Below are 111,609 nucleotides of genomic sequence, written 5' to 3' on the forward strand. Positions count from 1 at the left end.
GGGAGTGTTGCCGAGATGGCTGGCGGCGTTCTGGTCAACGCGCGTGAGGAAGGTGAAGTCACCCGGTTCGCCGAAGCCTGGCGTCAGGAGTTCGGGGAGGTGGACATCGAGATACCCGGAATGTCAGACGACCGCTCCCCGGAACCGATGTGATGAAAAGCCCTTTCCCCTGAATAGCCCGCCTGCGCCAGCAGACCGATAACCAACTATGCGAGCCCCCACTCGCCATTGATAACGGACACTTCCGCCCTGGGGTACGTCTGGTATGTCGAATCCCGAACTCGACCTCTGGATTTTGATGAAACTCATATCGCGCCCACTGCCCGCCTTCCTGTCCGACCCCTTCCACAAGCACCCGCGAGCGCTGGCATTCCAGGACGACACCATTGCGGCGTCCGGCGGCGCGCATGCCAGAATCCACCTCTCGGAGATCGCGGCACGTCCCGTCCTGCAGCGTGGCCGTGTCTCCACCAGACTCACTCTGGATCTCGGAAATCAGACCTGCATTCTAATCCCCGGGGTCCAGGAGGCCGCCGCCAGAGCATTCGCTCAAACTGTCGAGACAGCCTGGTCAGGCTACAATCTTGCCCAGCTTGCCAAGGAAGGCGACGCGATTGCGGCCGTGCTGACAGCGATCGAAGGATTGAAGGCACCGGCGAAGTATCCCGCCGCCTGCCTGGTAGACGCGGCCGCAAGCCAGGCCGCGGACCTCGACGCCCGGGTCCTGAAGAAGCTCACCCCGGCAGCCCTGGGCGAAGAGACGATGGCGCGGCTAGCTCCGATCATGGAGCTCGCGCGCAATCCAGAGCGACTCCGCGATGCAGCGATCGCGGCCTTCGTCGACCAGCAGCTGACGGACTGGAAAGAGTTCTTCGATACCGTCGAGTCCATGCCGCTGACGCCGGAGCAGCGGCTGTCCGTCGTGGTCGACGAGGATGCAACGCTGGTCCTCGCCGGCGCGGGTTCGGGCAAGACCTCGGTCATCACCGCCAAGGCTGCCTATCTTGTGAAGGCGGGCATCCGGCAGCCGCATGAGCTTCTGCTCCTTGCCTTTGCCAAGGATGCCGCCACCGAGATGTCCGAGCGCATCGAGGCACGGTGCGGCGTGCCGATCATGGCGCGCACCTTCCACGCCTTGGCCTACGAGATCATCGGCACGGTCGAGGGCGAAAAGCCGCCCCTCGCACCGACGGCCACCGACGACAAGGCCTTCCTCCAATTGATCAAGGACATCCTGCGCGACATCGTGAGCCGGATGGCCGACATCGCAGGAACCGTGGTGGGCTGGTTCGCCGGCTTCTTCGACGACATTCCCAACGCATGGGACTACGACACCGCCCACAAGTGGTACTCCGAGGTTGAAAGCCGAAATCTGCGAAGCCTGAAGGGCGACACCGTCGCCAGCTTCGAGGAGCTGATGATCGCCAACTGGCTGTACCTGAACGGGATCGCCTACGAATACGAGCCGACCTACGAGCACAAGCTGACCGGGACCGGCAGGCGCGCCTACACGCCGGACTTCCGGCTCACGGAGAGCGGCGTCTATCTCGAGCATTTCGGCGTCCGCAAGACGACACGGCCGGACGGTACGGAGGAGCTGACCACCGCCCCATTCATCGATCGCGATGCCTACCTGGAAAGCATAGAGTGGAAGCGCCAGGTCCATGCGGAACACGAAACGATCCTGATAGAAACCTATAGCTGGGAGAACGCGGAAGGTCGCCTGCTCGAGGCGCTGGCAGAGAAGGTCGCTCCGCATGTCACGCTCCGCCCGCGCTCTGCCCTCGAAATCTACGACGGCGTTACGTCCCTTGGTGTCGTCGACGGCTTCACCTCACTGATCGCGACCTTCCTGCGGCACTTCAAGAACGGCGGCTATCATCTGGGTGATTGCGAAACGAAGGCCGCGACCCTGAAGATGGGCAAACGCAGCGAGGCCTTTCTCAAGATCTTCGGGGCGGTGTACCGCGAGTACCAGGACCGGCTGGGCGAACGCATCGATTTCGAGGACATGGTGAACCGCGCGACCTCGCTGGTGGAAAGCGGGCGCTACGAAAGCCCGTTCCGCCATATCCTTGTCGACGAATTCCAGGACATCTCGACCGGGCGGGCGCGGCTGATCCAGGCACTCAAGAACCAGCATGCGGAAGCGAGGATATTTGCTGTCGGTGACGACTGGCAGTCCATCTACCGGTTTGCAGGATCCGACATCCACATCATGCGCAACTTCGGTCGGGAGTTCGGCGGCGTCTTCGCCGGCCACACAGGTGTACACCGCACGGTGGACCTCGGACGGACTTTCCGGTCGGTCGACAAGATTGCCCTGGCTGCCCGGCGCTTCGTGCTTTGCAACCCGGCGCAGATCACCAAGACGGTTGTTCCTGCCGGCGAGGCAGAGCATCCCGCGATCCGGGTTGCATGGACCCGGCGCGAGACCGGCGACCAGGTGCTGGAGGGCACCCTGAGAGCTCTGGCGGCAGAGCCTGCTCCTCCCGGTCGCAAGACCACGGTTCTCCTGCTTGGCCGCTACCGCTTTATCGAGCCCGACATGCGCAGCCTCCGCCGACGGCATCCGAACCTGACGATCACCTTCAAGACCATCCACGCCTCGAAGGGCCTGGAGGCCGACCACGTTGTGCTGCTCGGCGCCGACAGCGCACGCATGGGCTTTCCATCGATGATCGTCGACGACCCGCTTCTCGGCCTTGTCTCGCCCGAAGCGGAACCCTTCGCCAACGCCGAAGAGCGCCGCGTGATGTATGTCGCCATGACCCGCGCGCGACGAACGGTCACGATCCTGTCGTCCGAGGCCCGCCCTTCAGCATTCGTAACGGAGCTGCTGAAAAATCCCGCCTATGACGTCGCCGGCCCAAGAGAGGCCCAGGAGCGCACCCACACCTGCGCGCAGTGCGAGGGGCGCCTGCTGTTCATGCCCGGCAGCGATGGCCCAGGCTGGTACCGCTGCGAGCACATCAAGCACTGCGGCAACCGCATGCCCGCCTGTCCCGCTTGCGGCACCGGGCTTCCGGTTCGCAAGGGGCTAAAAGGCGAAAAGATTTGCGGGGAGTGCGGAGCCGTCCAGGCGCCATGTCCGGAATGCACCGACGGCTGGCTCGTTGATCGCAAAGGACGATACGGGACCTTCCTGGGCTGCGTTCGCTTCCCGGATTGCACCGGAAAGTCGAAGAAGAAACGCTAAGTCGGCAAGCGAACAAGTGGCTAGCCGGGCAGCGCTTTGGCCAAGACAAGCCTGAGATGACGCTCGAACGCGGCGCAACCGTCCGGTTAGCAACGACGCGAGGGGCGGCCGCCCTTTGCTGCACGCTCAACGAACGGTCGGTTCGGTGTTCTCCCACCGTCAGCCCCAAACGCAACGCTCCACTATTTCGCGAAGATTGGTTTGTGTTCTTGCGCATAATGCTGAAGCGACTTTTCGTAGCCCTCCTTCGCAGTCACCTTTGAAAGCTCCAAGATGCCAGCCGTGTTTCGTCCAGTCCGCCAGGCGCGCCTCGTCCAGTAGGTCCCTTCTGCACGGCGATAGTCCTCGGTGACCAGTTCCAGGTCTGCGGCGCCGAGGTGCGCCTGCTCGTCGGTGATCGCGTGGTTTGGTGTCTGCTGCCGGTAAACATATGACAGATGTATCCGCCCGGTATTCTGGTTCCTCCATGGCTTCGCAGTAATCGAAAAGGACTCTCCGTTGGTGGAACTCAAGCCAGCTCGCATCTGCAATTTGAAGAGCGAGTTAGTGAACCTCACCGCCATGGCGTCCTGTTGCTCGGGCAGGTCGTGGAGCTCCTGCTCCGTCGTCCTGTCGTCGGATTGCGCTGCCTCGACTAACCTCTTGATGGTCGGCCAGTTGGAACTGGTGCTACCCACCCAGACTCCGTTCAGATCGGGGAACAAGTCGTTCAGCTTCGGAATCCAGCGCCACAGAATGCGCCAGGGCGCCCAATAGCAGGTCGGACCAAAGAAGCCGCCAAGGATGAGCAGCACCCCGAGAGGCAGGTAGCGAACGACATATCGATCCGGTATCGGCACCCCGGTCAATCGCTGCACTTCGCCGGCGTAGACGGCGACCATCGTGACCAGAGTGAGGCCGCCCCCGATCCATTTCCAAGGCAGTAGTGGATACACGATTCGTTCTCCGTTTCGAACGTCGGCTTTGGCCCTTGAACGGTTGAGCCGCACACCCCACATTTAACCCTACGGCAGAGTGAGGGCGCAAGATGTATGATTTCTCGAAGCGAATTTCCAAGTTTCATCAAGGCCACGTTAGGCTGACGAACGACCAGCGGGGCGATATGCGGCGTCGGCGCGAAACCAACCTTGAGCGGATCAAGAAGGGGCTGGAAGAGACCAACAAGCCGTCACTTGCCGAGACCATTAACCAGGGGGGCTACGCGCAGAAGACTATGACGCAGCCGCCCGAGAACGATCAGGAGAGCCGCTACGACATCGACCTTGGGGTGGTGTTCGAAGAGGGCGATGCCGGCGGGCCGAGGACGACCCGTAATTGGGTCAGGGACTCCATCGCCCGTAAGGCGACCAATCTCAAGAACGCCCCGGAAACAAAGAAAAAGTGCGTCCGCGTCGTATATGCGAACGGGTATCAGTGCGACTTCCCCGTCTTCCGCCGTAGATGGTCCGAAGTGGGTTGGAAGTACGAACTGTCGTCGGGGGACGAATGGGTTGGTTCTGATCCTGCGGCGATGAACAAGTGGATCGAGACAACGGTTTCGGCTAAGAGCCCGGAGACGTCGGGAAGCTACCAGCTCCGCCGTATCATCCGCCTTGGCAAGTTCTTCTCGAAGACCCATTCCAGCCGGCTGAACAGGAAATTTCCCGGCGGCCTTGTCGCCACTGCCCTCTTCATCGAAGCCTACAGTTCCGTGGATGGCCGCGACGACAAGGCCTTCCGGGAGACGCTCCGGGCGCTGTCAAACCGGTCCAAGTATTCGCCAGTTTACGCCAATGGCATCCAGGTCTCCGATAACAAGGACACCGACCGGATCGGACGTCTGATCGATCAGGCGAAAGGGTCGGTGAAAGAACTCGATACGCTCGACGCCGAAGACGCGACGGATACTGATGCCAACAAGGTCTGGAAGACCGTCTTCCGCCACAGATTCTTCGAAGAATCGACCCAGGACGCGGTAAACAGTGCTTCTGCATTCTTGGAGAAAAAGAGCGCGCTCGGGGCAGCGGGACTGGCCGCGCCATTTTTGGCCTCGCAGGCTGCGGCTGCCCTATCTGACAGCGAGAAGAATTCACGGATGGAGGCGGCAGTGAGTGCCCGGAAAGAAAGCGGAGGTGGCGGCAAACCTTGGTCGAAGTGACGATTACGGAGGAATTCTATTCTGAGGTCCAGCAAGCGGTAGCCGAGCATCAACCCGAGCTATCCGTTGCCAGGATAGACCGTCTCATCATTCTTGAGGGACGGTTCTTAGTCTACGGTAAAGATGGGCCGACAGATACCCCCAATGGCGTGTTTGACTCCTACCAGATCAAGGCAGGGGTTACAGCGGGCTTCCCAATCGAAGAGCCAGCGGTCTTCGAAGAAGGTGGCCGTATTCCCCGGACCGCCGACCGTCACGTTTTTCCAAAAGACGGAAATTGTTGTTTAGGTGTCTGGGAAGAGTGGCTCTTAACCGCCTCGGACCACCGGTTCGCGACCTTGCTTACTGGACCGATGCACGACTATTTCGTGAGCCAGACATATTACGAGACCCATGGTGTGTGGCCATTCGGCGAAAGGGCCCACGGAAAGCTCGGTGTCTTAGAAGCATACGGGGATCTGCTCGGAATTGCCCTAGATGAAAAGACCATCTCTGAATACCTGAAGCTACTCTCGCACCAGGCGATCAAAGGCCATGCATTATGCCCCTGCGGGAGCGGGCTACGTCTCCGCAAATGTCACGGGAAAGACCTCGATCACCTGCGTCGGAAGATACCGCCCGCCATCGCCACGAAAATGTATCGCTCGATTGCTCCCACGAAGAAATCATAACGGTCTGCTCATTTCGGGTGCCGAAGTGTAGCAGACTTTCACATTGCACCAAACCAAAGGCAGCTTCGGGCCGGGAGCGACCCTGCGCGAGGGGCGGCCGGGCACCTGGCCCTTCGGCGCAGCGAAGGTCGGCTTCGAGCCCGTTGGGGAAGTGCCAAATTCTCGCTGCGCGCGCTCGCAGCAAAAATTTCGCTGCGGCGTGGAAAATTTTGCTGCCGCGTTGCAGCTGTGGATCCGGCCGTTTGCGCGCGACTTACTGAAACCCTCTTGAACGACTGCTCTTCCCACATCGGGAGGTCGGCAGGCCGTTCTTCACATTCACTGGATATCGATAAGTTATTCTTCAGATACAGTTTAAATCAAAAAATGAAAAAAACGAAAAGCGGCGACTGAACTTTTCTCACGTCGACATCAAGTCGAATTCGTTACGTGCAGGTGCCTTGGAATTGCACGGTCCTGGCAAGCTGGAGATGATGGCGCGAGCAGCCTGCTCGTTTGCATTGCTGCTCTGACCCGCAGAGCTCAGTTTCCACTCGCCCCAAGCGCACGCGCCTCTTCGAGTTCGCCTTGGTCCCAAAACCCGATGACGTAGCCCCGCCGCAATTCGCCGTCGGCACGCTTCGCGATCGCCTCATCGCTGACTGTGACCCGGTTGTGATGCCGGCGGGCCCAGAGGTTCATGATTTCGTATAGTCTCTCGCGTTCGGACGCAAACCGGGGATCGGCGCCGAGATCGCGACATTCCTGCGGGTCGGACTCGAGATCGAACAGCATCGGGCGAAAGCCCTCGGCATGGATGAACTTCCAGCGCCCGTCGAAAATCATCACCAGCCGGCAATCGTCTATCGGTTGGTTCAGGATCCGCCTCGCACGGCGGACCGAGTAGTCGTATTCGCTGATCACGACGCCTCGCCATGAGACGTCCTCGCTACGCAGCAGCGGCAGCAGCGAGCGGCCTTCGAGGACATGCGGGCGGGGTTCGCCACCTGCCCAGTCGACGAATGTCGGGGCGAGGTCGATCGCCTCGACGAGATGGTCGAGCACCGCGCCCCGGGTGGTGTCCGCCGCGGACGACGGATCGACCACGATCAGCGGGATCCGGACGGAGCAGTCGTGGAACAGCTCTTTCTCGCCCAGCCAATGGTCGCCGAGATAATCGCCGTGGTCCGAGGTGAAGACGATCAACGTGTCATTCGCCCTGCCGGTCTCGTCGAGCCAGGCCATCAGCCGTCCGATCTGGTCGTCGATCTGGGTGATCAGGCCCATATAGGCCGGAATCACTCGCTCGCGAACCTCATCGCGCGAGAAGGCGCGGCTGAAGCGGTGCTGGAAATAGGCGTCGAGAACGGGATGCGGGTCGCTGCGCTCCGCCTCCGAGCGGTTCGGCGGCAAGACATGCTCGGGGCCGTACATTCCGTGATAGGGCTCGGGCACGATGTAGGGCCAATGCGGCTTGATGTAACTCAGATGCAGGCACCAGGGCTGGTCGCCGGCATCCTCGATGAACTCCATCGCGCGGGTGGTGGCGTAGGGCGTCTCGCTTTCGGGCTCCGCGAGGCGGGCTGGTTTGTCGGCATGCTGCATCAACCAGCCCGAAAGGATCTCGCCGTCCTCGCTCTCGGCGGAGTTTGCCCATTCCTCCCAGGGATTGGGCCCACCGAAGCCGAGACCGCGAAGGTGATCCTCGTAATGGGAGGGGCGCTTGCCACCATCGGGGTGAAGCCCTTCCAGGCGATCCCATACCTCGAAACCACATTCCGCGATCCGCGCGCCGATGCCGCTCTCGGGATCGAGGCCCAGGCGGTGCAAGCCCTCGATATCGGCCGCCATGTGGGACTTTCCGCAAAGGGCGGTGCGAACGCCCAGCGGCTCGAGGTGATCTCCCAGCGTCATCTCCCCGACCCGGAGAGGGAAATTGTTCCAGGTCGATCCGTGGGATCGGACGTAGCGACCGGTATAGAACGACATCCGCGAGGGTCCGCAGATCGGGGACTGGACGTAGGCACGGTCGAACCGGGTGCCGCGGGCGGCGAGCGCGTCGATATTGGGGGTTCGGATATGCGGGTGACCCGTGCAGCCGAGATAGTCGAACCGCAGCTGGTCGCACATGATGAAGAGGATGTTCTTTGCCATCCTCAGACCTCGCTAAACAGGATTCCGCGACCCAGCAGGCTCTCGGGATCGAGGGCGGCCTTGATCGCGCGCATCGTGGCAAGCTGCGCGGGATCCTTGCGCTTGGCAAGGGTCGCGGCCTTCGCCCGGCCGATCCCGTGCTCGGCGCTGTAGCTGCCGCCGTAGGCCGTCACGAGATCGGTCAGCCGATCGGAAAAGCTGCGCACCGTCTCCGGGTCCCATGTCTGTCCGGGGGCCGCGACGACGGCATAGTGGATGTTGCCGTCGCCCAGATGCCCGACCAGCAGCGGCTTGAGGCCGGACTCCTCCGCGAGAGGCTGCGCTTGCCGGAGCACCTCCGGAACCGCCGAGAGCGGCAGCGAGACGTCGAGCGCGACGAACGGGCCGTGTGCCACGATGGTTTCGAGCACGGCCTCGCGCAGGCGCCAGAGGTCGAGGCGCTGCTGTTCGGACGTCGCGAAGAACCCATCGACGATCAGGCCCCGTTCCATCAGCGGTTCGATCGTGGCGAGCATCAGGGACTGGAGGCGTGCCTCGCCGCTCTCGTCGGTGGCCGCATCGTCGGGACGTGTCGAAGCAAGCTCGACCAGGATACCGGTCTCGGCGGCATCCTCGAGCGGCGCGCGCAGGGCCGGGTCATGGGCGCGGATCGCCTCGACGGTCTCACGGGGCAGCCACTCGAACGCTTCGACCAGACCGCCCGTCGCGTCCTGCAGCGCGTTGAGAACGTCGAGTGCCGCGTCCATTTCCGAAAGCGCGACGAAAGCGGCGGCCCGGATCTTCGGGGTCGGCACCAGTTTCAGAACGGCGCCGGTGATGATGCCGAGCGTGCCCTCGGAGCCCATCAGGAGATGGCGCAGGTCGTAGCCAGTATTGTCCTTGCGAAGGCCCGAGAGGCCGTTCACGACCTCGCCCGAGGGCAGCACGGCCTCGATGCCGAGACAGAGGTCGCGGGCGTTTCCATGGCGCAGGACGTTCGCGCCGCCCGCATTGGTCGCGAGCGCGCCGCCGATCTGGGCGGTGCCCCGGGCGCCAAACATCAGGGGGAAGTCCAGGCCATGCTCGGCGGTCGCGGTTTGCAGCGCTTCGATCACCACGCCGGCATCGACCGTGGCCGTGCGCGCGGCCGAGTCGATCTCGCGAATACGATTGAGACGCGACATCGAAAGGACAAGGCCCGGTTTGCCGGCCCCCGGAACGCTGCCGCCGGCAACCGAGGTATTGCCCGATTGCACGGTGATCGGCAGCTCCGCCTCGCGCGCGGCGAGTACGAGCGCGGCGACCTCGTCGGTCGAGCCGGGCCGGACCACGGCCGCCGCATCGCCGGTCCACGCCCCGGTCCAGTCGGTCAGGTAAGGTGCCATGTCGGCAGCATCGGTCAGCACGTTGGCGACACCTACGATTTCAGCGAATTTCTGCATTGTCCGGACCTCACTGACTGTCGGTTTGGCCCGATTGCACGCGGGCGCCTGGGAAGATCGGCGACGGGGTGCGCGGATCGTGGGCGTATAGAAGGTTGCGCAATTCGTGCTCTCCTCAATGCGCCAAAAGGATCGGAAGCTTCGCGTTTTGCAGAACATGCCGGGTCGTCCCGCCGAGCAGTTCCTCGCGGAACACGCTGCGCTCGAAGGCCCCCATGACCAGAAGGCCCGCCGAGAGGTTCATGCATTGCTGCAGGATGACTTCGCCGACGCTCTGGCGCCCGGCATCGGCGGTCACGCTGTCGACCGGAACGCCATGACGGGCGAGGGCCATCTCGACGTCGATCCCCGGCAACGCAGGCGTAAGGTTGCGGCTCGCCACGCGAAGCACGGTGACGCGGGTCTTGGTTTCGAGAATCTGCATCGCGTCTGCCACGGCGCGGGCCGAGGCGCGGCTGCCGTCCCAGGCGACAACTGCATGCTCGTGAATGCGCTCGGGGGCCCATCCGCGCGGAACCACCAGCACCGGGCGGCCGCTGCGAAGTGCGATCCGGTCCGGGTGCAGCTCGATCTCGCGGTTCGCGAGCACGGTATCGTAGCGCCCGACGACGGTGATATCGAAGAGACGGCCGTAATCGGCCACCGTGGTGTCCGAGCGGCCTTCTTGAGAAATCCAGTGCAGCCGCTCGCCGGGCACACGAGCGCCGACCGTCTTGCGAAACGCAGCCTCGACCTGGCCCTCATCCTCCGAGGCGAGGTTCCCCAGAAGATGACGCATATTCTCCGGGACCCAGTCTTGATGACGCAATCGCTCGATCCGGCCGGTATGCGCATAGAGTCCGGTCAGATGCGCTCCGTATTTCTCCTGCATCTGCAGCGCCGCACCGAGTGCGGCGTCCGAGCTTTCGGTCGCGTTAAAGGCGACGAGAATGTTGCGGACGCTCATGTCGACCTCCGGTCCGAGCCGTTCGTAGGCTCTGATGGTTCCCTTCTGGGCCGCGAGAAGAACACCACCACAACGACCGACAGCACCAGAAAGACCACCGAGAGCGGGCTTTTGAACAGGAAGAACGGGTCGGCATTCGAGACCGCGAAGGCCTGCCGCAGCGCCTCTTCGAGATTGGCCGCAAGGATGAAGGAGATCACGAAGGGCAGGGTCGGCACCCGAAGCTTGCGCATCAGGTAGCCGAGCACGGCGAAGGCGAGCGCGAAATAGAGGACGCCGAAGTTGGTTTCCTGCACGTAGATCGCGGCCAGCGTCACCAGCAGCACCATCGGCAACAGCACCTGGCGCGGCACCCGCGACATCACTCCGCAGGCGCGCATGATATGGGCACCGGTGAACCAATTCAGGATGTTAGCGAACATCATAGCGGTGAAGAGGCCGAATGCGATCACCAGTTCGGGGTTCACCTGCTCGGTAGTAAAGCGAAACACGGAGGGGCCCGGATTGAAGCCGCCAATCGATTCCGCCGCGAGGATCAGGAAGACGGCGGCGACGTTGCCGGGAATGCCGAGCGAGAGAACCGGGATCAGGTTCGAGCCGGACACGGAACTGTTCGCCGCTTCGGTCGCGGCGATGCCTTCGGGCGTCCCCTTGCCGAAGGGGACCGGCCCTTTGTGCATCCGCTCGCCGGTGGCATAGCCGAGCGTCGCCGCGAGGGTGGAGCCGATGCCGGGCAAGGCGCCGACGATCGTGCCGATGACAGCCGAGATCGAGATGAACGGCATCAGGCGGCGTCGGTCGGCAAACGAGAGGCGTCCAGATTTGAATTGCGGTCCGTCGGACGTGGCAATCGTGGTCCGGTTGCGCGCGCGATACATTTCCTCGAACGCGACAAGCACTTCGCCCAGGATCAGGACGCCGAGCACCGCGGTGATGAGCGGCACGCCGGACTGCATTGTCTCTGTGCCCAGGGAGAGGCGCGGATAATTGTCCTGCCCCGTCGCGATCGAGGCGATGAACAGACCCAGGAAGCCCGAGATCAGCCCCTTCATCGGAGACGATCCCACCACTGCCGCGACGAAGCTGAGCGAGAGGATGATCAGCGCCGCCTTCTCATTGAAGCCGAGATAGGCCTCGACCACGATGGCGAGGAACGGGGCGCAGGTGAACAGAACCAGGTCGGAGAACGTGTCGCCCGAGACGCTGGCGAAATGCGCCGTACGCAATGCCCTGTCGGCCTCGCCCTTCTTTGCCATCGGAAAGCCGTCGAGCGTGGTCAGCATCGCGTCCGGCGTGCCGGGCGTGTTGAACAGGATCGCGGGCACCGCGCCACCGACCGTCGCGCCCTTCATCACGCCGATGAGAAAGCCCAGCACCGGCAAGAGCGCATCGGGCGTGAAGCCGAATACCGACAACAGGATCGGCAGCGCGACCGCCATGAGGAACGGTCCGGCGAGCCCCGGTGTGGCGCCGCCGACGATGCCGACGAGAAAGCCGCCGGCGACCATCAGCACCGTCATGGGGATGCCGACACCGAGGATCGAGAAGGCCTCCGGCCCCAGGAAGACGGCAAGCACGCCGGCCCAGACGTATTCGAGCGGATCCATCTCACCAATCTCCGTTCGGCGGCAGCAGGATCGAGTCGAATGGCAGATCGAAGATCGCGATCAGGGCGGTCACGAAGAGTGCGGCAGCAAGGAGCCTCTTGGCGCTGACGCGGCCCTCGATCAGGGAAATCGTGCCCCAGACGAGGGCCGTTCCGCCGAAGGCGAAACCGAGGTATTTCCAGGGCGCCGTGCCGCGCATCTCGCGGTAGGTGCGTTCGCCGTCACCCAGCACGTCCCAGACTGCAGCCCCGAGCCAGAACATCGTCGCGAGCGACACGGCGACGATGACCGCGAAGCCGACGAAGAAGGCGAGTGTCGTGCCATCGAGCACAGGGCCGGGCCGATCGCTCGCCGCGCGGCGCCAGACGGTCACGAGCTGGATCAGCGCGCAAAGCATCATCCCGGCTGCCGAAAGGGCGGGAAGGAACGCGTCGCCGATGAAGGTCTGGCGCCGGAAGGTTTCGATCATCCCGGTGTCGATGTCGGCGGGAATCCAGACGAAGAGCGTGAGGGCGGAGAGTGCTGCGATCACGGTCGCGAGCACGAGTTCGGAACGCCGATCAGACATGGGAGCCTCTCAGGCAGGGATGCGATGTAAGCTGGCCGGACCGCTGCGCGCTCCGGCCGAAGGGCACGGTTACTCGGCGGATTCGTCGAGCAGGCGACCCGCGGCGTCGTAGCTCTCCTGCATCGCCTGCGAGAGCTCCTCACCGTTGAGGATCTGCGGCCCCGAGAAGGCGCGATTGGTGAGCGCGTTGATCTGGGTCTCCTCGTCCGTGACGATGGTCTCAATCGCGGTTGCCCAGGCCGTCTTGGCGTCTTCGGGAAGACCGGCGGGGGCCATCACCAGGAACATCACGCCCATGTCGTAGTCGAAGTTGAAGTCGCCGATCATCGGCGCGTCGGGCGACACTTGCAGCGGCTCGGCTTCGGCCGAGGTCAGGTTGATGAGATCGCCTGCCTCGACGCCCTGCGCCTGGGCCCCCGCGGACCAGGCGATGTCGACATCGTCGGCGATCACGGCGTTCATCCCGCCGCGTCCGCCCGAAGTCATGACGTTCGTGAACTCGATGCCGTTGTTCTTGCCCAGCACATATGTCGCATCGGCGAGTTTCTGGGTCATCGAGCCGACCGTGATCTGCTCGCCCGACTTGGCGGCCTCGATCACGTCGCCAATGTTGTCCCAGCCGCGGTCCGCCTTGGCGATGATGCCCATCTGGGTGCCGGTGATCGTCGAGAGGTAGTCGAAGCTCGACACGTCGAAACCGGGGTCGCGGGCGGCCTGGACCGCGTAGGTCGTGGCCTCGCTCACGCTGACGCCCACCGTCATGCCGTCAGCCGGTTCGCCGGCCAGATGCTGAGCCATCACCACGCCGCCGCGACCGGTGACGTTCTGCGGGATCACCTCCCAGTCGTAGCGCGCGTTCAGCTCCTCCGCGAGGAGGCGCGCGAGCGAATCCGCGCCGCCGCCCGCCGCGAAGGCGATCAGCATGGTCACGGGGCCCTGCGGCGACCAGCCGAGATCCTGTTCCTGTGCGTGCGCGAAGGCCGGGGCCGCAGCGATGGCAGCGGCCAGGGCCAGCGGTCTGAAGTTAAGTCCAGTCATGTTTTCCTCCCATGAAATGCTGAATTATCCGAGTTCAGATGGGGACGGGTGACGCCCCCATCGGTCCCACCTTCGACGCCGCTTCCGGTCCTCCGAACCGGGCGACGAGGGCATTCTGATCCGTCTTCGCTTCGCGATCGACTTCTTCGGGATCGCAAATCGCCAGCAACTCGCGTCGCATTGCTGCGCGGGTCGCTCCGTGTGCGGGATCGTCGGCGAGGTTTCGGGTCTCGCCCGGGTCGGCCCGAAGATCGAAGAGCTCCGGCGGATAGCCGACATACTCGTGATAGGCCCAGTCCGCCGTGGCGACGCGAAACGCTCCCGAGGGCGAAGCCACGGCGTGATACTCCGAAAAGACCACGCGCGTGCGGTCTGCGGGCTCGGTGAGAATCTCGAGCAGCGAGCGGCCGACCCAATCGTCAGGTGTCGGCGCGCCAAGGGCCTGTGTCACGGTCGGTGCGATGTCGAGCAACGAAACGGGCGTCTCGCACAGCGTTCCGTGGGAAATTCCGGGTCCGGCCGCGATCAGCGGAATTCGGGTCGACTCGCCGTAGAGCAGGCTCTTGCCCCAACGGCCGCGTCGGCCCAGCATCTCGCCGTGGTCCGAGCAGAACAGGACCAAAGTGTCGTCGCTCTGGCCGCTGTCCTCCAGCGCGTCGAGGATCCTCCCGATCTGCGCATCTACAAAGGTGCAGAGCCCGAAATATGCGGAAATGCCGAGACGCCGCTCGTCATCGGTCTCGAACTCGGAATCGTTGTTCTGGAAGGCGTCCATCCGGTCGAGCCAGGGATGCCGGGCATGCCCGGCGACCGGGCGGAGATCGGGCAGCGGCATCTCCTCGGCCGGGTAGAGGTCCAGGTATTCCTTGGGAACGACCAGCGGAAAGTGTGGTGCGACGAAGCTCGAGAACAGTATCCAGGGTGCAGTTCCCGAGCGTTCCCTGACCTCGCGCGCAGTCTCGTCCGCCACGCTGATGTCGTAGCGATTGTATTTCGAGCAGCCGGCACCGACCGCCCCGATCATCCGCGCGGGGTGCGGCGTCTCGGGCAGTGGGTCGCGGACCGACCCCCAGACCTGTCCGATCCCCTCGGCAATGTGCAGCGGCAAGACCTGTTGGCTGAATCCGGTCGGGTCGGTCTCCGACCGGTAGTGGAGCTTGCCGATGCTGATCGGCTCGACACCTGCCTCCTGCAGGGCATGGGTCCAGCCGGGAACGCGCCCGTCATAAGCCGTTGCATTGTCCCAATAGCCGGTCTGGTGAACGTAGCGGCCCGTCGCGAAGGCGGCTCGGGCGGGCACGCAGATCGGGCTCGGGGTGTAGGCATTCGTGAACCGGCAGCCCCGCTCGGCGAGGCGGTCGAGGTTCGGTGTTCGGACCAGTGGGTGCCCGGCGCAGGACAATGCCGCGGCCTGCATCTCGTCGGCCATGATCAAGAGCACGTTCGGCTTTTTCATCCTTGCTCTCCTCCCCTCGACCCGGTTCCGGTCGCATAGTTCCTCGGATATAGTTTATGCTTCACTGTAGATAGTAAATCAACAATAATGTTGAGTATGCAACAAAGTGGAGGGGTGGCCATGTATCTCGACGCCGATGCGACCCGCGAAAGGCTGCGCGCTCTTTCCGAGCTCGAGACAAGGTTGTCCTTCCGGGTCTCTCGGCTCAGCAAGCTCTTGGACAATCACGCCACCAGAGAGCTTGCCGGCAAGCCGCTCAACCTAACCGGCTACCGCATCCTGATGGTGTTGAAGATCTTCCGGGAGACGAGCGCAGCCGAGCTCTCGCGGTTGATGGTGATCGACAGGGCTCAGGTGAGCCGCTCGGTCGCGGAACTGACCGGCGCCGGGTTTCTCGTCGAGCGTTCGGATCCGACCAACAAGCGGCGCAAGCTGCTCAGGCTATCGGACAAGGGCAAGCGAGAGCTGGGCAGTGTCAGGTCCAAGTTCGAGGCGCGCCAGAGCCTGTTCGAAGAACTTCTGACAGAGCGGGAAATGGAAGGCCTTTACGCTGCGATCGACAAGCTGTCGCGGCATTTGGCGCGGGAAATGGACCACCCCGAAGCGTTGCCCACCACTGGCGATGGAAAAGAGCAATAGGCCGCAACCGGCGAGATCAGATCGCGGGCTGGTGTTGATCGGGAGCGGCCTGTCCGATGGCTGCAGGGCCGCCGATAATGGCGCAAGGTGCATCTGGTCATGGACCCGGCCACATCTGACATCCGCGCCGTCGAATGCACCCCCAGCCGCGACGACGACAGCCCAGTGCTGCCCGACCTGCTCGGCCAAGTCCCCGAGGACGAGCAGATGGGCACCGTGACGGCCGATGGTGCCTATGACACGCGCCGCTGCCACAGGGCCATCATCGGGCGTGATGCTGTCCCGTTCGTCGGGCGATCCGTCCCCCGGACGGATCACCGATCCTCCTCACTCCCGATCCGCAGGAACGGCTTTCAGAACTCTTTCGCACAAGTGTCGCGCAAAATTGACCGTTTGCGCGTCGTACCGGAAGCCGCTCTTCGTCGAAGGTTGGCTTGGTCCATATCGTCGACTTTCACCAGCCGATTTCGCTTCACGCTCCCACCAATGACCGGTTCGGGGAAGCTGCGACGCGGCGATGGTCAGCCCGGCGATTATCGGGTTAGGGCCGGAAAAACGCTGCCACTGACCTGTTACGGATCAAAGATTGCCGTGTTGCTGCAAGTGCCATCGGGGTCCTTTGCGAACCCGTGACTTTTTATCAGGCCTACATACCAGGTGCGATGATTCTGCTCCTGCGCGTGCTCCCCGAAGGGATGAGGCCGCAAACAGAACGTGGCTGGTTCGGCGATTGGCGTCGGTCGTCTAGGCGAGCGGTCGCGCGAGCGCGTCGTCCAACGTCACGAGGCGGCGGCGGTCTTCATCCCAGAGCTTCAAGCGCACGCAGCGCAGGCTCTCGGCCAAGGTCAGCCGCTGTGCGCCGTCGAGGCCGGGATGGTCGCGCACGACTGCCGGGAGGCGATAGAACGGAATCCGGCTGTTGAGGTGATGCACGTGGTGCAGTCCGATATTGGCCGTCAGCCAGTGAAGCGGCGCCGGGAGGTCGTAGTGCGAGCTGCCGTGCAGCGCCACCTCGTGAAGGTCCCAGTCCCGCTCGTGTTCGTATAGCGTGTCCTCGAACTGATGCTGGACGTAAAACAGCCACACTCCCACCGTCGCGGCGAACAGGGTCGTCGGAAGAAACAGCAGGAACACGGGCTCAAGGCCGCCGAAGACGATGATGACTCCCAGGGCTACGGCCACGGCGACGTTCGTACCCATCGCGCTCACCCAGTAGCGGGCGCCGGCCCCCATCAGTCCCAGCGGCAGACGGTTCTCGAACAGGAACACCCATGCCGGTCCGAGGCCGAAAAGAACCACCGGATGCCGGTACAGTCGGTAGCGCAGCCTGCCCAGCGGGGATTGCGCGCGATACTCCGCCGCCGTCATCGTGTAGACCTCGCCCGGGCCGCGTCGATCGAGATTGCCGGCTGCCCCGTGATGGATCGCGTGGATGCGGCGCCAGACGTCGTAGGGCGTCACCGTCAGCACCCCGAGTGCGCGGCCGACCCAGTCGCCCAGAGTTTTCCTGCGAAAGAGTGAGGCATGCCCACAATCATGCTGGATCACGAAAATACGCACGAGGAAAGCGCCGTTTAGAAGCGCGATGGCCACGGCAAGCCAGCGGCTCACATCAAGGGCCCACCAGCCCAAGGCCCATAGCAGCAGGAACGGTATGAGCGTCACGGCAATCTCTGCCAGGCTGCGGCGGTCTGACGGCTCACGGTAGCGCGCGAGAATGGGAACCCAGTGCCGCGCTTGCGCGGCTGCATCGCTCGTATGTGGGGTGGTCATGGCAGGGGTCTCCGGGGGCAGGCCCAAGGCCGTGGGCCCGAAGCACAGTAAGTAAGGTACGCTGTTGAGCGCATGGACAGTCGTGCGACGTTCGAGTCTCGCCAAGCTTGATCCCGCCATCCGAAACGCGCCAATGACGTTACGCACGATCGGCACGGGCAATGTAACCTTGGTGTGGACAGGTTCGGGATGCCCGTCATTCCTAGCTAGCGCATCACTTACGGTGCCCAGTCATACAAGGGTTCGCCTGCGACGATTGCCTCAAAATATTGCGACGGCTGCAAAGGTATGGCTGAGAACGAGCTCGGCAACGGGCGCCGGCATTCCGACCATGTTCCCCCAAGGGAAGGTCTGCCCGCAAAGCGCTGGCCTCTTGTGATCTTCGTATACTACGGGTGGATATGCAGGGCCGCTTCGGTGAAGCCGCGCTGTGGCATTCGGACACGCTGCGAACGGCAGGTAAGGTTCGGAAGCGACGGCCGTTGGCTTCGGCTGATGATCCTGTCCTGCCGCACTGCCGCAGGTCCGCATCGAGCGCACACCGGTCAAATTGATGCGCCTCTACTCGTGGGCAGGAACCGCATTCGGTAGGACGAGGGAGCCAATCCGGTCCGACTGCGGAAGTGGTGGCGCAACCCGTGCGCGGAGCCAAAGCCAACGGCTTGCGAGACCCCCTCGATACTAAGGCGACCCTCGCACAAGAGCGCCTTGGCAGCCTCTACCCGCTCCGCGATCAGCCAGTCGCCCGGCGTGGTGCCGGTTGCGTCGCGGAATCGGCGCAGAAAGGTGCGCAGGCTCATGCCTCCGTCCTGAGCCATGCGTTCGACCGGCCAATCCTGATCCAAGGTCTCGCGCATCCGGTCGAGAAGCGGGGCAATTCCGCCAGTTGGGTGGATGGGCACCGGGCGCTCCAGGAATTGCGCTTGGCCACCCGTCCGGTGGGCCGGCACGACCAGGCGGCGCGCGACCGAATTGGCAGCTTCAGGGCCAAAGTCCTGTTTGACGATCTCGATCAGGAGATCGATGCCGGCGGCGCTTCCGGCCGAGGTGTAGACACGGTCATGGCCGCGATAGAGCGACGCTGCATCGACGCGGACCTCGGGGAACCGGGCCTGCAGCGCGTCGGCATAGCGCCAGTGCGTCGCGGCGGCCGCCCCGTCGAGCAGGCCGGTCGCGGCCAGCACGAATGCACCAGAGCAAATCGACACCAGTCGAGCCCCACGAGCGTGCGCCGCGCACAGCCGGTCGGCCAGAGCCTGCGGTACGACCGCGTCCGCACCTTTCCAACCCGGAACGACGACGATGTCTGCCTCGTCCAGCAAATCGGCTCCCCGGTCGGGAGTGATGCTGAAGCCGCCATGCGCCCGCAGCGGCCCCGGCTCGATTGCGCAGCTGGCAAAGCGATACCACCCCGGCCCCATCTCGGGCCGGTCCAGCCCGAACACCTCGGCGACGATACCAAATTCGAAGGTGCAGAGACCATCATAGAGGAGGGCCGTCACCACCGGACCGGTGGCGTTCGGAGGAGCGGATCGGTTTGGCAGAATATTTACGAAGGATGTCATTTCCGCCAATTGCCATGAAAGGCCGCACTTCGCCATATCCTCCTGACAACTTGAAAGGATGTTCCATGGTGTCCGCCGTAACAGAGGTCCCCGCCGCCCCCAGCGACGCCGCGCGCCAGCATTTTGCCGCTGAGTTCACGTTCGAGACCGACTGCTGGGACGTTCATGACGCTTTGACCAAGGGGGCGGATTTCGTCCTGCTGGATGTGCGTGGTCCCTCGCTCTACGCCGCCGGACATATCTCCGGCGCCGTCCTTCTGCCGCACGGCAAGATCACCCGCTCGAAAATGAGCGCGTGGCCCGAGGACACGATGTTCGTCACCTACTGCGCTGGGCCGCATTGCAACGGGGCGGCTCGAGGCGCGCTGCGCCTGGCCCAGCTCGGACGGCCGGTCAAGATCATGGCGGGAGGCATCACGGGGTGGATCGACGAAGGGCTCGAATTGGTCACGGACGCATGATCCTTCGGTGTGCTCAGCCAGACGCTGGCGGCCACCTTCTATCGCTGATCCATGACCACGCCGCTTTCGAACGCGGCGCGGCGGTACTGACGGCAGATGTTCTGGACGACGTGCTGCTGTGTCCCAATCCGCCGGTTCACCTGTTCGTGGCTTAACGGAGGGATTGGTCGGTTATGCCGCGCTGACGTTCGACTACGCACACTGACACGGTGCGCGGACTGGGCATCTGGACTGCCTGTTCGTCGCCCAGCCATGCCGTGGGCTCGGGATCCGCGGCAGGCTTCTCGCCAAGGTCGTTCAGTCGGCCCGCGACGCCGAAACCCTCTGGCTGGAATGGCAAAAACCGCAATGGAACACGGCGGCCACGAACGTCTACCTGCGAAATAGCGCGGAGATACTGGAGAAAAAGCGCTTCCGCTTATCCTTCTGAGCGTCCGCATTGTCCGCAACAGCCCTCATCCAGCCTGTAAAGAATGCTGCGCAATGCACGAACGGCCCGTTCGGTGAAGCGGCACTGCAGCGCCGACCTCGGTCTTGAGGGTCCGCTCAGGGCCGTCAAAGCGCTGAGCGCGTCGCTACGCGTGCAAATTCGGCCTGGCGCGCTCTGGTCAGTTTCCGGCTTGAAGCGGGCATGCGGCGCTCTGGCGTGCCGCGTAACCACCCTGGTGGGGCCAAGTGCCCGGCCGCCTCTCGCGCGGCGTCGCTTCCGGCCCAGACCGGACGTTCGCCGAAAGCCTCAACGCTGCAGTGCGGCTATCCTGAGGCTGCCATCGGCGCCACTTGGTCTGGTAGGGCAAGGTTCGCTGAGCGGGACGAAGCCGCCATTCATGCCAGGCGGATGAGGGCCGCGGTTGCGGGAAACCCGCCGCTGAGTTCGATGATGCCGGAGCGCCGCAAACCGGTTTCTCAGGACTGATCAAGCTCAGAGACGAGCGTGGTGAGGTTGTCCAGGGAAGCAGACCATCCGCCGCGATAGTCGTCGAACAGGTCTGTCCCGACGAGGCTCGTGATCTGTAATGTGACGCGCAGGGAGCTGCCCGTATCGCTCTTCGAAATTTCATGACTGCAAAGCGAGATCGACATCGTCTGACCGCCGACAACCAAGGTTTCCGTGAAACAAAGGAACTCGGGCGTGACGACATGAAAGAGGCCGGTGGTGTTGAACTCGGGTGCATCCTTCGGGCCACAACGGGTTTCCTCGCGTCCGCCGGGCCGACAATCATACTCGTCAATGATGACGACACGTTCGTCATCCGGCGCAGACCACTTTTGACGCAGATCACGGTCGGTGATGACATGAAAAAGCCGGTCGGGCGCGCAGGCAACTTCACGTTGCAGGATCAGGGTTTCATAGTCAGCCATTGCTGCGTTCCTTCTCAACGTGTTCGGCGAGAGCGGATAGACGGTCGAGACGCCTTTCCCAGATGCGCCGTTGCTGCTTCAGCCAGTTCTCGGCCTGCGCGATCGCGATCGCCTCGATATGAACGGTCCGAACGCGACCCGACTTCTCGGAGCGGATAATCCCTGCGGATTCGAGCTTTCCGAGATGCTTCAGAAAGGACGGAAGTGCCATGTCGTGAGGCTCATACAACTCCGATACCGGCGCGGGGCCGACCATCAATCGCTCGACCACAGCACGCCTGGTGGGATCGGCAAGGGCGGAGTAGAAGCCATCCAGATTACTAGCCATATGGCTAACTAAAATGATGCACCACTTCTGTCAAGAAAAGTTAGCCTGACAGTTAGGTTTTTTGTCTTGGTCTGCGCCTCGGACAGTGAGGAACGCCGGTCTCTGGCGCAGTATTTCAACGTCTGCCGGCAGCGCAGCAACCGTCCATCTAGGCTTGAAGCAGCCATACGGCGGCGCGGCAAGGGCAAGCCGCTGGTCCTTCCCCGCGCGACGTCGCTCCCGGCCCTGAGCCGGCATTCGCAAGGTGGTCATCGCGGCGACGCAGCCGTCCCGAACCGGCCTTACGTCGCACGCAGCATTCTTGAGTTGGCAGGGGCACCATATACTAGTCTGTCTCTCGGTTCAGAAGGTGATGCTGAAACCAAGGACGCAAATCAGCAGCGTCATGGCTGTCAAGGCGACAATGCGCGTCTTCAGGTTCGCCTCCTGTCCCGCCACGATCCGCCAGGCAATTGCGGTCAACACACCGACAGCCAATGGCGCTGCCGCAGCCCAAAGTACCAAGCCCTCGAAACCGCGCTGCATTCCGCAGCCTGCTGGGTCAGACTGGCAGCTCTGGCTTGCCCAACGCAACGACAAAGCACCGAGGCTACCCATCCCTGTCAGTGTCACAACGACGGGAACGACTGGCCGTCTGGGCAAGGCGATAAGAGAAGCAGCGACAGTTCCTAGAACAGCTGCTGCTATCAATGCTGCGATAAAGCTCATACGCCCCCCACTTCGGTCCCGGTTCAACGCTGCGGCCAGGGCAGGATTCCCGCTATGGCTCCATTGCCGCGGTCGTGACTGGCTTCGGCCTTCAGTAGAACCAGGCGTTGCCGTCACCCAGTTTGCTTAGACGGGTCGTATGGAAGCCGCAAGTTCGGCCCTTTGCGGACCTTCCACCCGATGCCCAACGCTGCGGTGCGGCTCCTCCGAAGCGGTCATCCGACGTGTTGCGCGTTGGACGCGCGCTCATCACCCACGCCATCCTCGGCGGGCGCGGCCGAACGCCTCGGGGGCCGGCATCCTCTGGTTCCCTGCTGATACGAGCTACCTGACGGCGATGTCCGATCTGCCTAACGAAAACGTCCACGACTATCCCCGTCCGCCCCGTCTTGAGGCGGTGCCGCACCGTGTGTGCATCCGCCTGGGGGACCGGACGATCGCCAACACCACCCGCGCCCTCCGGGTTCTCGAAACCCACCACGCCCCGACCTACTATCTCCCGCCCGAGGATGTCGCGGCAGACTTCGCTCCGGCCAGCGGCGGAAGTTTCTGCGAATGGAAGGGCCAGGCGCGCTATTTCGACGTGAGCGCGGGAGGGATCCTTGCCCCGCGCGCAGCCTGGAGCTACGCGGCGCCCTCCCGCGCCTTCGCCGCCCTCGCAGACCATCTCGCCTTCTACGCGGGGCTGATGACGTCCTGTTCCGTTGGCGGCGAGCCGGTGATCCCGCAACCCGGTGACTTCTACGGCGGCTGGGTGACCGCCAACCTGACGGGACGGCCCAAGGGCGCGCGCGGGACGGAGCATTGGTGAGCGGCGGAGACAAGCGCTTCGGCCGCCCCGTTCCTTCCCGGCGGCTCTCCCGACTGATGCGGATGGGGGGGCTGGCCGGCGGCCTCGCCGGCAGCGCCGTGGCGGGCGGCCTGAGGCAGGCGACACGCGGGCAGCGACCTCGCATCGGGGAGCTGCTGATGACGCCCGGCAATGCCCGCCGGATCGCGACCGAGCTGGCCAGGATGCGCGGCGCCGCGATGAAGGTCGGACAGCTCCTGTCGATGGACGCGGGCGACGTGCTGCCGCCCGAGATTGCGGCCATTCTCGACCGCCTGCGCGCCGACGCCGACCCGATGCCGCCGCGCCAGCTGCGCGACGTTCTCGATGCCGAGTGGGGCCGTGACTGGATCCGGCGCTTCGAGACCTTCGACGTCCGCCCCATCGCGGCCGCCTCCATCGGCCAGGTCCACCGCGCCCGCACGAAGGACGGGCGCGACCTCGCCCTGAAGATCCAGTATCCCGGTATCCGCACGAGCATCGACAGCGACATCGCCAACATCGCCGGCCTGATCCGATGGTCCGGCGCGGCGCCGCCGGGGCTGAATTTGCGTCCCTTGATGGAAGACGCCCGCCGGCAATTGCACGAGGAGGCCGATTACGCGCGAGAGGGCCGCAGCCTCGATCGCTTCGCCGCCCGCCTCTCCGGATCGCCAGATTTCGCGGTCCCACGCCGGCATCCTGATTTCTGCACGCCGAACGTCCTCGCCATGGATTACCTTCACGGCCAACCGATCGAGACCCTCGCCGACGCCCCGCAAGACGTTCGCGACGGGCTCGCCGCGCGCCTCGTCTCGCTGGTCCTTCGCGAGCTCTTCGAATGGGGCGAGATGCAGACCGATCCGAACTTTGCCAACTACCTCGTAGACCCCTCGACCGGGCGGATCGTCCTGCTCGATTTCGGAGCGGTCGGGACCCTGCCGCCGGACATGGTGGCGGCTTTCCGCGACCTCTTGCGTGCAGGCCTCGCCCGCGGCCGCGATGCCGCGCGCGCGGCCGCCAATGCCATGGGCCTGATCGGCGACGCCAACCCGCCCCGCCACCGGGAAACGATCCTTGATATGTTCGACACCGGCATGTCGGCGATCCGCGACGATGCGCCCTTCGACTTCGGCACCAGCGACCTCGCCCTACGCCTGCGCGACAGGGCTCTTGAGATGGGCGTCGAGCGCGACACTGCCCACATTCCTCCGTCCGACACGCTCCTTGTCCAGCGCAAGGTCGCCGGAACCTACCTTCTCGCCGCACGCCTGCGCGCCCGTGTCGATCTTGGCGAAATCGTCGCGACCTACGGCTGAAATACTCCGGGATCTGCGCCCGCTCGCTCAGCCGGCGCGGCGGCCCATACAGAACCTCGGGCGCGCTTTACCCTTGGGTCTGCGATTGGGTCAAAGTGGACCACGACGGTAGAAGAGCCACAGGCCACTCTCGGCCCAGAACGGACCTTCGCTGATCTGGCCATCGCTGCGCCGCGGCTTCGGCACTACGGCCATTCGCATGTGTTCGCAGCGTCAGAGGGCTCACGGATCTCGGCCGCGCGGGGCGTAAAGGAATCTGGTCTTGCCCCCGTTTCGCTGGACACTCAGGCAGTTGCGGTTGATCCAGTGCGAGGAGGCGGAGACGAAGGGCTTCAAGCCAGTAGATTAAATTATTGTTTTTGTGCCAACATTCCATAACGACGTTGATGTACCCCACAACACATGCTCCTGCATGTCTGCAATTGCATCGGGAAGGTTTATAGATTATTACAACGGAAACGGCTCAATAAATGAATTTCGCGGAGGACAGTTTGGTAACGATCGGAATACGAGTTACACCTAAAAATATAGTAATTGCGATATATGACACAGTGGCATCAGAAGTTTTGAATGTAGAGAATATCGTTGTTCCGATCGCATTCGACCCCCCTGACTCGTTGAAGTATATACGTAGCAACCTTCTCGACATAATGCGAGAATTCGACGTCCAGAAGGCAGGAATTCGCGCGACTGAGCCGAGCGCCCAAACCAAGAACATTGATCGAATACAAATCGAGGGGGTGATACTGGAAGCGTTCGCGAGCAGCACACTGGACGCATATTATATTGGACACATCTCGTCGATTTCGGCGAGGATCGGAATCGAAAGAGCGCGATTCAAGCCAATGGTTGAGAACCGCGAAGCGCCCGACGTAGAGAATTGGGCCGACATGACAAAAGAAGCCCGTGAGGCAATTCTGTGCGCTAAGGGGGCAGAGTATGCTTAAACCGCACAATCGCGCCGAAGTGAACTTTACTGCCATCCGAGAAATTGGGCACGAAGGCCGCAACTCCACAACGCACGTAGTTCATGATGTTCAGCTCGACGCTAACATCGTGATGAAATGCGTTCCCAAAGCGGATATTTCCGATGCAAACGAATACTTCTCGGAGTCAAGAAAGCTCTACGCCACCGCGCACCAAAATGTCGTCCCGATAATTTACGCCTGCGAAGATCCAGGCCACATATATATAGCGATGCCTTTTTTTGAAAATGGATCTCTAAAAGGTCTGATGGAAGACCGTTTTTTGACTGTCCGCGAAATCGTGAGGTTTGGATGTCAACTTTTGGCAGGTATACACAATATACATTCGAAGGGACTGATACACTTCGACATCAAGCCAGACAACGTGCTTCTTTCGAATAGAAAGGAGGCAATGCTCTCAGATTTTGGTTTAGCCAAGCAAATGTATCTTGGCGGGGCCGAGCAGAATTATTTCTATCAACCAATTATTGCCCCAGAAATTTTTGAGGGCCCGGATCGCGACATTCGCTTCGATATTTATCAATTCGGGCTACTGCTTTATCGCATGTGTAATGGCGAAGACGTGCTGCGCGAACATTTTGCACAGTTCCAATCCTCTAACGAAATTGCTTATGCTATTCGTGGTGGAACTTATCCAAATCGATCAACGTTCCATGAACACATCCCGGATAGACTTCGGAAGGTGGTCGTGCGATGCTTGGAAGTCGATCCGGACGATAGGTTTCAGTCCGCCCTGGAGGTGGCAAACGCTCTGGCTACCGTAAGCCGCTGTTTGGACTGGCGTTTTGAAAAAGGTCGAGAAGGTAAGGTATGGAAGCGCATTGACGGAGCCACAGAAAAGACATTTTCGGTGGCAACGGATGGAACTACGGAGTTTGTATCTTACAAGGGAGGCAAATCACGCCGCAATAGGGAGCATTGTTGCGACAGGATGACTGACGCACGTGTTCGGCGTGTATTGAAATCTGAGGGATGACCAAAGTAAAAAAACAGACCGGAAAGTTGATGACCAAAGTAAAAAACAGACCGGAAAGTTATCGTAAGCGTTCGATTGAAGCGCCACAAAAACGCATAACTGATGATAAAACTAAGGCCGAAGCTCTGAGGAAGTTCCTAAACGCCCCAGTTACTGAACGCTCCTACATCGATATGCGGAAAGTAGGCTCGCAGAAATAGGGGGTCGTATGCGGGTGAAATGTGGTGAAATTTAGTTGACTTTTCTTGCTGGGTTAATTGGTTTTGCCTCCATGCGCAGAGGTCAGCCGTTTGATCACTTCGGCTGATGGAGCGGCTCCACTGGAATGGTCCACATGGAAAGGACCAAATAATGGCTGTGAAGCGAAAGAAGCCGGAAGACCTCGTCCCGAGGTTGCGGCAGGTCGAGGCCCTTCAAGGCCAAGGTCTGTCTGTAACCGATGCGGTTCGTTAGGTCGGCATCACACAGCAGAGCTAATACCGGTGGCGCAGGCAGTATGGCGGCATGATCCGCTGCACAAGGTCCGCGGCCCAAAATACGCATTCTTCTGACCTCGCGGAATATGGCCCAAGCCAATAGCGTTGCCTTGTCAAAAGACTGTATCAGAATCTCCAAACTTAAAGAGAATGAGCACTCGCGTTCTCAGGATGCGCATCTAAGAACTCGCTGAGCATTCCGCTGCTCTCGTGGAGGCTGTAGGTGTTTCGCGATGGGACTCATTCACCCAACTGGCACCTCAGAGCACCGGCGTTGGTCCTGCGATGTCTTAATTTTCAATCAGCTGAATGTCTGCATCCTCAATTTCCTCGAGTGATGCGCTGCTGCGCCGCAAGTCTGCTTTCCGTGACCACGATAGATTCACTTGCTTTTGCAGCGAACGACCGCTTTCCGCCCTTACTGCCGAGCAGCTAGACTTCCGATCGTCGTCCGCCTGAAGGTCCGCTTCCGTGAGATGCTGCGCGCGCCATGCGGCAGCGCCGCAAGTCCGCTCTCGCCCTCTTTGCACCTGACTTCGCAAATGCGGCGTAAATCGTGAAAGTTGGCTAACGGCAGCCTAGATCGGCGTCTCTGAACTTGGAAGTCCCGTCTCCGCCGCGCGCCTCCGTGACCGTCCGGTTCGGGAAAGCTGCACCTTACCTTAGCGAGAGGCGAGCTCGCCAATGGCAGCTGAGCGGCCGTTCGTGTTGGGCAGATGCCCAGATCTGTTTCAGGGGCAAGGTTCGTTGCCAGCGCTCAACGGCTACTTTGAGGTTCCGGCGCGCATGGCTCCGGGGTAGGGGAGAGTTATTGCTCAAGGTGATGGTATCGCCGCCCAATACCTGCGCGGCCAAGTCATCAAGTCCGCGCGCTCCGAGCTATCAATCTGGGCGATCCCCCTCAACCTCGTCCACTGCCCGCGTGGCCAGCCACTCTGTCATAACCCTGCGCACCACTTCCGGCCGGGAAGGTAGATCTTCCTCGGCCCGCCTATAGTCGTCGATCGCCTTGAGCATCTGACGATCCATTCTGATGGTGACCGGTTCGGTATCCAGTTTCGGACGTCCCATCTTAGCCATGTCGAATCTCCTTCAAGAAACTACTTGACTAAATGACATCATATTAATAAATTGTCAAGTGCGATGGGGGCTCTGACCTCCCCATCACACTCTAACCACAACCGATCATCAGGAGATCGTTCATGGCTGACACCCGCATTACCACGCGCTTTGGCGCGGATGAACCCGAGTACTTCCGTCATTCGCCCGTTTCAGGCCACTTCTCGCACTTGCTCGCCGCCCTAGCCGCTGCGATCGAAGCTGAGCGCGATATCGAGGACGGTCTCTGGTCCGATCCCGGCTTCGATCACTGGCTGCGGCAGGCGGAACTTGGGTGGGAGCGTGCCAGCGGTCTCTGCCGCGCCATCATCGACGTGCCGGCTACTCGCTGTAGCGACGTTCCACTTCAGCGTTTTGCGCGCCACCTTCACTGGACGCTCGGCTGCGAGACCGCTGCTGAACTCCGGACAGCGCGCCAAATCGTTGCAGGTCATCCGGACCTCTTTTCCTGGAGCGGGAATGGCCCGGAGGAGCGGCGCGTCGCGCAGATGCTCGCGCGCGGTCGGCAGCAGTTCCACGAGGTCTGCATGCTCGACATGCTGAACCCGGTTGAAGCCGTGGCCTCCCCGGAGGCTTGCTCCGAATACGAGCCCTTCGCCGCCTGACCTGAACAAACATCGTCCTAGCACCATGACGCCTTGTCCCGGAACGGGACAGGGCTCGAACAACCGTGCCCGCGTTCTCAGCCGACATATTCTCGGAGGTCCAGTAATGGCTCATCCCGCACATACTTCGCTCAAACCCGCCACTGTTCACCCGCATATCTACATCGGCGCGTCCCGGAATAAGCTGTACCTGCCGCGTGGCTCCCGGAAGCTCTCCCCAGAGGGCTGGTCCCGCACCTATTCCGGACCGATCAAGACGGAATGGAACGCAATTGCCCAGTGCAAAGGCTTCGATCTGGTGCGCCGGATCAGGGACAAGTCCCACGTTGTCTTGCGATGCCGCACCTGCGGCGCCTTGACGGCGCAGAAGCTCTTCACCCTTCGCTCCTCTCAACCAGCTTGCGCGGGCTGCAGGCATCGCACCATCGTGGCGATGGCGCATAAGGCTGGCTTGGAATTCCAGAGCTATGACCCGGACTATCATAAAATCGGCATCTACCTCGCGGTGTGCGGCCACACCGTGCGCCGTCAGTTCGGACAAATCGAACGTATCGCAAACGGCCATTGCAAGCTGCGCTGTGAGACCTGTCATTCCGGAAAAGAAACCGAAGAAGCAGCTGACCGTGGGTGGCAGCTACTGGGGAGCGATCCGGCGGGCAACCCGAACTACCGGATCTATCGGCACGGCTGTGGGCACAGGCAACGAGTTGCCCGCGCGAACATGCAAAGCGGTCGCTTTCAATGCACGGCTTGCGGGGAGGGCTGGGCCACAGCGCCAAGCAACATCTATGCCATTCGTCTGGAGCTTCCGACTGGAATGAAGGTCGTGAAGCTCGGCTTCTCGCGTGACCCAAAGTCGCGGCTGCGTCACCAGCTCCTGCTTCAACCCGGAATCCAGGCAGAGCTTCTCCGGGTCGTTCCGCAGCCGACCGGCCACGCCGCACTGTGTCAGGAGAAGGCCCTCCATCGTGCGCTGAGGAAGTCTTATCCGGACGCGATCATTCCATACAGCCATTTTCGGGTCTGGTTGTCGGTCAAGATCGAGATCTACGGGATCGAGATCGAGCCGCTCATTCTGAAGCGCCTGGACGAAATCCGGAAAGTGTAGCCGCCCTGGCGCAGCCTTTTTCCGGAACAGTCCTGTCTGGGCCCGGAACCGCCACGGCGGCCCAGCCCGCTTTCCCGAAAGCGAAACCCGCACGCCACAGTGTGCGGTACGCACCGGCCCGCGCCGTGATCCCAACATCCCGGACAGCGCCAACTCTTCTCCCCTGAACCTTCCCACGCCCCATTCCGGATCACGCCCCAAAGCCGGGCGCCATGATCCGAACAGTACGGAGCTGCCAATGACCCAACCTTCTTCCCAATTTCCCCTTCCAAAGAAAAATGGCGCGAAGCGTCCTCAGTGGTGGGCCTTCGCCCAGGACTGCATCGCGCGCTTGCGCGCAACCTAAGCTGACATCGTCGATCTCGAACGGCGCGCAACGGATGGTGACGGAGCCGCTGTCGACACTCTCATGGAGTATGAAGGCGGCGACAGCCCGAAGCCGCCTTCGCGCCGCGCGGCCTCCGGAATGCAATCCGCCGCCTTGGCCTTGGGGCGCGCCACCCGTGCGCGACATCTGCCACCAGAGGAGTGGGACGCGATCGCGGCAGACGACGGCGATCCCTTTGCAACCGCTGCGGACGGCAGCACCTGTCCCGCAACCCCGCTTCACCACCGCGACGTGATCCTGCTGGCGCGCCTCGCCGCAACCTTCCGGGATCCGGAGAGCTTGAAGGCGAGCCTTCGCCCCGGAGCGATGACGGTCGTGGTCGGCCTCGAACCCACCCTCTCCCTCGGAAAGTTGCTGACTGCCGCGATGTTGCCGGAGGGCTGGTCGACCCAGAGCCGGGCGCCACGGGCCGCGCCGCACCCGGTGCTACAGCTGCCTGACCGAGCGATCATGGAAAAGGAACTGGAGCGCCTGCTTCACCATCCGGCGCCAATCCTGCTGCCGGTCGCGAAGCAGGAGCACCTGCCAGCTCTAGTAGGCTCCGGCGAGACCGGCGCCCGCGTTCTGGTTCTGGAAAACTTGAATGCCGATATCCTGCTCTTTGGCCTGAGTGTCAGCCACAGCGCGACCGGACGGATCGATGAAAAATGCGTGCGGGCGATGTTGCCCGACGACGAGAGCCTGGCCAGTTTGGACGCGGGACACCTGGCTATGGCGTGCCGCGCGTTGACAGCCCGAGAAGTGGCGGAACGGATCATCGATGATGACCAAGACGGCGCCCCCCGCCGAGGTCGCGCGCGCGCCCTCCGGCCCGGCCATCATCGACGGCACCACGCCCGCACACCAGGCTGTCCGGAACATCGTGGCGGACCTTGCGGCTTGCCAGGCTGGCGATCTGAACTGGAGCGAGATGTCACGCTCGCTCCTCGTTCATGGCGCTCCGGGGACGGGCAAGACCTACCTTGCCCGACAGCTGTCCGAGGCCGCTGGTGTCGCAGTGGTCGAGGGCAGCTTTGCCGACTGGCAAGCTGCCGGACACCTCGGTCACATGCTTGCCGCGATGATCAAGTGCTTCGACGAGGCGATCGCGAAAGTGCCCTGCGTGCTGTTTGTTGATGAAATCCACGCGGCCGGCTCGCGATTTGGCAGCGATCAGCACGGTATGAGCTACCGCACGCAAGTGGTGAACGGCTTCCTCCAGCAAATCGACCGACTGGCCCGCACCCCGGGCTTGATCCTGATCGGGGCCTGCAACCAGGTCAGCAGACTGGACCCTGCCATCACGCGACCCGGCCGTTTTGACCAGATCCTGAGGATGCCATTTCCATCGATCGCGGACATCAAGCGGATCCTGGCCAAAGGACTGGCGAATACGCTGCCCGAAAGCGAGATCGACATCCTCGCCCGCGCCGCCGTCGGCAAAACCCCCGCCGAACTCGACGCCGCATTGCGTGCCGCTGCGGCCGACGCGCGGCGGCAACGGCTGTCGATGTCATCCGACCTGCTGCGCCGGCACCTCGGGATCGATCAGCCCAATCCGGAACTGCTCCGCCGTATCGCCGTCCACGAAGCCGGCCACGCGCTTGCCGCCGAACTGCTGGTACGGGGATCAGTAGTGAAACTCAGCCTCTCTGACCGCGACGGTCGGATCGAACGCCGTTCGACCTTCGTCGAGCTGACGGTCCAGGAGATCGAAAACGAGCTGCTGATCCTGATGGCCGGTCGCGCGGCCGAGAGGCTGGTGCTTGGCACGATCTCGGGCGGCGCAGGTGGCGATGGGGATAGCGATCTTGCTCTTGCGACTGGGCTAGTCCTGCAAATGGACCGAGAACTCGGTATCGGCCGCAACGGCGACGGCTGGTTGGGCCCAGCCGACATGCACAGGCTCACCGAGGAGGAGAAGCAGAGGGTGCGGGCGAAGCTGGGACGGGCGGAACGCAAGGCATATGCGCTGCTCGGATCGAGAAAAGACACTCTTGTGAACATCTCGAACGACTTGGTGCTGCGGCGCGAAATGAATGCCTCGGCCCTGGCCCAGTGGGTTGGCGGAACGCCGTTCGAGCTCGTGTCTCCTACGCCGGAGGACACGGCATGACAGGCCGGGATGGGAGGCCCTTTATGTGCCCGTAATCCTCCGGCGCGACGAAGATCAATGTAACTCCGCAAATATCTCTTTGGGAAAAACTTTGCCAAACTCAAGCGCCTGAAGGCAGCGGGGGCAGGATTGTCATCTCGCCCCCGTGGAGAGGGAATTCCCTGCAATTTCAGGCCGTAATCCACATGTTTCCAAGCAGTTTCCAAAGATGACCTGTCCCGTCAGGCGCTGAACCTCGACTAAACTTCAAAGACGTCTTCACGCAAGACAACCGCCGGAACGGGAGCGAACACTTGTCCAAACGCACGCCCCTTCTGGCTGTCAAGGAAACCACAGCAGCACGGATGCTGGACATGCGCATGAGCGAGTTCAGGAACCTCGTCCAGATTGGCGCGCTTCCTCAGCCGATCAATCTCGCCGGGCAGGTACTGCGGTGGCGGGTCTGCGAGCTGGAAGCCATCCTGAGCGGCGCCGTTCCCGACGAAGGCTTCGAAACATGAAGAAGCTGGAACTTCCCTACCTAGACACCATCACCGTGAAGGGGCGTACCTACCACTACTTCCGGAAAGGCAAGACAAGGGTTCGACTCAAGGCGGCGCCCGGCAGCGAAGCCTTCTTTCGGGAGTACTGGCATCTCCGTCGCGGGCAACCCTCTGCCGCGTGCCGGACAAACTGGGACCGGCTAATTTCCAGCTACTACCAGAGCGCGAAGTACAGGCGCCTTAGCAAGGGTAGCGCTGCTAACTACAGAAGGCATTGCGAAGCGATTCGTGAGAAGAACGGTGCGAAAGACGTCCGCTCTTTTCGTCGGAAACATGCCATGGAGGCGCGCGATGCCCTGCAGGATACCTGGTCGAAGGCCAATGAACGCGTGGCCGTCCTCTCGATCCTCATGCGCCACGCCGTTGATCTCGAATGGATCGACCGCAATCCGGTCGTGGACGTCGAGAAACTGACGGGGGGCGAATATAAGCCATGGCCCGAGGACAGGCTGAAAGCCTTCGAGGCAGCGTGCGAGAAATCCAGCGTGGAGCGCATTGTTTATGAATTGGCGATCGGCACAGGTCAGCGGCTTGGAGACTGCATCTCGATGAAATGGGACGACTTTGATGGCGAGTTCATGCAAGTCGTTCAGGAGAAAACCTCAACCAAAATCCAAGTGTACTGTCCCACGCGCCTTCAGCGCTTCTTGGAAACCGTTCCCCGTAGCGGGGCCCACATTCTTGCGAAGAACCGCACACAGCATATGGGCAAACGTCAGGTGCAGAAAAAGGTTGAGGCTATCCGCGAAGCCATCGGCGTCCTGTCGGGGACGAGCCGTCTCGTGCCACACGGGTGGCGGTACACCGCCGCGACACAGCTGGCCGACGCGGGGGTCGACATGCGGGACATCCAGGCCGTGACCGGCCACAAGACGCTCTCGATGGTTCAGAAATATACCGCCCAGGCGAACCAGAAAGCAGCTTCCAGAAGGGCGCAGACGGCACGCGAACAGAGCAGAAACGAAACAGGAAAGTGCTAACGAAGTGCTAAACACGTCCGTCCAACCACGAGAAACCGGTGTGGATCTCAATAGTTTCTGTTGAAAATCAGTATGGTGCGGACGGGGGGACTCGAACCCCCACACCTTGCGGCGCCAGAACCTAAATCTGGTGCGTCTACCAATTCCGCCACGTCCGCCGGGCCGGGGGACGATGCGCGTCCCCGCGAAGACGCATCTCCTCTAAGCGCGGCGGCCGGTGCTGTCCAGCGCCAGGAGATGTCGATGACCTCAACCAATCCTTCAGACCTATGCTTCATTCAGACTTGAGACCCGAGCTTGTCCGAAGGAGCGTTCGCCGTGCTGATGTCCACCAGACCTGACTTCTCGCACGAACGGGCCACGCGACCCGATCAGGCGGATGCCGGCTCAGGCATCGGGATCGCTGCCGGAACGAAGCTCTTCACGCTCCAGGGGATCGTCCCGGTCGAGCGGGTCAGGGCGGGGGACCGGATCGTCAGTCGGCGGGCCGGCGCTACGCGTGTCGCGCACGTCATCGTCGAGCGCTCGCAAGGGCCGCTCCTGTGGATCGCCGCCGGCGCCCTCGGCCGCGGGAAACCGGAGGAAGAGATCCTCCTGCCGCCGTCGCAGAACGTGCTCCTGAGGGACGGCGGCGATACGAGCCTCGTTCCCGCCCATTCGCTGGTCGGACGGGAAGGGATAGGATGGCACATGCCGGAGCGGCCGATCCGCCTCGTCACGCTCGTCTTCGACGTTCCACAGGTCCTCTACGCCGGCGGTCTGGAGCTCGAAAGCGGGGTCGAGACCATGCGTGCCGCGTGAGGGTGCGACCGCTTATGCGGAGGCTTCGGCGGGTCCCGAGTTGTCGATATCGAGCGGAACACGGTTCTCGTGCCTGGGAAGGGTGGTGCTCAATGCTCGGAGTGACGCTGACCAGCGCGTCGCGGGGTTCGCGGCCGACCCAGGGTACCTCGGACGGTGCGTTCCCCGCCGTTTCCGCCGGCAGGCTTGCCGAGATGAGCGTCCTCGCCAGCGCAGAACGCGGCCTGCGTGCCCTCGGTCCACGTAGTGCGAATCGCCCTCGTCGTTTCGGTCGTGCCGATCGTCTTGGGGAGCGATCGAAATTCGGCCCTTCGGGCGGGGAAGGGCTCGGACCGACGCTCTGGCGCCGACAAACTTCGGTCATGAGCGCCCGTGCGCCGATCATCGCGAAAAATTGCGTCGAATTGTCGCAACACTGCCCGCCCCCGCCACGCGGGCCACTTGCCCAAACCATGAAGCGAGCGTCTTGATGACAGTACATCCACGTCGAACCCGGGCAACACCGGACGGCATACTTTCGAGGCAGAGCATGGCAAGCATAGATCAACAGCGGGCAAGTGAGCCCCAGTCGCATTCCGGTGCGTCCCGCAACATCCAGCAGATGCAGGGCGCCAGCGTTCAGCAGGCACCGCGCCTGACCAATCCGCCCCCGGCGGAGCAGGCCACCCTTTTCTCCGACTGGGCCAGCATCTGACGGTACTGCGCGAACGGCGCCACTGGATCGGCGCCGGAGGTTGCGGTTAGGCTCTTTGTGTCCCGTGGTGACGACAGGAGCGCCCGATGTCCGATGCCAGCGCCGATCCCGAGGCCGACGCACCGCAGCTTGGCATCGCCGATGCCGAGCGGCTCCTGGTCATGGGGCGGCGGGGCGCGGCCAATGCGGCTGCGGAACGGATCCTCAGCGAGGGGCGCGTCTCCGCGCAGGAGGCGGGGCGCCTCTACGAGTTGACCGAGCGGCTCGGCGACGCGGAGCGGGCCGAGGAGGTCCGCCGCGCGCTCGTCGCCGGGATGGACACGGCGCTCGAGGCGAATTTCGATCACCCCGTCGTCTGCCATGTCTGCGGCTATACGCTCTATCTCCTGCGCGAGAAGGAGCGCGGGATCGCCGCGCTGACGCGCTCGATGTCCCTCGCGCCGAAGAACTTCGACGCTGCCCGCACGCTTCTCGGCGCCCTCCTTCTCGACGGGCGGGATGAGGAGACGATGGCGATCTGGCTTCCGTATCTCAGCGAGCTGGGACGAGATGGCGGTGTGCCGAAGGAGGACCTGCGGGGCCTCTGGATCAACCTGATCGCCGGGCTGTGCCATTTCGGATACGAGGCGCAGGCCGCGGAGGCCGTGCGGCAGGCCGGGCGCCTGCTGCCGGAGGGGCAGGCGGACGGGCTGGAGAGTTACCTCGCCGATGCGGGCGCTGAGCCGGCGTCCCCGGACCAGATGACCGAGATGTTCGACCGGTTCGCCGAGATCTACGACCGCAATCTCGAGGAGCTTGGAAATAACGGCCCGCTTTTCGTGGCTCGTGCGCTCGAGGAGATCGGCGTGCCGCGGGACGGGGCGCTGGCGATCCTCGATGCCGGCTGCGGGACGGGGCTCTGCGCGCCCTTCCTGCGGCCGCGGGCGCGCCTTCTTCACGGCTGCGACCTGTCGCCGGGGATGCTGGCGAAGGCCGAAGCGCGGGGTGGCTTCGATGCGCTGACGCGGACCGACCTCGCGGATCCCGCGTCCTATCCCGAAGGGGCTTGGGACGTGGTCGTGGCGGCGGACGTGCTCACGTATTTCGGGGAGCTGCCGGGCGTCCTTCGCAATCTCGCGGCCGATCTCGTACCGGGCGGCTGGCTCGTCTTCACCGTCGAGGACGGTGGCGCGGAGGTCCTCGAGTGGCAGAGGTATTCCTCGGGGCGCTGCCGCCATGCGCGGGGGTATGTCGAGGCGTCCCTGTCCGAGGCCGGGTTCCGGGCGCCGGAGGTTACGTTCACCGAGATCCTGCGCCGAGAGTTCGGCGCGCCGATCCTCGGGACATGCTACGCGGCGCGCAAGCGGCATTAGCGGCGGGAGGGCGGGGCGATCAGTCGAGACGCCCGGCCACCCTTCGACACGAAAAAGGGCGGCGCCCGATAGGCACCGCCCCAAATTCAGGCCAGCGGCCGTCGCCGGTTCAGCCAACCAGCTCGAGGCCGGAGAAGTAGTAGGCGATCTCTTCGGCCGCGGTCTCCGGGGCGTCGGATCCGTGCACGGAGTTCTCGCCGACGGACTGGGCGAACTCGGCCCGGATCGTGCCTTCGGCGGCGTCGGCGGGGTTCGTCGCGCCCATGACTTCACGGTTCTTGGCGATCGCGTTCTCGCCCTCGAGGACCTGCACGACGACCGGCGCCGAGGCCATGAATTCACACAGCTCGTCGTAGAACGGACGCTCGGCATGGACCTTGTAGAACTCGCCGGCTTGCGCCTTCGTCAGCAGGATGCGCTTCTGGGCGACGATGCGGAGGCCCGCCTCTTCGAACTTGGCGTTGATCTTGCCGGTCAGGTTCCGGGAGGTGGCGTCGGGTTTGATGATCGACAGGGTGCGTTCGGTGGCCATTGGAATGCCTTTCGGTTGAGGGGCAGGGGGGCCGTCTGTCGGCTCCCGTCAGGATTTGCGCCGGCGCCGTATCATGGGGCCGGGCGAGGGGGAAGCACTCGCGCGTTCCGGCGCCCTTTACGGCGGTGGGCAATTCGGGCAACCAGCATGCCATGCTGAAACTCGTCGATCTCGCCATCTCCGTCGCCGGCCGCTCTCTTCTCGAGGACGCCAGCGTCACCATTCCATCCGGCCACAAGGTGGGCCTCGTCGGGCGCAACGGCACCGGCAAGACGACGCTGTTCCGCGCGATCCGCGGAGAGCTTCCGCTCGACGGGGGGCATGTCGAGATGCCCGAGGGCGCGAAGATCGGCGGCGTGGCGCAGGAGGTGCCGTCCTCGGAGACGACGCTGCTCGACACGGTCCTGTCCGCCGATACCGAGCGGGCCGCCCTGATGGCGGAGGCGGAAACGACGACGGACGCCGCGCGCATCGCCGAGGTCCATACGCGGCTCGCCGATATCGATGCGTGGTCCGCGGAAGGGCGGGCAAGCGCGATCCTGAAGGGTCTGGGGTTCACCGAGGCGGAGCAGCACCGGCCCTGTTCGGCCTTCTCTGGGGGCTGGCGGATGCGGGTGGCGCTGGCGGGCGTCCTCTTCGCCTCGCCGGATATCCTGCTCCTCGACGAGCCGACGAACTATCTCGACCTCGAGGGCGCCCTCTGGCTCGAGAGCTACCTCGCGAAATATCCCCATACCGTGATCGTCATCAGCCACGATCGCGGTCTTCTGAACCGGGCGGTGGGTGCGATCCTTCACCTCGAGGACCGCACGCTGACGCTCTGGCAGGGCGGCTATGACCAGTTCGCCCGGCAGCGGGCCGAGCGGCGCGCGGTGCAGGCGGCAATGGCCCGCAAGCAGGATGCGCGGCGGGCGCATCTTCAAGGCTTCGTCGACCGCTTCCGCGCGCAGGCGAGCAAGGCGCGGCAGGCGCAGAGCCGCGTCAAGATGCTGGAGAAGATGGAGCGGATCACGGCGCCCGAAGATGCCGCGCGCACCGTGTTCACCTTCCCGGCCCCGGAGGAACTGTCGCCGCCCATCGTCGCGACCGAGAGCGCGTCCGTCGGCTATGGCGATCGTGCGGTTCTCTCGAAGCTGGACCTCCGGATCGACCAGGATGACCGTATCGCGCTTCTGGGGCGAAACGGCGAGGGCAAGTCGACCCTGTCGAAGCTGCTTGCCGCGCGGCTGGACAAGATGGGCGGGCGGATCACCACTGCGTCCAAGCTTCGCGTCGGCTTCTTCGCGCAGCACCAGGTCGAGGAATTGCGGGTGGACGAGACCCCGCTCCAGCACCTTCTGCGCGAGCGGCCGGGCGAAGCGCCGCCGAAGCTCAGGGCCCGGCTCGCGGGCTTCGGGCTCGGCGCCGATCAGGCGGAGACGGAGGTGGCGCGGCTCTCTGGCGGCCAGAAGGCACGTTTGTCGCTGCTCCTGGCGACGCTCGACGCGCCGCACATGCTGATCCTCGACGAGCCGACCAACCACCTCGACATCGAGAGCCGCGAGGCGCTGGTGGAGGCGCTGACGGAATATTCGGGCGCCGTGATCCTCGTCAGCCACGACATGCACCTTCTCAGCCTCGTCGCGGACCGTCTGTGGCTCGTCGCGGACGGACGGGTGAAGCCGTATGACGGCGATCTTGAGGACTATCGCAAGATGCTGCTCGGCGAGGGGGGCAAGGCTGCCGAGGAGAAGCCCGCCAAGCCCGCCCCCGCGAAGAAGCGCGTGAGCCAGGCCGTCCTGCAGGATCTGAAGGCCGACGTGAAGAAGTCCGAGGCGAGGATGGCGAAGCTCGCCGAGATGCGGGACGAGCTCGCCCGCCGCCTCGGAAAGCCGGAGGTCTACGAGGATCACATGGCGTCGAAGCGCGAGGTCTGGCAGACGAAATACGGCGAGGTGATGGACGCGCTCGACAAGGCCGAGTCTCTCTGGCTTGCCGCCGCCGAAAAGCTGGAGCGGGCCGAGCGCGCGGCGTGAGGTGAAACAGGGACCGGGGCAGGGCGCGGCCCTGATCCGGGGATGGGCCCGAGAGGGGTCGCCGCGTCGCCTCATCGATGGTTACATCAGACATGACCGATCTGACCTTCTTCATCTCCGCCTTCGTCACGCTCTTCGTGGTCATCGATCCGATCGGCATGGCGCCGCTCTTCGTGGCGCTGACGCACGGCCAGAGCGCGGCGCGGCGGCGGGCGATAGCTGTTCGGGCCTGCGGTCTCGCCTTCCTGATCCTCGCGCTTTTCGGCGTGGCGGGGGAAGCGGTGCTGGGCTTCGTCGGCATCACCATGCCCGCCTTCCGGATCGCCGGCGGCCTGCTGCTGTTCCTGACCGCGCTCGAGATGCTGTTTGAGCGGCGCACCAAGCGCCGAGCGTCGAGCGCCGAGGAAGCGACGGAGGAGGCGTTCGACGACGCGGAGGAGCCGGACCCGTCGGTCTTCCCGCTCGCGGTGCCGCTGATCGCGGGGCCTGGAGCGATCGCCTCGATGATCCTCCTGACGGGCCGTGCGCCGGGCAGTATCGACGTGATCGGCATTCACGTCGTCATGGCGCTCGTGATCAGCCTCGTGCTCGGCATGTTCATGATTTCGGGCGCCATCGAACGGGGGCTCGGGGTGACCGGCGTATCGGTGGTCACGCGGGTCCTCGGAATGCTGCTCGCGGCGCTGTCCGTGCAGTTCGTCCTCGACGGTCTCGCAGGCGCCGGGGTCTTCGGCTGACGCGGGCGTGATCCGCCGAAAGGCGGGGACCCGCGTGAAACCGCCGCGGCCCCGCCCTATATGCGCAGGATCATCTCACGGAGCCTCGCATGAGCGGCGACCAGATCGCGTCCTTTGTCTACCTCGGCCTTCTCGGCACTGTCATCGCCGGGTATTTCTTCCTCTCCCATCGAGGACGGATGGGGCAGGGCCTCCGGCAACTGGGCCTCTGGGCGCTGATCTTCATCGGCGTGATCGCGGGGTACGGCCTCTGGGGGGACATCCAGGGCACCGTTCTGCCGCGGCAGGCGGTCATGGCCGAGGATGGCCGGATCGAGATCCCGCTCGGGCCCGACGGGCATTACCATCTGCTGGCGGAGGTGAACGGCGAGCCGATCCGCTTCGTCGTCGACACCGGCGCGTCTGACATCGTGCTCGGCGGCGAGGATGCCGCGCGCGCCGGCGTCGAGACGGACGATCTCGGCTTCTCGGGGGTGGCGCAGACCGCGAATGGCCGGGTGCGGACCGCGCGGGTATGGCTCGACAGTTTCTCCATCGGCGGGCTCGTGGACGAGGACGTGCCGGCGGTGGTCACCGATGGCGAGATGCCCGGCTCGCTCCTCGGCATGCGCTACCTCAACACCTTCGGCAGCGTCGAGTTCGGCGGCGGAGAGATGGTGCTGACCCGCTGAGGCGACGACGTGCGGCTTGCGACTTGCAGATGGCGGCGGCGGGGCTAGGGTCCCGGCACCGATCCTCCCCAGCCGCAGGTAGCGCTTGCCCATGTCCGATCCCGTTCTTCTCATCGCCGCAAAAACTGCTGCGCGGTTCCGCGATGCTCTCGGCGCGTCCCTCGATGGGTTCGACGTGCGATTGGCCGAAGACGAGGAAACCGCGATTCGGGAGGGGGCGGAGGCCGAGATCATGGTCGCACCGCCGGGCCAGGTGACGGGCAAGTTGATCGAGGCGATGCCGAAGCTGAAATGGATCCAGTCCCTGTCCGCGGGCGTGGAAGGCATCCTCGGGATCGATGCGTTGCCGGAAGACTTGCCGGTCACGACGCTCTCGGGAGCCCATGGTCCGCAGATGTCGGAACTGATCCTGTGGATGGCGATCGGCCTCTTGCGGGACATGCCGGCCTTCGCGCGCAACCAGGCCGAGGGAAAATGGGAACAGAGACCGGTGCCGCCGCTCGTCGGACGGACGATGTGCATCTACGGGCTCGGCAGCATCGCGGAGGCGCTCATCGCGCGCGCCGCTCCTTTCGGATTGCGCATCACCGGGATTTCCGACGGACGGACCGAGATGGAGGGCGTGGACCGGATCTGGACGCGGGACGGCTTGTCCGAGGCCGCGGCGGATGCGGATTTCCTCGTCGTGCTGTCGCCGCTCACGGAGGCGACGAAGGCAAGCGTGAATGCCGAGGTGCTGACCGCGCTGGGTTCGGAGGGCTATCTCATCAACCTTGGTCGAGGGCCGGTGGTCGACGAGACCGCCCTGATCGAGGCCCTGAAGGACGGGACGATCGCCGGGGCGGGGCTCGACGTGTTCGAGACGGAGCCGCTGCCCGAGGAGTCGCCACTCTGGGCGATGAAGAACGTGATCCTGACGCCGCATGTCGGCGGCATGTCCGACATCTACGCCGAGCAGGCGGCCGGCATCGTCGGGCCGAACCTCGAGGCCTGGGTCCGGGGCGGGGCGGAGGCGCTGAGGAACCGCGCGCGGTAAGGCGCGAGGCTCCCCGGATCACATCATGCGGTGGCCGAGGTCGAACATGATCCAGAGGCTGCCGCCCACCATGATCGCGATCAGGACCGCCGCGAAGAGCAGGAGCTGCAGATCCTCCCGCTGGGAGCCCTTGAAGTCGAGGTGGAGGAAGGCGCGCAGGTGGATCGCCGCCTGCACGAGCCCGGCGAGGCCGATGGCGACGAGGGCGAGCGCTCCGTCCAGCCAGCCGAACTTCGCGATGCCGAAGGCCGCCAGCGTGAGCGCGAGGGAAGCAGCGTAGCCCGCCAGATGGATGGCGTGGATGCGCTTCATGAGACGAGCGACCCGGGCAGGTAGATCACGGTGAAGATCGCGATCCAGACCACGTCCAGCATGTGCCAGTAGAGCGAGAAGCGAACGAGGCGCGAGCGGATCGCGGGGCAGAATCCGTAGATCCAGAACTGCGCGATCAGGATCAGGCCCCAGACCACGCCGATCGCGACATGGAGCCCGTGCGTGCCGATGGCGAGCCAGTAGCCCGAGAGGAAACCGTTCACCTGCGGGATGTGCCCCTTGCCGATCAGTCCCGCGATCTCGGCGCCCTCGAGCGCAAGGAATCCCGCGCCGAGGGCGAGGGAGAGGAATGTCCAGCCATAGACGCCGCGCGCCCGGTCCTCGCGAAGGGCGACGCTCGCGAATGTCAGCGTCAGGGTCGATGTCAGAAGGAGCAGGGTTTCCGGAAAGGCGTAGGCCAGCTCGATGACCTCGGCAGGGCCGGGGGCGCCCGTGTTGCCCCTCAGAAGGACGGCATAGGTCGCGAGGAGAAGCGCGAACACGACGAGGTCGCTCATCAGGAAGATCCAGAAGCCGAAGACCGCCCGCTCGGTGGCATGGGCGGTTTCGGCGTCCGGATGCTCGAGCGGAATGCCGGCATGGGGGCGGACGCCCTGAGCGTCCGTCGTGGTGTCCGTCATGCCCGGTCCTCCCTCTCGCGACGTTCCCTGGCGAGATAGCCCTCGGTTCCGCGGGCATGACGCATGGGTGCGCCGCTGCCGATATCGCCATCCGCATGGGCCAGGATCGTGCGGCGGTGCGCCATGTCGGCCTGGTAGAGGGTCTCGGCAGGGATCTGGCGGTGCAGGCTGAACCGCATGGACCGCCAGAGGACCAGAAGGACGATCGCGCCGGCCGAGATCCAGACCAGCCACCACATCCACCAGATTGCCGCGAAGGCGAAAAGGAAGGCGAAGATGCCGATGAGGGGCGCGGTCGCGGCATTGGCCGGTATCTCGATGTCGCGGTAGGCGGTGCGGTCTGGAACGGGGTAGGCCTCGTCGTTCAGCTTGCGCTCCCCGAACTCGTCCCGGCCGGTGACGACCGGTCGGACGCCGAAGTTCCATTCAGGGGGCGGGGACGGGGCGAGCCATTCCAGCGTCCGCCCGTCCCACGCATCGCCGGTGATGTCCCTCAGGCGCTCGCGGTCCCGGATAGAGACGTAGAGCATGATCGCCTGGCAGATCAGCCCGCAGCCGACGAGGCCCGCTCCGGCCCAGGCCGCGATGAGCCAGGGCTGCCATTCGGGATGCAGGTACGTCGCCATCCGGCGGGACATGCCGAAGAGGCCGAGAACGTAGAGCGGCATGAAGGCGAGGTAGAAGCCGCTGATCCAGAACCAGAACCCGCGGCGGCCCCATGTCTCGTCCAGCCGGAAGCCGAAGGCCTTGGGAAACCAGAAGGTCGCGCCCGCCATCATCCCGAACAGGGAGCCGGGGATGACCATGTTGTGGAAATGGGCGACGAGGAAGGTCGAGTTGTGGACGACGTAGTCAAAGGGCGGGATCGCCATCAGAACGCCGGTGACGCCTCCGACCACGAAGGTGACGATGAAGCCGACCGCGTAGAGCATCGGCACGTCGAAGCGCAGCCGCCCGTGGCGCATGGTCAGAAGCCAGTCATAGACCTTCACCCCGGTCGGCACGGCGATGACCATCGTGGCGATGCCGAAGACGGCGTTGACATTGGCCGATGCGCCCATGGTGAAGAAGTGGTGCAGCCAGACGGTGAAGGAGAGCACCGCGATCGCCATCGTCGCCCAGACGAGCGAGGTGTAGCCGAACAGCTTCTTGGAGCTGAACGTGCCGATGACCTCGGAATAGACGCCGAAGGCCGGCAGGATGAGGATGTAGACCTCGGGATGCCCCCACATCCAGAAGAGGTTCACGTACTGCATCATGTTGCCGCCATCGGCTTGCGTGAAGAAATGGAAGCCGAAGGTCCGGTCGAGCCAGAGCATCACCGTGGCGACGGTCAGGGCGGGGAAGGCGAAGATCATCAGAAGCGCGGTGCAGAGCGACGTCCAGCAGAACAGCGGCATCCACATCAGGTGATCGAGGCCGGTGGTACGCTCCTTCCATATGGTGGCGACGATATTGATGCCGGAGAGGGTCGACCCCGCGCCGCCGAGGGTCAGCGCCCAGATCCAGTAATCGGGCCCGACGCCCGGATTGACGGCGGCGCCGGTGAAATTGGGATAGCCGGTCCAACCACCGGTCGAGAACTTGCCGATGACGAGGCTCGCCATAACGAGACCGGCGCCGCCGATCGTCAGCATGAGGGCGATGGAGTTCATCCATGGGAACGTCATGTCCCGCGCGCCGATCTGCAGCGGCATGGCGAAGTTGATGAGCCCGGTCATGAAGGGCATCAGCACGAAGAAGATCATGATCGTCCCGTGCGTGGAGAAGAGCTGCGCGAAATGCTCGGCGCCGACCGGCCCGACATCGCCGGCGCCAGCGCCCAGGGCCTGCTGCGTGCGCATGAGAGCCGCCTCGATGAAGGCGCGCGCAAGCATGATCTCCGCAAGGACGACGTACATGATCCCGATCTTCTTGTGATCGAGGCTCGTCAGCCACTCAGACCAGAGCCAGCGCCAGCGGCGCGTGACGGTCAGAAGGACGATGGTGGCGATCGCGGCGAGAATGACCACCGACGCGGCGATGGCCGGGATCACCCCGTAGAAGGGGGACGCGTCCCAGCTCAATCGTCCGAGCACAACCGGCCTCGATCCTGGTCCATATACTGCATCATGATCGCCTTGAAGAGGCCGTCCTCGGGAGCGGAGTAGCGGCGGGGCTCGCTTGTCGCCTCTTCGGTCGCAAGAAGGCAATAGGCGGCACGGTCCAGGGGCCGGGCGCGGCGCGCGGTCTCGGCCCAGGCGGCAAAGTCCTCGAGGGAGGTGACGGGCACGCGGAACTCCTGATCCGCAAAGCCCTCTCCGCTGTACTGGGTGTTTCGCCCCCACATCAGGGCAGGGGCCTCCGCGACCACGTTGAGCTCGGTCCGCATTCCCGCCATCGCCATGATCTGGCCGGCGAGGCCGGGGACGATGAGGGAATTGATGACGGTGTCGGAGGTCAGGGCGATCTCCGCGTTGGTGCCGGCCGGCAGGGCGAGCTCGTTGACGGTGGCGATGCCGAGATCGGGATAGATGAAGAGCCATTTCCAGTCGAGCGCGACGGCTTGGATGCGCAGGCTGTCACCGGGGGCGACCTGCGCATACGGGTCCAGCTGGTGGGTCCGTGTCCAGACGATGGTGCCGATGGCGATGACGATCAGGGCGGGCACTGCCCAGATGACGAGATCCGTCTTGAGATCGAAATCCTCCTCGGGACGATAGGTCTGACCCGCCGTGCTGCGGTAGCGCAGGACGACGAATGCCGCGAGGAGCCAGACCGGCAGGACGACGATTGCCATGAGCCCGAGCGCCGTCAGAAGGATGCCCAGCTGAGCCTCCGCGACGGGCCCGTTCGGGCTGAGGGCACCCGCCGCTTCGGCCAGGCCGGGAAGCCAGATGGCGGCAAGCGCGGCAACGGTACATCTTGGCGGCATTGCGGGAAATTCGCGTCTGGAGCTCGGGTCAGGCCTCGATACGGACGGCGACCCCCTTGTACGCTGGAGTTTTCGACAATTCGTCATGATAGTCCAGCGGGATCAGCCCGTTGACCTCCGGATAATAGGCGCCGATGCAATGCAGCGGCAGGTCGTAGGGCACGACCTCGAGCCCGCCCACGCTGCGCTCGAGGCCGTCATCGTGGTCGGTGTGCAAAGTGACGCGCTGGCCTGCAACGAGGCCGGCCTTCTCGATCTCCTCGGGCGCCATCAGGACCACGTCCCTCTTGCCCTCGATCCCGCGCAGGCGGTCCGAGAAGCCGTAGATCGTGGTGTTGAACTGATCGTTGGAGCGCAGGGTGATGAGGGTGAATTCCGCCTCGCCCGGCGCATGCCCGAGCGCGCTCAGCGCGTCGTCCGGAGTGGTGAACTCGGCCTTGCCGCTCTCCGTCTTCCATTTCAGATCGCGCACCGGGTTACCGCGGTAGAAGCCCCCCGCCTCGAACATGCGCGCGTTGAAGTCGTGGAACTCGTCCGGGTAGGTTTCGGCGATCAGGTCACGGATCAGGGCGTAGTCGCCGGTCCAGTCGTCCCAGCGGACCTTCGGATTGGGCGCCAGCGTCGCCTTGGCGATGCCGGCGACGATGGCGACCTCGGATTTCAGCGTCTCCGCCGCAGGGGTGCGGCGCCCGCGGGAGCCATGGACGTGGGAGAGGCTGTCCTCCATCGTCACGGCCTGCGGGCCGGTCGCCTGCACGTCTTCCTCGGCGCGCACGAGGCACGGCAGAAGCCATGTGTTCGGGCAGGCGAGAAGGTGGGACCGGTTGAGCTTGGTGGCGATCTGGACGTTGACGTCGAGACGGGTCCAGCTTTCCTCCGCGCGGTCGGTGTCCGGAATGGCGCGGGCGAAGTTGCCGCCGAGCGAGACGAAGGCCTTCACGCTGCCGTCCAGAACGCCCTCGACAACCTCGACGGTCGTCCGGCCCGTCTCCATCGGCGGCTCGAAGTCGAACATCCGCGCGATTGTCTCCATCGGGACAAGCTCCGGCTTTTCGCTGATGCCGACGGTGCGCTGGCCCTGCACGTTGGAATGCCCGCGCACCGGGCTGATCCCGGCGCCCTTGCGGCCCATGTTGCCGCGCAGAAGGAGGAGGTTCACCAGCATGCCGATGCTCTGAGAGCCATGGACGTGCTGGGTGAGGCCCATGCCGTAGATGCCGATCACGTTCCGCGAGGCCACGTAGATGTCGCCGACCTGTTCGAGGGCCGCGCGAGAGAGGCCCGAGACGCGCTCGATGAGCGACCAGTCGGCGGCGCGCATGGCCGCTTCGAAGCTCTCGAAGTCATGGGTGTGCTCGGCGATGAAGGCACGGTCGAGCACGTCGCCGCGCTCGTCTTCCCGCTCGAGGACGCGCTTGATGATGCCGGCGATAGCGCCGATATCCCCGCCGGGACGGACCTGGAGGTAGTGCTCAGAGATCTCGGTGGGGCTGCCGGCCGTCATCTGCCACGGATTTTGCGGATCGGCGAACTCGACGAGGCCGGTTTCGCGCACCGGGTTGAAGGTCACGACGCGGCAGCCGCGGTCCACGGCGTCCTTCAGCGGGTGCAGGAAGCGCGGGCTGTTGGTGCCGGTGTTCTGGCCGAAGAACAGGATCATGTCGCAGTGTTCGAAATCCTCGAGCACGCAGGTCCCGACCGGCGAGCCGATCACCTTCTTCAGGCCGACGCTCGTCGTCTCGTGGCACATGTTCGAGCTGTCGGGCAGGTTGTTGTGGCCGTAGAGCCGAGCGAAGAGGGCGTAGAGGTAGGACGTCTCGAGCGAGGCGCGGCCCGATGCGTAGAAGACGGCGGATGCGGGGTCGAGGCGGCGGAGACGCTCGCCAATCCCGGCGAACGCTTCGTCCCAGGACACCGGGACGTACTTGTCCGAGGTGGCATCGTAGCGCATCGGGTGGGTGAGCCGCCCCTCGATCTCCAGCTCGTAATCGGGGCGGGCGCGCAGTTCCGTCAGCGTGTGGCTGGCGAAGAAGTCCGGCCCGGCGCGCCGCGTCGTCAGATCCCAGATCGTCGCCTTGGCGCCGTTCTCGCAGAACTCGAAGGCGTGCGGTTGTGCCGGCTTCGTCCAAGCGCAGGAGGTGCACATGTGCCCGCCGGGCTTGTTCTGGCGGCGGAGCGTGTCGGCGAAGGCGGGGTCCGGCTTCGCGGCGCGGGCGATCTCCTTGATGCCGCGCATGCTCCCCCAGCCGCCCGCTGCGCCATCGTAGTGAACGGTATCGTCGCGTTGCCGGTCTTCGCGCGTGTCGGACATGTGGGAGGGCTCCAATCTGGTGGATATCCACGCGGAACGGTACCGTCTTCGGGGAACCTCCGCCGATCCACAACCAAGGGACCGGGGGGCAGTTCCGAGATAAATGCAGGGCGTCGCCCCGACTGCGCCCCGACCTCGCCTTGGTGGCCTGCCGCGGCCTCGCGGGCGTTGACGCCAAGGGGCGAGGTGCTACACCGGCGACCTGCCAATCCGGGATGGGACCGATGAACCTCTACGCCGATATCCGCACGCTCGTCATCGCCGAGCTCGACACGCTCGTCCGGGAGGGAGTCTTGCCCGATGGCTTGGATTTCGGCGCCGTCGCGGTGGAGCCGCCGCGCGATGTCGCGCATGGCGACATGGCGACGAATGCCGCGATGGTGCTCGCAAAGCCCGCGGGCCTCAAGCCGCGGGACATCGCCGAGGCGCTGGCGCCGAAGCTTCTCGCCGATCCCCGGATCGAGACCGCCGACATCGCCGGACCGGGCTTTCTCAACCTGCGCCTCGCGGCCTCCTCCTGGGCGGAGCTGACCCGCGCGATCCTGGAGGCGGGCCTGGATTACGGCAAGTCGGACATGGGCAGCGGCACGAAGGTCAACATCGAGTTCGTCTCCGCCAATCCCACCGGGCCGATGCATGTGGGCCATGCGCGGGGCGCCGTCTTCGGCGACGCGCTGGCGGGTCTGCTGGATTATGCCGGCTACGAGGTCACGCGGGAATACTACATCAACGACGGCGGCGCGCAGGTCGATGTGCTCGCCCGCTCGGTATACCTTCGGTATCTCGAGGCGCACGGGCAGGAGGTCGCCTTCGAGGAGGGGACCTATCCCGGCGACTACCTCGTTCCCGTGGGCGAAGCGCTCCGGGACGAGGTCGGCGACGCTTTCGTCGGCACGCCCGAACATTTCTGGCTCGAGAAGGTCCGCGAATTCGCGACCGCCGCCATGATGGAGCGGATCCGGTCGGACCTCGCCTCCCTCGGCGTGTCGTTCGATCACTTCTTCTCGGAGAAGTCGCTCTACGGCACCGGCAAGATCGAGACCGCGATCGACTGGCTGAGCGGCAAGGGTCTGATCTACGACGGCGTCCTCGAGCCGCCGAAGGGCAAGGTGCCCGAGGACTGGGAGCCGCGGGAGCAGACGCTCTTCCGCTCTACCGAGCACGGTGACGACGTGGACCGGCCGATCCGCAAGTCCGATGGCTCGTGGACCTATTTCGCGCCGGACATCGCCTATCACTATGACAAGATCGAGCGCGGCTACGATCAGCTCGTCGACGTGCTCGGCGCCGATCACGGTGGCTACGTCAAGCGGATGAAGGCGGCCGTCTCGGCATTGTCCGAAGGGCGTGTGCCGCTCGACGTGAAGCTGATCCAGCTCGTGCGGCTCATCAAGGACGGCAAGGACTTCAAGATGTCCAAGCGGTCCGGGACGTTCGTCGGCCTGCGCGACGTGGTCGAGCAGGTCGGGCCGGACGTCGCGCGGTTCGTGATGCTGACGCGGAAGAACGACGCGCCCCTCGAATTCGACTTCGACAAGGTGATGGAGCAGTCCAAGGACAACGCCGTCTTCTACGTCCAGTATGCCCATGCGCGGATCTGTTCGGTGCTGCGCAAGGCGGAGGAGGCGGGGATCGAGGGGCTCGGAGACGGGTCGCTCGCGGCCGCGGATTTGTCCGTCAACGCCCATCCCGCCGAGGCGGCGCTCGCGGCGAAGCTCGGCGAATGGCCGCGCATCGTGGAGATCGCCGCACGGACCCACGAGCCTCACAGGATCGCCTTCTATCTCTATGATCTCGCGGGACAATTCCATGCGCTCTGGAATCGCGGCAACGAGGATCATTCGCTGCGGTTCCTGCAGGAGGGTGACCCCGATACAACACGCGCGAAAATTGCCCTCGCGCGCGCCAATGCGGTTGTGATCGCGAACGGTCTGGGTATCCTTGGCGTGACCCCGGCAGACGAGATGCGCTGACGCGAACTGGCGCGCCGGTCGGGGCTCTAGAGCAGGTATCGAAGGCCGGGCCGGCAGCCGCCTCTTCAGAAGGCAGATCCGGTCTCGGTCCGAAAGGGATAGAGGCAAAGCATGACGTATCACACGAGCGCCGGGCATCCGGGCGATCACGGCTACGAGACGGACAACACTGCCGCCTACGCCGCGGCCGAACCGTCGCGCGGTGCGATGGCGGTGCATGTCACCGGCGCAATCGCCTCGCTGGCGCTGGTCGCGGGCCTCGGCCTCTGGGGGTACAAGCAGGTGATGCGGGACGTGACCGGCGTTCCCGTCGTCCGTGCCATCGAAGGGCCGATGCGCTCCGCGCCCGAGGATCCGGGCGGGCTCATCGCCTCGCATGAGGGGCTCTCCGTCAATCGTGTGCAGGCCGAGGGGAACACCGCCCAGTCCTCCGACCGCGTGACGCTTGCGCCGCAGCCGGTGGATCTCGCGCCCGAGGATCTGCCGGGCGGGAGCCTTGCCGCCTCCGGGGCAGAGGGCGCCGGATCCAGCCAGATCGTCAACGCGTCCCTCAACATCGGCGGCGCGCCGAAGCCCGAGCCGCTCCAGCTTGCCTCCCTCGGGACGGAGGGGGCCGAGAAGATCGCCGAGCCGCTGATGCGGGGCCTGACGCTGGACGACATGGGCGGGCAGCCGGCGAAGACCGACGAGGAGCGCCTTGCCGCGGAGTCGATGGACCTGCCCGCCGAAGGCGAGGAAGAGGCGGGATTCATGGCCGCGACGGATACCGACATGGCCGTTCTCGCCGCGCTGGCGGGGGAGGGCGTTTCCGTCTCTCCGCGTCCGGCGAAGCGCCCCTCGGTGCGCATCGCGTCGAACTCCCCGACCGCCATCGCCGATGCCGTCGCCAGCGCGCAGGACACCTCCGCCCCGGCGATCGCCGATCCCGCGACGGTCGCGCCGGGCACCCGCCTCGTGCAGCTCGGGGCATTCCCCTCCGAGGAGGAGGCGCGTTCGGCCTGGGCCGATGCGACGGCCCGGTTCGGCGCGCTCTTCAGCGACAAGCAGCAGCTCATTCGCCAAGCCGAGGCGGGCGGCCGCCCCTTCTGGCGCCTGCGTGCCGTCGGCTTCGAGAACCTCGCGGATGCGCGCCGGTTCTGCGCCGCACTGGTGGCCGAGCAGGCCGAGTGCATCCCCGTCGTCGCCCGATGATGGCGGGCACCGGGTTCGCCTCGTCGTGAGTGAGACCGGCGCCACCATCCTCGGCTGCGCAGGCCAGCAGCTCTCGAAAGCGGAGGCCGCCTTTTTCCGGGAGGCGGCTCCCTGGGGCTTCATCCTCTTTTCCCGAAATGTGGGCGACGCAGAGCAGCTCCGTGCGCTCTGCGGCGACCTGAGGGAGGCGGTGGGGCGCGAGGCGCCGATCCTGATCGATCAGGAGGGCGGGCGCGTCCACCGTCTTGCGCCGCCGCTCGGCCGGGCCTGGCCTGCGCCACTCGATCATGCCGAGGCGGCGTCGGACGCGGCCCGCGCACTGTTCCTGCGCTATCGCCTCATCGCCGCCGAGCTTCGGGATGTCGGGATCGACGCCAATTGCGCGCCGATGGCCGACGTGGCCGAAGAGGCCACGCATCTTTTCCTGAAGAACCGGTGCTACGGCGTCGAGCCGGGCGTCGTGGCGCGTCGGGCGCGGGCTGTCGCCGAGGGGCTGATGGCGGGCGGCGTCCTGCCGGTTCTCAAGCACGTTCCGGGCCACGGCCGCGCGCGGGCGGACAGCCACCTGGAACTGCCCGTCGTCCGGGCGAGCAAGGACGAGCTGGAAGCGCGGGACTTTGCCGCCTTCCGCCCGCTCGGGGACCTGCCGCTCGCGATGACGGCGCATATCGTCTATTCCGCCTTCGACGCGGATCGTCCTGCGACCACCTCGCCCCGCATGATCCGCCATATCCGCGACGGGATCGGGATCGAGGGCCTTCTGATGACCGACGACATTTCCATGCAGGCGCTGCACGGGCCGATGGTAGCGCGGGCCGAGGACAGCATCGCGGCGGGCTGCGACGTGGTCCTGCATTGCAATGGCGAAATGGCGGAGATGGAGCAGGTTGTGGCCGGCTCCGGCACCCTCTGGGGAGCGGCAGCGCGGCGGGCCGATGCGGCGATTGCCGCCAGGCGCGCGCCGGAGGATCTGGACATCGCCGAGGCGGAGGAGGAACTCCGCGCGCTCGGCGGGATGGCCGGCGATGGCTGAGACGCCCGTGCGCCTCGTCGGCGGCCGTGACGTCGAGGCCGCTCGCGAGGACGCCGCAGGCGACGCGGACGAGGCGCAGAGCGTCGCCGAGCGCGTCGCAGCCGAGGCGCTCATCGTCGACGTGGACGGGTTCGAGGGCCCGCTTGACGTCCTGCTCATGCTCGGCCGGACGCAGAAAGTCGATCTGCGCAAGGTCTCGGTGCTGCAACTCGCACGCCAGTATCTCGCCTTCGTCGAGGAAGCCAAGCGCCTCAGGATCGAGCTGGCCGCGGACTATCTCGTGATGGCCGCCTGGCTCGCCTTTCTCAAGTCGCACCTGCTTCTGCCGCCCGATCCTAAGGCCGAGGAGCCGTCCGGCGAGGATCTCGCGGCGCATCTCGCCTTTCAGCTCGAGCGCCTGCAGGCGATGCGGGACGCCGCCGCCCGCCTCATGGGGCGGGACCGCAAGGGGCAGGACTTTTTCGCGCGCGGCGTGCCAGAAACCGTGGAGCGCGTTCGCAACGTCCGGTACACGGCGAGCCTGATGGACCTGATGCGCGCCTATGCCCGGATCCGCACCCGGGACGAGTTCCGGCCCTATGTCATGGACCGCGAAAGCGTCTACACGATGGAAGAGGCGCTGGACCGGCTAAGGGGCCTCGTGGGCTTCGCGGGCGAGTGGACGGACCTTCTGTCCTACCTTCCGGACGGCTGGGAGAGCGAGCCCGCCCGGCGCCGCTCCGCCACGGCGGCGACGTTTGCCGCGTCGCTGGAACTGGCGAAGGCGGGACGGATCTCCCTGCGGCAGACGGAGACGTTCGCCCCCATTCAGATCAGACGGTCGGAGGGCCACGATGAGCGATGAAATGCTGGAAGAGGAGCTGTTCGAGGCACCGGCCGAGGCCGAGCAGGACCGCATGGTCGAGGCCGTTCTCTTCGCCTCCGCCGAGCCGGTGACCGTTGCCGAGTTGAACGCCCGTCTGCCCCATGGCTCGGACAGCGCCGCCGCGCTTCGGCGGCTGCGGGAGCTCTACGAGGGGCGGGGCGTCCATCTCGTCCGTGTGGGGGAGGCCTGGGCCCTGCGGACGGCGCCGGATCTGGGGTTTCTGATGCGGCGCGAAACGACGGATACCCGCAAGCTCTCCCGCGCGGCGATCGAGACGCTGGCGATCGTCGCCTACCACCAGCCGGTGACGCGGGCGGAGATCGAGGAGATCCGCGGCGTGTCCGTCTCCCGCGGAACCGTGGACCAGCTCATGGAACTGGAATGGATCCGGTTCGGGAAGCGGCGCGAGACACCGGGCCGACCCGTGACCTATGTTGTCACGACGGAGTTTCTGGATCATTTCGGGCTGGAGAGTTCCAGGGATCTTCCAGGCCTCAAGGAGCTGCGCGCCGCGGGGCTTCTGGACAGTCGTCCGATGCCGGGCGGCGCGGACGATGAGTCGGGCAAGGACGCGGGACAATCCGAGATGTTCGAGCAGGGAGAGCAGACATGAGCATCGTCAACATGATCGTCCGTACGCTGATCCGTCAGGGCGTGAATCAGGGTGTCCGCCACGGGATCCGAAAGATGGGCAAGGGGTCCGAACGCCCGAACGCGGACATGACCCCCGAGGAGCGCGCGCAGGCGCAGCGCCGGAAGCAGCAACAAAAATCGGTGGGCAAGGGGGCGCAGCAGGCGATGCGCGTCTTCAGGCGCTTCGGCCGCTTCTGACCCTATCGATATGACCGACCTGACAGCCAGCCTCGTGGCGCGCCTGCGCACGCCGCGCGTTGCCGTTTCAGCCTTCTTTTTGCTCAATGGGGGGCTGTTCGGGATCTGGGCCTCCCGCGTGCCGGCATTCGTGGCGCGGCACGAGCTCAGTCCCTCAATCCTTGGCCTTTTGCTACTGTGCATGGGAATCGGGGCGATCCTGTCCTTTCCCGTTGCCGGGCGCGCCTCCGACTCCATCGGTGCCGTTCCCGTGTCCCGCTGGCTCGGCGCGATGTATGTCGCCGCCCTTCTGGCTCTTCCGCTGATGCCGAACGTCTGGACGCTCGGCCTTGTCCTTCTGGTCTTCGGGGCGGGCCATGGCGGGCTCGACGTCTCGATGAACGCCTTTGCCGCGGAGGTGGAGCGGCGGGCGCGCCGGCCGATGATGTCCTCCTTCCATGCGCTCTGGTCGGTCGGGGCAGGGCTCGGCGCGGCGTCCGGCTACGGCGCCGTCGAGATGGGCCTCGGGCCCGGTTCGCATTTCTGGATCGCGGGCCTCGCCCTCGCCGTCCTCTGCCTCTCGATGTCGTTCGTGCCATGGGAGGCAGAGGCCGTCCGCTCACAGAAGGGAACGCCGCTTTTCGTCTTTCCGACCGGCCCGCTCTTCGCCGTCGGCCTGATCGCGCTCGCAGGTTCCGTCGGCGAGGGCGCGATGGCGGATTGGAGCGCGGTCTATCTCGTGGAAAGTGCGGGGGCAGGCGAGGGCGTCGCGGCGCTCGGCTACGCGACCTATTCGGTGGTGATGGTGACGCTTCGCCTCTTCGGGGATCGCATCACGGCAATGCTCGGGGCGGTGCGTGCCGCTCGCCTGTCCGGGATCGCGGCGCTCTGTGGCGCGCTCCTGACCGTGTCGTCGTCGAGCGTGGCCCCGATCCTTGCCGGCTTCGCGCTTCTGGGCGTGGGCTATGCCGTCGTGGTGCCGCTGGTCTATTCCCGCGCGGCGAACGATCCCGAGGTTTCCCCCGGGCGGGGCCTCGCGGCAGTGGCGACGCTGGGCTATGGCGCGATGCTCATGGGGCCGCCGCTTCTCGGCGCCATTGCGGGGCTGACATCGCTGCGCGTGGCGCTCGGTCTCCTGGCCGTGCTGGCGCTGCTGATGATCGGCTTGGCGGGGCGGCTGTCGCCGACCCGGTGAGGTCTCAGGCCGGCCGGAAGTGCTTGGAAAGCTTCAGGCCCTGGCCCTGGTAGTTCGACGCGATGCCGGAGCCGTAGAGCGTCCGTGGCGGCTCTGTCATGCGTTCGTAGATCAGTCGCCCGACGACTTGACCGTGCTCGAGCGCGAAGGGGCTCTCGTGGCAGCGGACCTCGAGCACGCCGCGCGCGCCGGCGCCGCCAGCGGCGGCATGACCGAAGCCCGGATCGAAGAAGCCGGCATAATGCACGCGGAATTCGCCCACCATGGCGATGTAGGGTGCCATCTCCGCGGCGTAGCCGGGCGGAATGTGCACCGCCTCGCGGGAGACGAGGATATAGAAGGCGCCCGGATCGAGGATGATCCCGCCTCGATCGGAGCGGACCGGTTCCCAGAAGTCCGAGGCGTCGTAGGCGCCCGTCCGGGACAGGTCGATCACCCCGGCATGGGGCTTGGCGCGCCAGCCGGAAATCTCGCCTGCCTCCGGAGAAAGGTCGACCGAGAAGGCTAGGCCCTCGTCGATGGTCGCCTCGCCGGTCACGAGACGGTCGGACGCATGAAGGGCGCGCAAAGCGTCGTCACCCAGCTTTGCCTCGCCGCGCCGGAAGCGGATCTGGTTGAGGCGAAGTCCGGGCGTTGCGAGGACGGAGAAGGAGCGGGGACAGATCTCGGCGTAGAGCGGACCGGTATAGTCTTCGGGCACCCGGTCGAACTCGGTGCCGCTATCGGCGATGGTTCGGGTGAGAAGGTCGAGACGGCCGGTCGAGCTCTTCGCGTTGGTGACGGCGGACAGGCCGGGGGGAAGGGACAGGCTCTCCATCAGGGGAACGACGTAGACGCATCCCTTCTCCAGGATCGCGCCGCCGGTCAGGTCCATCTCGTGCATGGTGAAGTCGGCCAGCCGCTCCGCGACGCTGCGTCCGCGTCCGGGCAGGAAGGACGCGCGGACGCGAAAGGCGCGGGTTCCGAGGCGCAGATCAAGGCTGGCGGGCTGGATCTGACCGTCCGCGAAAGGCTCCGGCGCGCGGATCTCGTGGCGCGCCGCCATCGCCTCGATGGCCTGTGCCGGCAGGACGCCCGTGCCGCCAGAGATCGTCATGCGCCGCCTCCCCCGAAAGCGAAACGCCCGCCGCCTTGCGGCGCGGGCGTTCGAATTGGTCGGGCTAGCAGGACTCGAACCTGCGACCTTCCGTCCCCCAGACGGACGCGCTACCAGGCTGCGCCATAGCCCGACGCCGAGCCGTGATAGCGATTTTGCCGGGGAGCGCAAGCGTGAATTCCGGTGGGTCCTGCGCCTTTCCGCGGCGTGATGGGGCGTCGCTCCACCGCATGGAAATCCTCGGGAGGAGCCGAGGGGCAGGGCGGTTTGCCCGTTTCACTTTTCTGCAAATACCCCGGGGTCCGGGGCAGCGCCCCGGCGGGTGGCCATCCCGCGCCGCACTGCGAGGGAGGGGCGAAGCTCGCGAGGAGGGAAGGTGGCGTCCGGCCAATCGTCGTGGCGGGCGGCAATCGCGGAGCGATAGAGGCGCTCGTAGGCGCCCGTCATCGCCGCCGCGGTAAAGCGCTCCTCGACGCGGGCGCGGCAGGCGGCGCGGTCGATCCCGGCGGCGGCCTTCATGGCGGAGGCGAGGGCGGCGGGATCGTCCGGAGGGGCAAAGGTGCCGCAGGGGCCGAGAACCTCGCGCATGGCGCCCATATCCGTTGCGGCGACCGGTGTGCCGCAAGCGAGGGATTCGATGGCCGTCAGGCCGAAGGGCTCGTCCCAGAGAGGTGTGGCGAGGCACACCGAGGCGCGGCCGATCCTCCGCGCGAGATCCGCGCCGCTCAGGTGGCCGCCATAGTGCACGGCGTCTCCGAGACGGGGGCGGATGGCGCTCTCGAAGTAGTCCGGGTCCTCGATCGCGCCGAAGAGGGTGAGCGGGATGCGCGCGATGCGGGCGGCCTCGGCCGCGAGATGGGGGCCCTTGTTGGGCGCGATGCGGCCGAACCAGACTGCGGTGCCGTCTCCTTCAGGGGAGTAGGGCCAGTCCGCGGGATCGATCCCGTTCGGGACCACATGCGCCCAGTCCGGCATTCCGTCCGGCCAGTAGCGCCCCGACTGGACCTCCGAGGTGATCGTGAAGGGGGCGAAGGGCGCGCCCGAATCCCTGGCGACGCGATCCAGCGGGTTGAAGGGCGGCACGTGGAGCGAGGTCACCATCGGGTGACGCGTGACACGCGCCCAGCGGGGCGGGTAGCGATGCAGGCCGTTGTTGTGGACGACGTCGAAGCTGCCGGCCCCGATCTGAACCAGCGCAGCGGCATGGGCGTCATCCAGCCACGCGTTCAGGCGGTCCGTGCCGTGGTGGTCGCGCCAGGGCAGGACGGCATCGTAATGGACGTCACAGATCGCCGAGAGGGGCAGAGCGGGGTCGCTGTCCCCCGAGGCGAAGAGGGTCACATCGTGGCCGCGTGCGATGAGTGCGCGGCACAGGTGCCAGGAATGGGCCTCCATGCCGCCCATGAAGGGCGGAGCGATGGGATGGCGCAGATGTGCAAGAAGGGCGATGCGCAGGGGGCGTGCGTCGCCCGGTCCGGCACTTTGCTCTGTCATCGGGGTGTTCATGGCGGATCCTCGTCCCTCTTGCGGATGCGAACGGCCATGGGGAAGGCGGGTTCCGCCCCGGGGGATCCGGGCCCGGGCCGCATCCGGCGAAGTCGGGCACAAAGCGTTTGCATCGGAAACCGGGTATGCTATCGGGATGCGCACCCTGACACCTTCGGGTTTCGGGGAAGTAGATATTGACGACCGCCCGCGCTCACGGGTACGGCGCCAGAGACCCGCCCTCGCGGCGGACGGACCATCCCAGGGGCAGATGTCCCGCCTGATACGAGGAAATGACATGAGCGACGACATCGCGGATCGCGTGCGCAAGATCGTGGTCGAGCACCTGAGCGTGGAAGAAGAGAAGGTGACCGAGAGCGCCTCCTTCATCGACGACCTTGGCGCCGACAGCCTCGACACTGTCGAGCTTGTCATGGCGTTCGAGGAAGAGTTCGGCATCGAGATTCCGGACGACGCCGCCGAGACGATCCAGACCTTCGGCGATGCCGTGCGCTTCATCAAGGAAGCCCAGTAAGATCAGGCCGGCCCTTCGGGGCCTCCGGCTGCAATTGGCGGCGCTCCTCCGGGGGCGCCGTTTTTCGTTTCCGCGCTTCGCTTACGTCGCTCCCCGCCACCCCGGTGACGCGGCGATGCGCAGGGGTGGCGGAACCCTCGCGGCGCCGGCTCGTTCCACCGTCAAGACTTGCCTGTGGAAGGAGTACCGCAATGCCCGTGAAGGGACTGAACGACAACGCCATCAAGACCGCCATCGAGACGCTTCAGACGAGCCTCACCGAGGTCATCGCTCTCAAGCTCGCGCTCAAGCAGGCGCACTGGAACATGAAGGGCCCGCAGTTCATCGGCGTGCACGAGCTGCTCGATGCCATCTACGACCGGACCCACGAATCCTCCGACACCATCGCCGAGCGGATCCAGATTCTCGGCGGCGTCGCGAAGGGTACGCTGGAGACGACGGCCGAAGGCGTCGGCATGACGCCGTATCCGACGGATCTCGTGGATGTGCTCGACCATGTCGAGGCTCTGTCGGATCGCTTCTCCTATGTGGGCGGTGTGATCCGCGAGGGGATCGACACCTGCTCCGAAGCGGGCGAGGACGATTCCGAGGATCTGCTGACCGAGGTGTCCCGCCAGATCGACAAGGACATGTGGTTCATCGAAGCGCATATCAAACGCCCCTGATTCCCGGGGCACGATCACGTCCGGCGGCGGACCGCCGCCGGGCCTTGCCGATCACGGCCCCTGTCCTGTATTCGGATCACCGATAAAGACCGAGAGGGGCAGAGCTTATGCGGCGAGTAGTTGTGACGGGACTGGGCATGGTGACCCCCCTGGCCTGCGGCGTCGAGGAGACGTGGACGCGGCTTCTCAAGGGGCAGTCCGGAGCGGGCCCGATCACCCGGTTCGACGCCAGCCATCTCGCGACGACCTACGCCTGCGAAATTCCCCATGGCGACGGCTCGGACGGCTCCTTCAACCCCGATGACTGGATGTCCTCCAAGGAGCGTCGGAAGGTCGACGATTTCATCCTTTACGGCATGGCGGCGGCGCAGCAGGCGGTCGAGGCGTCCGGTTGGACCCCCGAGACCGACGAGGACCGGGAGCGCACCGGCGTGATGATCGGATCCGGTATCGGCGGCCTGAATTCGATTGCCGACACGGCGGTCCTGATCAAGGAGAAGGGCGCGCGGCGCGTCTCCCCGTTCTTCATCCCGGGCGCTCTGATCAACCTCATCAGCGGCCAGGTCTCCATACGGTACGGGTTCAAGGGCCCGAACCATGCGGTCGTGACTGCTTGTTCGACCGGTGCGCATGCCATCGGCGACGCGGCGCGGCTGATCATGCTCGGCGATGCCGACGTGATGGTGGCCGGCGGCGCGGAAAGCCCCATCAGCGAGATCGGGATCGCCGGCTTCAACGCCTGCAAGGCGCTTTCCACCAAGCGGGCGGACGAGCCCGAGAAGGCCAGCCGCCCCTATGATGCGGGCCGTGACGGCTTCGTGATGGGCGAGGGGGCGGGTGTCGTGGTGCTCGAGGAATACGAGCATGCCAAGGCTCGGGGCGCGACGATCCATGCCGAGATCCTGGGCTACGGCATGTCGGGCGATGCCTACCATATCACCGCGCCGTCCGAGACCGGGGACGGGGCGGAGCGGTCCATGCGGGCGGCGCTGCGAAGCGCTGGCCTAGAGCCCTCCGCCATCAACTACATCAACGCTCACGGCACCAGTACCATGGCTGACGTGATCGAGCTCGGCGCGGTCGAACGGATGCTTGGCGATGCGGCGGGGGCGACTTCCATGTCCTCCACGAAAAGCGCCATCGGCCATCTTCTCGGGGCCGCGGGCGCCGTGGAGGCGATCTTCTGCATCCTTGCGATCCGGGACGGCATCGCGCCGCCGACGATCAACCTCGAAACGCCCGCCGTCGAAAGCGCCATCGACCTCGTCCCCAATGAGGCGCGGACGCGGACGATCGACACTGTCCTGTCCAACAGCTTCGGCTTCGGCGGGACCAATGCCAGCCTCGTGATGGGACGCGCGAGCTGATGAGCAGAGCCATCGCCTCCAATGCTTTGACGATCTTCGTCATCCTGCTGCTCGCCGTTGCGGGCGCCATCGCCTGGGCGAAATCCTCCTGGACCTCCGAGGGGCCGCTGACCCAGGCGATTTGCGTCGAGGTGCCCCCGGGTTCCTCCATGCTGCGTGTCAGCAACAACCTGGCGGAGCAGGGCGCGGTGGCGAGCGCATCGCTGTTCCGGATGGGTGCGAACTATACCGAACGGTCAGGCCTTCTGAAGGCCGGCAGCTTCCTGATCGAGCCGGGCGCCTCGATGGAGCAGATCGCCATGGCGGTGACGGAGAGCGGGCGGTCGACCTGCGGCACGGAGATCAACTTCCGGATCGGCGTGTTGGAAGCGGACATGATCGTGCGCGAACTCGACCCCGAGACGCAGCGCTACGAGGAAGTCGCCGACTTCATCCCCGGGGCCGAAGGCGTCGAGACGCCGGCGGAATATACCGAGGCGGCGAATGCCACCGGCACGCGGTTCCGGGTGACGGTGGCCGAAGGGGCGACGAGCTGGCAGGTGATCGACGCGCTGAAGCGAGCCGATTTCCTGGGCGGGGAGAGCGGAGACGTGCCGCCGGAAGGCTCGCTCGCTCCGTACAGCTACGAGGTTCAGCCGGGAACCGATCGCGGTGAACTCGTGGCGTCGATGCAGGCGCGTCAGGCGACGATCCTCGAAGAGTTGTGGCAGGAGCGGGTGGACGGCCTTCCGCTCGAGACGCCGGAAGAGGCGATGATCCTCGCGTCGATCATCGAGAAGGAAACCGGCGTGCCCGAAGAGCGGCGCCAGGTGGCGAGCGTGTTCGTCAACCGGCTCGAGCGGGGGATGCGCTTGCAGACCGACCCGACCGTGATCTACGGGATCACGGAGGGCGAGGGCGCGCTTGGGCGCGGACTTCGCCGGAGCGAACTGGACCGGGCGACGCCTTACAACACCTACGTGATCGAAGGGCTGCCACCGACGCCGATCGCCAATCCGGGCCGCGAAAGCATCGCGGCGGCGCTGGACCCGGCGAGCACCGATTACGTGTTCTTCGTCGCCGACGGTACCGGCGGGCACGCCTTTGCGGAGACGCTGGCCGAGCACAACGAGAACGTGGCGCGCTGGCGGCAGGTCGAGGCCGAGCGGACGGCGAACTGATCCCGGGTTCGCGGGCGATCACGGGGGGCACCGTACGGTGCCCCCGTGCACACGTTCAGATTGTGCTTGACTTTGCGAACGCCCTTAGGTAGAACAAAGGCAAGCTGGAAGACATGGGCAAGCGGCAGACCGGAAACGGTCTCGCCGCTTTTTTCGTTGTTGCACACGTCCTCCGGCGCTTTCAAAAGGGGAGCTTTCTCATTGGATATCGACGAGGGGACCGGCGGATCGGAAGATCCGGCCGAAGAACTCGCTCGTGCGTCGATCCGGTTCAGGAGCCATGCGAAGGAACTGACGGAGATCGTTCGCGAAATCGACGCGGGGAATACGGATCGCGCACGCCGGCTCGGCAGCGCGATCGCCGAGATCAGGCGGGCTGCCGGATTGCTGGATGAACTGGCGCGATACACGGCGGCGAAAGATACTCGAAGCAAGGGTGGCATGAATGAAGCGACCTGCGGAACAGTCGACCTCGCGGACGTCAGAGAGGAGATCGGGCGCCGCCTGGATCGCCTCAAAGGAGAGCGCCCTGGAAGCGGCGTTTCTAGAGAGCCTGAGCGATGAGGCAGTCTGCGGACTGCCGTGGGTCTTCGAATTCTGGGCACATGAGCATCAGTTGCCGCCACCGGGGGACTGGAAAACATGGGTCATTCTCGGAGGCCGGGGGGCGGGAAAGACGCGGGCGGGCGCGGAATGGGTGCGCGCTCAGGTCGAGGGGGCGGAGCCCCAAACGCCGGGGCGATGCCGGCGCATCGCGCTGATCGGTGAAACCTTCGACCAGGTCCGGGATGTCATGGTGTTGGGCGAGAGCGGGATATTCGCGTGTTCGCCGCATGACCGGGAGCCGGTCTGGGAGGCTGGGCGGCGACGTCTCGTCTGGCCAAACGGCGCGACGGCGACGGCCTATTCGGCGCATGACCCCGAAGCGTTGCGGGGGCCGCAATTCGACGGGGCCTGGGTGGACGAGCTCGCGAAGTGGAAGCGCGCCGAGGAAGCCTGGGACATGCTGCAATTCGCGCTTCGGCTGGGGGAGGATCCTCGGCAATGCGTGACCACGACACCGCGAAGCGTCCCGGTCCTGCGGGACATTCTGAAACGCGACTCGACCGTGTTGACCCACGCACCGACCTCGGCGAACGCGGCGTACCTTGCAAGTTCCTTCATGGCGGAGATCGAGCGGCGTTACGCAGGCACGCGGCTCGGCCGTCAGGAGCTTGACGGGCAGCTTCTTGAGGAGGTGGAAGGGGCGCTCTGGTCGCATGCGGGGCTCGACGCGGCGCGGATGTCGAAGGCGCCCGATCTCGACCGGATCGTTGTTGCGGTGGATCCCCCGGCGGGCAGCGGGCCGGGGTCCGATGCCTGCGGGATCATCGTCGCCGGCGTCCAGATGCAGGGTCCGCCGCAGACGTGGCGCGCCTTCGTGCTGGAGGATTGCACGGTCAAGGGCAAGACGCCCACCGGCTGGGCCGTCGCCGCCATCGCGGCGTTCCGCCGCCATTGCGCCGACAGGCTGGTGGCGGAGGTGAACCAGGGCGGGGACATGGTGAGAACCGTGATGCACGGGATCGATCCGCTGCTGCCGTTCCGGGCCGTTCACGCCAGCCGTGGCAAGAGCGCGAGAGCCGAACCGGTCGCGGCGCTCTACGAGCAGGGGCGCGTGTACCATGTCGGACAGTTCACGGAGCTCGAGGACCAGATGGCGCGGATGTCGGTCGAGGGCTGGGAGGGCAGTGGCAGCCCGGACCGGCTCGATGCGCTGGTCTGGGCGATCCACGAGCTTTTGATCCGGCCGGCGTCCGACCGGTCGAGGCCACTCATCCGCACGCTGTGAGCGACCCTCAAGCCAAGGAGCGATATATGATCTGGGACAGGATCCGGCGGCGCGGGGCGCGGCCGGTCGAATACAAGGCGTCCGCTGCCTCGCGGGCGGCCCGGTGGCCGCTCGGGGCGGTCGGCGGGGCGGCCTGGACGCCGCGGGACGTGCCGGCGCTGACGCGGGCGGGCTTTCTCGGAAATCCCATCGCATTCCGCGCGGTGAAGCTGATCGCGGAAGCGGCGGCGGCGGTGCCGGTCCTGTGCCAGGACGCGGAGCGGCGCTATGAGACGCACCCGATGCTCGACCTGATGCGGCGCCCGAATGCCGGGCAGGGCGGGGCCGAGCTTCTGGAGGCGCTCTACGGGCAATTGCTGCTGACCGGGAACGCATATGTCGAGGCGGTGCCGGGGGCGGACGAGGCGACGTTGCCGCTCGAGCTGCATGTGTTGCGGTCCGACCGGATGAGCGTGGTGCCCGGGACGACGGGGTGGCCGGAGGCCTTCGACTACCGCGTCGGCAGCAGGACGCACCGCTTCGAGTGGACATCGGACGCGCCGCGGCCCGTCTGCCATATCCGGAGTTTCCACCCGCAGGACGATCATTACGGATTGTCGCCGCTCAGGGCCGCGGCGACGGCGCTCGATGTGCATAACGCGGCCTCGGCCTGGTCGAAGGGGCTCCTCGACAACGCGGCGCGCCCTTCGGGTGCCATCGTCTATCGCGGCGAGGAGGGACATGGGCATCTGACGCAGGACCAATACGAGCGCCTGCAGACGGAGCTCGAGGCGCATCACCAGGGCGCGAGGAATGCCGGTCGGCCGATGCTGCTCGAGGGCGGTCTCGACTGGCGCCCGATGGGGTTCAGCCCGTCCGACATGGAGTTCCAGCGCACGAAGGAGGCGGCGGCGCGGGAGATCGCAACGGCGTTCGGCGTGCCGCCGATGATGCTCGGGATCCCGGGGGAGGCGACCTACGCCAATTACCAAGAGGCCAACAGGGCCTTCTTCCGGCTCACGGTGCTCCCGCTGGCGGGGCGGGTTCTGGCGGGGGTGTCGGACTGGCTGACCGAATGGGCGGGGGAGCCGGCCCAGCTTCGGCCCGACCCAGACGGGATCCCGGCGCTTTCGGCCGAGCGGGAGGCTCAGTGGCGGCGGATCGGCGAGGCGGACTTCCTCACGGATGCAGAGAAGCGGGTTCTGCTGGGATTGCCCGCAGAGCCGGGCGCGGCGGCCACATGAGCGGAGGGGAGACGCGAATGGAAGCGGACGACGGGACGGATGGCATCGCGCTGGAGCGCAAGTTCTGCGCGGTCGGCGACAGGCCGGTGATTGGCGAGGGGCTGCGGATCTCGGGGTATGCGTCGCTGTTCGGGCGGCAGGACCGGGGCGGTGACCGGGTGGCCGAGGGCGCGTTCGCCAAGGGGCTCGCGGCGCTGGAGCGAAGCGGGCGGCGGGTGAAGATGCTCTGGCAGCACGACCCGGCGCAGCCCATCGGTGTCTGGGAGATGGTGCGGGAGGATGCGACGGGGCTTCTCGTTCAGGGACGGCTCCTGCCGGACGTGGCACGGGCGCGGGAAGCGGCTGCGCTGCTTTCGGCGGGGGCGATCGAGGGCCTTTCCATCGGATACCGCACGACACGGGCGGAGCGCGATGCGGACGGCGTACGGGTCCTGCGCGAGATCGATCTCTGGGAGGTGTCGCTGGTGACGTTCCCGATGCAGATCGAAGCGCGGATCGCGGCGGCGGCGGGGGCCGATACCCTCAAGACCGGGCGCTCGGCCCCGGAGCGCGGGAACGAGCTGGCGCGGGCCTTCGAGACGGCGCGGCGGCGGCTTGCCGCGATCAACGGAGCCTGACCCCGAACGACGCGGGGCGGACCAACTGACAGCAGCGAAAAGGACGAGCGATGAGCGAGACCGAGGCACGAGCCACGGGCGGGAAAGGTGCGCCCGACGGGGACATCCGGCCCGCAATGGATGGATTTCTGCGCGAAGTCGGGCGGTTTCGCGCCGACATCACCCGAAAACTGAACAAACAGGACGAGCGACTTACCATGCTGGACCGCAAGACCCTTTCCGCCACAGCGCGCCACGCCCTCGAGACGACGCGGGACGATGCCGCGCCCCACCGCAAGGCGCTCGATACCTACCTGCGCAACGGCGACGATGACGGCCTTCGCGGGCTGGAGCTGGAGGGCAAGTCGATGACGACGACGGTGGCGGCCGATGGCGGCTACCTCGTCGATCCCGACACGGCGGAGCGGATCTCGACCGTTCTGCGCTCCTCGGCGTCGATCCGAAGCGTGGCGACGGTGGCACAGGTGGAGGCGGGCAGTTTCGACGTGCTCGTGGATCACGGCGAGCTGGGGTCGGGCTGGGGCAGCGAGACCGCGGCGCCGAGCGACAGTGATACGCCGCAGATCGAGAAGATCGCGATCGCGCTGCACGAGCTGTCGGCGATGCCGAAGGCCAGTCAGCGGCTCCTCGATGACAGCGCCTTCGATATCGACGGCTGGCTGGCGGACCGGATCGCGCAGCGGTTCGCGCGGGCCGAGGCTGCGGCGTTCGTCCTCGGAGACGGCCTCGACATGCCGCGGGGGTTCCTGACGCATCCGATCTCGGAGGACGTCGATCCGGGCTGGGGGCAGATCGGCAGCGTGGCCTCGGGCGCCGAGGGCGATTTTGCCGAGGCCGATCCGCTGATCGATCTCGTCTACGCACTCGGAGCCGACTACCGGGCGAACGGCGTCTTCGTGATGAACTCCCGAACGGCGGGCGCCGTGCGCAAGCTGAAGGATGCGGACGGGCGGTTTCTCTGGAGCGACGGCCTGGCCGAGGGGGAGCCTGCGCGGCTCCTCGGGTACCGGGTGGTGATCGCCGAGGACATGCCGGACATCGCGCCCGGCGCCGCGGCCCTCGCCTTCGGCGATTTCGGTGCCGGCTATACCATCGCCGAACGGCCGGACCTGCGGGTGCTCCGCGATCCGTTCTCCGCCAAGCCGTATGTCCTGTTCTACGCGACCAAGCGGATCGGCGGGGATGTCACGGATTTCAGCGCGATCAAGGTCATGCGGTTCTCCGCAAGCTGAACCGAAGCCGGGCGGCGGGTCGGGGGACCGGGCGCCGCCCCTTCATCATGACGACGTCGCGGCGGCCAAGGAGGATACCCCGATGCTGACCGAACTGAGCGCGTGTCCCGCGTCGGCCCTGCCGGTGGCCGAACTTAATGCGCATCTCCGCCTGGGACGGGGATTTTCCGATGATGGCGCGGAGACCCCGCTTCTGGAGACGATCCTGCGCGCGGCGATGGCCGCCGTCGAGGCAGGCACCGGGCTATCGCTTCTCGCGCGCAGTTTCCTCTGGGCTCCCGAGAGATGGCCCGGCGGTGCGAGCGTCGATCTGCCGATCGCACCGGTCGGGGCGGTGACGCAGATCACCTACACGAACCGGGTGGGGGGGGAGATCCCACTGGCACAGGACCGCTGGCGGTTGGCCCCGGATTGGCGGCGACCGCGGCTGTTGGCGACGGATCGGCCGTTTCCGTCCACGCCGCAGGGCGGGACGGTCATGGTACATCTCACGGCAGGTTTCGGGGACGACTGGGAGAGCGTTCCAGCGGACCTGGCGCAGGCGGTCCTGATCCAGGCGGCGAAGTTCTACGAGTATCGCACCGGCGAGGCGAAGGGGCCGCCTGCGGATATCTCCGTCCTTCTCGGTCCGTGGCGCCAGGTGCGGCTCGGGGGGCGGCGGCTATGACAATGCCAAGGCTGAATCGCTCCCTCGTGCTCGAGGCCCGGGAGCGCGTGCCGGACGGGCATGGCGGCGTCCGGAGCGGGTGGAGAGCGCTCGGCTCGCTCTGGGGTCAGCTCAAGGCCGGGGCCGCGCGGGAGACCGGTCTCGGCGGGTTGCCGGGCACGCGGGTGCAATGGCGGATCACGGTCCGTGGCTCGCCCGAGGGCAGCCTTGCCCGTCCGGTGGCGGGGCAGCGCTTCGCCATGGGGGCGCGTAGGTTTCGCATCGTCGCCGTGGCCGAAGCGGACGTCGAGGGCCGGTATCTTCTGTGCCACGCGAGCGAGGAGGAGGTACGCACATGAGCTACGCCCTGGGACTTGAGGTCCAGAGCGCGATCTTCGGTCTCCTGACGGCCGACGCCACACTCGTGGCGCTTGTCGGTGGCGACATCTTCGACGCGGCGCCGCCGGGCGCCGTGCCGCCGCTCTACGTCACGCTCGGCGAGGAGAGCGTACGGGCGGCGGGGGACAGCGGCGGGGCGGGGGCGTTGCACCGGGTGAGCCTCCGGGTCGTCTCCGTCACGGCGGGGTTCGCCGCGGCCAAGGAGGCGGCGGCTGCGATCTCGGTCGCCCTCGACGGAGCGCGACCCACTCTGGCGGGCGGCCGGGTCGTGAGCCTGCGCTTCGCCCGCGCCATCGCGAAGCGTCAGCGGGGCGGCGAGGGCCGCACGATCGACCTGCGCTTCGACATCCGCGTCGATGCAGACGCGTGAATTCAGACAATTATCGGGAGAGGCATCATGGCCGCACAATCGGGCAGGGACCTGCTGATCAAGCTAGACCTGACGGGAACCGGGCAGTTCCAGACCATCGCCGGCCTGCGGGCGAGCCGTCTGTCGTTCAACGCCGAGACCGTGGACGTCACGTCGCTGGAGAGTCAGGGGGGCTGGCGAGAGCTCCTGGCGGGGGCCGGCGTCAGAAGCGCGTCGATCAGCGGATCGGGGGTGTTCCGCGATGCCGATACCGACGAGCGGGCGCGGCAGATTTTCTTCGACGGGGCGACCCCGGACTTCCAGGTGGTGATCCCGTCCTTCGGAATCATCGAGGGGGCGTTCCAGATCGCCGCCATCGAGTATGCCGGCTCGCATGACGGGGAGGCCACGTTCGAGTTGTCGCTGGCCTCTGCGGGGCGGCTGTCCTTCACGGCGCTCGCCTGATGACCAATCCGTGGGCCGGGGAGGTCGAGGTGGTGCTCGACGGGGTCGCGCACCGCGCGAAGCTGACGCTCGGAGCGCTGGCGGAGTTGGAAGCGGAGCTGCAGACGGAAACGCTGGTGGACCTGGTCGAGCGCTTCGAGGCAAGCCGCTTTTCCGCGGCGGACGTCCTTGCGCTGATCGTGGCCGGACTGCGCGGTGGCGGCTGGGAGGGAAGCGCGGCCGATCTCGTGCGGGCAGAGATCCGGGGGGGACCGGTGGAGGCCGCGCGGCTCGCGGCGCAGCTTCTGGCGCGCGCCTTCGCGCCGCCGGAACGCTGATGGACTGGGCGGGCCTGATACGCCTCGGCCTTGGCGGGCTGGGGATGAGACCTGATGCGTTCTGGCGCCTCACCCCGGCGGAGCTTGCGTTGATGCTCGGCCTCGAGACGGAGGCTCCGCCACTCACGCGCGCGCGGCTGGCAGAGCTCGCCCGCGCCTATCCCGACAGTAACGATGGAGGCGGCGATGGGGACTGAGGAAACGGATGCGATCCGCGCCGAGATGGAGGCGCTCGAAGACCAGCTCGACGATGCCGGTACGATGGCGGCGGTCTTCGGCGCCGAACTCGAGCGCATGCAGGGAAGCCTCTCCGCGGCGACCGGGAGTGTCGGCGCGCTCGGCGGAGGGATCGACCGGGGGCTGAGGCGGGCCTTCAAGGACCTGACGCTGGACGGGGCGCGGCTGTCGGACACCTTGCGCGGCGTGGCGCAGTCGATCGCCGGCGCGACGTACACCGCGGCGATGAAACCGGTGACGAAGACCCTCGGCGGGGTCGTGGCGCAGCAGCTGGCCCGGATCGGCTCTGCGGCACCCTTTGCGAATGGCGGGGCGTTCTCGGCGGGGCGCGTCATGCCGTTCGCGAAGGGGGGCGTGGTGACGTCCCCGACGACATTCGCGATGCGCGGCGGGAGGGGGCTGATGGGCGAGGCGGGACCGGAGGCGATCATGCCGCTCACGCGCGGCGCGGATGGGCGGTTCGGCGTCTCGGCGGGCGGCGGGGGGCGACCGGTCAACGTGGTCGTGAACGTCCGGACGCCGGACGTGGCCGGCTTCCAGCGCAGCCAGGGACAGATCGCGGCGCAGATGGGCCGGGCGCTCGCACGCGGTCAGCGCAATCGCTGAAGGAGGCGACATGAAGGATTTTCACGACATACGCTTCCCGACAACTCTTTCCTTCGGTTCGGTGGGCGGGCCGGAGCGGCGGACGGAGATCGCGGCGCTGGTGAACGGTTTCGAGGAGCGCAACACGCCCTGGGCCCATTCGCGGCGGCGCTACGATGCGGGGCTGGCCTTGCGCTCCCTCGACGATATCGCGCGCCTGATCTCGTTCTTCGAGGCGCGGCGCGGGCAACTCATCGGCTTTCGCTGGAAGGACTGGTCCGACTTCACGTCCTGCGCGCCGTCCGGGGACGTCGACTTCGAGGACCAGATCATCGGCGAAGGGGACGGGGTCCGGCGGGAGTTCTCCCTGTCGAAGACCTACCGTTCGGGGGATGCGGAGTACGTTCGCCCGATCCTGAAGCCGGTGGACGGAACCGTGCGCGCGGGCCTCGAGGGGGACGAGCTGCTGGAAGGGGTCCACTGGGAACTCGATGCCGCGCGCGGGGTCCTCACCTTCGCCGATCCGCCCGATATCGGGGTCCGCGTCACGGCGGGGTTCGAGTTCGACGTGCCGGTGCGGTTCGACACGGACCGGATCGAGGTGTCCGTCGCGAGCTTCCAGGCAGGCGAGGTTCCGAACGTCCCTGTCGTCGAGGTTCGGCTGTGAGCGGAGGGCGGGAGACGCTGGCGGCGCGGATGAAGGCGGGCGGGAGTACCGTGTGCCGTGCCTGGGCGATCCTCCGGGGGGATGGCGTGACCCTGGGCTTCACCGATCACGATGCACCACTCGAATTCGGCGGAGCGGTCTTCCGGGCGGATGCGGGGCTGTCGGCGCGGGCGGTGGCTCAGTCCACCGGACTGTCGGTGGACAACACGGAGGCGGCGGGCCTTCTGTCCGCGGACGCGATCACGGAGGAGGATATCCTCGCCGGGCGATACGATGGCGCCGAAGTCATGGAGTGGATGGTGGACTGGACCGAGCCCGCTGCCAGGAAAGTGGTGTTCGCGGGGAGCCTCGGGGAGGTCGTCAGGGACGGAGGGGCGTTCCGAGCGGATCTCAGGGGGCGGACGGAGGCGTTGAACCGGCCGGTCGGGCGCGTCTACCAGACCGGGTGCGCGGCGGTGCTGGGGGATGCGTCCTGCGGGGTCGATCTGGATGCGCCCGGACTTTCGGTCGAGGCCGAGATCACGGCGGTCGAGGCAGGCCGGATCTTCTGGATCGCGGGCGCCGAGGGCCATGCACGGCGGTGGTTCGAGAGGGGCCGCGCGCAGATCCTGTCGGGGCGCGCCACAGGGCTTGTCGGAGCGATCAAGGAGGACCGGTCCGAAGGGATCCTCAGGCGGATCGAGCTCTGGGAGGAGATCCGGGCCAGGGTCGTGCCGGGGGATCGGCTGAGGATCGAGGCGGGATGCGACAAGCGCGATACGACCTGCATCGCCAAGTTCGACAATTTCGTCAATTACCGCGGCTTTCCTCATGGCCCGGGCGAGGACTGGATGACTTCCTATCCAAAGCGCAAGGGCGGGAACCATGGGGGGAGCCGCGCCGGGCGAAGGATCGCAGAGAACATCAAGGCGACGTTCGAGGCTGCCAAGGACCGGTATTGATGCGGCCCGAGGCCGTGGCGATCGCGAGATGCTGGATCGGGACACCCTATCGCCATGCCGCGTCGGTGCAGGGGCACGGAACGGACTGTCTCGGGCTCGTGCGAGGGATCTGGCGCACGCTCTACGGAGACGAGCCGGGCGGGGTGCCGCCCTATACGCTCGACTGGGGGGAGCCGCAGGGCGACGAGCGGATGTGGGCTGCGGCGCGGCGACTGATGCCGGAACGCCCCCGAGGGGAGGCCACCGAGGCCGGTGACATACTGCTCTTCCGGATGCGGCAGGGCGGGATCGCCAAGCATCTGGGGGTGGCTGCCGAAACGGGCGCCCGGCCCAGCTTCATTCATGCATTCCAGGGTCACGCGGTGGTGGAATCCCCGCTGACGCGCCCCTGGGCCCGCCGCATCGTGGCGCGGTTCATCCTGCCCTGAGGACGAGAGAAGATGGCGACAATCCTACTTTCAGCGGCCGGTGCGGCGGTCGGCGGCATGGTCGGCGGTTCGGTGCTCGGCCTGTCTTCCGCGATGATCGGAAGGGCGATCGGCGCGTCCGTCGGCCAGGCCATCGATCAGCGGCTGATGGGCTCGGGCAGCGAGGTCATCGAAGGGCCGCGGCTGGACCGGTACCGTATCACCGGGGCGAGCGACGGGGCGCCGGTCCGCCGCGTCTGGGGGCGCGTGCGGGTGGCCGGGCATGTCATCTGGGCGACCGAATTCAAGGAGCACGTCAAGAAGACGCGGCAGAGCGGCGGTGGCAAGGGCGGCGGTGGTGGCTCCTCCGTCACGACGAAGAGCTACAGCTACAGCGTCTCGCTCGCCGTGGCCCTCTGCGAGGGTGAGATCCTGAGGGTGGGGCGTGTCTGGGCGGACGGGATCGAGGTCCCTGCGGGATCGCTCGACATGCGGGTCTATACCGGCTCGGAGGATCAGCAGCCGGATCCGCGGATCGAGGCGGTCGAGGGCGAGGGGATGGCGCCGGCCTATCGAGGGATCGCCTACGTCGTCATCGAGGACCTGGCGCTCGGCGAATTCGGCAACCGGGTTCCCCAGCTGACATTCGAGGTCGTGCGGCCCGCGCAAGGGGAGGATATCCCTGACGCCGTACGGAGCCTGTCGGACGTCGTGAAGGCGGTGGCACTCGTGCCGGGGACGGGGGAGTACGCCCTTGCGACGACGCCTGTGCGACATGCGTTCGGGCTCGGGCGGAACGAGGCCGTGAACGCGCATTCGCCGCTGGGACGGACCGACTTCGCGGCGTCCCTCTCGGCCCTGGAGGAGGAACTGCCGAAGTGCGGCTCCGTCTCCCTCGTGGTGTCGTGGTTCGGAGGGGATCTGCGATGCGGCTCCTGCGCCATCGAGCCGAAGGTGGAGCAGCGGGACATCGACGGCGTTCCGATGGCATGGCGGGCAGGCGGCATCGGGCGCAGTGCCGCGAGGGCCGTGCCGCGGATGGACGAGCGGCCGATCTATGGCGGGACGCCGGCGGACGGCTCTGTCATCGAGGCGATCCGGGGGATCCGCGAGACCGGCCGGGAGGTGATGTTCTACCCCTTCATCCTGATGGATCAGGTCGCGGGAAACGATCTTGTGGATCCGTGGAGCGGGACGACGGGGCAGCCCGCCCTGCCATGGCGCGGCCGGATCACGACGTCCCTCGCGGCCGGACTCGGCGGCAGCCCCGACGGAACGGTTGCCGCGTCGGACGAGGTCGCGGCGTTCTTCGGGGCGGCGACGCCGGAGGATTTCGAGCGCACAGGGGGCGAGGTTCTCTACCATGGGCCGGACGAATGGTCCTTTCGCCGGTTCATCCTGCATTACGCGCATCTCTGCCGGCTGGCCGGCGGGGTCGACAGCTTCTGCATCGGCTCCGAGATGCGGGGGGTAACCCAGATCCGTGGGGCCGGCGGAACATATCCGGCTGTGGCCGAGCTTCAGCGTCTGGCCGCCGATGTGCGCCGGGTCCTCGGGGCGGACACGAAGATCGGCTATGCAGCCGATTGGAGTGAATATTTCGGTCACCACCCGCAGGACGGAAGCGGCGACGTCCGGTTCCACCTCGACCCCCTCTGGTCCGACCCGGCGATCGATTTCGTCGGGATCGACAATTACATGCCGCTGTCGGACTGGCGGGACGGCGAGGCGCACGCGGATGCGGAGTGGGGCAGCATCTACAACGCGGCATATCTTGAGGCGAACGTCGCGGGGGGAGAGGGCTACGACTGGTACTATCCCGACACGGAGGCGCGAGAAGCGCAGCGCCGGGTGCCCATCGAGGACGGGGCGTATGCCGAGCCTTGGGTGTTCCGCCCCAAGGATCTGCGGGGCTGGTGGGAGAACCCGCACCACGAGCGGATCGGAGGCGTCCGCCAGGCGGTACCGACGGATTGGGTGCCGGGCTCCAAGCCGATCCGGTTCACCGAGATCGGCTGCGCGGCCATCGACAAGGGGACGAACCAGCCGAACCGCTTTGTCGATGTCAAATCCTCGGAGAGCGGAACGCCGCACCATTCGGACGGCACGCGGGACGACCTGATCCAGGCGCAGTACCTGCGGGCGATGACGTCCTACTGGGGACGGACGGAGAACAACCCGGTCTCGGATCTCTACGGCGGGTCGATGGTGGACATGACGCGGGCGCATGTCTGGGCATGGGATGCGCGCCCGTTTCCGTACTTCCCGGCGCTGGGCGATGTCTGGAGCGACGGTGAGAACTACGGGACGGGGCATTGGCTCAACGGGCGAACCTCGGGCGAAAATCTCGGGGCCGTCGTCGCGGAGATCTGCATGCGGGCGGGGGCAGGCCTTCCGGATGTGTCGCGGCTTTACGGGACGGTGCGCGGGTTTTCCGTCGAGGATGGGCGGGAGGCTCGCGGGGTGCTGCAACCGCTGATGCTGGCCTATGGCTTCGAGGCGATCGAGCGGGACGGGCGGCTGATGTTCCGGACACGGACCGGCGCGCAGCCAGTGGCGCTGGGGGTCGATGATCTGGCCGAGGCGGACGGGATCGACGGCGCGGTGGAGCGTATCCGCGCGCCCAAGGCGGAGATCGCGGGGCGCGTGCGGCTGAGCTATCTGGAGGCGGAGACGGATTTCGAGGTCCGGACCGCGGAGGCCGCATTTCCGGGGGAGTCGGCACCGACGGTGTCCCATTCGGAGCTTCCGCTGACGCTGACCCCGGCGGAGGCGCGGGGCGTCGTCGAGCGGTGGCTGGCCGAGGCGCGTGTCGCGAGGGACGGAATCCGGTTCGCGGTGCCCCCCTCCCGGCTGGATCTGGGCGCGGGCGATGTCGTGGCGCTGGGCCCGGCAGGAGGCGACGGGCGCTACCGGATCGACCGGGTGGAACAGGGGGATGTGCGGCTCATGGAGGCGGTTCGGATCGAGCCGCAGGTCTACGTGCCGTCCGAGGCCGCCGACGCGCGGAGCGCGCCACGGCCATGGCAGCCCCCGATGCCGGTCGAACCGATCTTCCTCGATCTGCCGCTTCTCACGGGCGAGGAGGTGCCCCATGCGCCGCACGTGGCCGTGGCGGGCGATCCCTGGCCCGGGGCGGTGGCGGTCTATTCCTCGGGCGAGGATGCCGGCTACGCGCTGGATGCGGTCGTGGAGGCGCCGGCCTCCGTAGGGGTAACGGAGACGCCGCTTCTCGCCGCGGCTCCCGGGCGCTGGGATCTCGGCCCGCCGCTCCGGGTTCGCATGGCGCGGGGAACGCTGTCGAGCGCGGATAGGAAGGCGGTCCTCGGCGGTGCGAATGCGGTGGCGATCGGATCCGGCGCGCCAGGGGGCTGGGAAATTGTGCAGTTCGCAGAGGCGGTGCTCGTCGGGGCGGAGACGTGGGAGCTGTCGCGGCGGCTGAGGGGACAGGCGGGGACGGATGCCGTCATGCCCGCCGAGTGGCCCTCTGGGAGCCTCGTCGTGCTGCTGGACGGGACGCCCGAACAGATCCCGGCGGCCCTTTCAGCGAGGGGACTTGAGCGGCACTACCGGATCGGGCCCGCTTCGCTGCCGATGTCTGACACTGCCTACCTCCACCGGGTCGAGAGCTTCGACGGGACGGGGATGCGGCCCTACGCTCCGGCGCATCTTCGGGCGCGGGCGATGCCGGACGGGGATATCGAGATCGGCTGGATCCGGCGGACGCGGATCGGAGGGGACAGCTGGCAGGGCGAGGAGGTGCCGCTCGGGGAGGAGGCGGAGCGCTACCGGTTGCGCGTGCTGTCGCCCGGGGGGGCGGTTCTGCGCGAGACCGTGACCGAGACACCCTCCTTCATCTACGGCGCAGCTGAGCGGGCCGCGGACGGGCCGGGCCCGCTCACGCTCTCGGTCGCGCAGATATCAACGACGTTCGGTGACGGACCCCAGACGAGGATCGAGATCCATGAGTGACACGCCAAACATGTCCTTGCCGTTTCTGGCCCCGAGCCAGGCGCAGAAGCACGTCACCGTCAACGAGGCGTTGATGCGGCTCGATGCGCTGTCGCAGCTCACTCTCGTTTCGCGCGCCATCGCCATGCCGCCGAACACCGCCCAGGAAGGGGAGTGCTACGGCGTGCCGCCCGGGGCTACCGGGCCTTGGGCAGGGCATGGCGGCGAGATTGCCGTACGGTCGAATGGCGGTTGGGTGTTTGCCGTTCCGCGCGCGGGGTGGCGGGCCTGGGATGCATCGGCGGGACAGATCGTGGTCCATGACGGAGGGGGATGGACCCTGCCGCCGGCCGCCGGAATGCCGGGCGATGCGGGGCTGCGGCTGTCGAGCGAGGTGACGGAATGCAGCGTCACGGCCGGTGGGGCGCAGGGCTTGCCGGTCTTCATCCCCGCCGAAGCGATGGTGATCGCCTGCTCCGCGAGGGTCACGGGAGATCTCGGCGCGTCCCTGACGGGGTGGTCGCTGGGAACGCAGGCGGAAGCGACGAAGTTCGGTGCCGGCATGGGGCCGCTGACGGGATCCTATGCGAGGGGAGTGCTGGGCACGCCGCAGACGTTCTACGATGGCGCGCAGATCTGGATCGCGCCGGAAGGGGGCAGTTTCGACGGCGGAACGCTGCGCGTGGCGCTGCACCTGATCCGGGTGGACCTGCCGGCGGCATGATGCGGCCGGTCTTGCGGGGGGAGGTCTGGATGCCGGGGCGGGTTGACGGGGCCAACGCACGGCGCGCCGCCAAGGGACGGGTTCAGCCCAGCCGGGGCCGGAGCGATCCTGCGTCGGCCGCCTGACGGTGCGGTATGGCGCCGGGCGTGCGCTTCTGCGACCCCGAGTGGAGCGCCGCCTGGCGCGCCGGGCGGGGTGTCCTCGACGCCCGGGGGGTTTCCTCCCGGGGCTTGCCGCCTTATTTCGGGACCGGAGGAACCGCGGCAGGAGGATGACGCGATGCTGGAGAGCGAGCGGAGCGTGGCAAGTGTCGATCCCGTCTGGGATCGGATCGTCGCGGAAGCGGAGAAAGCCGTCGCGGACGAGCCGCTTCTCGGCGGGCTCATGCATTCCAGCATCCTGCACCATACCAGCCTCGAACGCGCGCAGGCCTATCGCATGGCCCAGAAGCTTGCCTCCAAGGAGATGAGCGAGCAGATCCTGCGGGAAATCGCCGATGAGGCGCATTCGGCCGTCCCGTGGCTCGGAGAGGCTGCGCGGGCAGATCTGTCGGCAGTCTACGATCGCGATCCGGCCTGCCACCGGCTCCTGCAGCCGCTTCTCTACTTCAAGGGTTTTCAGGCGATTCAGGCCTACCGCGTGGGACACTGGTTGTGGACCGAAGGCCGTGTCGACCTGTCCTATTTCATCCAGATGCGCGTGTCCGAGGTCTTCGGGATCGACATTCACCCCAACGCCGTCATCGGCAGGGGGATCATGATCGACCACGCGCATTCCATCGTCATCGGTGAGACGGCGGTGGTGGGCGACAACGTCTCCATGCTGCATTCGGTGACGCTGGGCGGGACCGGCAAGGAGCATGGCGACCGCCATCCCAAGATCGGCAATGGCGTCCTGATCGGGGCCGGGGCAAAGGTTCTCGGCAATATCAATGTCGGCTCCTGCAGCCGCATTGCGGCCGGGTCCGTGGTCCTGCACGACGTTCCCTCGTGCAAGACGGTCGCCGGCGTTCCGGCGAAGATCGTCGGCGAGGCCGGCTGCGATCAGCCCGCGATTTCCATGGATCAGCTTCTGGAACGCTGAGGCCGCGTCTTCGGCGCCAGCTGCCGACTGGGGGAGCCTCCTGCCTTGTTCCCAGACAGACGTGGGGCGGAGCGGACACGCAAAATTTGCACCTCCCTCTTGCGTGCTGCACCGCAGCATCCATATACCATCCAAGTGGATGGAGTTGGCTCATGCCGAAGATACACAGATTACCCAGTGGACAGGCCGACACCGAGAAGGTGACGATCAATCTCGGTCACGTCGACCTGGGACGGATCGACCTTCTGGTGCGCGAAGGCTTCTACTCGAACCGCACCGACTTCATCCGCTCCGCGATCCGGGGGCAACTTGCGACGGAAGCACGGGCGGTTGACCAATCTGTCGAGCGGCACCGGTTCGAGATGGGCCTCTTCGACATCTCGCGGTCCGATCTCGAGACGATGCGGGATGCAGGAGAGGTGCTTCATCTGCGAGTCGTCGGGCTGGCCCGGATCGCCGAGGACGTGCCCCCGGAGCTTGCGGCCGAGGCCATCGGATCCCTGAGCGTTCTGGGATCTCTTCAGGCATCGAAAGACGTCAAGGCGGCCCTGTCGGACCGCATCATTTGACGAGGGCGCGCCCCTCGCTGTTCAGGACTAAATGACATGACACATGATCTCGCGACGGCGCTCCGCCGGGCGCTCTCGAAGACGCGCGCCTCCGATCCCGCCGGAGCGACCGCCCTGATCCGGGAAGCCCTGTCCGGGGCCCCGGCGTCCGGGGCGGAGTGCGGCCCTTGTGCCGCGGTAGAGCGGGCCAGGGCAAAAGCACGATCGGGCTCGCGCACGATCCTCTCCGGCCTCTCCGGTTCGGCCCAGATGCCGAAGATGACAGGGCTATCCGGACTGATGGGGAAGGGGGGCGCGCGGCGTGGCCGGGCGGCGCCTGTTCCCGAGGGGGCGCGAGTGGAGATGCGCCGGCATGACGGGCCGGCCGGCGGGCGGGACTACCGCCTCTTCGTGCCGTCCCCGCGGGAGGGTGGATTCGCGGGACTGGTCCTCATGCTCCACGGCTGCACACAATCGCCAGAGGATTTCGCGCTCGGCACGCGGATGGATCAGGCGGCGGAAGAGGCGGGCTTCGTCGTGGCCTATCCTGCGCAGACGGGCGCGCATAACGCGCAATCCTGCTGGAACTGGTTCCGCCCAGAGGACCAGGGGCGGTCCAGAGGGGAGCCTGCGATCCTGGGCGACTTGGCGCAGGATCTGGCTGCGGAATTCGGCCTTGAAGGCCGCGTTCATGTCGCGGGATTGTCGGCCGGGGGGGCCATGGCGGCCGTGCTTGCGGAAACACACGGAGACCTCTTCGCAGCGGTGGGGGTCCATTCGGGCCTGCCGGCCGGTGCGGCGCGGGACCTGCCGTCGGCACTGGCAGCGATGCAGGGCCAGGTGGGCGGCGCGCGGCCCGCGGCCCGTCCTGCCATCGTCTTTCATGGGACGGCGGATCGCACGGTCTCCCCCGCCAACGCGGCGGCGCTCGTTCCGGGGGACGGTATCGTGACGGAGCACGAGCGCGAGGGACGGCGATGGACGCGGATGACCACGGCCCCGGGCTCCGAGCTCTGGATCGTCGAGGGGGCCGGGCATGCGTGGTTCGGAGGCGATGCCGGGGGGAGCCATGCCGATCCGGCAGGGCCGGACGCATCCCGCGAGATGCTGCGCTTCTTCGCCGAGCAGACAGCGACGTGACGCCGGGCCGGCGGGTCATTCCGCCCGTTCCCAGCGAAGCGCGGTGATTGACGAAAGACGCCCCCGCAGATGACTGCGAGGGCGTTTTCGTTGATCGTCTCTGGCCGCGTACGGCCCCCTGATCAGGCGAGCATGCCGATCGGATTCTCCAGATGGCCGACGATGGCTTTCAGGAGCTCCGCGCCGAGGGCACCGTCGATGACCCGGTGATCGACGGAGAGCGTGACGGACATGACCGTCGCCGTGGTCAGCTCACCGTCTTCGCCCACGATCGGCTTCTTCACGCCTGCGCCGACGGCGAGGATCGCGCCGTGGGGCGGGTTGATGACGGCGTCGAAGTTGTCGATCCCGAACATCCCGAGATTGGAGATCGCGAAGCTGCCGCCCTGATATTCCTGCGGCTGTAGCTTGCGGTCGCGGGCCCGGGCGGCGAGGTCCTTCATCTGGGCGCTGAGCGAGGACAGCGTGCGGCTCTCGGCATCGCGCAGGACCGGGGTGAAGAGACCGCCCTCGATGGCCACGGCCACCGCCACGTCGGACGGTTTCAGCTTCAGGATCCGGTCTCCGGCCCAGACGGCATTGGCGTCCGGCACCTCCTGCAGGGCCAACGCGCAGGCCTTGATAATGAAGTCGTTGACCGACAGCTTCACACCGCGCGCTTCGAGCTGCTTGTTCAGCGTGGAGCGGAATTTCAGCAGGGCATCGAGCTTGATGTCCCGGCGGAGATAGAAGTGCGGGATGGTCTGCTTGGCTTCGGTCAGGCGCTGGCCGATGACCTTGCGCATCCCGTCGAGCTTGACCTCCTCGGTCTCCCGGTCGGCATACATCTTGAGGACGGCATCCGTGCCGGGGCCGGACGGGGCTGCCTGCGGCGCCGGGGCGGCACCCGGTGCGGACTTGGGAGCATCTCCGGACGCGGCCTTCTGCGGCTGCGCCTCGGCGCCCTCCACGTCAGCCTTCACGATGCGGCCCTTGGGGCCGGAGCCCTTGAGCTGCGACAGGTCCAGGCCCTTGTCCTTCGCGATCCGGCGGGCGAGGGGGGAGGCGAAGATGCGCTCGCCGTCCTCGCGGGAGGCGGAAGCGGAGCCGGTCGGGGCCTTGGCAGGCGCGCCGCCTTCGTCCTTGGCCCCGGCGCCGCTATCGGGCATCGGGCCGCGGCCATACCCCTTTACCGGCTCGGTGTCCTCGGAAGAGCCGGCAGGCTCGACATGGGAGGACGCGTCGCCTTTGGGCGCGGAGGTCTCGCCGATGTCGTCCTTGCTTTCGCCTTCCTCGAGGAGGACGGCGATGGGCGTGTTCACCTTCACACCCTCGGTGCCTTCCTCGATCAGGATCTTGCCGACGGTGCCTTCGTCCACCGCCTCGAACTCCATCGTGGCCTTGTCGGTCTCGATTTCGGCCAGGAGGTCGCCGGAGGAGACGGTGTCCCCTTCCTTCACAAGCCACTTGGAGAGAGTGCCCTCTTCCATGGTGGGCGACAGCGCGGGCATCAGGATTTCGGTGGGCATCTCAGCTCTCTCCCTCGGCGGGGCGATCGGTCATGGACGAACGGTCGGACGTGCGGGCGGGGCGGCTCATGCGTACCCCTCCCCGGTTTCCTCGACGAATACGCGGCCCCAGGGCTCGCGAACGGTTCCGCCGGTTTCCCGCGCCGTCACGGCACCGAGGATGTGGGCGAGGTTGTCGCGGATCCAGAGGACGCGCTCCCCGTCCGTCGCCGCTTCCCCCAGCTCGTCATCGAGGAAATCGGCGGGAACGATCGCACGGTAGCGATTGTCGAGCCCGTCGAGGCGCAGCGCGAAGGCGCCGTTCCCCAGGGGCATGATCTGCTCGTCTTCTGCCATGATCGGCCCCCTTGTCAGCGGTAGGTTACGGCGTGGACGGCATCGAGGACTTCCTGCGTCGTCGTCAGCGCCAGCTTTTCGAGGTTGGCAGCATACGGCATCGGAACGTCCTTGCCGGTGCAGTTGATCACCGGGGCATCGAGGTAATCGAAGGCGTTCTGCATGATGTAGGCGGACAGGTGATTGCCGATGGAGCAGACCGGGAAGCCTTCCTCGACCGTCACGCAGCGGTTGGTCTTCTTCACGCTCTCGATGAGCGTGTCGTAGTCCAGCGGCCGCAGGGTGCGCAGGTCGATCACCTCGGCCTCGATCCCGTCCTCGACGAGCTTCTCGGCCGCTTCGAGAGCGTAGGTCATGCCGATGCCGAAGCTGACGATGGTGACGTCCGTCCCCTCGCGCCAGATCTTGGCCTTGCCGAAGGGGACGGTGTGATCCTCGATGTCCGGGACGTCGAAGGTGCGGCCGTAGAGGATCTCGTTCTCGAGGAAGACGACGGGGTTGGGGTCCCGGACGGCGGTCTTCAGGAGGCCCTTGGCATCAGCCGCGGAATAGGGCTGGACGACCTTCAGGCCCGGCACGGAGGAGTACCATGCCGCGTAGTCCTGACTGTGCTGCGCGCCCACGCGGGCGGCGGCGCCGTTCGGGCCGCGGAAGACCATCGGGCAGCCCATCTGGCCGCCGGCCATGTAGAGCGTCTTGGCGGCGGAGTTGATGATCTGGTCCATCGCCTGCATGGCGAAGTTGAAGGTCATGAACTCGACGATGGGCCGCAGGCCGCCGAAGGCCGCGCCGACGCCGAGACCGGCGAATCCGTGCTCCGTGATGGGCGTGTCGATCACGCGGCGGTCGCCGAACTCATCGAGCAGGCCTTGGGTGATCTTGTAGGCGCCCTGGTACTCGGCGACCTCCTCACCCATGACGAAGACCGCGCCGTCGCGGCGCATTTCCTCGGCCATCGCGTCCCGCAGCGCCTCGCGCACGGTCTGCTGCTTGAACTTGGTGCCTTCGGGCAGTTCGGATTCCACCGGCCTGCTTTCCTTCGGCTTCGCCGGGGCAGGGTGGTCCTTGCCGCCCGCGGGCGCTGTTTCGGAGCTCTGCTCCTTGTCGGAGGGCGCCGCGGCGGAGCCCTTGCCGGACGCATCTTCGATGTCGTCCGCGCTTTCGCCCTCCTCGAGGAGGACGGCGATGGGCGTGTTCACCTTAACGCCCTCGGTGCCTTCCTCGATCAGGATCTTGCCGATGGTGCCTTCGTCGACGGCTTCGAATTCCATCGTGGCCTTGTCGGTCTCGATCTCGGCTAGGATGTCGCCGGAAGAGACGGTGTCGCCTTCCTTCACCAGCCATTTGGCTAGGGTGCCCTCCTCCATGGTGGGGGAGAGGGCGGGCATGAGTACTTCTGTCGCCATGGTTCTGGTTCTCTCCTCAGGCGTCCTGCGGGGCCACGTCGGCGTAGATGTCGGTATAGAGCTGGTCGGGATCGGGCTCCGGGCTCTCGCGGGCGAACTCGGCGGCCTCGTTGATGACCTCCTTGGTCTCCTTGTCGACAGCCTTCAGCTCGTCCTCGGAGGCATGATCGCCGTCGAGAAGACGCTTGCGGACCTGCTCGATCGGGTCGCGCTCCTCCCGCATCTTCTGCACCTCGTCGCGGGTGCGGTACTTGGCGGGGTCGGACATCGAGTGCCCGCGGTAGCGATAGGTCATCACCTCGAGGATGTAGGGGCCTTCGCCCGCGCGGCAGTTCTCGACCGCCCGGCGGCCGGCCTCGCGCACGGCGAGCACGTCCATCCCGTCGACTTCCTCGCCCGGAATGCCGTAGGCCGCACCGCGCTCCCAGAGGGATTTCGACTTGGTGGCGCGCTTCACCGAGGTGCCCATGGCGTACTGGTTGTTCTCGATGACGAAGACCACCGGCAGGTCCCACAGCTCGGCCATGTTGTAGGTCTCGTAGACCTGACCCTGGTTCGCCGCGCCGTCCCCGAAATAGGTGAAGGTGACGTTGTCGGTGCCGTTGTACTTGTCGGAGAAGGCGAGGCCAGCGCCGATCGGGACGTTGGCGCCGACGATGCCGTGACCGCCGTAGAAGTCCTTCTCCTTGGAGAACATGTGCATCGAGCCGCCCTTGCCCTTGGAGTAGCCGTCGCGGCGCCCCGTGAGCTCGGCCATCACGCCCTTGGGGTCCATGCCGCAAGCGAGCATGTGACCGTGGTCGCGGTAGGTGGTGATGCGTTTGTCGCCGTCCTTCGCCGCGGCCTCGAGCCCGACGACGACGGCTTCCTGGCCGATATAGAGGTGGCAGAAGCCACCGATCAGGCCCATGCCGTAGAGCTGGCCGGCCTTCTCCTCGAACCGGCGGATCAGGAGCATGTCCTTGTAGTACTGGAGAAGCTCGTCCTTCGTGGCATCGGGCGGCGTCTTGCCCGAGCTTTTGCTGCGTGATGTCGTGCTTCGTGCGGCCATGTTTCGCGAACCCCTGCAACGAAATAGTTTAGTGCTTAACTAATCCGTAGCAGACCCCTCGCTACCCTGCATCCCCAAAAACGCGACCCTCCCGGCAAGCGCATTCCTGATCTGCGGCTGGCGGGACCGGACCCTCCCGGATCTGGGCCCGGATCGTGCCCGCGCGTCCTGTGCCGGCGGGCACATCACCAGTTCGTCAGTGGAGCGCGGGACTGGTTGCCAAATATACACCTCCTCTGAGCTATGGTGATCACCGGTTGAGTGCGAGGGAGGATTTTCATGTCAGTTGCCCATCTTTCGCTCCATTTGTCCCATAGGCAGGTCCTGTGTGCGCCTCGAACGGCCCTTGGAGCGGACCTCTCCGGACTGGTGATCACGATGAACAATCTGCCCTCGTCCTCACGGGGATCCATATTCGGCGAAGACGCCGGGCAGCGTCCGGGCAGCGTCCGCCCGGCGCGGGGCGCTGCGCGGCCTGACGCGGCATCTTTTCGATGATGTGCCTGCGGTCGTTCGGATACAGCGGCGAGCTGCTCGTGGCCGGCCTGATCTTCGCAGTCTTCCTGGCGGTGACGATCTGGACATGGCGGCGCCCGTTCGGACCGGGTCATGTGCTTTTCCGGGTCAGCAACGTTTCGCTCCTGGCCTGGATCGGGCTGTCAGCGATCCAGATTTCGGCGCTGGCGATCGAGTGTCAGATCTTCTGGATGTCCCTGACGGCGCCCGCAATCACGGTCCTCGTGACCTCCTGGACATTCTACCTGATCGAGTTCGGCCCGGTCAGACTGTTCCGCGGCGCCAGATGGCGGGGGCCGTATCTCGCCGCCGCGGGGCTTCTGGCGTTCGCCATCGGGGCGACAAATCACTGGCACAACGCCATGGTGACGGACCAGTCCGCGGCGGCCTGGATCGGCGGCAGGCTTGCCGTCGTCATCGACCGCGGTCCGCTCTTCCATCTCATCATCGCTCACAATTACACGTGGATCGTGGTGGCGACCGTGGTGTCCGTTGTGGGTTTCAGGCAGGTGAATCCAGCGTTCCGGCCCCTGTTTGCCTCGCTGCTTGCGATGACGGTTCTGCCGGTGGCGGCGAATATCGGCTACAACCTTTTCGGGATTACGGTGTTCGGCGTCGATCCGACGCCGTTCTCGATGGTCGCCTCGATCGTCACCTATGCCTGGGTTTTCGTCAACGGGCGGGCGCTGACGGCGGAGGTCGTGGGGGAGCGGCACCTGTTCCGGGCTGCCGAGGCGATCATGATCATCTGCGACAGGTCCGGCGAGATCACCTCGGCCAATCCCTACGCGCAGGACTATCTCGACGGGCCGCACGGGGCGGACGTCCGCGGCATCGTCCAGCGATTGACCGGGGATCTCATCGACGGGACGGGCATTCACTCCGACCGCCACGAACGCCTGGGGGAACGGGCCTTCCGTCCGCACGCGACCCTCATCGAGGACCCCGTCCATCCCAGCCGTCCGTTCCTCGGGTGGACGTTGACCCTGGTCGATGTCACCGAGGAGGAGGAGGCCGCGGCGGCCCTCCTCGCGGCGAAGGAGCAGGCGGAACAGGTGTCCAGGCTGCAGGCCCAGCTCATCTCCGTGATCAGCCACGAGCTCCGAACACCGCTGACCTCCATCAGCGGGACCCTCGATCTGCTCAATGCCGGCGTGATGGGACCGCTCGCCGAGCCGGGGAAACAGGGCGTCGCCGTGGCCCGGCGCAACTGCGCCCGGCTCACCCGGCTCATCAACGACCTTACGAACGCGCAGCAGATCGAGGCGAGGGAGCTCACCCCCGACTACGAGCTCGTCGAACTGGGCGAGATCGTCGCAGCCACCCTCAAGGCGATGGAGGAGGAGGCCCGGCAGTGCCAGGTGGAGTTCGCGTTCGATCCGGGCCCAGGATCGTGCGAGGTCCTGGCCGACCGCGTCCATCTCGCACATGCACTGAGCAACGTGCTGTCCAATGCCCTGAAGTTCTCCCCCACCGGCGGAACGGTTTCGGTCTGCGTCCTCTGCCGTGACGGATACGCCGATATCCAGGTTCGCGATCAGGGGCCGGGAATCCCGGAAGGATCGGAGGACCAGGTGTTCGGCCGGTTCGTCCAGCTCGACAGCTCGGCGACGCGGAGCTACGAGGGCACGGGCCTCGGCATGAACATCTCGCGCCTCATGATGGAGCAGATGGACGGGGAGATCTTCTACGACGCCGCGCCCGGTGGCGGCACGATCTTCCATATCCGGCTTCCGGAAGCCGCGCCTCAAAAGCTCTATGCCGTGTCCTGAGAGCCGGGCCTGAGCGCCGCGCCGAAAGGGCACGCACGGTGATCTGTGATGGAGCCGGGAAACCCGGCCACCCCCCGGGACCGGCCTAGTCGAAGATGACTTCGTCGGCGCGGACGAGGCCGAGGACGGACCGGGCCTGCTGATCGAGAAGGTCGATGTCGAGATACGAGTCGGACAGACGGTGCGTCTTGTTCTCGAGCGCGGCCACCTGGGCCTCCAGCTCGATCCGCTCGCGTTCAAGCGACCGTGTGGCCGCGTCGATCTCCATGCGCCGGAACAGACCGTAATCGCCCTGAACCGCCGCGAAGGTGAAATAGGCGCCGAGCGCCATTGCCAGCGTGAAGAACACCGCAGCGCCCACGCCGGGCCTCTTGCCCTTGCCGCCCATCTGGAAATCCGCCTCTGCCACATGCCTCGGGGCCGCCTCGTTGCTCGGGTGGCCTTTGGGCAGAAGATGCCACAGGGCGGCGCGATTGCCAATCGCGATCGTGACCCATGCTGCCCCCTGCATTTCGCCTTGCGCGCGCGCGCAGGCCGACTAGCCTTTAAGTTGAGGGAACAGGAGGAACGCGCGGCCATGCCACTACCACCTCTCAGCGATCTGGGGAGCCACGAGGTCACGAACCAACCCGGCGCGCCCGCCGATCTCGATCTCTGGGCGACGGATGCGCCCTTCCGGGATCACGTTGCGAGGTCCGGCGCGGATACCGCTCCCCTGATGCGGCTCGGCGCTGAGCTCGGACGGGAGGAATGGCGCGACAAAGCCCGCGCGGCGAACCGTAATGCGCCCGAGCTGCGCCTGTTCGACCGGGCCGGGCGGCGGCTCGACGAGGTTGCCTTTCACCCCGCCTACCACGACTTTCTTACGCTCGGCCTCGAGGCGGGCTACGCCGCCCGCGCCTGGTCCCGCGCGCCCGGCGGTCATGCGACCCATGCCGGCATCGTGTACCTGATGAGCCAGGTCGAGCCGGGCGTCTGCTGCCCCATGACGATGAGCTATGCCGCCGTGCCGGCTCTTGCGGCGGACGAGGCGCTGGAGGCGCTCTGGGCGCCGCGCCTGACGGCCGCCGCCTACGATCCAGCCATCGCGCCGGTGACGCAAAAGCGCGCCGCCACGATGGGCATGGCGATGACGGAGAAGCAGGGCGGCTCCGACCTCCGCGCCACGATGACGCGCGCGGAAAAGGCGGACGGCGCATGGCGTCTGACGGGACACAAGTGGTTCTGCTCAGCGCCGATGTCCGACGGCTTCCTGACGCTGGCGCAGGCACCGGGCGGGCTGACCTGTTTCGTCGTGCCGCGCTGGACGGAGGAGGGCCGCAATGCCATCCGCCTGCAGCGCCTGAAGGACAAGCTCGGCAACCGCGCCAATGCGTCGGCCGAGATAGAGTATGCCGGCGCCCGCGCCCATCGCCTGGGGGAGGAGGGGGACGGCGTGCGGACGATCATCCGCATGGTCCACCACACCCGGCTCGACACCGCCATTGCCCCGGCCGGCCTGATGCGCGCGGGGTTGGCGGAGGCGCTTCGCTGGTGTTCGGGGCGTACCGCCTTTCAGCGCAGCCTGATCGACGCGCCGCTCATGCAGACGGTGCTGGCCGATATCGCGCTCGACGTGGAGGGCGCGCTGGCGCTCGGCTTCCGTGTCGCGCAGGCCTTCGACGGGAAGACCGCCGAGGCGCGCGCCTTTGCCCGGATCGGTGTCGCGCTGGCGAAGTACCTGGCGAACAAACGCTGCCCCACGGTGCTTGCGGAAGCGATGGAGACGCTCGGCGGAACGGGATACGTCGAGGATACGCCGCTTCCGATGCTCTACCGCGAAGCGCCGCTCAACGGGATCTGGGAAGGGTCGGGCAACGTGATCTGCCTCGACATCCTGCGCACCCTTGCTCGCGACCCTGAAGCCAAGGCCGCGCTCGACGCGGAACTCGACGGCGCGCGGGGGGCGGATCGACGCTACGATGCGGCGCTCGAGGCAATGCGGGCCCGCTGGCCCGTCCCGCCGTCCGAGGGCGAGGCACGCGCCTTCGCCGAACGCGCGGCGTCGCTCCTGACCGCCGCGGTCTTGGCTCAACGGGCGCCGGCGGCCGTATCGGAGAGCTGGTGCGCCAGCCGGCTGGGGCAGGGGGATCGGGGGCTGACGCCGGGGTCGGCCGGCGGGATCGACGCGGCCGCGATCCTTGCACGGCTGACCTGAGGGTCAGCGGGGCAGAACGAGATCGGCGAAGACCGGGTAATGGTCCGAGGGCCAGATGCCGTCATATCGCCGCCGCAGGACCTCCGGGCCACCGGCGAGGGACACGCCGTCTGTCGCCGCGATATGGTCGATCGCGCCGAAGAGGTTCAGGCCCCGGTTCAGGTGGTAGGTCGCGCCGCGAACGCCGGCGAAGACAAGCCCCGCCTCTCGCAGGATCCCGGCTGTCCGCATCCATTCCATCGCGTTCAGATCCCCCATCAGGATCACCGGCTCCCCCGCCGCGATCCTCGGTGCCATCCGCTCGGCCACCAGCCGGGCGGAGCGGGTGCGGTTGCTGCCGCTGCGATACTCGAAATGAACGTTGACCACGGTAAATTCAGGCCCGCCCCGCCGGTCCCGGAGGCGCGCCCAGGAGGCGAAGGCGGGCCAGGAGCCGTCATAGGTCCGGGAATAGATCACGTCGGGCGTCTCCGAGAAGAAGAACCAGCCCTGATCCAGCGCGTCGAGGCGGTCCGCACGATAGAAGATCGGCTGGGTATTCGGGAACGAGGCGGGAGGCCCGGAGGCCGCGATAGCATAGCCCGGCAGAGCCTCGAGGAGGTCGTCCCGCGCGAGATTCACGTCGCCGGCCTCGCCGCCGCCGAAGCTCTCCATCTCCTGGAATGCGACGATGTCGGCGCCGATATCCCGCAGCGCCGCCGCCGCCGGACCCCGCCGCCGCGCCCAGTCCCCGATGGACCAGTCGCCCTCCTCGGCCCTGAGCCGGATGTAATGCACGTTCCACGTCGCCATCCGGAGCGCGCCGGGGGCGACGGAAGAGACGGGCGCGTCCGCGCGGTCCGACACGAGCGCGGCGCAGCCGATGAGGGCAAGGCTCAGAAGGGCGGCAAGAAGGGCGCGGAACGACGATGTCATGAGGGCCATCCTACCGAGGCCCGCCCGCTGCCGCGAGCCTTGATCGGCAGAGGGGCAGGGGCGCGCGGCGCGGGGGGTTACGCAAGGCTGATGTTTTAAACATGAACAAAACAGTTGAACATGCATCGACCTCATGCGAGCCATATGATCATGGATCAAGCGGTACCATACAAGACCGCATCCGATTTCCTGCAGGGAGTCCAACAGCCATGACCATCACACGACGTTTCATCCTCGGCGCCACGCTGGCGCTCACCGGCGCCGCCACCTCGGGCGCAGCCTCCGCCGATACGCTCCGCGTCGGCTCCTACCCGGCGAACCCGCCGTGGGAGTTCAAGAACGAAGCGGGCGAGTTCGAGGGCTTCGAAGTCGATATCATCAACGAGATCGCCGCCCGGATGGGCGATGAGACCGAGATCACCGGGCTCGACTTCCGCGCCCTCTTCGTCGCCAGCGCCTCCGGCCGGGTGGACGCGGTGATCTCCTCCCTGACCATCACCGAGGAACGGCTGGAATCGCAGGCCTTCACGCAGCCCTACTTCTCGGGCGCACTCGGCGTCGGGACAAGGGACGGCGCCGGCATCTCGACGATCGAGGATCTCGCCGGCAAACGCCTCGGCTCCATCGCCACCTCCTTCCCGGAGGCCTGGCTGCAGGAGCGCGAGGACGAGATCGGTTACGCCTCCTATTCCAGCTACGACAGCACGGCGAACCTGCTGACGGATCTGCGCAGCGGCCGGATCGAGGCGGCGGTGAACGACATTGTCGGCCTTCGCTATGCCTTCGCGCAGGGCAACATGCCCGGTCTCGACGTCGCGCTCGAGATTCCGACGGGCGACAAGTTCGCCATCATGATGCCGCAGGGCTCGGACAAGCTCGAAGCCGCCAACGAGGCGCTCTCCGAGATGAAGACCGACGGCACCATGGCCGAACTCTACGAGAAATGGTTCGGCGTCGCGCCCGCCGAGGACAGCCTCACGGTCACGCCGCTGCCGATCCCGACCTCGGCCGACTGATCCGGCCCGCCGGGTCCGGGGGGGCGGTTCGCGGCCCCCCGGACCTCGCTTCCTTGACGCTACAAGACAACGAAAGAGGCGCGGATGGACGTCTTCGAGATCTTCTTCAATCTTGACGTGATGCGCCGAGCGTTCCCGATCCTGATGCGGGGGGTGGTGAACACGCTCCTCCTCGGTGGCGCCGCGACGATCTGCGGCGGCATCCTCGGGGTCCTGATCTGTCTCGTGCGGCTCTACACGCCGAAGCCGTTCCGGCTGCTCGCGACGTTCTACATCGACGTCCTCCGGGCGATCCCGGTCCTCGTCGTGCTGATCCTCGTCTATTACGCGCTGCCGTTCGCCGGCCTCACCTTCTCGTCCTTCGTTGCCGCGACCATCGCCCTGTCGCTGGTCCTCGCCGCCTATACGGCGGAGGTCGTCCGGGCGGGGATCGAAGCGGTGCCGAAGGGCCAGTTCGAGGCCTGCTCCGCCCTCGGTCTGCGCTTCAGCGTGACGATGCGGAAGGTGATCCTGCCGCAGGCGCTGCGCATGATGATCCCGCCGCTTGCCTCCTACTGGGTGTCCATCATGAAGGACACGTCGCTCGCCTCGGTGGTGGCGATGGAGGATCTGCTGAAACAGGCGACCGACGCGCAGGCGCTCTTCGCCAACCCCACGCCGCTCCTCCTCGCGGCCCTCATCTACATCGCCTTTCTCTGGCCGATGGTCCGTCTCACGGGCTGGCTGGAGCAGCGCTACAACCGCTCCCGTCGCTAGGACGCGGCCGCCGCGATCTGCGCCACGCTGGTCTCGATGAGACGGCGACGGGCGTCCAGGTTGCTCCAGCCGTGGTCCGTGCCGTCATAGGTCGAGAGCGTGGCCTGCGGCCAGATTTCGGCGTATCGCTCTGAATAGCGCGGATCGACGACCTCGTCGTGCCGGCCGTGGTGGAGGTGCACCGGGCCGTCATAGGCGGCGAGCCCCTCAAACGCATCGTACCCGGTCATTCCCTCAAGGAACGCAGGACCGAGCGCCTGCCCGGCGAAGTCGAAGGCCTCCCCGCGGCGGAGCGGATCGATCGGTTTGCCCATGATCGCGCCGCTGGCGATATCGTCGACACTGGCGGCCGCGGGCGCCCAGAGCGTTACGCTGCGAACCGTGCCGGGACGCCGGCCCGCCAGCGTGGCCAGTTCCATCCCGCCGAGGGAATGCCCCGCAAGATGGACGGGGCCGCCCGCGAGATCCGCCATGGCGGAGAGCTGCCCGATCTCGTCCGGCACCGAGATGTCGAAAAAGGCGCCGTCGCTTTCCCCATGTCCTGCCCGGTCGAAGGCGAGAACGTCGAGGCCTTCCTGCGCCAGGGCGCGGGCGAACTCCACGAGGAGCCGCCCCGGCCCGATCCTGTCGCCGCCGAAGCCGTGGGCGAGAAGGACGGTGCCGCGCCCGGCCCCCGCATATCGCGTCCCGCGCAGGATCAGTCCGTCGTGCTCGATCTCGATGGGGCGCATGTCGGCACTCTCCCTTGAACAATTTCGCCCACCGCCTCGCGCCGGGCCGTCCGCAACGGCTGCGCGGCGCCCGTGGTTCCCGCGCCGCCCTGCGCGGTGGGGCAGGACACCGCCGCCGGCGGCCCATCGCGACGCCCGGGCGTGGGCCGTCCCTTTAGTGGACCTTCGCGCGCCGGTCCAGTAAAGCACGGGGCAAGTTAAGGAGGACGATCCGAATGGCCGACCAGAAATTCCCCGATGTCGTGTATACCAAGGTGGACGAAGCGCCGGAGCTCGCCTCCGCCTCGCTTCTGCCCATCATCCGCAGCTTCGCCACTGCCGCCGGCGTCTCGGTCGGCCTCAAGGACATCTCGCTCGCGGGCCGCATCCTCGCGCTCTTTCCCGAGCGCGTAAAAGAGGATCGCCCGGACGATCTGAAGGCCCTTGGCGACTGGGTGAAGAACCCCGACGCCAACGTCATCAAGCTGCCCAACATCTCCGCCTCGGTGCCGCAGCTCGTCGCCGCGATCCGCGAATTGCAGGGCCAGGGCTTCGATCTTCCGGACTATCCCGAGGAGCCGCAGACCGACGAGGAAAAGGATGCCCGCGCCCGCTATGACGCGGTGAAGGGCTCCGCGGTGAACCCCGTCCTGCGCGAGGGCAACTCGGACCGCCGCGCCGCCGTCGCCGTGAAGAACTACGCCATGGCCAATCCCCATTCGATGGGAGACTGGTCCTCGGACAGCAAGACCCATGTCTCCGCGATGTCCTCGGGTGATTTCTACTCCAACGAGACCTCGCTGACGCTGACCGAGTCCCAGGGTGGCCGCGTCTCGATCGAGCACCAGGCCGAGGACGGATCCGTCACCGTGCTGAAGGAGGTCGAGTTCCCGGCCGGCACCGTGGTCGACGCGACCTACATGTCCGCTTCCGCGCTGGACGCGTTCCTCGCCGAGCAGATCGAGAAGACGAAGGAGGAGGGCATCCTGTTCTCCCTCCACCTCAAGGCCACGATGATGAAGGTCTCCGACCCCATCCTCTTCGGCCACGCGGTGCGCGAATTCCTCAAGCCCGTCTTCGAAAAGTACGGCGACGAGATGAAGGCCGCCGGGATCTCCCCCAATGCCGGCCTCGGCGATCTGATGGCCCGTCTGGCCGACATGCCGCAGAAGGCGGAGATCGAGGCCGAGATCGAGCGTGTCATGAAGGAGCGTCCGCCGCTCTACATGGTCAACTCGGACCGCGGCATCACGAACCTGCACGTTCCCTCCGACGTCATCATCGACGCCTCGATGCCCGCCGTGATTCGCGCTGGCGGCAAGGGCTGGGGGCCCGACGGTGAGCCGGCGGACGTCAACTGCGTCATCCCGGACAATTCCTACGCGCCGGTCTATGACGAGGCGATCCGCTACTTCAAGGAAACCGGGGCTCTCGATCCCACCAAGTCGGGCACCGTCCAGAACGTCGGCCTGATGGCGCAGAAGGCGGAGGAGTATGGCTCCCACCCGACCACCTTCGAGATTCCGAAGGCCGGCACGGTGCGCATGAAGCTCGCCTCGGGCGAGGTCCTGCACGAGCACCGGGTCGAGGCCGGCGACATCTGGCGCTCCGCCTCCGCGCGCAAGGCCGCGATCGAGGATTGGGTGCAGCTCGCCATCGACCGTCAGAAGGCCGAGGGCTGCGAGGCGATCTTCTGGCTCGACGCCGAGCGCGCCCACGATAAGCAGCTGATCGACTTCGTGAAGCCGATCCTCGAGGCCGAGGGCGTCGCGGGCAACTTCAAGATCCTCGCCCCGCGCGAGGCGACCCGCGCCACGCTGGAGACGATCCGCAAGGGTGAGACCTCCATCGCGGTCTCGGGCAACGTGCTGAGGGACTACCTGACCGACCTCTTCCCGATCCTCGAGCTCGGCACGTCGGCCAAGATGCTCTCTATCGTGAAGCTGATGAACGGCGGCTGCATGTTCGAGACGGGCGCGGGCGGCTCCGCGCCCAAGCACGTCCAGCAGCTGCAGGAAGAGAACCACCTGCGCTGGGATTCCCTCGGCGAGTTCTGCGCGCTCGGGGAGAGCCTGAAGTTCCTCGGCGACAAGAACGGCAACGAGAAGGCCCGCCTGCTCGGCCGCGCCGTCGAGACGGCGACGCAGGGCATCCTGGACCACGGCCGCTCCCCGGGCCGCAAGGCCGGCCAGCCGGACAACCGCGACAGCCACTACTACTTCGCGCTCTACTGGGCGAAGGCCCTCGCCGGGCAGGACAATGACGCGGAGCTTGCCGAGCACTTCACTCCCATCGCCGCCGCGCTGGAAGAGAACGGGGACAAGATCATCGAGGAGCTGCGCGCGAACCGTGGCGCCGCGGTCGATCTGGGCGGCTACTACAACACCGACCCCGAGAAGGTCGCATCGATCATGCGCCCCTCGGAGACGCTGAACAGCATCATCGGCTGAACCAGCCGGAGCGTTGCAAATGAAAGGCGGCGGGGCAGGGGCTCCGCCGCCTTTTTTCATGCGGATCGGGTCCCGGCGGTCATGGCCGCGAGCGGGGCACCTTTCATCCGGCCCCGTGCGGCCGCTCCTCGCTGACCGGATCCAGACCTGCCTCGGCGAAGACGGAGGCCGCCGCGCCCGTTCTCAGGAACGCCAGGAACGCCGCCGCCGCCGCGCGCATCTCTCCATCAAGGCCGAAGCCCGCGCCGAAGACGAAGGTGCGGTCGAAATCCGGCGGGAGGGGACCGGCGATGGAGATGCCGGGGATGGGAATGAGTTCGCTCATCTGCTGGAAGCCCAGATCCGCCTCGCCCCGCGCAACGACCCGCCCGACGCGTTCGGAGTAGATCGTCCGGGCCGTCTTCGCCATCTCGTCCGCAATCCCGAGGGCAGGGAAGACCTCGCCCGAGAGGTAGATCCCGCTGGCGCTGGCCGCATGCGCGACGGATCCTGCCGCAAGGAGGGCGCGTCTCAGCGCCGGGGCGGTGGAGATGTCGGGGACCGGCTCCCCCTGCCTCACCGCGGCGCCGATCCTCGATGCCACCAGTGGTACGAAATCGCCGGCAAAATGCCCCTCCGCGGCGTAGCGGGCATGGGCGGAGGCGGCGAGAAAATAGAGGTCGAACCGCTCACCGGCCTTCAGCCGCGTCGGAATGGAATCGTGTGCGTCCCCGAGCGAGGAGCCGAAGGCGATCTCCACTTCGCATTCATATGACGGAAGCAGTGCTTCGATGGGGGCGGCCTGCGCGCCCGAGGTCACGATCCTGAGCGGGCGGCTCACCGGCCGCCCATCCCCCGGGAGCGCGCTCAATGCCCCATGATCATGCCTTCCAGGGCATCCTTCTCCATCGCGACCTCGGTCAGGCGGGCCTTCACCACGTCCCCTTGGGTGATCATGCCGACCATGTGCCCCTCCTCGACCACGGGCATGTGGCGGAACCGTCCCTCGCTCATGCGCAGTAGCACGCTCTCGGCCGTGTCCGAGCGGGCGCAGGTCTGGATGTTCTCCGTCATCATCGCCTCGACCTTGTCGTCGAGGCAGGAGGGCCCGCGCTGTCCGATTTCCCGCACGATATCCCGCTCGGAGAGGATGCCGGCCACGTGGTCGCTGTCCGCTGAGACGACGACGGAGCCGATGCGCTTGTCTGACAGAAGCCGGGCGGCCTCGGCCACACTCGCCCCCGGTGCGATCGTGACGACGCCATCCCCCTTCGACGCAAGGATCTGCGATACCAGCATGACGTCTCCTCCTCGATAATCATGTCGTATCGATCAGGGGACCGCAGGGTGCGGCATCGTGTCAATACGAAACCGATTGACCGGCTGAAGAACGCCCGTCTGCGTTAATCAGGAACATCGACTGCGCGGGCCTGTTGGTCCAGAACCTATTACAAGGAGCGGGCTGCAGCGTCGCAGGCCGAGGTATCCATCATGCGCTTCTGGGCGCTCGTCTTCTTATGTCTGGCGGTCATCTGCGCCATATTCGGCTACTCAGGAGCGTCCGGCGAAGCCACGGAGGGCATCGCCAGGATTCTTTCGACCGTGTTCGCCTTGCTCTGCGTGCTCACGCTCGCAGCCCAGATGATGAGTAAGTAGTAACCGGCGAGCCGTCCCTTGTCCAGTCATCTCAGGGTTGCAGGGCCCGAGCGTCCCTCGCGCGCCGCCCCCGCGCGGAGCCAGATCGGACTTGGACCGCCCGTGGCGATCGCCTAGAACTCGGCCCAGAGCGGGACGCGCGCCCGTCGATCGGCATGGGAACGGACGTCCTGTTCGTCAGGTCCCAGGCCCCTTGTCGGGATGGGGCCGCTTTTCGGGACCTCTCAGGGGCAGGCGGGCGTCTCGGGACATGCCCCTGTGATCCAGGGGGAAACGCTCGCCGGAGGCAATCGTGACGGGGACCAGGGGCAATTCGGTCGCTACGGCACGGCGGCGTCAGGCGGCAACGGGCGCGGTGGTCCATGCCTGGCGGGTCCTTCTGTCCCGCGGTCCGAGCCAGGCGCAGTTCTGGTTCATCGCCCTCGCGCTCGGTATCGCCTCTGGCCTCGGCGCGGTCGCCTTCCGGGCGGCCATTTCCGGAGCGCAGGCGCTGTTCTACGGCACCGACGACATCCGCACCCTGCACAGTTTCGCCCGCACTCTGCCGTGGTACGTCATCTTCATCATTCCGGTCCTCGGCGGACTGGTCGTCGGACTGATCCTGTCGCGGATGACCCCGGATGGCCGTGTGCGGTCCGTGGCGGACGTGATCGAGGGCGCGGCGCTTCACAAGGGGCGACTGGAGCAGCGGGCGGGCTATGCCTCGACGCTGGCCTCCCTCGTGACCCTCTCGACCGGCGGCTCGACCGGCCGCGAAGGTCCGGTGGTGCATCTCGCCGGCCAGATCTCCGCCTGGGTCTCCCGCCGCATCAATGCCGACGGGATCACCGGGCGGGACCTGCTGGGCTGCTCCGTCGCCGCGGCCGTCTCGGCCAGCTTCAACGCGCCGATCGCCGGCGCCATCTTCGCCATGGAGGTGGTGCTGAGGCATTTCGCGGTCCATGCTTTCGCGCCCATCGTCATCGCCTCTGTCGCTGGCACGGTGGTCGCGCGGCTCTGGTTCGGCGACGTGACCGAATTCGAGCTGACCGAACAGACGGCACTGGCGTTCTACGTCGAGTTGCCGGCCTTTCTGATGCTGGGCCTCGTCTGCGGCGTCGTCTCGGTGGTCCTGATGAAGGCCGTCTTCTTCACGACCAGGCTCGGGGATCGCTACACCTCGCGCACGAAGCTCGCGCAGACGGTGCGACCGATGCTCTCGGGCGCGGTCCTCGGCGCCATCGCGATCTGGTTTCCGCATATCATCGGCGTCGGCTACGAAACCACCTCCGCCGCACTCACGGGCCGCATCCCGCTCTTCGAGGCCATCGCCATGGCGGCGATCAAGGTGGTTGCCGTGGCGGTGACCATGGGCGGGCGGATGGGCGGCGGAATGTTCTCCCCCTCCCTGATGGTGGGCGCCCTGACCGGCCTCGCCTTCGGCGCCATAGCCACAGAGGTCTTTCCGGAGGTCTCCGGCGCCGCGACGCTCTATGCTCTGGCCGGAATGGGGGCCGTTGCCGCCGCCGTTCTCGGCGCGCCGATCTCGACCACGCTCATCGTCTTCGAGCTGACGGGGGACTGGCAGGCGGGCATCGCGGTCATGGTCTCCGTCTCGCTGGCCGTCGCGGTCTCCACACGCCTCGTGGACCATTCGTTCTTCCTCACCCAGCTCGCGCAGCGGGGGGTGCGGCTCGCGGCGGGGTCCGATTACCTTCTCGACCTGCAATCCGTAGGAGTCGTCATGCGGTCGATGGACAGTCCGCGCGCCGCGCCGGAGGCCGCCTGTCGTGCGCTGATGGAGGAGGGCGTGACGCTGTCCCCCTCCCACAAGCTGACCGACGCGATGGAGATCTTCGACGAGGCCGGCCACGCCTTCGTGCCCGTCGTGGCGCAAAGCAAGGAGTCCGGCCCCCCCGAGCTTCTCGGCGCGATCTTTCATCTCGACGCGGTACGCGCCCACAACCGCGCCATCGCCGAACGCATCCGCGAGGAGCACACCTGAGACGGCCGGGCCTCTGTGACGCTGCGCATGATCGCTTAGCCGGGCGCCTGACGCCCGGCGCCCACTTGATCCCCCAATCCTACGCCAGGATACGCCCCACCATCTCGGATGTATCGCGGCTGAGGCCCTCTACGGCTGAGAGGCGCTCGAGGTTTTCCCGGATCATGCCCTGCCGGTCGGCGTCGAAGCGCTTCCAGGTCTCGAAGCTGGTGGTCAGGCGGGCGGCGGTCTGCGGGTTCAAGGGATCGAGCCGGATGAGCCAGTCGGTCACGAGGCGGTAGATCCGCCCCTCCGGCTCGTGGAAGGCGGCGGGGTTGCCCGCCAGCGCTCCGATCACGGACCGGAAGCGGTTGGGGTTGGTCCAGTCGAAGGCGGGATCGCCGGTCAGCCTCTGGGCCACGTCGTGGGCCTCGGCGGGCGAGGCGGAGGCGGCCTGGAGCGCGAACCACTTGTCCATGACGAGCCGGTCTCCCTCCCAGCGGCGGCGGAAGGCGGCAAGCTCCTCCTCGCCCTTGCCGATCCTCAGAAGCGCGCCGAGGGCGCCGAGCCGCTCGGTCATGTTCCCGGCCTCGGCGAACTGCGCCGCCGCGCGCGACCCGCCATCCACCCGCGAGAGGTACGCCAGCGCCGCGCCGCGCAGCGCCCGCGAGCCCGCGCTCTGTGCATCGGGCGTATAGGGACCGGGGACGCGCATCTCGTCGTAGAGCTCCGACAGGACCGGCTCCAGCGTTCCGCCGATCTCTTCGGCAAGGCGCCTCAGGGCCGCCCAGATCGCCGTGGGGTCGGGGGTCGCGCCGCCGTCGTGGATCGCCTGCGCAAGGTCGTCCTGGCTCGGCAGGGAGAGGGCGAGGGCGCGGAAGGCGGGGTCGAGCGTATCGTCCTTCGCGACCATCTGGAGAGCGGACAGGTACTGCTGGCCGGGCTCGGCGCCGTCCGTGACCATCCGGACGAGGACGTCGCGGGCGAGGGCGCGTCCGGCCTCCCACTTGTTGAACGGATCGGTGTCATGAGCGAGAAGGAAGGCGCGCTCCTCCGCGCTGGTCTGCCGCTGCAGGATCACCGGGGCCGAGAAGCCGCGCAGGATCGACGGAACGGGGCGGCCGGGCACGCGCGACGCCTTCGCTTCGAGGTCCGCACCCCCCGTGCCGAGGCCGATCTCCACCGTCTGCTCCGCCTCGGTCAGTTCCACGACCTCGGTCGCCATGATCTCGTGCCCGGCCGCATCCAGAAGCCCCAGCGCAACGGGGATGACGAGGGGGGCCTTGTCCGGCTGGCCGGGCGTGGGAGGGGTATGCTGGCGGAAGGTCAGGGCAAGCCGGCCGGCCTCCTCGTCCCAATCTTCGGACACCTCGACGCGGGGCGTTCCGGCCTGCGAATACCAGAGCTTGAACTGCGACAGGTCCCGCCCGGTCGCGTCCTCGAACACCGCCAGCCAGTCCTCGATGGTGCAGGCCTGCCCGTCATGGCGCTCGAAATAGAGATCGAGGGCCGCCCGGTAGGCCTCCGCGCCGACGAGCCGGCGCAGCATCCCGATCACCTCCGCGCCCTTCTCGTACACCGTTGCGGTGTAGAAGTTATTGATCTCGATATAGCTTTCGGGCCGCACCGGATGCGCGAGGGGGCCATTGTCCTCCCGGAACTGCCGTGCGCGCAAGGCAAGCACGTCATCGATCCGCTTGACCGGCTCGGAGCGCATGTCCCCCGAGAACTGCTGGTCGCGGAAGACCGTCAGGCCCTCCTTGAGGCAGAGCTGGAACCAGTCCCGGCAGGTCACGCGATTGCCCGTCCAGTTGTGGAAGTACTCGTGGGCGACGATGCCCTCGATCATCTCGAAGTCGACATCCGTCGCGGTGTCGGGGCTGGCCAGGACATACTTCGAGTTGAAGATGTTCAGCCCCTTGTTCTCCATCGCGCCCATGTTGAAATCGTCCACTGCGACGATGCTGAAGACGCTCAGGTCGTATTCCCGCCCGTATTCCCGTTCGTCCCAGCGCATGGACCGAATGAGCGCGTCGAGGGCATAGTCGCAGCGATCCTCGTCGCCCGGCCGGACGTAGACGTTGAGCGCGACGGGCATCCCCGAGGCCGTGGTGAAGGTGCCAGACTTCGCCACGAGGTCGCCCGCGACGAGTGCGAAGAGGTAGGACGGCTTCGGCCAAGGGTCGTGCCATTCGGCGCTGTTGCCCTCCTGCGCGCCCGGATTGCCGTTCGACAGCATGACCGGAAGCGGCTTGTCCTCGGGCCCTTCGATGCGCACGTTGAAGGGGGCCATCACGTCGGGCCGGTCCGGGTAGAAGGTGATCTTGCGAAAGCCCTCCGCCTCGCACTGGGTGCAGTACATGCCGCCCGACATGTAGAGCCCGTCGAGCGCGGTATTCCCGGACGGATCGATCTCCACCTCCGCCTCGAAGACGAAGGGCGTATCCGGAACGTCGCAGGTCAGGCCCTCGGCGGTGATGTCAGGCGAGACGGGGACGCCGTCGATCCTCGCCTCGATCAGGTTCAGCTTCTCCCCGTGAAGGAAGAACGGCCCCGAGGGCGCCGCCGGATCGTTCGCGAACGTGATCCGGCTGAGAACCCTCGTGGCCGTCGGATGCAGCCGAAAGGTAAGGGAGACGTCGCCGACGATCCACGGGAAGGGAGTGTACTCCTCCAGCCGGACGGTCCTGTCGCTGGTTCGCGGCGCGTGGTCTTTCATGCCGAAGGCTCCCTCAAATGATCGGTGCATGAGCGTAGACCATCGGAGGGCAGGTGCAACGGGAGCGTCGGGACGGTGACGGGAGGGAGTTGAGGGGTGTGCTTTAGGATAAGCACGCAAGTGGTCGATCTATAAACGGAAGAATCGGATATTCGCGCGCCTCACCTCGTTCGCGTTCGGCGTGCAATCAGCTCACCTCAGCGCCCCCGCCCGATGAAGTTCGGCCTGCAAACCTCTGGCATGACCTGTTTTCCATATCACTCCACCGTCACCGACTTGGCGAGGTTCCGCGGCTGATCGACATCCGTGCCCTTGGCGACGGCGGCGTGGTAGGCGAGGAGCTGCACCGGGATCGCGTAGAGGATCGGAGCGAGGTCAGCGGCGATCTCGGGGAGGGTCAGGACGCGCCAGCAGCCGTCGCCGGCTTTCCTGGCGCCCGCGGGATCGGTGATCAGGAGGATCCGGCCGCCGCGGGCCATGACCTCCTGCATGTTGGACACCGACTTGTCGAAGAGCTCGTCGGACGGCGCCAGGACGACGACTGGAACGGTCTGGTCGATCAGCGCGATGGGACCGTGTTTCAGCTCGCCGCTCGCATAACCTTCGGCGTGTATGTAGCTGATCTCCTTAAGTTTCAGTGCACCTTCCAGGGCCAGCGGGTACATCGCACCGCGCCCTAGGAAGAGCGCGTCCTCAACCTCTGCGACCTCGCGCGCGATGCGCTCGACCTCGGCGCTCTCCCCGACGGCATGGTTCACGAGGCCCGGCAGGCTGGACAGCAGGCCGAGGCGCGTCTCCATCTCCGTCCCGCTCAGGACCCCCCGGTCGGAGCCGGCCTTGAGGGCCAGCATGTGCAGGACCGTGAGCTGGCAGGTGAAGGCCTTGGTGGAGGCGACGCCGATCTCGGCGCCTGCGAAGATCGGCAGGACGATGTCCGACCCGCGGGCGATCGAGCTTTCGGCCACGTTGACCACGGAGGCGATCCGGTCGACGCGGCCCTCGCAGTAGCGCAGGGCGGCCAGCGTGTCCGCCGTCTCGCCCGACTGGGAGACGAAGATCGCCAGCGTCCGCGCCGGGATCGGCGGCTCGCGGTATCTGAATTCGGAGGCGATATCGACCTCGGCCGGAAGACCGGCGATCCGCTCGAACCAGTACTTCGCGACGAAGCAGGCGTAGTTCGCCGTGCCGCAGGCGACGAGAAGGACGCGATCGTACTGCGAGAAGTCGAGCCCCGGCTCCGGCAGGACGATCTCCCGGGTCCCGGCGTAGTGGCGTATCGTGTCGCCGATGACAGAGGGCTGCTCGGCGATCTCCTTGGCCATGAAGTGGCGATGACCACCCTTTTCGATGCGGGCGAGGTCGATGTTCACCGTCTTGACCGGGCGCTCGACCGCATGGCCCTCTGCATCCATGATCTGGGCGGAATGGCGGGTGAGGACGGCCCAGTCGCCATCCTCGAGATAGGTGATCCGGTTCGTCATCGGCGCCAGCGCGATGGCGTCCGAGCCCACGAACATCTCCCCCTCGCCATGACCGATTGCGAGCGGAGAGCCGCGGCGGGCGGCGATCAGCAGATCCTCCTCCCCCTCGAAGAGAAGGCAGAGCGCGAAAGCCCCCTCGAGGCGGCCGAGCGTCGCCTCCGCCGCGCCCTGGGGAGAGAGACCGGCCCTCAGGTGGTGCTGGACGAGGAGCGCGACGGTCTCGGTGTCCGTGTCGCTCTCGGTGCCGAGGCCGAGCTCCGCCAGCTCGGCTCGAAGCTGCCGGAAGTTCTCGATGATGCCGTTATGGACGACAGCGACCGGCCCCGCCTTGTGCGGATGCGCGTTGACCACGGTGGGGGCGCCATGGGTGGCCCAGCGGGTATGGCCGATGCCGGACTTGCCGGGCAGCGGCTCGTGGACCAGCAGATCAGAGAGGTTGACGAGCTTGCCGACAGCCCGTCGCCGGTCGAGCGTGCCGCCGTTCACCGTGGCGATGCCGGCGCTGTCGTAGCCGCGATACTCGAGCCGTTTCAGGGCTTCGACAAGAATGGGAGAGGCTTCGTGGGAGCCAAGAACGCCGACGATACCGCACATCTTCAGTGAGTCCTCTTCGCTTTCTGCGCCTTCAGTCGCGCCATCAGGCGGCGGGCGAGGTTGGGCTTGTTCGTCTGGCGCGCACGGCCAATGGCAAGCGCGCCCGAGGGCACGTCCTCGGTGATGACGGAGCCCGAGCCCGTCATCGCCTCGGCGCCCACGCTCACCGGCGCCACGAGCATGGTGCTCGATCCGATGAAGGCTCCGGCCCCGATCTCGGTGCGGTGCTTCATGACGCCGTCATAGTTGCAGGTGACTGTACCCGCGCCGATATTCGCGCCCGCCCCGACGGAGGCATCGCCGACATAGCTGAGGTGGTTGACCTTCGCGCCCTCGTCGATGGTGGCGTTCTTGATCTCGACGAAGTTGCCGACCCGCACGTCCTCGGCGAGCTCCGCGCCGGGGCGGAGGCGGGCGTAGGGGCCGACGATGGCGCCGCGGGAGACGTGGCAGCCTTCGAGATGGGAGAAGGCGCGGATGCGGGCGCCCGTCTCCACCGTGACGCCGGGGCCGAACACCACGTTCGGCTCGATCAGGACATCCCGTCCGATCACCGTGTCGAGGGAGAAATGGACCGTTTCCGGAGCCTGGAGCGTCACGCCGAGCTCGAGGGACGCGGCGCGGGCGGCGGCCTGGAACGCCGCTTCCGCGCGGGCCAGATCGGCGCGGGAATTGATGCCCAGCGTCTCCGCCTCGTCGCAGGAGACGGCGGCGACGTCGAGCCCGCGGGCGCGGGCATGGGCCACGATATCGGTCAGGTAGTATTCGCCGGCGGCATTGTCGTTACCGATCTCGGCAAGAAGGCCGGGAAGGAGGGCGCTGTCAGCGCAGATCACGCCGGAATTGCAGAAATCGATGGCGCGCTCCGCCTCGCTTGCCTCCTTGTATTCCACGATGCGCTCGAGCCGGCCCTCCTCCACCACGAGGCGGCCGTAGCGGCCGGGATCGGCGGCATGGAAGCCGAGCACCACGACCGCGGCGCCGGCCCGGCGGGCCTCCAGCATCCGCTCCAGCGTGGCGGCCCGGATGAAGGGGGTGTCGCCGTAGAGGACGAGCGTGTCTCCCTCCATCGCGGTGCCCTCGGGCAGCGCCTGCCGCACGGCATGGCCGGTGCCGAGCCGCTCCTCCTGGATCGCGATGCGGACGGTTTCGTCCATCTGCCGGGCAACGGCTTCCACCGCCTCCGCGCCGTGCCCTGCGACGATCGTGCAGGCCTCGGGGGACAGTGTCTCCGCGGCGGACATGGCATGGGCGAGAAGAGGAGCGCCTGCGACCTCGTGCAGGACCTTCGGAAGATCGGACTGCATTCGCGTGCCCTGGCCCGCGGCCAGGATGATAACGTTCGTGGGCATTGCCTCGCCTGCTCTTGTTTTGGCCTCGCGATCCCGTATTACGCGGGCGACGAATGGCTGCAAGGGACCTGCACGCTCCGGGCGATCACTTGCGGTGTCACCCTGTCACAAGGCTCCTCCCATCATGCGCACGGTCATCTTCGATCTGGACGGAACGCTGGCCGATACCAGCAAGGATCTTCTGGAGGCGGCCAATGCCTGCTTCCGGGAGCTCGGCCATGACGACCCGCTGACGGACGCCGACAGCGCCGTCGCGGTGCGCGGCGGACGGGCCATGCTGCGCCTGGCCTTCGACCGGCTGGGCGGGCCGTGGGACGAGGGGATGGTGAACCGCGAATACCCTGAACTCCTGCGCCATTACGAGACGAGGATCGACACCCATACGGTGCTCTATCCCGGCGCGATGGAGGCCGTGGCGGAGCTGGGGCGGCGGGGGATCGGCGTCGGCATCTGCACCAACAAGCCCGAGGCTCTGGCGCAGCTTCTGCTCTCGCGCCTGGGGGTGAGGGACGCGTTTGGCTCCCTCGTCGGCGCGGATACGCTGGCGGTGCGCAAACCCGATCCCGAGGCGCTCTTCGTCGCCGCCGAGCGGGCCGGGGGGCTGCGGCACCGCGCGCTTCTCGTGGGGGACACCGTGACCGACCGTGACACCGCCCGCGCCGCCGGCGTGCCCTGCGCCCTCGTCACGTTCGGCCCCGGCGGGCGGAGCGTGGAGGAGCTGGAGCCGGAGGCGCTTCTGGAGCGGTTCGAGGATCTGCCGGACGTCGCCGAGCGGCTTCTGGGGGCGGCATGACCGAAGCGGGCGGGGAGCAGGCGGAAGGGCAAGACGTCTTCCGCGGGTCCTTCACCCAGCAGGAGCCGATTCCCGACGAGGCGATCCTGGCCGCTGGCGAGGTCCTGCGCTCGGGGCGGCTCCATCGCTACAACGTGGCGCCGGGAGAGGTGGGGGAAACCGCCCGCCTGGAGCAGGAGTTCGCCGCGCTGACGGGCGCGCGCTACTGCCTTGCCGTCGCCTCGGGGGGCTACGCCATCTCCTGCGCGCTCAGGGCGGCAGGCGTGGAGGCCGGAGCGCCCGTCCTCACCAATGCCTTCACGCTGGCGCCGGTGCCCGGCGCGATCGTCGCGGCCGGCGGCCGTCCGGTCTTCGTGGAAACGGGCGACGATCTGACCATCGACCTTGCCGACCTCGAGGCGAAGACAAGCGAGAGCGGCGCGCGTCATCTCGTCCTCAGTCACATGCGCGGGCATATCGGCGACATGGACCGGCTTCTGGCCTCCACGGAGGCGCTCGGTCTCGTCCTGATCGAAGATTGCGCCCACACGATGGGCGCGACGTGGCGCGGCATTCCCTCAGGGCGGCACGGGCGGGTCGGATGCTTCTCCACCCAGACCTACAAGCACATCAACTCGGGCGAGGGGGGGCTCCTGATCTCGGACGACGCGGACACCTTCGCCCGGGCCGTCCTCCTCTCGGGCAGCTACATGCTCTGGGACCGCCATATCGCTGCGCCGGGGGCGGACACCTTCGCCCCGATCCTCGGCGACGTGCCCAACATCTCCGGCCGCATGGACAATCTCCGGGCCGCGATCCTGACGCCCCAGCTGAAACTGCTGAACGAGCGCTGCGCCGCGTGGACCGAGCGTTACCGGGTCGTGGAGCGGGAGCTGGCGGACGTCCCCGGATTGCATCTCTTCACGCGGCCGCCGGAGGAAGGCTTCGTCGGCTCCTCCTTCCAGTTTTCGCTGCCGGGCGCGCCGCCGGAGACGCTGCCCGACCTCGTCCGCGCGTGTTCCGCCCGCGGTGTCGAGCTGAAGTGGTTCGGCGCAGCGGAGCCCCACGGCTATACCTCGCGCTACAGTCACTGGGCCTATGCCGCGCCGCCCGAGCTGCCGGCCACGGACCGGACGCTTGCCACCCTCCTGGACATGCGCCTGCCGCTGACCTTCACGCTCGAGGAATGTGCCCTCATCGGCCGGATCATTCGCGCCGAGGTCCAGCGCGCGATGGCGTCGATCGGGTAGGGCGGCCGTCCGGGCAGGGCGTCGCCGCATCCCCGCCGCGGACCTTCCGCTATGCGTCGGCTGGTCCTATATTCCTCCGGCAGGCGAGGGGATGACAACGAGGTGGACCGCAAGCCATGAGCGATAGCAGAGTACCGGCCACGCCGGGCACCGCGGGCGTTCTGACGGAGGCCCTCAAGGCCCAGGCGAAGTACGAGGAGGCCCGCGCGACGCGGCTCGGCCGCGGCGCCGAACGCCTGACGGCGCCGCTCGGCAGCGTCGCGGCGCGGCTGGTGCCGCCGGGGCTCGTCAGGCGCGGCCTCGCCGCCGCGGACCGCTTGGCCGGGATGACCCTGAGGGACGTCGTCTCGCCCCATGACATCGACGATCTCGCCGCCTGCGATGCGGCGGCGCTGAAGGTCCAGGGCTGGTCCGTCGGCAGCAATGCGGCCACCGGCGGCGCCGCCGGCTGGTTCGGCGCCGCCGGGATGAGTGCGGACATCCCAGCAACCATCGCGCTCGCCGCCCGCAACGTGCGCGCCACGGGTGCGGCCTACGGCTTTGCCGGCGAGGGAGAGGAGGAGGCCGCCTTCCGGCTGATGGTCCTCGAAGTCGCGACGTCCATCGGCGAGGAGGGCCGGCAGACCACGCTGCACAACCTCAACGCCATGGCCCGCTACCTCGCGACCCCCGAGGGCCGGATGGCGCTGGAGAAGGGGGGCGAATGGGTGTCCGAGAAGATCGTGGAGCGCCTCGCCCGGCAATTCGGCGCGTCGCTGGCCGGGCGGCGGGCCGGTCGCCTCGTGCCCGTGGTCGGCGGCGCCGTCGCGGCGATGGTGAACGCAAGCTTCCAGACCGACGTCTCCCGCGCCGCGCGCTACGCCTATCGCCAACGCTGGCTGATGGCCCGCAAGGCCTTGCCCGCACCGCCGCCGGACACCGCCAAAGAGGAGTCCTGATCCCGGTTGCACAGCGCCTTGGCTGGTGTACGTTTCGCCCCGACGTGACGCGATGGCCGGCCGGAAGGACCTTGCATGAACGACAGCTCCGAGACCCCCGATCCGAAGGGCCGCCCCGCGCCCGGTGCCGGCCGCCGCGCCTCCGATCCACCCTTGCCCCGTGAAGACGGCACCGTTTCCACCGACAGCATCGTGCCGCCGGTGACCGTGGTCTCGCCCGAGCCCGTTGTGGCCGGGGCGAAGGTCAAGAAGCCCGAGCTCATCGACCGGGTCGTGGCCCAGTCGGGCGTGAAGAAGCGGGACGCCAAGCCCGTGGTGGAGGCGATGCTCGGCGTCCTTGGCGAGATGCTGAGCGACGGGCGGGAGATGCAGGTGCCGCCCCTCGGGAAGCTCATGGTCGGCAGGAGGAAGGAGGTCAGCGGCGGCGAGGTGCTGAACCTTCGCCTGCGCAGGACCGGCGGTGCCGCACCGGGACCGAAGGACAGCCAGCCCGGTCCGGATGAAAGCGGCCAGGAGCCGGGCGACGATGCGGAAGGGGCCGACTGAGCCCTTGCGCTTGTCCCGAGGCGAGGCTATCAGACCCGCCGTCGGGTGATTAGCTCAGTGGTAGAGCGCTTCGTTCACATCGAAGATGTCGGGGGTTCAAATCCCTCATCACCCACCACCTTTTCCTTTCAGACCAGATGGACCGGTACGCGGCACGGCGTGCTTGCAGGTTCAGTGACCCGAGCTGGCAGCTGAAGCGTCGCCTCTGGTCGAGCGGGCTGCCCGGACGCCGCTCTTCGCTGCGGCGGCCGTGAGTGTCGGCTGTGCGGGACCTTCCTGCCGCCAGCGGCACGTGCGCAAGTTGCGCTGCATTTGCAAAGCCACGCAAAAGGATATGCGGGGAGCCGACGTCTGCTGCGTCTGACCCTGACATGCGCGGCTGCATGAACCGTACCTGCTGCCCAGACGTATCGCGGTCGCAGCATGCCTGCTGGAGCGGTCGGTCAGAGGTACCTCATCCGACCCTGACGTTCCAAAAGGATGCGAGGCGGGTCTTTGCGATGACAGCGGCTCACCTGCCTTGCGAGAGAAAAGCACCCCTGCTCCGAAACTTACGTGCCGGCGGGTTCGTGTCTTCAGCGATGCGGCCAGCAAGAGGCTGGCCAAACTGAACAACAGGATGACCCGATGTTTACCAAGACCACGCTTCCCGTCGCCGCTCTTTCGCTCGCTTTCGGCTCGGCCGCACTGGCGCAGGATAATGCAGGCATGATGGGGTACGCTCTGGCCGAAGACGGCGGGACCCTCGTCACCATGGCCGATATCGCCCAGCCCGGCGAGGTGGAAACCTATTCGCTGGAAACCCCGCTGCGCGCCATCGCCTATCGCCCCGTGACGGGCCAGCTTCTCGGTTATGCCGACGGCATGATCTACGAGATCGATCCGATGTCGGGTGAGCTGACCGACCTCGGCGCGACGTTCATGGACGATGCCATGATCGGCGAAGGCGCGGTGGCGTTCGACTTCAACAACCAGATCGACGCGGTCCGTGCCGTGGGCGCCGACGGCTCCAACCTCGTCTATTTCCCCGACGGCTTCGGCGACAACGACGAGCGCGCCAACTCGGTCCGCCGCTTCACCGACGCCTTCTACGTCGACGGTGACATGTCGGCCGACATGGAGCCCCAGATCTTCGCCAACGCCTATACCAACGCCATCTCCGGCGAGACGGCCGGGTCGACGGCCCAGTACGCCATCGATGCGCAGTCCAACGCGCTGGTGACCCTGGCCAACAACGCAGGCGAGCTTGCGAGCGTCGGATACCTGACGCTGGATGGCGAAACGGTCGACGTGACCGACTGGGGCGGCTTCGACATCGTCTCCCCCGAGGAAGGCACCGACATGGCCTACGCCCTCCTGCAGATCGATGGCGAGGATGTGGCCGGGCTGTACTCGGTTGATCTGGAAACGGGTGCGCTGACCGAACTCGATGAACTCGGCATGGGCGGTTTCACCGGCTTCGCCGTTTCGCAGGGGATGTAATCTCCGCGAGGGCGATCCTGCCTGGAGGGCGGCGCCTCGCCGCTCCGGTGCCCCCGGTCGCTTCGACCGGGGGCATAATTTCGTCTATGGCCGACTCAATCGGTTTCGGCGTCCTGTCGGCCTTCGCCGCACCTGCCTGGAACGGCTTTTGTGCGGACTGATTTGCCCCCGAAAGTCACATCTGTCCTGATGTGATCTTCGCAATCGATGCCGCGCTTTCCTTGAGTGCGGACTGGCTATGGGACCCGGCGGCGAGCACTGTCTCAAAGATGCTCCTCAATCACGCCAGCATCAGCCGCCGCGTGGCCTCCAGCGTGTCCGGGGCTTCTGCTTCGGTTTTGCGCGCATCCCAACCGGCGATACCGCCCAAACCATGGCTGACGCCGGTGATCACCTAGAGGGAATCGGCTCCGGGGGCACCGTGGAACGGATCGGCGTGCCAGTCCGGGCCCCCGAGGCGTGAAGTGGGGTCGTCATCGGCTCCGCAAACCACCAGCGTCGGGGCGTTGATCCCTCTGAACTCCACGCCGAAGAACAAAAAGCGCGCGGCGTTTTCCGAGGTCAGGTCCGCGCCGCCACGGCCCTGAGAGGCTAACAGGATGCCGGCACGGATGCGCGCGTCGGAGACGTCATCATCCTGAAGGCGCACGCCAAGCAGCAGGCTGCAGGTGAACCCGCCCAAGGAATGCCCGGCCACCGCGATCCGGTCTTGGTCAAGCCGCCCGGCCACGGCCGGTGCCTGTCGCTCGACCTCGGTCAGCTCGTGGAGGATGGCGCGCATCTCCGCCACCCTTTCACGCTAGAAGAATGGCCCGTTGGGCAAAACAGGGTCGAGAACAAGCGCGGTCGCGTCGAGAGAAGATCCGCGCGCTGCCGGGCGGGCAGGGGAGCGTCCGGCATCTGCAGGACGGCGCGCAGCCCACTCTCGGGTGCGACTTGCGAAAGACCGCCACGCTGGGCTAGAGACCGCACGGGCGCCGGGTGGTTAGCTCAGTTGGTAGAGCGTCTCGTTTACACCGAGAATGTCGGGGGTTCGAATCCCTCACCACCCACCATGCCCTGCCGGTTCGGTAGGGTAGGGCCGCGCGGAGCCGCGCAACGTCGACGCCCCGTGATTTGACTTGGTCTGCTTCATCATGCGTCACTCTGGCGGGCCGCCGCCGGCTCCTGGGGGACCCCGAATGTACGAAGAACGCGCGCGCCCGATCCTCGACTCGCTGCTGGAGGTCGTCGACTGGCCGGATGCGCCGCTGGACCGGCTTGAAATCCTCGATACGGGACTCGCCCTCGCGACGGATTGGCCGGTCACCGCCAATGCCGTCGCCGCCCTCGCGGCCGTGGGGCTCGCCGCATCGGCGCTCCATGAAACCTGGACGGGGGAACGCCGCCCGGTCCGCATCGATACGCGCGCGGCGGGGCTTGCCATGGCATCCTCGAGTTTCCTGCAGATCGACGGACGGAGCGCGAAGTTCCGCGATCCCTTCACCGGCTTCTACGAGGCGGCGGGCGGCGAATGGGTCTTCCTGCACGGCAACTTTCCGCATCTGCAGGCGGGCCTGATCGACCTTCTGGGCGCATCGGGTGCCGACGATGTGGCGCGGGCGGTCCGCGGGCGCGACGCGTCCGGGATCGAGGATGAGGCGATCGCCGCCGGTCTCTGCGCCGCCCGTGTCAGGACCCGCGAGGAGTGGGAGGCGGAAGATCACGCGCGGGCCCTCAGACCCCTGCCTGTTCTCGGCATCGAGCGTATCGGCGACGCGGCTCCGCGGCCGAGAGGTGCCGGGGATGAGCCGCTGAGCGGCTACCGCATGCTCGATCTGTCCCGCGTGATCGCAGGCCCGATGGCCGGGCGGACGATGGCCGAAGCCGGTGCGGACGTGCTCCTCGTCTCGGGGCCGGGCTTGCCCTCGATCACCTCGCTCGTGGTCGATACGGGCTTCGGCAAGCGCGCGGCCGAGATCGACCTGCGGAGCGATGCGGGGCGGGCGCTCGTCCGGCAGCTTGCCGCGGAGGCCGACGTGATGCTCGATGCCTATCGCCCCGGCGCGCTGGAGGGCTTCGGCCTTGGCCGCGAGGCGATGATGTCGATCTCTCCCGGCCTCGTCCACGTGGATCTCGACGCCTTCGGTCCTGTCGGGCCCTGGGCCGGCCGGCGCGGCTATGACAGCCTCGTGCAGGCCACGACGGGGATGTGCCGCGGCGGCCGCGAGGTTCCGGCGAACCTTCCCTGCCAGCCGCTCGACTACCTCTCCGGCTACCTCGCGGCCTTCGGGGCGATGCTGGCGCTCCTGCGACAATCGAAGGAGGGCGGCAGCTGGTCCGTTCGGCTTTCCCTTGCCGGCACGGCTCAGTGGATGCGGCAGACCCATGACCGGCTCGGCCCGGAGACGAGCCGCCCCGAACACGGGCCGGGCATTGCCGAGATCGCGGACCTCCTTCAGGACACCGATACGGAGTTCGGCAGGGTCAGGGCCCTGCGTCCACCCCTTCAGGGACCGGACTGGCGCTGGACTTCGCCGCCCGTTCCCCTGGGGACGAACGCGCCGGAGTGGGGCTGACGCCGACTGGTCATTTCAGGGGACGTGCGTCTTCGCTGGAGGCGGTCCCGCCTTCCGTTGCCGCACGGCTTATTTCACACGTGCCCCGCAACAGGCTTGCGCAGGGCTGCGGTGCGACTAGATTCGCCTGACGCGCCGGACCACCGCAAGTGGCCGCCGCGCGAAGACTCATCGAAGTCATCGCCCTGACGTCATGTCAGGCAACCCTGATTTTCCTGAGAATCGGACCGTCCGGCATGTCGCCGGATCGGTGGTCATCCGAGGAGGACATCATGTCCAAGGGCAATAACAGGCGTGGAAACAAGGAAGTGAAGAAGCCGAAGCAGGAGAAGGCGAAGGTTCTCGCAACGGCCAATTCGGGCGCCGCGAAGCCGCTCTCGCTCGGCGAGAAGAAGGGCCGGTAATCAAATGGGGGGGTGGGCGCCAACGCGGCGCCCGCCCCCCCATTGTCTGCCTGCCTCGAAAGGCGCCGGCCGGGATCAGGCGGGCCAGACCGATTGCAGTTTCTCGCCCTTCAGGATGCGCTCGCGGGCCGATGCCTCGTTTTTGCCGTTGGCATCCGCCTCGTCGGCGATGGCGATCAGGTGATCGCGGGGCACGCAGACCACACCGTCGATATCGGCGAAGATTACGTCGCCGGGCTTCACCGTGACGCGGCCGATGGTGATCGGAACCTGGCTCTCGGCCGGCTCCTTTCGGCCGCTCACGCCGACCGGGCTCGGATGCGTACCGAAGAGGGGGTAGCCGAGGCGACGGACCTGCGCGAGATCGCGCACGGTTCCGTTCACGATCGTCGCGGCGGCGCCGGCGGTCTTCGCGCCGGTGGACATCAGCTCTCCGGAGCAGGCGCCGTCCGCGCAGGAGGCATCGAGAACGATCACTCCGCCCGCCGGCACGTTGTCGATCGCGTTGTGATAGACGTCCTGCGGCTCACCCTTCCGGTCCGACGGCTTGAAGGACACGGTCACGGCGGGGCCGACGACGACAGCGCCGTCGCCCAGCGTGCCCTGCAGCGAGATCCCTTCGAGGTAGCCGAAGTGGCCGAGAGCTTCCATGCTGTCGTGCACGTCGCCCGAATACCAGGCCCTGAGCCTCTCGATCGCATCCTGCTCGGCGGGGCTGTAGTCGGTCTCAAACATTCGATTTCTTCTCCCTTTCGGTCTGCGCGGCAATGCGCAGATACTCGGTGCTGCGTGCGATCTGCTCTCGCATCAGGTCTTTCGCGCCGGCACCGTCCCGGCGCGCGATGCGGTCGTAGATCTTCTCGTGTTCGTCGTAGGCCTCGGTCAGCGACTTCGTCGGAACGCGGCTCGACACCTCGATCATCTCGGTGATGAGGTTCGCGAAGTTCTCGTACATCAGCGCGAGGATGCTGTTGCCGGAGGCGTGTACGAGGGCGAGGTGAAAGCGGGCGTCGGCGATGACGAACGTATCGAACGCGCCGTCGTCGCGTGCCTTCTCCATTGCGCGGAGGGCTTGGGTCACATCGTCGGTCACCGGGGTCTCGGAGGCGACGAGA

107 protein-coding genes, 4 tRNA genes and 1 pseudogene (1 of these 112 only partly in view) are annotated in these 111,609 nt (G+C 66.4%); 72 read left to right on the plus strand and 40 right to left on the minus strand.

What is annotated here, in order from left to right:
* Nucleotides 1–15 precede the first annotated feature (15 nt).
* Nucleotides 16–153: a hypothetical protein gene (locus tag RM543_RS12715; protein ID WP_311692212.1), complete on the plus strand. Its 138-nt coding sequence runs from the start codon at nucleotides 16–18 to the stop codon at nucleotides 151–153.
* Between the two features lie 145 nt (nucleotides 154–298).
* Entirely contained in the window at nucleotides 299–3,199 is a 2,901-nt protein-coding gene (locus tag RM543_RS12720) for a UvrD-helicase domain-containing protein (RefSeq protein ID WP_311692214.1), read from the plus strand.
* A 182-nt stretch (nucleotides 3,200–3,381) separates the two neighbouring features.
* Here RM543_RS12720 and RM543_RS12725 read toward each other — a convergent pair whose 3' ends face one another.
* The gene (locus RM543_RS12725) at nucleotides 3,382–4,134 is read right to left on the minus strand and encodes a Cap15 family cyclic dinucleotide receptor domain-containing protein (RefSeq protein ID WP_311692216.1); all 753 of its coding nucleotides are present in this window, start codon (nucleotides 4,132–4,134) and stop codon (nucleotides 3,382–3,384) included.
* A gap of 92 nt (nucleotides 4,135–4,226) precedes the next feature.
* On the opposite strand from RM543_RS12725, the gene RM543_RS12730 reads away from it, so the two are divergent.
* Nucleotides 4,227–5,336, plus strand: coding sequence for a cyclic GMP-AMP synthase DncV-like nucleotidyltransferase (locus RM543_RS12730; protein ID WP_311692218.1), 1,110 nt, complete (start codon nucleotides 4,227–4,229; stop codon nucleotides 5,334–5,336).
* On the plus strand, nucleotides 5,333–6,007 hold the full coding sequence (locus RM543_RS12735) for an SEC-C domain-containing protein (RefSeq protein WP_311693354.1): 675 nt from the start codon (nucleotides 5,333–5,335) through the stop codon (nucleotides 6,005–6,007). The genes RM543_RS12730 and RM543_RS12735 overlap by 4 nt, the downstream gene beginning before the upstream one ends.
* Before the next feature lie 522 nt (nucleotides 6,008–6,529).
* Here the strand turns inward: RM543_RS12735 and RM543_RS12740 are convergent.
* The 7 genes from RM543_RS12740 to RM543_RS12770 form a co-directional block, all read right to left on the minus strand.
* Nucleotides 6,530–8,140, minus strand: a complete 1,611-nt coding sequence (locus RM543_RS12740; RefSeq protein ID WP_311692220.1) for an alkaline phosphatase family protein — start codon at nucleotides 8,138–8,140, stop codon at nucleotides 6,530–6,532.
* Between the two features lie 2 nt (nucleotides 8,141–8,142).
* Nucleotides 8,143–9,561 (minus strand): FAD-binding oxidoreductase, encoded by a 1,419-nt coding sequence (locus RM543_RS12745; RefSeq protein WP_311692222.1) that lies wholly within the window; start codon nucleotides 9,559–9,561, stop codon nucleotides 8,143–8,145.
* 115 nt (nucleotides 9,562–9,676) lie between these two features.
* Complete coding sequence (locus RM543_RS12750) at nucleotides 9,677–10,507, minus strand: universal stress protein (protein ID WP_311692224.1); 831 nt, start codon at nucleotides 10,505–10,507, stop codon at nucleotides 9,677–9,679.
* Nucleotides 10,504–12,114 (minus strand): tripartite tricarboxylate transporter permease, encoded by a 1,611-nt coding sequence (locus RM543_RS12755; protein ID WP_311692227.1) that lies wholly within the window; start codon nucleotides 12,112–12,114, stop codon nucleotides 10,504–10,506. The genes RM543_RS12750 and RM543_RS12755 overlap by 4 nt, the downstream gene beginning before the upstream one ends.
* Before the next feature lies 1 nt (nucleotide 12,115).
* The gene (locus RM543_RS12760) at nucleotides 12,116–12,682 is read right to left on the minus strand and encodes a hypothetical protein (RefSeq protein ID WP_311692229.1); all 567 of its coding nucleotides are present in this window, start codon (nucleotides 12,680–12,682) and stop codon (nucleotides 12,116–12,118) included.
* 69 nt (nucleotides 12,683–12,751) lie between these two features.
* Nucleotides 12,752–13,720 carry a tripartite tricarboxylate transporter substrate-binding protein gene (locus RM543_RS12765; RefSeq protein ID WP_311692232.1) on the minus strand — a complete coding sequence of 323 codons (969 nt, stop codon included), beginning with the start codon at nucleotides 13,718–13,720 and terminating at the stop codon, nucleotides 12,752–12,754.
* Between the two features lie 34 nt (nucleotides 13,721–13,754).
* Nucleotides 13,755–15,176 carry a sulfatase-like hydrolase/transferase gene (locus RM543_RS12770; RefSeq protein ID WP_311692235.1) on the minus strand — a complete coding sequence of 474 codons (1,422 nt, stop codon included), beginning with the start codon at nucleotides 15,174–15,176 and terminating at the stop codon, nucleotides 13,755–13,757.
* 120 nt (nucleotides 15,177–15,296) lie between these two features.
* Between RM543_RS12770 and RM543_RS12775 the strand changes: the two genes are divergently transcribed.
* Both RM543_RS12775 and RM543_RS12780 read left to right on the plus strand, forming a co-directional pair.
* On the plus strand, nucleotides 15,297–15,815 hold the full coding sequence (locus RM543_RS12775) for a MarR family winged helix-turn-helix transcriptional regulator (RefSeq protein WP_311692237.1): 519 nt from the start codon (nucleotides 15,297–15,299) through the stop codon (nucleotides 15,813–15,815).
* Between the two features lie 78 nt (nucleotides 15,816–15,893).
* Nucleotides 15,894–16,166: pseudogene (locus RM543_RS12780) on the plus strand (transposase); the annotation flags it as partial.
* Nucleotides 16,167–16,559: 393 nt separating this feature from the next.
* Here RM543_RS12780 and RM543_RS12785 read toward each other — a convergent pair.
* On the minus strand, nucleotides 16,560–17,588 hold the full coding sequence (locus RM543_RS12785; RefSeq protein WP_311692239.1) for a fatty acid desaturase: 1,029 nt from the start codon (nucleotides 17,586–17,588) through the stop codon (nucleotides 16,560–16,562).
* 545 nt (nucleotides 17,589–18,133) lie between these two features.
* Nucleotides 18,134–19,153: a transcriptional regulator FtrA gene (ftrA, locus tag RM543_RS12790; protein WP_311692241.1), complete on the minus strand. Its 1,020-nt coding sequence runs from the start codon at nucleotides 19,151–19,153 to the stop codon at nucleotides 18,134–18,136.
* A gap of 65 nt (nucleotides 19,154–19,218) precedes the next feature.
* Here ftrA and RM543_RS12795 point away from each other — a divergent pair, with 65 nt between their 5' ends.
* From RM543_RS12795 to RM543_RS18985, 3 genes are all read left to right on the plus strand, one after another.
* On the plus strand, nucleotides 19,219–19,614 hold the full coding sequence (locus tag RM543_RS12795; RefSeq protein ID WP_311692243.1) for a rhodanese-like domain-containing protein: 396 nt from the start codon (nucleotides 19,219–19,221) through the stop codon (nucleotides 19,612–19,614).
* On the plus strand, nucleotides 19,611–19,769 hold the full coding sequence (locus RM543_RS12800) for a hypothetical protein (protein ID WP_311692245.1): 159 nt from the start codon (nucleotides 19,611–19,613) through the stop codon (nucleotides 19,767–19,769). Before RM543_RS12795 ends, RM543_RS12800 begins: the two co-directional genes overlap by 4 nt.
* 71 nt (nucleotides 19,770–19,840) lie before the next feature.
* Nucleotides 19,841–20,044 (plus strand): GNAT family N-acetyltransferase, encoded by a 204-nt coding sequence (locus RM543_RS18985; protein WP_432280469.1) that lies wholly within the window; start codon nucleotides 19,841–19,843, stop codon nucleotides 20,042–20,044.
* Between the two features lie 476 nt (nucleotides 20,045–20,520).
* On the opposite strand, the gene RM543_RS12805 is transcribed toward RM543_RS18985, so the two are convergent.
* From RM543_RS12805 to RM543_RS12815, 3 genes are all read right to left on the minus strand, one after another.
* The gene (locus RM543_RS12805) at nucleotides 20,521–20,976 is read right to left on the minus strand and encodes an SRPBCC domain-containing protein (RefSeq protein ID WP_311692247.1); all 456 of its coding nucleotides are present in this window, start codon (nucleotides 20,974–20,976) and stop codon (nucleotides 20,521–20,523) included.
* Nucleotides 20,969–21,304: an ArsR/SmtB family transcription factor gene (locus RM543_RS12810; protein ID WP_311692249.1), complete on the minus strand. Its 336-nt coding sequence runs from the start codon at nucleotides 21,302–21,304 to the stop codon at nucleotides 20,969–20,971. Before RM543_RS12810 ends, RM543_RS12805 begins: the two co-directional genes overlap by 8 nt.
* Before the next feature lie 342 nt (nucleotides 21,305–21,646).
* Nucleotides 21,647–21,829, minus strand: a complete 183-nt coding sequence (locus RM543_RS12815) for a hypothetical protein (protein ID WP_311692251.1) — start codon at nucleotides 21,827–21,829, stop codon at nucleotides 21,647–21,649.
* Nucleotides 21,830–22,349: 520 nt separating this feature from the next.
* Here RM543_RS12815 and RM543_RS12820 point away from each other — a divergent pair.
* The 4 genes from RM543_RS12820 to RM543_RS12835 all read left to right on the plus strand — a co-directional run bounded on the left by RM543_RS12820 (nucleotide 22,350) and on the right by RM543_RS12835 (nucleotide 26,301).
* The gene (locus RM543_RS12820; protein WP_311692253.1) at nucleotides 22,350–22,823 is read left to right on the plus strand and encodes a DUF427 domain-containing protein; all 474 of its coding nucleotides are present in this window, start codon (nucleotides 22,350–22,352) and stop codon (nucleotides 22,821–22,823) included.
* A 56-nt stretch (nucleotides 22,824–22,879) separates the two neighbouring features.
* Entirely contained in the window at nucleotides 22,880–24,139 is a 1,260-nt protein-coding gene (locus RM543_RS12825) for an ABC1 kinase family protein (RefSeq protein WP_311693356.1), read from the plus strand.
* Between the two features lie 939 nt (nucleotides 24,140–25,078).
* Nucleotides 25,079–26,101, plus strand: coding sequence for a serine/threonine-protein kinase (locus tag RM543_RS12830; RefSeq protein ID WP_311692255.1), 1,023 nt, complete (start codon nucleotides 25,079–25,081; stop codon nucleotides 26,099–26,101).
* Nucleotides 26,098–26,301: a hypothetical protein gene (locus RM543_RS12835; RefSeq protein WP_311692257.1), complete on the plus strand. Its 204-nt coding sequence runs from the start codon at nucleotides 26,098–26,100 to the stop codon at nucleotides 26,299–26,301. Before RM543_RS12830 ends, RM543_RS12835 begins: the two co-directional genes overlap by 4 nt.
* A 1,158-nt stretch (nucleotides 26,302–27,459) precedes the next feature.
* Here RM543_RS12835 and RM543_RS12840 read toward each other — a convergent pair.
* Nucleotides 27,460–27,657: a ribbon-helix-helix protein, CopG family gene (locus RM543_RS12840; RefSeq protein WP_311692259.1), complete on the minus strand. Its 198-nt coding sequence runs from the start codon at nucleotides 27,655–27,657 to the stop codon at nucleotides 27,460–27,462.
* A gap of 122 nt (nucleotides 27,658–27,779) precedes the next feature.
* Here RM543_RS12840 and RM543_RS12845 point away from each other — a divergent pair, with 122 nt between their 5' ends.
* Both RM543_RS12845 and RM543_RS12850 read left to right on the plus strand, forming a co-directional pair.
* A complete protein-coding gene (locus RM543_RS12845) occupies nucleotides 27,780–28,301 on the plus strand; it encodes a hypothetical protein (protein ID WP_311692261.1) in 522 nt (173 codons plus the stop codon).
* Between the two features lie 106 nt (nucleotides 28,302–28,407).
* Nucleotides 28,408–29,409, plus strand: coding sequence for a GIY-YIG nuclease family protein (locus RM543_RS12850; protein ID WP_311692263.1), 1,002 nt, complete (start codon nucleotides 28,408–28,410; stop codon nucleotides 29,407–29,409).
* Between the two features lie 919 nt (nucleotides 29,410–30,328).
* Here the strand turns inward: RM543_RS12850 and RM543_RS12855 are convergent.
* Nucleotides 30,329–30,568, minus strand: a complete 240-nt coding sequence (locus tag RM543_RS12855) for a hypothetical protein (protein WP_311692265.1) — start codon at nucleotides 30,566–30,568, stop codon at nucleotides 30,329–30,331.
* Between RM543_RS12855 and RM543_RS12860 the strand changes: the two genes are divergently transcribed.
* From RM543_RS12860 to RM543_RS12870, 3 genes are all read left to right on the plus strand, one after another.
* Nucleotides 30,558–31,892, plus strand: a complete 1,335-nt coding sequence (locus RM543_RS12860) for an AAA family ATPase (RefSeq protein WP_311692267.1) — start codon at nucleotides 30,558–30,560, stop codon at nucleotides 31,890–31,892. The genes RM543_RS12855 and RM543_RS12860 overlap by 11 nt on opposite strands.
* A 293-nt stretch (nucleotides 31,893–32,185) precedes the next feature.
* The gene (locus tag RM543_RS12865; RefSeq protein ID WP_311692269.1) at nucleotides 32,186–32,392 is read left to right on the plus strand and encodes a hypothetical protein; all 207 of its coding nucleotides are present in this window, start codon (nucleotides 32,186–32,188) and stop codon (nucleotides 32,390–32,392) included.
* A complete protein-coding gene (locus tag RM543_RS12870; RefSeq protein ID WP_311692271.1) occupies nucleotides 32,389–33,414 on the plus strand; it encodes a site-specific integrase in 1,026 nt (341 codons plus the stop codon). The genes RM543_RS12865 and RM543_RS12870 overlap by 4 nt, the downstream gene beginning before the upstream one ends.
* Before the next feature lie 73 nt (nucleotides 33,415–33,487).
* Here RM543_RS12870 and RM543_RS12875 read toward each other — a convergent pair.
* A tRNA-Leu gene (locus RM543_RS12875) sits at nucleotides 33,488–33,572 on the minus strand.
* Nucleotides 33,573–33,738: 166 nt separating this feature from the next.
* Between RM543_RS12875 and RM543_RS12880 the strand changes: the two genes are divergently transcribed.
* The 3 genes from RM543_RS12880 to RM543_RS12890 all read left to right on the plus strand — a co-directional run bounded on the left by RM543_RS12880 (nucleotide 33,739) and on the right by RM543_RS12890 (nucleotide 36,261).
* On the plus strand, nucleotides 33,739–34,215 hold the full coding sequence (locus RM543_RS12880) for a Hint domain-containing protein (RefSeq protein WP_311692273.1): 477 nt from the start codon (nucleotides 33,739–33,741) through the stop codon (nucleotides 34,213–34,215).
* 529 nt (nucleotides 34,216–34,744) lie between these two features.
* Nucleotides 34,745–34,909, plus strand: a complete 165-nt coding sequence (locus RM543_RS12885; RefSeq protein ID WP_311692275.1) for a hypothetical protein — start codon at nucleotides 34,745–34,747, stop codon at nucleotides 34,907–34,909.
* 86 nt (nucleotides 34,910–34,995) lie between these two features.
* On the plus strand, nucleotides 34,996–36,261 hold the full coding sequence (locus tag RM543_RS12890; RefSeq protein WP_311692277.1) for a methyltransferase: 1,266 nt from the start codon (nucleotides 34,996–34,998) through the stop codon (nucleotides 36,259–36,261).
* A gap of 109 nt (nucleotides 36,262–36,370) precedes the next feature.
* On the opposite strand, the gene ndk is transcribed toward RM543_RS12890, so the two are convergent.
* The gene (gene ndk, locus RM543_RS12895; protein ID WP_116084160.1) at nucleotides 36,371–36,793 is read right to left on the minus strand and encodes a nucleoside-diphosphate kinase; all 423 of its coding nucleotides are present in this window, start codon (nucleotides 36,791–36,793) and stop codon (nucleotides 36,371–36,373) included.
* A 152-nt stretch (nucleotides 36,794–36,945) separates the two neighbouring features.
* Here ndk and RM543_RS12900 point away from each other — a divergent pair, with 152 nt between their 5' ends.
* The 4 genes from RM543_RS12900 to RM543_RS12915 all read left to right on the plus strand — a co-directional run bounded on the left by RM543_RS12900 (nucleotide 36,946) and on the right by RM543_RS12915 (nucleotide 41,252).
* Nucleotides 36,946–38,808, plus strand: coding sequence for an ABC-F family ATP-binding cassette domain-containing protein (locus tag RM543_RS12900; protein ID WP_311692280.1), 1,863 nt, complete (start codon nucleotides 36,946–36,948; stop codon nucleotides 38,806–38,808).
* A gap of 92 nt (nucleotides 38,809–38,900) precedes the next feature.
* On the plus strand, nucleotides 38,901–39,545 hold the full coding sequence (locus RM543_RS12905) for a MarC family protein (RefSeq protein WP_311692282.1): 645 nt from the start codon (nucleotides 38,901–38,903) through the stop codon (nucleotides 39,543–39,545).
* 89 nt (nucleotides 39,546–39,634) lie between these two features.
* Nucleotides 39,635–40,216 (plus strand): retropepsin-like aspartic protease family protein, encoded by a 582-nt coding sequence (locus RM543_RS12910; protein ID WP_311692284.1) that lies wholly within the window; start codon nucleotides 39,635–39,637, stop codon nucleotides 40,214–40,216.
* A gap of 91 nt (nucleotides 40,217–40,307) precedes the next feature.
* Nucleotides 40,308–41,252 (plus strand): D-2-hydroxyacid dehydrogenase, encoded by a 945-nt coding sequence (locus RM543_RS12915; RefSeq protein WP_311692286.1) that lies wholly within the window; start codon nucleotides 40,308–40,310, stop codon nucleotides 41,250–41,252.
* A gap of 18 nt (nucleotides 41,253–41,270) precedes the next feature.
* Here RM543_RS12915 and RM543_RS12920 read toward each other — a convergent pair whose 3' ends face one another.
* From RM543_RS12920 to RM543_RS12940, 5 genes are read right to left on the minus strand one after another with little or no spacing between them, the layout of a single operon-like run.
* Nucleotides 41,271–41,564, minus strand: coding sequence for a cytochrome o ubiquinol oxidase subunit IV (locus RM543_RS12920; protein ID WP_311692288.1), 294 nt, complete (start codon nucleotides 41,562–41,564; stop codon nucleotides 41,271–41,273).
* Nucleotides 41,561–42,205, minus strand: a complete 645-nt coding sequence (locus RM543_RS12925; protein WP_311692290.1) for a cytochrome c oxidase subunit 3 — start codon at nucleotides 42,203–42,205, stop codon at nucleotides 41,561–41,563. Before RM543_RS12925 ends, RM543_RS12920 begins: the two co-directional genes overlap by 4 nt.
* Nucleotides 42,202–44,271, minus strand: a complete 2,070-nt coding sequence (locus RM543_RS12930; RefSeq protein WP_311692292.1) for a cbb3-type cytochrome c oxidase subunit I — start codon at nucleotides 44,269–44,271, stop codon at nucleotides 42,202–42,204. The genes RM543_RS12925 and RM543_RS12930 overlap by 4 nt, the downstream gene beginning before the upstream one ends.
* Nucleotides 44,268–45,119, minus strand: a complete 852-nt coding sequence (locus RM543_RS12935) for a COX aromatic rich motif-containing protein (protein WP_311692293.1) — start codon at nucleotides 45,117–45,119, stop codon at nucleotides 44,268–44,270. Before RM543_RS12935 ends, RM543_RS12930 begins: the two co-directional genes overlap by 4 nt.
* Nucleotides 45,120–45,147: 28 nt before the next feature.
* Nucleotides 45,148–47,430 carry an FdhF/YdeP family oxidoreductase gene (locus RM543_RS12940; protein ID WP_311692295.1) on the minus strand — a complete coding sequence of 761 codons (2,283 nt, stop codon included), beginning with the start codon at nucleotides 47,428–47,430 and terminating at the stop codon, nucleotides 45,148–45,150.
* A gap of 224 nt (nucleotides 47,431–47,654) precedes the next feature.
* Here RM543_RS12940 and argS point away from each other — a divergent pair, with 224 nt between their 5' ends.
* The 7 genes from argS to RM543_RS12975 all read left to right on the plus strand — a co-directional run bounded on the left by argS (nucleotide 47,655) and on the right by RM543_RS12975 (nucleotide 54,497).
* Nucleotides 47,655–49,403, plus strand: coding sequence for an arginine--tRNA ligase (gene argS / locus RM543_RS12945; protein ID WP_311692297.1), 1,749 nt, complete (start codon nucleotides 47,655–47,657; stop codon nucleotides 49,401–49,403).
* Between the two features lie 111 nt (nucleotides 49,404–49,514).
* Nucleotides 49,515–50,594: an SPOR domain-containing protein gene (locus tag RM543_RS12950; protein ID WP_311692299.1), complete on the plus strand. Its 1,080-nt coding sequence runs from the start codon at nucleotides 49,515–49,517 to the stop codon at nucleotides 50,592–50,594.
* 25 nt (nucleotides 50,595–50,619) lie between these two features.
* Entirely contained in the window at nucleotides 50,620–51,627 is a 1,008-nt protein-coding gene (locus RM543_RS12955; protein WP_311692300.1) for a glycoside hydrolase family 3 N-terminal domain-containing protein, read from the plus strand.
* Nucleotides 51,620–52,471: a segregation and condensation protein A gene (locus RM543_RS12960; protein WP_311692301.1), complete on the plus strand. Its 852-nt coding sequence runs from the start codon at nucleotides 51,620–51,622 to the stop codon at nucleotides 52,469–52,471. Before RM543_RS12955 ends, RM543_RS12960 begins: the two co-directional genes overlap by 8 nt.
* Entirely contained in the window at nucleotides 52,461–53,105 is a 645-nt protein-coding gene (scpB, locus tag RM543_RS12965) for an SMC-Scp complex subunit ScpB (RefSeq protein WP_311692303.1), read from the plus strand. The genes RM543_RS12960 and scpB overlap by 11 nt, the downstream gene beginning before the upstream one ends.
* Complete coding sequence (locus RM543_RS12970) at nucleotides 53,102–53,323, plus strand: hypothetical protein (protein WP_311692305.1); 222 nt, start codon at nucleotides 53,102–53,104, stop codon at nucleotides 53,321–53,323. Before scpB ends, RM543_RS12970 begins: the two co-directional genes overlap by 4 nt.
* A 10-nt stretch (nucleotides 53,324–53,333) precedes the next feature.
* Entirely contained in the window at nucleotides 53,334–54,497 is a 1,164-nt protein-coding gene (locus RM543_RS12975; protein ID WP_311692306.1) for an MFS transporter, read from the plus strand.
* Nucleotides 54,498–54,501: 4 nt separating this feature from the next.
* Here the strand turns inward: RM543_RS12975 and RM543_RS12980 are convergent, their stop codons facing one another.
* The 3 genes from RM543_RS12980 to RM543_RS12990 form a co-directional block, all read right to left on the minus strand.
* Complete coding sequence (locus RM543_RS12980) at nucleotides 54,502–55,593, minus strand: 2'-deoxycytidine 5'-triphosphate deaminase (RefSeq protein WP_311692307.1); 1,092 nt, start codon at nucleotides 55,591–55,593, stop codon at nucleotides 54,502–54,504.
* 56 nt (nucleotides 55,594–55,649) lie between these two features.
* Nucleotides 55,650–55,726: transfer RNA gene (locus RM543_RS12985), tRNA-Pro, on the minus strand.
* 143 nt (nucleotides 55,727–55,869) lie between these two features.
* Nucleotides 55,870–57,087, minus strand: coding sequence for a glycosyltransferase (locus RM543_RS12990; RefSeq protein WP_311692308.1), 1,218 nt, complete (start codon nucleotides 57,085–57,087; stop codon nucleotides 55,870–55,872).
* A gap of 289 nt (nucleotides 57,088–57,376) precedes the next feature.
* Between RM543_RS12990 and RM543_RS12995 the strand changes: the two genes are divergently transcribed.
* The 24 genes from RM543_RS12995 to RM543_RS13110 all read left to right on the plus strand — a co-directional run bounded on the left by RM543_RS12995 (nucleotide 57,377) and on the right by RM543_RS13110 (nucleotide 78,167).
* Entirely contained in the window at nucleotides 57,377–57,613 is a 237-nt protein-coding gene (locus tag RM543_RS12995; RefSeq protein ID WP_116084133.1) for an acyl carrier protein, read from the plus strand.
* A 191-nt stretch (nucleotides 57,614–57,804) separates the two neighbouring features.
* Nucleotides 57,805–58,278 carry a DNA starvation/stationary phase protection protein Dps gene (dps, locus tag RM543_RS13000; RefSeq protein ID WP_311692311.1) on the plus strand — a complete coding sequence of 158 codons (474 nt, stop codon included), beginning with the start codon at nucleotides 57,805–57,807 and terminating at the stop codon, nucleotides 58,276–58,278.
* 107 nt (nucleotides 58,279–58,385) lie between these two features.
* Nucleotides 58,386–59,645 carry a beta-ketoacyl-ACP synthase II gene (gene fabF, locus RM543_RS13005; protein ID WP_311692313.1) on the plus strand — a complete coding sequence of 420 codons (1,260 nt, stop codon included), beginning with the start codon at nucleotides 58,386–58,388 and terminating at the stop codon, nucleotides 59,643–59,645.
* Nucleotides 59,645–60,805, plus strand: coding sequence for an endolytic transglycosylase MltG (mltG, locus tag RM543_RS13010; protein WP_311692315.1), 1,161 nt, complete (start codon nucleotides 59,645–59,647; stop codon nucleotides 60,803–60,805). Before fabF ends, mltG begins: the two co-directional genes overlap by 1 nt.
* Nucleotides 60,806–61,006: 201 nt before the next feature.
* Nucleotides 61,007–61,369, plus strand: coding sequence for a hypothetical protein (locus RM543_RS13015; RefSeq protein ID WP_311692317.1), 363 nt, complete (start codon nucleotides 61,007–61,009; stop codon nucleotides 61,367–61,369).
* The gene (locus RM543_RS13020; protein WP_311692319.1) at nucleotides 61,251–62,636 is read left to right on the plus strand and encodes a DNA-packaging protein; all 1,386 of its coding nucleotides are present in this window, start codon (nucleotides 61,251–61,253) and stop codon (nucleotides 62,634–62,636) included. The genes RM543_RS13015 and RM543_RS13020 overlap by 119 nt, the downstream gene beginning before the upstream one ends.
* 26 nt (nucleotides 62,637–62,662) lie before the next feature.
* Complete coding sequence (locus RM543_RS13025; RefSeq protein ID WP_311692321.1) at nucleotides 62,663–63,859, plus strand: phage portal protein; 1,197 nt, start codon at nucleotides 62,663–62,665, stop codon at nucleotides 63,857–63,859.
* A 17-nt stretch (nucleotides 63,860–63,876) separates the two neighbouring features.
* Nucleotides 63,877–64,476, plus strand: a complete 600-nt coding sequence (locus RM543_RS13030) for an HK97 family phage prohead protease (RefSeq protein ID WP_311692323.1) — start codon at nucleotides 63,877–63,879, stop codon at nucleotides 64,474–64,476.
* 50 nt (nucleotides 64,477–64,526) lie between these two features.
* Nucleotides 64,527–65,708 (plus strand): phage major capsid protein, encoded by a 1,182-nt coding sequence (locus tag RM543_RS13035; protein WP_311692325.1) that lies wholly within the window; start codon nucleotides 64,527–64,529, stop codon nucleotides 65,706–65,708.
* Between the two features lie 82 nt (nucleotides 65,709–65,790).
* Nucleotides 65,791–66,375 (plus strand): head-tail connector protein, encoded by a 585-nt coding sequence (locus RM543_RS13040; RefSeq protein ID WP_311692327.1) that lies wholly within the window; start codon nucleotides 65,791–65,793, stop codon nucleotides 66,373–66,375.
* Nucleotides 66,372–66,713: a head-tail adaptor protein gene (locus RM543_RS13045; RefSeq protein WP_432280459.1), complete on the plus strand. Its 342-nt coding sequence runs from the start codon at nucleotides 66,372–66,374 to the stop codon at nucleotides 66,711–66,713. Before RM543_RS13040 ends, RM543_RS13045 begins: the two co-directional genes overlap by 4 nt.
* A complete protein-coding gene (locus tag RM543_RS13050) occupies nucleotides 66,710–67,123 on the plus strand; it encodes a DUF3168 domain-containing protein (protein ID WP_311692331.1) in 414 nt (137 codons plus the stop codon). Before RM543_RS13045 ends, RM543_RS13050 begins: the two co-directional genes overlap by 4 nt.
* Nucleotides 67,124–67,150: 27 nt before the next feature.
* Complete coding sequence (locus RM543_RS13055; protein WP_311692333.1) at nucleotides 67,151–67,567, plus strand: phage major tail protein, TP901-1 family; 417 nt, start codon at nucleotides 67,151–67,153, stop codon at nucleotides 67,565–67,567.
* Nucleotides 67,567–67,884: a gene transfer agent family protein gene (locus RM543_RS13060; protein ID WP_311692335.1), complete on the plus strand. Its 318-nt coding sequence runs from the start codon at nucleotides 67,567–67,569 to the stop codon at nucleotides 67,882–67,884. Before RM543_RS13055 ends, RM543_RS13060 begins: the two co-directional genes overlap by 1 nt.
* Entirely contained in the window at nucleotides 67,884–68,081 is a 198-nt protein-coding gene (locus tag RM543_RS13065; protein ID WP_311692337.1) for a rcc01693 family protein, read from the plus strand. The genes RM543_RS13060 and RM543_RS13065 overlap by 1 nt, the downstream gene beginning before the upstream one ends.
* Nucleotides 68,071–68,727: a phage tail tape measure protein gene (locus RM543_RS13070; protein ID WP_311692339.1), complete on the plus strand. Its 657-nt coding sequence runs from the start codon at nucleotides 68,071–68,073 to the stop codon at nucleotides 68,725–68,727. Before RM543_RS13065 ends, RM543_RS13070 begins: the two co-directional genes overlap by 11 nt.
* A gap of 10 nt (nucleotides 68,728–68,737) precedes the next feature.
* Nucleotides 68,738–69,373 carry a phage distal tail protein, Rcc01695 family gene (locus tag RM543_RS13075; RefSeq protein ID WP_311692341.1) on the plus strand — a complete coding sequence of 212 codons (636 nt, stop codon included), beginning with the start codon at nucleotides 68,738–68,740 and terminating at the stop codon, nucleotides 69,371–69,373.
* Complete coding sequence (locus tag RM543_RS13080) at nucleotides 69,370–70,314, plus strand: DUF2163 domain-containing protein (RefSeq protein ID WP_311692343.1); 945 nt, start codon at nucleotides 69,370–69,372, stop codon at nucleotides 70,312–70,314. Before RM543_RS13075 ends, RM543_RS13080 begins: the two co-directional genes overlap by 4 nt.
* Nucleotides 70,314–70,742, plus strand: a complete 429-nt coding sequence (locus RM543_RS13085) for a C40 family peptidase (protein ID WP_311692345.1) — start codon at nucleotides 70,314–70,316, stop codon at nucleotides 70,740–70,742. The genes RM543_RS13080 and RM543_RS13085 overlap by 1 nt, the downstream gene beginning before the upstream one ends.
* Nucleotides 70,743–70,754: 12 nt before the next feature.
* Entirely contained in the window at nucleotides 70,755–74,693 is a 3,939-nt protein-coding gene (locus RM543_RS13090; RefSeq protein ID WP_311692348.1) for a baseplate multidomain protein megatron, read from the plus strand.
* Nucleotides 74,686–75,396 (plus strand): DUF2793 domain-containing protein, encoded by a 711-nt coding sequence (locus RM543_RS13095; protein WP_311692350.1) that lies wholly within the window; start codon nucleotides 74,686–74,688, stop codon nucleotides 75,394–75,396. The genes RM543_RS13090 and RM543_RS13095 overlap by 8 nt, the downstream gene beginning before the upstream one ends.
* Before the next feature lie 279 nt (nucleotides 75,397–75,675).
* Nucleotides 75,676–76,479 carry a serine O-acetyltransferase gene (cysE, locus tag RM543_RS13100; RefSeq protein WP_311692352.1) on the plus strand — a complete coding sequence of 268 codons (804 nt, stop codon included), beginning with the start codon at nucleotides 75,676–75,678 and terminating at the stop codon, nucleotides 76,477–76,479.
* A gap of 152 nt (nucleotides 76,480–76,631) precedes the next feature.
* Complete coding sequence (locus RM543_RS13105) at nucleotides 76,632–77,048, plus strand: CopG family transcriptional regulator (protein ID WP_311692354.1); 417 nt, start codon at nucleotides 76,632–76,634, stop codon at nucleotides 77,046–77,048.
* 36 nt (nucleotides 77,049–77,084) lie between these two features.
* On the plus strand, nucleotides 77,085–78,167 hold the full coding sequence (locus RM543_RS13110; RefSeq protein ID WP_311692356.1) for an extracellular catalytic domain type 1 short-chain-length polyhydroxyalkanoate depolymerase: 1,083 nt from the start codon (nucleotides 77,085–77,087) through the stop codon (nucleotides 78,165–78,167).
* Nucleotides 78,168–78,289: 122 nt separating this feature from the next.
* Here the strand turns inward: RM543_RS13110 and RM543_RS13115 are convergent, their stop codons facing one another.
* The 4 genes from RM543_RS13115 to pdhA form a co-directional block, all read right to left on the minus strand.
* Nucleotides 78,290–79,675 carry a pyruvate dehydrogenase complex dihydrolipoamide acetyltransferase gene (locus RM543_RS13115; RefSeq protein WP_311692358.1) on the minus strand — a complete coding sequence of 462 codons (1,386 nt, stop codon included), beginning with the start codon at nucleotides 79,673–79,675 and terminating at the stop codon, nucleotides 78,290–78,292.
* 66 nt (nucleotides 79,676–79,741) lie between these two features.
* Nucleotides 79,742–80,011, minus strand: a complete 270-nt coding sequence (locus tag RM543_RS13120; RefSeq protein ID WP_311692360.1) for a hypothetical protein — start codon at nucleotides 80,009–80,011, stop codon at nucleotides 79,742–79,744.
* Between the two features lie 14 nt (nucleotides 80,012–80,025).
* Entirely contained in the window at nucleotides 80,026–81,417 is a 1,392-nt protein-coding gene (locus RM543_RS13125; protein WP_311692362.1) for a pyruvate dehydrogenase complex E1 component subunit beta, read from the minus strand.
* A gap of 16 nt (nucleotides 81,418–81,433) precedes the next feature.
* Nucleotides 81,434–82,468: a pyruvate dehydrogenase (acetyl-transferring) E1 component subunit alpha gene (gene pdhA, locus RM543_RS13130; RefSeq protein ID WP_311692364.1), complete on the minus strand. Its 1,035-nt coding sequence runs from the start codon at nucleotides 82,466–82,468 to the stop codon at nucleotides 81,434–81,436.
* A gap of 494 nt (nucleotides 82,469–82,962) precedes the next feature.
* Between pdhA and RM543_RS13135 the strand changes: the two genes are divergently transcribed.
* Complete coding sequence (locus RM543_RS13135) at nucleotides 82,963–84,756, plus strand: sensor histidine kinase (RefSeq protein ID WP_311692366.1); 1,794 nt, start codon at nucleotides 82,963–82,965, stop codon at nucleotides 84,754–84,756.
* Nucleotides 84,757–84,841: 85 nt separating this feature from the next.
* Here RM543_RS13135 and RM543_RS13140 read toward each other — a convergent pair whose 3' ends face one another.
* Entirely contained in the window at nucleotides 84,842–85,144 is a 303-nt protein-coding gene (locus tag RM543_RS13140) for an FtsB family cell division protein (RefSeq protein ID WP_311693358.1), read from the minus strand.
* A 189-nt stretch (nucleotides 85,145–85,333) separates the two neighbouring features.
* Here RM543_RS13140 and RM543_RS13145 point away from each other — a divergent pair, with 189 nt between their 5' ends.
* On the plus strand, nucleotides 85,334–86,953 hold the full coding sequence (locus RM543_RS13145; RefSeq protein WP_311692368.1) for an acyl-CoA dehydrogenase family protein: 1,620 nt from the start codon (nucleotides 85,334–85,336) through the stop codon (nucleotides 86,951–86,953).
* Between the two features lie 3 nt (nucleotides 86,954–86,956).
* Here the strand turns inward: RM543_RS13145 and RM543_RS13150 are convergent, their stop codons facing one another.
* Entirely contained in the window at nucleotides 86,957–87,868 is a 912-nt protein-coding gene (locus tag RM543_RS13150; RefSeq protein WP_311692370.1) for an endonuclease/exonuclease/phosphatase family protein, read from the minus strand.
* Nucleotides 87,869–88,077: 209 nt separating this feature from the next.
* On the opposite strand from RM543_RS13150, the gene RM543_RS13155 reads away from it, so the two are divergent.
* Complete coding sequence (locus RM543_RS13155; RefSeq protein WP_311692372.1) at nucleotides 88,078–88,884, plus strand: ABC transporter substrate-binding protein; 807 nt, start codon at nucleotides 88,078–88,080, stop codon at nucleotides 88,882–88,884.
* 84 nt (nucleotides 88,885–88,968) lie between these two features.
* Nucleotides 88,969–89,640 (plus strand): amino acid ABC transporter permease, encoded by a 672-nt coding sequence (locus RM543_RS13160; protein WP_311692374.1) that lies wholly within the window; start codon nucleotides 88,969–88,971, stop codon nucleotides 89,638–89,640.
* On the opposite strand, the gene RM543_RS13165 is transcribed toward RM543_RS13160, so the two are convergent.
* On the minus strand, nucleotides 89,637–90,371 hold the full coding sequence (locus RM543_RS13165; RefSeq protein WP_311692376.1) for an alpha/beta fold hydrolase: 735 nt from the start codon (nucleotides 90,369–90,371) through the stop codon (nucleotides 89,637–89,639). The two genes, RM543_RS13160 and RM543_RS13165, sit on opposite strands and share 4 nt — an antisense overlap.
* A 215-nt stretch (nucleotides 90,372–90,586) precedes the next feature.
* Between RM543_RS13165 and RM543_RS13170 the strand changes: the two genes are divergently transcribed.
* Nucleotides 90,587–92,800 carry an NADP-dependent isocitrate dehydrogenase gene (locus RM543_RS13170; RefSeq protein WP_311692378.1) on the plus strand — a complete coding sequence of 738 codons (2,214 nt, stop codon included), beginning with the start codon at nucleotides 90,587–90,589 and terminating at the stop codon, nucleotides 92,798–92,800.
* A 103-nt stretch (nucleotides 92,801–92,903) separates the two neighbouring features.
* On the opposite strand, the gene RM543_RS13175 is transcribed toward RM543_RS13170, so the two are convergent.
* A complete protein-coding gene (locus RM543_RS13175) occupies nucleotides 92,904–93,620 on the minus strand; it encodes a substrate-binding domain-containing protein (RefSeq protein WP_311692380.1) in 717 nt (238 codons plus the stop codon).
* A gap of 26 nt (nucleotides 93,621–93,646) precedes the next feature.
* Nucleotides 93,647–94,078 (minus strand): CBS domain-containing protein, encoded by a 432-nt coding sequence (locus RM543_RS13180; protein ID WP_311692382.1) that lies wholly within the window; start codon nucleotides 94,076–94,078, stop codon nucleotides 93,647–93,649.
* A 192-nt stretch (nucleotides 94,079–94,270) separates the two neighbouring features.
* On the opposite strand from RM543_RS13180, the gene RM543_RS13185 reads away from it, so the two are divergent.
* Together RM543_RS13185 and RM543_RS13190 are read left to right on the plus strand one after the other, a co-directional pair.
* Nucleotides 94,271–94,435, plus strand: coding sequence for a DUF1328 family protein (locus RM543_RS13185; RefSeq protein WP_311692384.1), 165 nt, complete (start codon nucleotides 94,271–94,273; stop codon nucleotides 94,433–94,435).
* 292 nt (nucleotides 94,436–94,727) lie between these two features.
* Complete coding sequence (locus RM543_RS13190) at nucleotides 94,728–96,419, plus strand: chloride channel protein (protein ID WP_432280460.1); 1,692 nt, start codon at nucleotides 94,728–94,730, stop codon at nucleotides 96,417–96,419.
* Nucleotides 96,420–96,498: 79 nt separating this feature from the next.
* Here RM543_RS13190 and pepN read toward each other — a convergent pair whose 3' ends face one another.
* From pepN to glmU, 3 genes are all read right to left on the minus strand, one after another.
* A complete protein-coding gene (gene pepN / locus RM543_RS13195; protein WP_311692385.1) occupies nucleotides 96,499–99,117 on the minus strand; it encodes an aminopeptidase N in 2,619 nt (872 codons plus the stop codon).
* Nucleotides 99,118–99,374: 257 nt separating this feature from the next.
* Nucleotides 99,375–101,192: a glutamine--fructose-6-phosphate transaminase (isomerizing) gene (glmS, locus tag RM543_RS13200; RefSeq protein ID WP_311692386.1), complete on the minus strand. Its 1,818-nt coding sequence runs from the start codon at nucleotides 101,190–101,192 to the stop codon at nucleotides 99,375–99,377.
* A gap of 2 nt (nucleotides 101,193–101,194) precedes the next feature.
* The gene (glmU, locus tag RM543_RS13205) at nucleotides 101,195–102,544 is read right to left on the minus strand and encodes a bifunctional UDP-N-acetylglucosamine diphosphorylase/glucosamine-1-phosphate N-acetyltransferase GlmU (protein WP_311692388.1); all 1,350 of its coding nucleotides are present in this window, start codon (nucleotides 102,542–102,544) and stop codon (nucleotides 101,195–101,197) included.
* 124 nt (nucleotides 102,545–102,668) lie between these two features.
* Between glmU and RM543_RS13210 the strand changes: the two genes are divergently transcribed.
* The 6 genes from RM543_RS13210 to RM543_RS13235 all read left to right on the plus strand — a co-directional run bounded on the left by RM543_RS13210 (nucleotide 102,669) and on the right by RM543_RS13235 (nucleotide 107,532).
* Complete coding sequence (locus tag RM543_RS13210; RefSeq protein WP_311692390.1) at nucleotides 102,669–103,337, plus strand: HAD-IA family hydrolase; 669 nt, start codon at nucleotides 102,669–102,671, stop codon at nucleotides 103,335–103,337.
* The gene (locus RM543_RS13215; RefSeq protein WP_311692392.1) at nucleotides 103,334–104,566 is read left to right on the plus strand and encodes a DegT/DnrJ/EryC1/StrS family aminotransferase; all 1,233 of its coding nucleotides are present in this window, start codon (nucleotides 103,334–103,336) and stop codon (nucleotides 104,564–104,566) included. Before RM543_RS13210 ends, RM543_RS13215 begins: the two co-directional genes overlap by 4 nt.
* A 116-nt stretch (nucleotides 104,567–104,682) precedes the next feature.
* Entirely contained in the window at nucleotides 104,683–105,504 is an 822-nt protein-coding gene (locus RM543_RS13220) for an EcsC family protein (protein WP_311692394.1), read from the plus strand.
* Nucleotides 105,505–105,579: 75 nt separating this feature from the next.
* Complete coding sequence (locus tag RM543_RS13225; protein WP_311692396.1) at nucleotides 105,580–106,050, plus strand: HU family DNA-binding protein; 471 nt, start codon at nucleotides 105,580–105,582, stop codon at nucleotides 106,048–106,050.
* 43 nt (nucleotides 106,051–106,093) lie between these two features.
* Nucleotides 106,094–106,168, plus strand: a tRNA-Val gene (locus RM543_RS13230).
* A 509-nt stretch (nucleotides 106,169–106,677) separates the two neighbouring features.
* A complete protein-coding gene (locus tag RM543_RS13235; protein WP_311692398.1) occupies nucleotides 106,678–107,532 on the plus strand; it encodes a DUF4394 domain-containing protein in 855 nt (284 codons plus the stop codon).
* A gap of 394 nt (nucleotides 107,533–107,926) precedes the next feature.
* Here RM543_RS13235 and RM543_RS13240 read toward each other — a convergent pair whose 3' ends face one another.
* A complete protein-coding gene (locus tag RM543_RS13240; RefSeq protein WP_311692400.1) occupies nucleotides 107,927–108,313 on the minus strand; it encodes an alpha/beta hydrolase in 387 nt (128 codons plus the stop codon).
* Between the two features lie 198 nt (nucleotides 108,314–108,511).
* Here RM543_RS13240 and RM543_RS13245 point away from each other — a divergent pair.
* The 3 genes from RM543_RS13245 to RM543_RS13255 all read left to right on the plus strand — a co-directional run bounded on the left by RM543_RS13245 (nucleotide 108,512) and on the right by RM543_RS13255 (nucleotide 110,494).
* Nucleotides 108,512–108,587 (plus strand) — tRNA-Val (locus RM543_RS13245).
* A 126-nt stretch (nucleotides 108,588–108,713) separates the two neighbouring features.
* The gene (locus RM543_RS13250) at nucleotides 108,714–110,090 is read left to right on the plus strand and encodes a CoA transferase (protein WP_311692402.1); all 1,377 of its coding nucleotides are present in this window, start codon (nucleotides 108,714–108,716) and stop codon (nucleotides 110,088–110,090) included.
* Nucleotides 110,091–110,362: 272 nt separating this feature from the next.
* The gene (locus RM543_RS13255) at nucleotides 110,363–110,494 is read left to right on the plus strand and encodes a hypothetical protein (RefSeq protein WP_311692404.1); all 132 of its coding nucleotides are present in this window, start codon (nucleotides 110,363–110,365) and stop codon (nucleotides 110,492–110,494) included.
* 75 nt (nucleotides 110,495–110,569) lie between these two features.
* On the opposite strand, the gene RM543_RS13260 is transcribed toward RM543_RS13255, so the two are convergent.
* Together RM543_RS13260 and RM543_RS13265 are read right to left on the minus strand one after the other, a co-directional pair.
* Nucleotides 110,570–111,229, minus strand: coding sequence for an RraA family protein (locus RM543_RS13260; RefSeq protein ID WP_311692406.1), 660 nt, complete (start codon nucleotides 111,227–111,229; stop codon nucleotides 110,570–110,572).
* Nucleotides 111,222–111,609 carry the 3' portion of a FadR/GntR family transcriptional regulator gene (locus RM543_RS13265; protein ID WP_311692408.1) on the minus strand. The gene runs 362 nt beyond the window's last position, so only the last 388 of its 750 coding nucleotides appear in the window; its start codon lies beyond the right edge, outside the window; it ends in the stop codon at nucleotides 111,222–111,224. The genes RM543_RS13260 and RM543_RS13265 overlap by 8 nt, the downstream gene beginning before the upstream one ends.

Source organism: Tropicimonas omnivorans, from assembly GCF_031846565.1.
In the GTDB taxonomy this organism is placed as follows: Bacteria; Pseudomonadota; Alphaproteobacteria; order Rhodobacterales; family Rhodobacteraceae; genus Tropicimonas_B; species Tropicimonas_B omnivorans.

Bases quoted from the DNA above. Each gene is read 5' to 3' on its own strand.
- RM543_RS12715 (WP_311692212.1), top strand. From the start codon at position 16: ATGGCTGGCGGCGTTCTGGTCAACGCGCGTGAGGAAGGTGAAGTCACC.
- RM543_RS12720 (WP_311692214.1), top strand. From the start codon at position 299: ATGAAACTCATATCGCGCCCACTGCCCGCCTTCCTGTCCGACCCCTTC.
- RM543_RS12730 (WP_311692218.1), top strand. From the start codon at position 4,227: ATGTATGATTTCTCGAAGCGAATTTCCAAGTTTCATCAAGGCCACGTT.
- RM543_RS12740 (WP_311692220.1), bottom strand. From the start codon at position 8,140: ATGGCAAAGAACATCCTCTTCATCATGTGCGACCAGCTGCGGTTCGAC.
- RM543_RS12745 (WP_311692222.1), bottom strand. From the start codon at position 9,561: ATGCAGAAATTCGCTGAAATCGTAGGTGTCGCCAACGTGCTGACCGAT.
- RM543_RS12750 (WP_311692224.1), bottom strand. From the start codon at position 10,507: ATGAGCGTCCGCAACATTCTCGTCGCCTTTAACGCGACCGAAAGCTCG.
- RM543_RS12755 (WP_311692227.1), bottom strand. From the start codon at position 12,114: ATGGATCCGCTCGAATACGTCTGGGCCGGCGTGCTTGCCGTCTTCCTG.
- RM543_RS12760 (WP_311692229.1), bottom strand. From the start codon at position 12,682: ATGTCTGATCGGCGTTCCGAACTCGTGCTCGCGACCGTGATCGCAGCA.
- RM543_RS12765 (WP_311692232.1), bottom strand. From the start codon at position 13,720: ATGACTGGACTTAACTTCAGACCGCTGGCCCTGGCCGCTGCCATCGCT.
- RM543_RS12770 (WP_311692235.1), bottom strand. From the start codon at position 15,176: ATGAAAAAGCCGAACGTGCTCTTGATCATGGCCGACGAGATGCAGGCC.
- RM543_RS12775 (WP_311692237.1), top strand. From the start codon at position 15,297: ATGTATCTCGACGCCGATGCGACCCGCGAAAGGCTGCGCGCTCTTTCC.
- RM543_RS12785 (WP_311692239.1), bottom strand. From the start codon at position 17,588: ATGACCACCCCACATACGAGCGATGCAGCCGCGCAAGCGCGGCACTGG.
- ftrA (WP_311692241.1), bottom strand. From the start codon at position 19,153: ATGACATCCTTCGTAAATATTCTGCCAAACCGATCCGCTCCTCCGAAC.
- RM543_RS12795 (WP_311692243.1), top strand. From the start codon at position 19,219: ATGGTGTCCGCCGTAACAGAGGTCCCCGCCGCCCCCAGCGACGCCGCG.
- RM543_RS12800 (WP_311692245.1), top strand. From the start codon at position 19,611: ATGATCCTTCGGTGTGCTCAGCCAGACGCTGGCGGCCACCTTCTATCG.
- RM543_RS12805 (WP_311692247.1), bottom strand. From the start codon at position 20,976: ATGGCTGACTATGAAACCCTGATCCTGCAACGTGAAGTTGCCTGCGCG.
- RM543_RS12810 (WP_311692249.1), bottom strand. From the start codon at position 21,304: ATGGCTAGTAATCTGGATGGCTTCTACTCCGCCCTTGCCGATCCCACC.
- RM543_RS12815 (WP_311692251.1), bottom strand. From the start codon at position 21,829: ATGCAGCGCGGTTTCGAGGGCTTGGTACTTTGGGCTGCGGCAGCGCCA.
- RM543_RS12820 (WP_311692253.1), top strand. From the start codon at position 22,350: ATGTCCGATCTGCCTAACGAAAACGTCCACGACTATCCCCGTCCGCCC.
- RM543_RS12825 (WP_311693356.1), top strand. From the start codon at position 22,880: ATGCGGATGGGGGGGCTGGCCGGCGGCCTCGCCGGCAGCGCCGTGGCG.
- RM543_RS12830 (WP_311692255.1), top strand. From the start codon at position 25,079: ATGCTTAAACCGCACAATCGCGCCGAAGTGAACTTTACTGCCATCCGA.
- RM543_RS12835 (WP_311692257.1), top strand. From the start codon at position 26,098: ATGACCAAAGTAAAAAAACAGACCGGAAAGTTGATGACCAAAGTAAAA.
- RM543_RS12840 (WP_311692259.1), bottom strand. From the start codon at position 27,657: ATGGCTAAGATGGGACGTCCGAAACTGGATACCGAACCGGTCACCATC.
- RM543_RS12845 (WP_311692261.1), top strand. From the start codon at position 27,780: ATGGCTGACACCCGCATTACCACGCGCTTTGGCGCGGATGAACCCGAG.
- RM543_RS12850 (WP_311692263.1), top strand. From the start codon at position 28,408: ATGGCTCATCCCGCACATACTTCGCTCAAACCCGCCACTGTTCACCCG.
- RM543_RS12860 (WP_311692267.1), top strand. From the start codon at position 30,558: ATGATGACCAAGACGGCGCCCCCCGCCGAGGTCGCGCGCGCGCCCTCC.
- RM543_RS12870 (WP_311692271.1), top strand. From the start codon at position 32,389: ATGAAGAAGCTGGAACTTCCCTACCTAGACACCATCACCGTGAAGGGG.
- RM543_RS12880 (WP_311692273.1), top strand. From the start codon at position 33,739: ATGTCCACCAGACCTGACTTCTCGCACGAACGGGCCACGCGACCCGAT.
- RM543_RS12885 (WP_311692275.1), top strand. From the start codon at position 34,745: ATGGCAAGCATAGATCAACAGCGGGCAAGTGAGCCCCAGTCGCATTCC.
- RM543_RS12890 (WP_311692277.1), top strand. From the start codon at position 34,996: ATGTCCGATGCCAGCGCCGATCCCGAGGCCGACGCACCGCAGCTTGGC.
- ndk (WP_116084160.1), bottom strand. From the start codon at position 36,793: ATGGCCACCGAACGCACCCTGTCGATCATCAAACCCGACGCCACCTCC.
- RM543_RS12900 (WP_311692280.1), top strand. From the start codon at position 36,946: ATGCTGAAACTCGTCGATCTCGCCATCTCCGTCGCCGGCCGCTCTCTT.
- RM543_RS12905 (WP_311692282.1), top strand. From the start codon at position 38,901: ATGACCGATCTGACCTTCTTCATCTCCGCCTTCGTCACGCTCTTCGTG.
- RM543_RS12910 (WP_311692284.1), top strand. From the start codon at position 39,635: ATGAGCGGCGACCAGATCGCGTCCTTTGTCTACCTCGGCCTTCTCGGC.
- RM543_RS12915 (WP_311692286.1), top strand. From the start codon at position 40,308: ATGTCCGATCCCGTTCTTCTCATCGCCGCAAAAACTGCTGCGCGGTTC.
- RM543_RS12920 (WP_311692288.1), bottom strand. From the start codon at position 41,564: ATGAAGCGCATCCACGCCATCCATCTGGCGGGCTACGCTGCTTCCCTC.
- RM543_RS12925 (WP_311692290.1), bottom strand. From the start codon at position 42,205: ATGACGGACACCACGACGGACGCTCAGGGCGTCCGCCCCCATGCCGGC.
- RM543_RS12935 (WP_311692293.1), bottom strand. From the start codon at position 45,119: ATGCCGCCAAGATGTACCGTTGCCGCGCTTGCCGCCATCTGGCTTCCC.
- RM543_RS12940 (WP_311692295.1), bottom strand. From the start codon at position 47,430: ATGTCCGACACGCGCGAAGACCGGCAACGCGACGATACCGTTCACTAC.
- argS (WP_311692297.1), top strand. From the start codon at position 47,655: ATGAACCTCTACGCCGATATCCGCACGCTCGTCATCGCCGAGCTCGAC.
- RM543_RS12950 (WP_311692299.1), top strand. From the start codon at position 49,515: ATGACGTATCACACGAGCGCCGGGCATCCGGGCGATCACGGCTACGAG.
- RM543_RS12960 (WP_311692301.1), top strand. From the start codon at position 51,620: ATGGCTGAGACGCCCGTGCGCCTCGTCGGCGGCCGTGACGTCGAGGCC.
- scpB (WP_311692303.1), top strand. From the start codon at position 52,461: ATGAGCGATGAAATGCTGGAAGAGGAGCTGTTCGAGGCACCGGCCGAG.
- RM543_RS12970 (WP_311692305.1), top strand. From the start codon at position 53,102: ATGAGCATCGTCAACATGATCGTCCGTACGCTGATCCGTCAGGGCGTG.
- RM543_RS12975 (WP_311692306.1), top strand. From the start codon at position 53,334: ATGACCGACCTGACAGCCAGCCTCGTGGCGCGCCTGCGCACGCCGCGC.
- RM543_RS12980 (WP_311692307.1), bottom strand. From the start codon at position 55,593: ATGACGATCTCTGGCGGCACGGGCGTCCTGCCGGCACAGGCCATCGAG.
- RM543_RS12990 (WP_311692308.1), bottom strand. From the start codon at position 57,087: ATGACAGAGCAAAGTGCCGGACCGGGCGACGCACGCCCCCTGCGCATC.
- RM543_RS12995 (WP_116084133.1), top strand. From the start codon at position 57,377: ATGAGCGACGACATCGCGGATCGCGTGCGCAAGATCGTGGTCGAGCAC.
- dps (WP_311692311.1), top strand. From the start codon at position 57,805: ATGCCCGTGAAGGGACTGAACGACAACGCCATCAAGACCGCCATCGAG.
- fabF (WP_311692313.1), top strand. From the start codon at position 58,386: ATGCGGCGAGTAGTTGTGACGGGACTGGGCATGGTGACCCCCCTGGCC.
- mltG (WP_311692315.1), top strand. From the start codon at position 59,645: ATGAGCAGAGCCATCGCCTCCAATGCTTTGACGATCTTCGTCATCCTG.
- RM543_RS13020 (WP_311692319.1), top strand. From the start codon at position 61,251: ATGAAGCGACCTGCGGAACAGTCGACCTCGCGGACGTCAGAGAGGAGA.
- RM543_RS13025 (WP_311692321.1), top strand. From the start codon at position 62,663: ATGATCTGGGACAGGATCCGGCGGCGCGGGGCGCGGCCGGTCGAATAC.
- RM543_RS13030 (WP_311692323.1), top strand. From the start codon at position 63,877: ATGGAAGCGGACGACGGGACGGATGGCATCGCGCTGGAGCGCAAGTTC.
- RM543_RS13035 (WP_311692325.1), top strand. From the start codon at position 64,527: ATGAGCGAGACCGAGGCACGAGCCACGGGCGGGAAAGGTGCGCCCGAC.
- RM543_RS13040 (WP_311692327.1), top strand. From the start codon at position 65,791: ATGCTGACCGAACTGAGCGCGTGTCCCGCGTCGGCCCTGCCGGTGGCC.
- RM543_RS13045 (WP_432280459.1), top strand. From the start codon at position 66,372: ATGACAATGCCAAGGCTGAATCGCTCCCTCGTGCTCGAGGCCCGGGAG.
- RM543_RS13050 (WP_311692331.1), top strand. From the start codon at position 66,710: ATGAGCTACGCCCTGGGACTTGAGGTCCAGAGCGCGATCTTCGGTCTC.
- RM543_RS13055 (WP_311692333.1), top strand. From the start codon at position 67,151: ATGGCCGCACAATCGGGCAGGGACCTGCTGATCAAGCTAGACCTGACG.
- RM543_RS13060 (WP_311692335.1), top strand. From the start codon at position 67,567: ATGACCAATCCGTGGGCCGGGGAGGTCGAGGTGGTGCTCGACGGGGTC.
- RM543_RS13065 (WP_311692337.1), top strand. From the start codon at position 67,884: ATGGACTGGGCGGGCCTGATACGCCTCGGCCTTGGCGGGCTGGGGATG.
- RM543_RS13070 (WP_311692339.1), top strand. From the start codon at position 68,071: ATGGGGACTGAGGAAACGGATGCGATCCGCGCCGAGATGGAGGCGCTC.
- RM543_RS13075 (WP_311692341.1), top strand. From the start codon at position 68,738: ATGAAGGATTTTCACGACATACGCTTCCCGACAACTCTTTCCTTCGGT.
- RM543_RS13085 (WP_311692345.1), top strand. From the start codon at position 70,314: ATGCGGCCCGAGGCCGTGGCGATCGCGAGATGCTGGATCGGGACACCC.
- RM543_RS13090 (WP_311692348.1), top strand. From the start codon at position 70,755: ATGGCGACAATCCTACTTTCAGCGGCCGGTGCGGCGGTCGGCGGCATG.
- RM543_RS13095 (WP_311692350.1), top strand. From the start codon at position 74,686: ATGAGTGACACGCCAAACATGTCCTTGCCGTTTCTGGCCCCGAGCCAG.
- cysE (WP_311692352.1), top strand. From the start codon at position 75,676: ATGCTGGAGAGCGAGCGGAGCGTGGCAAGTGTCGATCCCGTCTGGGAT.
- RM543_RS13105 (WP_311692354.1), top strand. From the start codon at position 76,632: ATGCCGAAGATACACAGATTACCCAGTGGACAGGCCGACACCGAGAAG.
- RM543_RS13110 (WP_311692356.1), top strand. From the start codon at position 77,085: ATGACACATGATCTCGCGACGGCGCTCCGCCGGGCGCTCTCGAAGACG.
- RM543_RS13115 (WP_311692358.1), bottom strand. From the start codon at position 79,675: ATGCCCACCGAAATCCTGATGCCCGCGCTGTCGCCCACCATGGAAGAG.
- RM543_RS13120 (WP_311692360.1), bottom strand. From the start codon at position 80,011: ATGGCAGAAGACGAGCAGATCATGCCCCTGGGGAACGGCGCCTTCGCG.
- RM543_RS13125 (WP_311692362.1), bottom strand. From the start codon at position 81,417: ATGGCGACAGAAGTACTCATGCCCGCCCTCTCCCCCACCATGGAGGAG.
- pdhA (WP_311692364.1), bottom strand. From the start codon at position 82,468: ATGGCCGCACGAAGCACGACATCACGCAGCAAAAGCTCGGGCAAGACG.
- RM543_RS13135 (WP_311692366.1), top strand. From the start codon at position 82,963: ATGATGTGCCTGCGGTCGTTCGGATACAGCGGCGAGCTGCTCGTGGCC.
- RM543_RS13140 (WP_311693358.1), bottom strand. From the start codon at position 85,144: ATGGGCGGCAAGGGCAAGAGGCCCGGCGTGGGCGCTGCGGTGTTCTTC.
- RM543_RS13145 (WP_311692368.1), top strand. From the start codon at position 85,334: ATGCCACTACCACCTCTCAGCGATCTGGGGAGCCACGAGGTCACGAAC.
- RM543_RS13150 (WP_311692370.1), bottom strand. From the start codon at position 87,868: ATGACATCGTCGTTCCGCGCCCTTCTTGCCGCCCTTCTGAGCCTTGCC.
- RM543_RS13155 (WP_311692372.1), top strand. From the start codon at position 88,078: ATGACCATCACACGACGTTTCATCCTCGGCGCCACGCTGGCGCTCACC.
- RM543_RS13160 (WP_311692374.1), top strand. From the start codon at position 88,969: ATGGACGTCTTCGAGATCTTCTTCAATCTTGACGTGATGCGCCGAGCG.
- RM543_RS13165 (WP_311692376.1), bottom strand. From the start codon at position 90,371: ATGCGCCCCATCGAGATCGAGCACGACGGACTGATCCTGCGCGGGACG.
- RM543_RS13170 (WP_311692378.1), top strand. From the start codon at position 90,587: ATGGCCGACCAGAAATTCCCCGATGTCGTGTATACCAAGGTGGACGAA.
- RM543_RS13180 (WP_311692382.1), bottom strand. From the start codon at position 94,078: ATGCTGGTATCGCAGATCCTTGCGTCGAAGGGGGATGGCGTCGTCACG.
- RM543_RS13185 (WP_311692384.1), top strand. From the start codon at position 94,271: ATGCGCTTCTGGGCGCTCGTCTTCTTATGTCTGGCGGTCATCTGCGCC.
- pepN (WP_311692385.1), bottom strand. From the start codon at position 99,117: ATGAAAGACCACGCGCCGCGAACCAGCGACAGGACCGTCCGGCTGGAG.
- glmS (WP_311692386.1), bottom strand. From the start codon at position 101,192: ATGTGCGGTATCGTCGGCGTTCTTGGCTCCCACGAAGCCTCTCCCATT.
- glmU (WP_311692388.1), bottom strand. From the start codon at position 102,544: ATGCCCACGAACGTTATCATCCTGGCCGCGGGCCAGGGCACGCGAATG.
- RM543_RS13210 (WP_311692390.1), top strand. From the start codon at position 102,669: ATGCGCACGGTCATCTTCGATCTGGACGGAACGCTGGCCGATACCAGC.
- RM543_RS13215 (WP_311692392.1), top strand. From the start codon at position 103,334: ATGACCGAAGCGGGCGGGGAGCAGGCGGAAGGGCAAGACGTCTTCCGC.
- RM543_RS13220 (WP_311692394.1), top strand. From the start codon at position 104,683: ATGAGCGATAGCAGAGTACCGGCCACGCCGGGCACCGCGGGCGTTCTG.
- RM543_RS13225 (WP_311692396.1), top strand. From the start codon at position 105,580: ATGAACGACAGCTCCGAGACCCCCGATCCGAAGGGCCGCCCCGCGCCC.
- RM543_RS13235 (WP_311692398.1), top strand. From the start codon at position 106,678: ATGTTTACCAAGACCACGCTTCCCGTCGCCGCTCTTTCGCTCGCTTTC.
- RM543_RS13240 (WP_311692400.1), bottom strand. From the start codon at position 108,313: ATGCGCGCCATCCTCCACGAGCTGACCGAGGTCGAGCGACAGGCACCG.
- RM543_RS13250 (WP_311692402.1), top strand. From the start codon at position 108,714: ATGTACGAAGAACGCGCGCGCCCGATCCTCGACTCGCTGCTGGAGGTC.
- RM543_RS13255 (WP_311692404.1), top strand. From the start codon at position 110,363: ATGTCCAAGGGCAATAACAGGCGTGGAAACAAGGAAGTGAAGAAGCCG.
- RM543_RS13260 (WP_311692406.1), bottom strand. From the start codon at position 111,229: ATGTTTGAGACCGACTACAGCCCCGCCGAGCAGGATGCGATCGAGAGG.